General features: G+C 64.4%; 99 protein-coding genes (1 of these 99 running past the window's edge). 51 read left to right on the top strand and 48 right to left on the bottom strand.

Annotated features, from left to right (window positions below):
- Positions 1-42: 42 nt before the first annotated feature.
- Positions 43-639, bottom strand: coding sequence for a glutathione S-transferase family protein (locus AC13HB_RS13590; RefSeq protein WP_482950309.1), 597 nt, complete (start codon positions 637-639; stop codon positions 43-45).
- Between the two features lie 71 nt (positions 640-710).
- On the opposite strand from AC13HB_RS13590, the gene AC13HB_RS13585 reads away from it, so the two are divergent.
- The 3 genes from AC13HB_RS13585 (at position 711) to AC13HB_RS13575 (ending at position 2,232) form a co-directional block, all read left to right on the top strand.
- Positions 711-1,427 (top strand): helix-turn-helix transcriptional regulator, encoded by a 717-nt coding sequence (locus AC13HB_RS13585; protein WP_482950308.1) that lies wholly within the window; start codon positions 711-713, stop codon positions 1,425-1,427.
- A 235-nt stretch (positions 1,428-1,662) separates the two neighbouring features.
- A complete protein-coding gene (locus tag AC13HB_RS13580) occupies positions 1,663-1,872 on the top strand; it encodes a cold-shock protein (RefSeq protein WP_482950307.1) in 210 nt (69 codons plus the stop codon).
- A gap of 129 nt (positions 1,873-2,001) precedes the next feature.
- Complete coding sequence (locus AC13HB_RS13575) at positions 2,002-2,232, top strand: hypothetical protein (RefSeq protein WP_482950306.1); 231 nt, start codon at positions 2,002-2,004, stop codon at positions 2,230-2,232.
- Positions 2,233-2,374: 142 nt separating this feature from the next.
- Here the strand turns inward: AC13HB_RS13575 and AC13HB_RS13570 are convergent, their stop codons facing one another.
- Positions 2,375-2,740 (bottom strand): cupin domain-containing protein, encoded by a 366-nt coding sequence (locus AC13HB_RS13570; RefSeq protein WP_482950305.1) that lies wholly within the window; start codon positions 2,738-2,740, stop codon positions 2,375-2,377.
- 81 nt (positions 2,741-2,821) lie between these two features.
- Positions 2,822-3,736: a LysR family transcriptional regulator gene (locus AC13HB_RS13565; RefSeq protein ID WP_482950304.1), complete on the bottom strand. Its 915-nt coding sequence runs from the start codon at positions 3,734-3,736 to the stop codon at positions 2,822-2,824.
- Between the two features lie 121 nt (positions 3,737-3,857).
- Here AC13HB_RS13565 and AC13HB_RS13560 point away from each other — a divergent pair, with 121 nt between their 5' ends.
- The 4 genes from AC13HB_RS13560 (at position 3,858) to AC13HB_RS13545 (ending at position 5,907) form a co-directional block, all read left to right on the top strand.
- Complete coding sequence (locus tag AC13HB_RS13560; RefSeq protein ID WP_482950303.1) at positions 3,858-4,403, top strand: carboxymuconolactone decarboxylase family protein; 546 nt, start codon at positions 3,858-3,860, stop codon at positions 4,401-4,403.
- Positions 4,404-4,482: 79 nt separating this feature from the next.
- Complete coding sequence (locus AC13HB_RS13555; protein WP_482950302.1) at positions 4,483-5,121, top strand: pyridoxamine 5'-phosphate oxidase family protein; 639 nt, start codon at positions 4,483-4,485, stop codon at positions 5,119-5,121.
- The gene (locus tag AC13HB_RS13550) at positions 5,121-5,594 is read left to right on the top strand and encodes a nuclear transport factor 2 family protein (RefSeq protein ID WP_482950301.1); all 474 of its coding nucleotides are present in this window, start codon (positions 5,121-5,123) and stop codon (positions 5,592-5,594) included. The genes AC13HB_RS13555 and AC13HB_RS13550 overlap by 1 nt, the downstream gene beginning before the upstream one ends.
- A gap of 103 nt (positions 5,595-5,697) precedes the next feature.
- A complete protein-coding gene (locus tag AC13HB_RS13545; RefSeq protein WP_482950300.1) occupies positions 5,698-5,907 on the top strand; it encodes a SlyX family protein in 210 nt (69 codons plus the stop codon).
- Positions 5,908-5,914: 7 nt separating this feature from the next.
- Here AC13HB_RS13545 and AC13HB_RS13540 read toward each other — a convergent pair whose 3' ends face one another.
- Positions 5,915-7,426, bottom strand: coding sequence for a LytTR family DNA-binding domain-containing protein (locus AC13HB_RS13540; RefSeq protein ID WP_482950299.1), 1,512 nt, complete (start codon positions 7,424-7,426; stop codon positions 5,915-5,917).
- A gap of 192 nt (positions 7,427-7,618) precedes the next feature.
- On the opposite strand from AC13HB_RS13540, the gene AC13HB_RS13535 reads away from it, so the two are divergent.
- The 13 genes from AC13HB_RS13535 (at position 7,619) to der (ending at position 17,394) form a co-directional block, all read left to right on the top strand.
- Positions 7,619-9,073, top strand: a complete 1,455-nt coding sequence (locus tag AC13HB_RS13535; protein WP_482950298.1) for an alpha/beta hydrolase — start codon at positions 7,619-7,621, stop codon at positions 9,071-9,073.
- A gap of 86 nt (positions 9,074-9,159) precedes the next feature.
- Complete coding sequence (locus AC13HB_RS13530) at positions 9,160-9,495, top strand: cupin domain-containing protein (RefSeq protein ID WP_482950297.1); 336 nt, start codon at positions 9,160-9,162, stop codon at positions 9,493-9,495.
- A 117-nt stretch (positions 9,496-9,612) separates the two neighbouring features.
- Positions 9,613-10,065 carry a hypothetical protein gene (locus AC13HB_RS13525; protein ID WP_482950296.1) on the top strand — a complete coding sequence of 151 codons (453 nt, stop codon included), beginning with the start codon at positions 9,613-9,615 and terminating at the stop codon, positions 10,063-10,065.
- 4 nt (positions 10,066-10,069) lie between these two features.
- A complete protein-coding gene (locus AC13HB_RS13520; protein WP_482950295.1) occupies positions 10,070-10,603 on the top strand; it encodes an RNA polymerase sigma factor in 534 nt (177 codons plus the stop codon).
- Complete coding sequence (locus AC13HB_RS13515; RefSeq protein WP_482950294.1) at positions 10,596-10,931, top strand: hypothetical protein; 336 nt, start codon at positions 10,596-10,598, stop codon at positions 10,929-10,931. The genes AC13HB_RS13520 and AC13HB_RS13515 overlap by 8 nt, the downstream gene beginning before the upstream one ends.
- Positions 10,932-11,005: 74 nt before the next feature.
- Positions 11,006-11,563, top strand: coding sequence for an NnrU family protein (locus AC13HB_RS13510; RefSeq protein WP_482950293.1), 558 nt, complete (start codon positions 11,006-11,008; stop codon positions 11,561-11,563).
- Between the two features lie 76 nt (positions 11,564-11,639).
- A complete protein-coding gene (locus AC13HB_RS13505) occupies positions 11,640-12,023 on the top strand; it encodes a DUF6249 domain-containing protein (RefSeq protein ID WP_482950292.1) in 384 nt (127 codons plus the stop codon).
- 14 nt (positions 12,024-12,037) lie between these two features.
- Entirely contained in the window at positions 12,038-12,580 is a 543-nt protein-coding gene (locus AC13HB_RS13500) for an RNA polymerase sigma factor (protein WP_482950291.1), read from the top strand.
- Positions 12,577-12,918 (top strand): hypothetical protein, encoded by a 342-nt coding sequence (locus AC13HB_RS13495; protein ID WP_482950290.1) that lies wholly within the window; start codon positions 12,577-12,579, stop codon positions 12,916-12,918. Before AC13HB_RS13500 ends, AC13HB_RS13495 begins: the two co-directional genes overlap by 4 nt.
- A gap of 58 nt (positions 12,919-12,976) precedes the next feature.
- On the top strand, positions 12,977-13,804 hold the full coding sequence (gene panB, locus AC13HB_RS13490) for a 3-methyl-2-oxobutanoate hydroxymethyltransferase (RefSeq protein ID WP_482950289.1): 828 nt from the start codon (positions 12,977-12,979) through the stop codon (positions 13,802-13,804).
- 99 nt (positions 13,805-13,903) lie between these two features.
- A complete protein-coding gene (locus AC13HB_RS13485; protein ID WP_482950288.1) occupies positions 13,904-14,614 on the top strand; it encodes a tetratricopeptide repeat protein in 711 nt (236 codons plus the stop codon).
- Positions 14,607-15,989 carry an outer membrane protein assembly factor BamB family protein gene (locus AC13HB_RS13480; RefSeq protein WP_482950287.1) on the top strand — a complete coding sequence of 461 codons (1,383 nt, stop codon included), beginning with the start codon at positions 14,607-14,609 and terminating at the stop codon, positions 15,987-15,989. Before AC13HB_RS13485 ends, AC13HB_RS13480 begins: the two co-directional genes overlap by 8 nt.
- A gap of 10 nt (positions 15,990-15,999) precedes the next feature.
- Entirely contained in the window at positions 16,000-17,394 is a 1,395-nt protein-coding gene (der, locus tag AC13HB_RS13475; protein ID WP_482950286.1) for a ribosome biogenesis GTPase Der, read from the top strand.
- Positions 17,395-17,412: 18 nt separating this feature from the next.
- On the opposite strand, the gene AC13HB_RS13470 is transcribed toward der, so the two are convergent.
- From AC13HB_RS13470 to rpsF, 10 genes are all read right to left on the bottom strand, one after another.
- The gene (locus AC13HB_RS13470; protein WP_482950285.1) at positions 17,413-17,889 is read right to left on the bottom strand and encodes a GNAT family N-acetyltransferase; all 477 of its coding nucleotides are present in this window, start codon (positions 17,887-17,889) and stop codon (positions 17,413-17,415) included.
- 124 nt (positions 17,890-18,013) lie between these two features.
- Complete coding sequence (locus AC13HB_RS13465) at positions 18,014-18,742, bottom strand: SDR family NAD(P)-dependent oxidoreductase (RefSeq protein WP_482950284.1); 729 nt, start codon at positions 18,740-18,742, stop codon at positions 18,014-18,016.
- On the bottom strand, positions 18,739-20,220 hold the full coding sequence (purF, locus tag AC13HB_RS13460) for an amidophosphoribosyltransferase (RefSeq protein ID WP_482950283.1): 1,482 nt from the start codon (positions 20,218-20,220) through the stop codon (positions 18,739-18,741). The genes AC13HB_RS13465 and purF overlap by 4 nt, the downstream gene beginning before the upstream one ends.
- Positions 20,217-20,861 carry a CvpA family protein gene (locus AC13HB_RS13455; RefSeq protein WP_482950282.1) on the bottom strand — a complete coding sequence of 215 codons (645 nt, stop codon included), beginning with the start codon at positions 20,859-20,861 and terminating at the stop codon, positions 20,217-20,219. Before AC13HB_RS13455 ends, purF begins: the two co-directional genes overlap by 4 nt.
- Positions 20,862-20,873: 12 nt before the next feature.
- The gene (radA, locus tag AC13HB_RS13450; RefSeq protein WP_482950281.1) at positions 20,874-22,250 is read right to left on the bottom strand and encodes a DNA repair protein RadA; all 1,377 of its coding nucleotides are present in this window, start codon (positions 22,248-22,250) and stop codon (positions 20,874-20,876) included.
- Between the two features lie 110 nt (positions 22,251-22,360).
- Positions 22,361-23,491, bottom strand: a complete 1,131-nt coding sequence (alr, locus tag AC13HB_RS13445) for an alanine racemase (RefSeq protein ID WP_482950280.1) — start codon at positions 23,489-23,491, stop codon at positions 22,361-22,363.
- The gene (locus tag AC13HB_RS13440) at positions 23,469-24,959 is read right to left on the bottom strand and encodes a replicative DNA helicase (protein ID WP_482950279.1); all 1,491 of its coding nucleotides are present in this window, start codon (positions 24,957-24,959) and stop codon (positions 23,469-23,471) included. The genes alr and AC13HB_RS13440 overlap by 23 nt, the downstream gene beginning before the upstream one ends.
- Before the next feature lie 297 nt (positions 24,960-25,256).
- Positions 25,257-25,901 (bottom strand): 50S ribosomal protein L9, encoded by a 645-nt coding sequence (rplI, locus tag AC13HB_RS13435; protein ID WP_482950278.1) that lies wholly within the window; start codon positions 25,899-25,901, stop codon positions 25,257-25,259.
- 12 nt (positions 25,902-25,913) lie between these two features.
- The gene (rpsR, locus tag AC13HB_RS13430; protein WP_138510340.1) at positions 25,914-26,168 is read right to left on the bottom strand and encodes a 30S ribosomal protein S18; all 255 of its coding nucleotides are present in this window, start codon (positions 26,166-26,168) and stop codon (positions 25,914-25,916) included.
- A 13-nt stretch (positions 26,169-26,181) separates the two neighbouring features.
- Positions 26,182-26,535 (bottom strand): 30S ribosomal protein S6, encoded by a 354-nt coding sequence (gene rpsF, locus AC13HB_RS13425; protein WP_482950277.1) that lies wholly within the window; start codon positions 26,533-26,535, stop codon positions 26,182-26,184.
- A gap of 240 nt (positions 26,536-26,775) precedes the next feature.
- Here rpsF and fabD point away from each other — a divergent pair, with 240 nt between their 5' ends.
- The 8 genes from fabD to gmk all read left to right on the top strand — a co-directional run bounded on the left by fabD (position 26,776) and on the right by gmk (position 33,049).
- A complete protein-coding gene (gene fabD, locus AC13HB_RS13420; RefSeq protein WP_482950276.1) occupies positions 26,776-27,723 on the top strand; it encodes an ACP S-malonyltransferase in 948 nt (315 codons plus the stop codon).
- A gap of 4 nt (positions 27,724-27,727) precedes the next feature.
- Positions 27,728-28,015 (top strand): hypothetical protein, encoded by a 288-nt coding sequence (locus AC13HB_RS13415; RefSeq protein WP_482950275.1) that lies wholly within the window; start codon positions 27,728-27,730, stop codon positions 28,013-28,015.
- 14 nt (positions 28,016-28,029) lie between these two features.
- Positions 28,030-28,767 carry a 3-oxoacyl-[acyl-carrier-protein] reductase gene (gene fabG, locus AC13HB_RS13410; protein WP_482950274.1) on the top strand — a complete coding sequence of 246 codons (738 nt, stop codon included), beginning with the start codon at positions 28,030-28,032 and terminating at the stop codon, positions 28,765-28,767.
- Positions 28,768-28,926: 159 nt separating this feature from the next.
- Positions 28,927-29,163: an acyl carrier protein gene (locus AC13HB_RS13405; RefSeq protein ID WP_482950273.1), complete on the top strand. Its 237-nt coding sequence runs from the start codon at positions 28,927-28,929 to the stop codon at positions 29,161-29,163.
- A gap of 11 nt (positions 29,164-29,174) precedes the next feature.
- Complete coding sequence (gene fabF / locus AC13HB_RS13400) at positions 29,175-30,458, top strand: beta-ketoacyl-ACP synthase II (protein ID WP_482950272.1); 1,284 nt, start codon at positions 29,175-29,177, stop codon at positions 30,456-30,458.
- Positions 30,459-30,479: 21 nt separating this feature from the next.
- Positions 30,480-31,523: an endolytic transglycosylase MltG gene (gene mltG, locus AC13HB_RS13395; protein WP_482950271.1), complete on the top strand. Its 1,044-nt coding sequence runs from the start codon at positions 30,480-30,482 to the stop codon at positions 31,521-31,523.
- A gap of 1 nt (position 31,524) precedes the next feature.
- On the top strand, positions 31,525-32,406 hold the full coding sequence (locus AC13HB_RS13390; protein ID WP_482950270.1) for a YicC/YloC family endoribonuclease: 882 nt from the start codon (positions 31,525-31,527) through the stop codon (positions 32,404-32,406).
- Entirely contained in the window at positions 32,396-33,049 is a 654-nt protein-coding gene (gene gmk / locus AC13HB_RS13385; protein ID WP_482950269.1) for a guanylate kinase, read from the top strand. The genes AC13HB_RS13390 and gmk overlap by 11 nt, the downstream gene beginning before the upstream one ends.
- A gap of 12 nt (positions 33,050-33,061) precedes the next feature.
- Here gmk and rsmA read toward each other — a convergent pair whose 3' ends face one another.
- The 6 genes from rsmA to AC13HB_RS13355 all read right to left on the bottom strand — a co-directional run bounded on the left by rsmA (position 33,062) and on the right by AC13HB_RS13355 (position 40,794).
- The gene (rsmA, locus tag AC13HB_RS13380; RefSeq protein ID WP_482950268.1) at positions 33,062-33,916 is read right to left on the bottom strand and encodes a 16S rRNA (adenine(1518)-N(6)/adenine(1519)-N(6))-dimethyltransferase RsmA; all 855 of its coding nucleotides are present in this window, start codon (positions 33,914-33,916) and stop codon (positions 33,062-33,064) included.
- The gene (gene pdxA, locus AC13HB_RS13375; protein ID WP_482950267.1) at positions 33,913-34,929 is read right to left on the bottom strand and encodes a 4-hydroxythreonine-4-phosphate dehydrogenase PdxA; all 1,017 of its coding nucleotides are present in this window, start codon (positions 34,927-34,929) and stop codon (positions 33,913-33,915) included. Before pdxA ends, rsmA begins: the two co-directional genes overlap by 4 nt.
- Positions 34,929-36,200, bottom strand: coding sequence for a peptidylprolyl isomerase (locus AC13HB_RS13370; RefSeq protein ID WP_482950266.1), 1,272 nt, complete (start codon positions 36,198-36,200; stop codon positions 34,929-34,931). Before AC13HB_RS13370 ends, pdxA begins: the two co-directional genes overlap by 1 nt.
- Positions 36,201-36,269: 69 nt before the next feature.
- Positions 36,270-38,474 (bottom strand): LPS-assembly protein LptD, encoded by a 2,205-nt coding sequence (locus AC13HB_RS13365; RefSeq protein WP_482950265.1) that lies wholly within the window; start codon positions 38,472-38,474, stop codon positions 36,270-36,272.
- Between the two features lie 83 nt (positions 38,475-38,557).
- On the bottom strand, positions 38,558-39,655 hold the full coding sequence (locus AC13HB_RS13360) for an LptF/LptG family permease (protein WP_482950264.1): 1,098 nt from the start codon (positions 39,653-39,655) through the stop codon (positions 38,558-38,560).
- The gene (locus tag AC13HB_RS13355) at positions 39,652-40,794 is read right to left on the bottom strand and encodes an LptF/LptG family permease (RefSeq protein WP_482950263.1); all 1,143 of its coding nucleotides are present in this window, start codon (positions 40,792-40,794) and stop codon (positions 39,652-39,654) included. The genes AC13HB_RS13360 and AC13HB_RS13355 overlap by 4 nt, the downstream gene beginning before the upstream one ends.
- Before the next feature lie 125 nt (positions 40,795-40,919).
- Between AC13HB_RS13355 and AC13HB_RS13350 the strand changes: the two genes are divergently transcribed.
- The 4 genes from AC13HB_RS13350 to AC13HB_RS13335 all read left to right on the top strand — a co-directional run bounded on the left by AC13HB_RS13350 (position 40,920) and on the right by AC13HB_RS13335 (position 43,643).
- Positions 40,920-42,404: a leucyl aminopeptidase gene (locus tag AC13HB_RS13350; RefSeq protein WP_482950262.1), complete on the top strand. Its 1,485-nt coding sequence runs from the start codon at positions 40,920-40,922 to the stop codon at positions 42,402-42,404.
- Positions 42,405-42,509: 105 nt separating this feature from the next.
- Positions 42,510-42,962, top strand: a complete 453-nt coding sequence (locus AC13HB_RS13345) for a DNA polymerase III subunit chi (protein WP_482950261.1) — start codon at positions 42,510-42,512, stop codon at positions 42,960-42,962.
- Positions 42,959-43,246 carry an I78 family peptidase inhibitor gene (locus AC13HB_RS13340; RefSeq protein ID WP_482950260.1) on the top strand — a complete coding sequence of 96 codons (288 nt, stop codon included), beginning with the start codon at positions 42,959-42,961 and terminating at the stop codon, positions 43,244-43,246. Before AC13HB_RS13345 ends, AC13HB_RS13340 begins: the two co-directional genes overlap by 4 nt.
- A 25-nt stretch (positions 43,247-43,271) precedes the next feature.
- Positions 43,272-43,643: an I78 family peptidase inhibitor gene (locus tag AC13HB_RS13335; protein WP_482950259.1), complete on the top strand. Its 372-nt coding sequence runs from the start codon at positions 43,272-43,274 to the stop codon at positions 43,641-43,643.
- 13 nt (positions 43,644-43,656) lie between these two features.
- Here AC13HB_RS13335 and AC13HB_RS13330 read toward each other — a convergent pair whose 3' ends face one another.
- Positions 43,657-43,953: a hypothetical protein gene (locus tag AC13HB_RS13330; RefSeq protein WP_482950258.1), complete on the bottom strand. Its 297-nt coding sequence runs from the start codon at positions 43,951-43,953 to the stop codon at positions 43,657-43,659.
- Between the two features lie 377 nt (positions 43,954-44,330).
- Here AC13HB_RS13330 and AC13HB_RS13325 point away from each other — a divergent pair, with 377 nt between their 5' ends.
- Entirely contained in the window at positions 44,331-44,933 is a 603-nt protein-coding gene (locus AC13HB_RS13325) for a helix-turn-helix domain-containing protein (protein ID WP_482950257.1), read from the top strand.
- A 6-nt stretch (positions 44,934-44,939) separates the two neighbouring features.
- On the opposite strand, the gene AC13HB_RS13320 is transcribed toward AC13HB_RS13325, so the two are convergent.
- Positions 44,940-46,820: an ABC-F family ATP-binding cassette domain-containing protein gene (locus tag AC13HB_RS13320; protein ID WP_482950256.1), complete on the bottom strand. Its 1,881-nt coding sequence runs from the start codon at positions 46,818-46,820 to the stop codon at positions 44,940-44,942.
- Positions 46,821-46,978: 158 nt separating this feature from the next.
- Here AC13HB_RS13320 and AC13HB_RS13315 point away from each other — a divergent pair, with 158 nt between their 5' ends.
- The gene (locus AC13HB_RS13315; protein WP_482950255.1) at positions 46,979-47,749 is read left to right on the top strand and encodes a DUF2268 domain-containing putative Zn-dependent protease; all 771 of its coding nucleotides are present in this window, start codon (positions 46,979-46,981) and stop codon (positions 47,747-47,749) included.
- A 112-nt stretch (positions 47,750-47,861) separates the two neighbouring features.
- Here the strand turns inward: AC13HB_RS13315 and AC13HB_RS13310 are convergent, their stop codons facing one another.
- Entirely contained in the window at positions 47,862-48,236 is a 375-nt protein-coding gene (locus tag AC13HB_RS13310; RefSeq protein ID WP_482950254.1) for a MerR family transcriptional regulator, read from the bottom strand.
- Positions 48,237-48,310: 74 nt separating this feature from the next.
- Complete coding sequence (locus AC13HB_RS13305; protein WP_482950253.1) at positions 48,311-49,126, bottom strand: SDR family NAD(P)-dependent oxidoreductase; 816 nt, start codon at positions 49,124-49,126, stop codon at positions 48,311-48,313.
- A 182-nt stretch (positions 49,127-49,308) separates the two neighbouring features.
- Between AC13HB_RS13305 and ndk the strand changes: the two genes are divergently transcribed.
- From ndk to AC13HB_RS13290, 3 genes are all read left to right on the top strand, one after another.
- On the top strand, positions 49,309-49,731 hold the full coding sequence (ndk, locus tag AC13HB_RS13300; protein WP_482950252.1) for a nucleoside-diphosphate kinase: 423 nt from the start codon (positions 49,309-49,311) through the stop codon (positions 49,729-49,731).
- 161 nt (positions 49,732-49,892) lie between these two features.
- Entirely contained in the window at positions 49,893-50,519 is a 627-nt protein-coding gene (locus AC13HB_RS13295; RefSeq protein ID WP_482950251.1) for a LysE family translocator, read from the top strand.
- Positions 50,520-50,604: 85 nt separating this feature from the next.
- Positions 50,605-51,618 carry an adenosine deaminase gene (locus AC13HB_RS13290; RefSeq protein WP_482950250.1) on the top strand — a complete coding sequence of 338 codons (1,014 nt, stop codon included), beginning with the start codon at positions 50,605-50,607 and terminating at the stop codon, positions 51,616-51,618.
- 24 nt (positions 51,619-51,642) lie between these two features.
- On the opposite strand, the gene arfB is transcribed toward AC13HB_RS13290, so the two are convergent.
- Both arfB and AC13HB_RS13280 read right to left on the bottom strand, forming a co-directional pair.
- Positions 51,643-52,062: an alternative ribosome rescue aminoacyl-tRNA hydrolase ArfB gene (gene arfB, locus AC13HB_RS13285; RefSeq protein ID WP_482950249.1), complete on the bottom strand. Its 420-nt coding sequence runs from the start codon at positions 52,060-52,062 to the stop codon at positions 51,643-51,645.
- 67 nt (positions 52,063-52,129) lie between these two features.
- Positions 52,130-53,620: a S41 family peptidase gene (locus tag AC13HB_RS13280; RefSeq protein ID WP_482950248.1), complete on the bottom strand. Its 1,491-nt coding sequence runs from the start codon at positions 53,618-53,620 to the stop codon at positions 52,130-52,132.
- A 143-nt stretch (positions 53,621-53,763) separates the two neighbouring features.
- On the opposite strand from AC13HB_RS13280, the gene AC13HB_RS13275 reads away from it, so the two are divergent.
- A complete protein-coding gene (locus AC13HB_RS13275; protein ID WP_482950247.1) occupies positions 53,764-54,996 on the top strand; it encodes a tetratricopeptide repeat protein in 1,233 nt (410 codons plus the stop codon).
- On the opposite strand, the gene purN is transcribed toward AC13HB_RS13275, so the two are convergent.
- Both purN and purM read right to left on the bottom strand, forming a co-directional pair.
- Complete coding sequence (gene purN, locus AC13HB_RS13270) at positions 54,993-55,643, bottom strand: phosphoribosylglycinamide formyltransferase (protein WP_482950246.1); 651 nt, start codon at positions 55,641-55,643, stop codon at positions 54,993-54,995. The two genes, AC13HB_RS13275 and purN, sit on opposite strands and share 4 nt — an antisense overlap.
- 17 nt (positions 55,644-55,660) lie before the next feature.
- Positions 55,661-56,701 (bottom strand): phosphoribosylformylglycinamidine cyclo-ligase, encoded by a 1,041-nt coding sequence (gene purM / locus AC13HB_RS13265; RefSeq protein WP_482950245.1) that lies wholly within the window; start codon positions 56,699-56,701, stop codon positions 55,661-55,663.
- A gap of 129 nt (positions 56,702-56,830) precedes the next feature.
- Between purM and AC13HB_RS13260 the strand changes: the two genes are divergently transcribed.
- The 4 genes from AC13HB_RS13260 to AC13HB_RS13245 are packed head-to-tail and all read left to right on the top strand — an operon-like array spanning position 56,831 to position 62,372.
- Positions 56,831-57,943: a DUF2066 domain-containing protein gene (locus tag AC13HB_RS13260; protein ID WP_482950244.1), complete on the top strand. Its 1,113-nt coding sequence runs from the start codon at positions 56,831-56,833 to the stop codon at positions 57,941-57,943.
- 25 nt (positions 57,944-57,968) lie between these two features.
- Positions 57,969-58,649: a P-loop NTPase family protein gene (locus AC13HB_RS13255; protein WP_482950243.1), complete on the top strand. Its 681-nt coding sequence runs from the start codon at positions 57,969-57,971 to the stop codon at positions 58,647-58,649.
- A complete protein-coding gene (locus tag AC13HB_RS13250) occupies positions 58,646-60,832 on the top strand; it encodes an RNA degradosome polyphosphate kinase (protein WP_482950242.1) in 2,187 nt (728 codons plus the stop codon). The genes AC13HB_RS13255 and AC13HB_RS13250 overlap by 4 nt, the downstream gene beginning before the upstream one ends.
- Positions 60,825-62,372 carry a Ppx/GppA phosphatase family protein gene (locus tag AC13HB_RS13245; RefSeq protein WP_482950241.1) on the top strand — a complete coding sequence of 516 codons (1,548 nt, stop codon included), beginning with the start codon at positions 60,825-60,827 and terminating at the stop codon, positions 62,370-62,372. The genes AC13HB_RS13250 and AC13HB_RS13245 overlap by 8 nt, the downstream gene beginning before the upstream one ends.
- A gap of 3 nt (positions 62,373-62,375) precedes the next feature.
- On the opposite strand, the gene rnd is transcribed toward AC13HB_RS13245, so the two are convergent.
- The 5 genes from rnd to AC13HB_RS13220 are packed head-to-tail and all read right to left on the bottom strand — an operon-like array spanning position 62,376 to position 67,121.
- Positions 62,376-63,536: a ribonuclease D gene (rnd, locus tag AC13HB_RS13240; RefSeq protein WP_482950240.1), complete on the bottom strand. Its 1,161-nt coding sequence runs from the start codon at positions 63,534-63,536 to the stop codon at positions 62,376-62,378.
- Positions 63,537-63,577: 41 nt separating this feature from the next.
- Positions 63,578-64,885 (bottom strand): MFS transporter, encoded by a 1,308-nt coding sequence (locus tag AC13HB_RS13235; protein ID WP_482950239.1) that lies wholly within the window; start codon positions 64,883-64,885, stop codon positions 63,578-63,580.
- Positions 64,882-65,628: a lysophospholipid acyltransferase family protein gene (locus AC13HB_RS13230; RefSeq protein WP_482950238.1), complete on the bottom strand. Its 747-nt coding sequence runs from the start codon at positions 65,626-65,628 to the stop codon at positions 64,882-64,884. Before AC13HB_RS13230 ends, AC13HB_RS13235 begins: the two co-directional genes overlap by 4 nt.
- Positions 65,629-65,670: 42 nt before the next feature.
- Positions 65,671-66,456: a lysophospholipid acyltransferase family protein gene (locus tag AC13HB_RS13225; protein WP_482950237.1), complete on the bottom strand. Its 786-nt coding sequence runs from the start codon at positions 66,454-66,456 to the stop codon at positions 65,671-65,673.
- A 35-nt stretch (positions 66,457-66,491) separates the two neighbouring features.
- A complete protein-coding gene (locus tag AC13HB_RS13220) occupies positions 66,492-67,121 on the bottom strand; it encodes a TetR/AcrR family transcriptional regulator (RefSeq protein WP_482950236.1) in 630 nt (209 codons plus the stop codon).
- A gap of 232 nt (positions 67,122-67,353) precedes the next feature.
- Between AC13HB_RS13220 and AC13HB_RS13215 the strand changes: the two genes are divergently transcribed.
- Together AC13HB_RS13215 and aspS are read left to right on the top strand one after the other, a co-directional pair.
- A complete protein-coding gene (locus tag AC13HB_RS13215) occupies positions 67,354-67,965 on the top strand; it encodes a DUF805 domain-containing protein (protein ID WP_482950235.1) in 612 nt (203 codons plus the stop codon).
- A 475-nt stretch (positions 67,966-68,440) separates the two neighbouring features.
- On the top strand, positions 68,441-70,258 hold the full coding sequence (aspS, locus tag AC13HB_RS13210) for an aspartate--tRNA ligase (RefSeq protein ID WP_482950234.1): 1,818 nt from the start codon (positions 68,441-68,443) through the stop codon (positions 70,256-70,258).
- Between the two features lie 77 nt (positions 70,259-70,335).
- Here aspS and AC13HB_RS13205 read toward each other — a convergent pair whose 3' ends face one another.
- The 3 genes from AC13HB_RS13205 to AC13HB_RS13195 all read right to left on the bottom strand — a co-directional run bounded on the left by AC13HB_RS13205 (position 70,336) and on the right by AC13HB_RS13195 (position 75,300).
- Positions 70,336-71,637 (bottom strand): pentapeptide repeat-containing protein, encoded by a 1,302-nt coding sequence (locus tag AC13HB_RS13205; RefSeq protein ID WP_482950233.1) that lies wholly within the window; start codon positions 71,635-71,637, stop codon positions 70,336-70,338.
- A 158-nt stretch (positions 71,638-71,795) separates the two neighbouring features.
- A complete protein-coding gene (locus AC13HB_RS13200) occupies positions 71,796-72,284 on the bottom strand; it encodes a pentapeptide repeat-containing protein (protein WP_482950232.1) in 489 nt (162 codons plus the stop codon).
- A 58-nt stretch (positions 72,285-72,342) separates the two neighbouring features.
- The gene (locus AC13HB_RS13195; RefSeq protein ID WP_482950231.1) at positions 72,343-75,300 is read right to left on the bottom strand and encodes a TSCPD domain-containing protein; all 2,958 of its coding nucleotides are present in this window, start codon (positions 75,298-75,300) and stop codon (positions 72,343-72,345) included.
- Positions 75,301-75,471: 171 nt separating this feature from the next.
- Between AC13HB_RS13195 and AC13HB_RS13190 the strand changes: the two genes are divergently transcribed.
- Positions 75,472-75,882, top strand: coding sequence for an NADH:ubiquinone oxidoreductase subunit NDUFA12 (locus AC13HB_RS13190; RefSeq protein WP_482950230.1), 411 nt, complete (start codon positions 75,472-75,474; stop codon positions 75,880-75,882).
- 66 nt (positions 75,883-75,948) lie between these two features.
- Entirely contained in the window at positions 75,949-76,431 is a 483-nt protein-coding gene (locus AC13HB_RS13185; RefSeq protein WP_482950229.1) for a DUF2155 domain-containing protein, read from the top strand.
- Here AC13HB_RS13185 and aat read toward each other — a convergent pair.
- From aat to aroQ, 4 genes are read right to left on the bottom strand one after another with little or no spacing between them, the layout of a single operon-like run.
- Entirely contained in the window at positions 76,398-77,060 is a 663-nt protein-coding gene (aat, locus tag AC13HB_RS13180) for a leucyl/phenylalanyl-tRNA--protein transferase (RefSeq protein WP_482950228.1), read from the bottom strand. The genes AC13HB_RS13185 and aat overlap by 34 nt on opposite strands.
- Positions 77,061-77,076: 16 nt before the next feature.
- Complete coding sequence (accC, locus tag AC13HB_RS13175) at positions 77,077-78,423, bottom strand: acetyl-CoA carboxylase biotin carboxylase subunit (RefSeq protein WP_482950227.1); 1,347 nt, start codon at positions 78,421-78,423, stop codon at positions 77,077-77,079.
- Positions 78,424-78,449: 26 nt separating this feature from the next.
- The gene (accB, locus tag AC13HB_RS13170; protein ID WP_482950226.1) at positions 78,450-78,944 is read right to left on the bottom strand and encodes an acetyl-CoA carboxylase biotin carboxyl carrier protein; all 495 of its coding nucleotides are present in this window, start codon (positions 78,942-78,944) and stop codon (positions 78,450-78,452) included.
- A gap of 21 nt (positions 78,945-78,965) precedes the next feature.
- Positions 78,966-79,406, bottom strand: coding sequence for a type II 3-dehydroquinate dehydratase (gene aroQ, locus AC13HB_RS13165; RefSeq protein WP_482950225.1), 441 nt, complete (start codon positions 79,404-79,406; stop codon positions 78,966-78,968).
- A 75-nt stretch (positions 79,407-79,481) separates the two neighbouring features.
- Here aroQ and thiS point away from each other — a divergent pair, with 75 nt between their 5' ends.
- Together thiS and AC13HB_RS13155 are read left to right on the top strand one after the other, a co-directional pair.
- On the top strand, positions 79,482-79,682 hold the full coding sequence (gene thiS, locus AC13HB_RS13160; RefSeq protein ID WP_482950315.1) for a sulfur carrier protein ThiS: 201 nt from the start codon (positions 79,482-79,484) through the stop codon (positions 79,680-79,682).
- A 1-nt stretch (position 79,683) separates the two neighbouring features.
- Positions 79,684-80,487, top strand: coding sequence for a thiazole synthase (locus AC13HB_RS13155; protein WP_482950224.1), 804 nt, complete (start codon positions 79,684-79,686; stop codon positions 80,485-80,487).
- 70 nt (positions 80,488-80,557) lie between these two features.
- Here the strand turns inward: AC13HB_RS13155 and AC13HB_RS13150 are convergent, their stop codons facing one another.
- A complete protein-coding gene (locus AC13HB_RS13150) occupies positions 80,558-81,301 on the bottom strand; it encodes a DsbA family protein (protein WP_482950223.1) in 744 nt (247 codons plus the stop codon).
- Positions 81,302-81,443: 142 nt separating this feature from the next.
- Between AC13HB_RS13150 and AC13HB_RS13145 the strand changes: the two genes are divergently transcribed.
- Positions 81,444-82,013: a manganese efflux pump MntP gene (locus tag AC13HB_RS13145; protein WP_482950222.1), complete on the top strand. Its 570-nt coding sequence runs from the start codon at positions 81,444-81,446 to the stop codon at positions 82,011-82,013.
- 6 nt (positions 82,014-82,019) lie between these two features.
- On the opposite strand, the gene AC13HB_RS13140 is transcribed toward AC13HB_RS13145, so the two are convergent.
- The 3 genes from AC13HB_RS13140 to AC13HB_RS13130 form a co-directional block, all read right to left on the bottom strand.
- Positions 82,020-82,481 carry a RidA family protein gene (locus AC13HB_RS13140; protein ID WP_482950221.1) on the bottom strand — a complete coding sequence of 154 codons (462 nt, stop codon included), beginning with the start codon at positions 82,479-82,481 and terminating at the stop codon, positions 82,020-82,022.
- Positions 82,482-82,556: 75 nt separating this feature from the next.
- The gene (locus AC13HB_RS13135) at positions 82,557-83,852 is read right to left on the bottom strand and encodes a DNA polymerase IV (protein WP_482950220.1); all 1,296 of its coding nucleotides are present in this window, start codon (positions 83,850-83,852) and stop codon (positions 82,557-82,559) included.
- Positions 83,849-84,760: an ROK family protein gene (locus AC13HB_RS13130; protein ID WP_482950219.1), complete on the bottom strand. Its 912-nt coding sequence runs from the start codon at positions 84,758-84,760 to the stop codon at positions 83,849-83,851. Before AC13HB_RS13130 ends, AC13HB_RS13135 begins: the two co-directional genes overlap by 4 nt.
- Positions 84,761-84,951: 191 nt before the next feature.
- Here AC13HB_RS13130 and AC13HB_RS13125 point away from each other — a divergent pair, with 191 nt between their 5' ends.
- Together AC13HB_RS13125 and AC13HB_RS13120 are read left to right on the top strand one after the other, a co-directional pair.
- The gene (locus AC13HB_RS13125; protein ID WP_482950314.1) at positions 84,952-85,317 is read left to right on the top strand and encodes a response regulator; all 366 of its coding nucleotides are present in this window, start codon (positions 84,952-84,954) and stop codon (positions 85,315-85,317) included.
- Between the two features lie 11 nt (positions 85,318-85,328).
- Positions 85,329-86,693, top strand: coding sequence for a PleD family two-component system response regulator (locus AC13HB_RS13120; protein WP_482950218.1), 1,365 nt, complete (start codon positions 85,329-85,331; stop codon positions 86,691-86,693).
- 52 nt (positions 86,694-86,745) lie between these two features.
- Here AC13HB_RS13120 and rpmG read toward each other — a convergent pair whose 3' ends face one another.
- The 4 genes from rpmG to rnr all read right to left on the bottom strand — a co-directional run.
- Positions 86,746-86,913, bottom strand: coding sequence for a 50S ribosomal protein L33 (gene rpmG / locus AC13HB_RS13115; protein ID WP_271188226.1), 168 nt, complete (start codon positions 86,911-86,913; stop codon positions 86,746-86,748).
- A gap of 87 nt (positions 86,914-87,000) precedes the next feature.
- Entirely contained in the window at positions 87,001-88,179 is a 1,179-nt protein-coding gene (locus tag AC13HB_RS13110) for an MFS transporter (protein WP_482950217.1), read from the bottom strand.
- Positions 88,180-88,234: 55 nt separating this feature from the next.
- On the bottom strand, positions 88,235-88,918 hold the full coding sequence (locus AC13HB_RS13105) for an NUDIX hydrolase (RefSeq protein WP_482950216.1): 684 nt from the start codon (positions 88,916-88,918) through the stop codon (positions 88,235-88,237).
- On the bottom strand, positions 88,915-89,409 hold the 3' end of the coding sequence (gene rnr / locus AC13HB_RS13100; protein WP_482950215.1) for a ribonuclease R. Its footprint extends 1,764 nt past the window's final position; the window shows 495 of its 2,259 coding nt (coding positions 1,765-2,259); its start codon lies off the right edge, out of view; the stop codon is at positions 88,915-88,917. The genes AC13HB_RS13105 and rnr overlap by 4 nt, the downstream gene beginning before the upstream one ends.

Below are 89,409 nucleotides of genomic sequence, written 5' to 3'. Positions count from 1 at the left end.
CCCACTTCCCCGCGAGCGGGGAGGAAAGTGGCCGATCTCCCCCTAGGCCTCTGCCATCTCCCGCTCCGCGACGCGCTTGACCGACGGGTGGCCGGCGCAGCGGGCGACCCAGTCCTTGATGACGGCATTGTCCGGCATCAGGGCGGGGGCCCAGACGAAGGGGCTGGCGCAGAGCAGGTCGGCGGCGGTCCAGCCGTCGCCGAGCAGGTAGGGTCGGTCCTCCAGCGCTTCGGCGAGGCGGGCGATCATGGTGTCGTAATCGCGCAGGCTGGCGTCGACGACCGGGTGGGATACCTCGGCCCATTTCAGGATGATCAGCGGTTCCATGATGCCCTGATAATAGAACAGCCAGGACAGGTATTCGCCGCGCCCTGGCGCGCCCTCGATCGGGCCGAGACCGGCCTCGGGAAACTTGTCGGTGAGATAGAGGGTGATGGCGCCGCGCTCGCGGATTTTTTCGTCGCCGTCGACCAGATAGGGCACTTTCTTTTCCGGATGCGGATTGGCCGGGTCGGGACCGCCGGAGCCGTCCTGGCGGGCGAGGGTGACTTTGCGGATCTCCACATCGGCGCCGAGCGCGTCGATCAGCGCGACGATGCCGGAGGAGCGGGAATTGGGGGCGTGATAAAGCATGGCCATGAGGCAGGTCCTTTGTGTTTCGACGCCGGGACCCTAGTCTCGCCCTCCTGACAGAACCCGGCAGGAGCAATATGGCTCGCACAGATCGACTGATGCGCCTGATGGATGTGATGCGGCGGCTGCCGTCGCCGGTCACGGCCGAGCGCCTGGCCGGGGAGACCGATGTCTCCATCCGCCAGCTCTATCGCGATATCGCGACGCTGCGCGCCGGCGGAGCGCTGATCGACGGCGCCGCGGGCGTCGGCTACACGCTGACCGAAGACCCGGCCCTGCCGCCGCAGAGCTTTTCCAGGCTGGAGATCGAGGCGCTTATGCTGGCGGTGAGCGGGCTGGAGCGGATCGGCGACGAGACGCTGACTGCGGCCGGGCGAGACGCACTGGCCCGGATCATCGCGACCTTGCCCGACGCCCAGGCCCGCCATGCCATGCATTCGACGGTGCGCAGCTGGTTCCCCTCCGATGAAAGACCGCCGGTCGGCGTCGATATGGACCTTCTGCGCCGGGCCTGTTGGGAGGAATTCAGCCTGGTCATGACCTATCGCGATCTCAAGGAGCAGCGCACCGAGCGCGAGATATGGCCGCTCGGCCTGTCCTACGGCCAGGGCGTGCTGATGATGCTGGCCCATTGCCGGCTACGCCAGGATTTCCGGGTCTTCCACGTCGCCCGGATCGAGCGTCTTTCGCGCGGTAGCGAGAGCTTCAGGCCGCGCCGCGTCGGTCTCCTGCGCGATTATGCGGTGCTCCGGCGACAGCAATACGAGGCCGCGCGCCCAGCTGCCGACGCCTGACGGGGCGGGGTATTCACCCCTCCGTGCAGCAAATAAAATTCCCAAATATTGTCCGAGCGACTTGTTTTTGACACCGTTCGCCTCTATATGTCCGGCATCGACTTGGTTTGACGAATTTTCTTGGCGCAAAATATTCGCGTCCCTGACTTTTTCCCTTCCAAATTCGACACTCAGGACTCACCGGCACACGGCCGTGCGAGCCTGTCCCCACGTGACTGATTGAAAGGAAATCGTCATGACGACTGGTACCGTTAAATTCTTCAATACCACCAAAGGCTTCGGCTTCATCCAGCCGGAAGATGGCTCGACCGACGTGTTCGTTCACATCTCCGCGCTCGAGCGCTCCGGCATGCGTTCGCTCGATGAAGGCCAGAAGGTCACCTTCGACGTCGTCGAAGACAAGCGTTCGGGCAAGAACGCGGCTGACAACGTTCAGCTGGCCTAGGCTGACAGACCGTTCGGGACGCTGGATGCCAGCCCACCCGATCAATGACCAGAGAGGCCGGGCATCTGCCCGGCCTTTTCTGTTTTCAGGCCTGTTTGTTTTCCCGATCAGCAACGAGGGAGTCTGCCCATGGGCGAGACCCGACATGACGACGTCTTCAAGGTGAAGCCGAAAACACCCCACACCCGTGCCGAGCTGACCGATGCGACGGCGCGCGCGATTCTCAAGGAAGAGGCGGACGAACGGACCGCCCGCACCCGCAAGCTGCGCGAAGCGCGCCTGGCGCGGGAAGCCGAAGCCCCGCCGCCCGCACCGGCCAAGCGCCGCGCCACTCGCAAACCCCGCCCGCGCACCGTCTGATTCCGCCTCCCGACAGCCTGCTGGCTCCGTGTTTCGGGCCGGGCTCGATACGGCCGGCAGCAACAGGGGAGGCCATCATCACCATCCGGACCATGAACCGGCCCGAGGTCGATGAATGCGTGGCCGGGTCCTTCTCGCGCCTTCAGGTGCGCTGTTCGTCCAGACTGCGTGTACGCGGCGTCACGACATCGCCGGTATGAAGCGTCGTCTCCGGCTCGATCAGCATGACCCAGCACTCCTCCTCGGCGACGGGATTATGCCGTACGCCGCGCGGCACCGTGAGCATCTCGCCTTCGCCCAGTTCGGCCGCGCCGTTCTCGAACTCGATCTTCAGCCGGCCGCGCACGACGAGGAATAATTCGTCCGCATCCTCATGCGCATGCCAGGCCAGCTCGCCCTTCAGCTTCGTGACCTTGAGCAGCTGGTCGTTGACCCGGCCGACAATCCTGGGAGACCAGAAATCTGTGAGCTGCCGGAAGGCCTGTTCGAGATTCTGCGTGGCGATCATGAAAGGCGGATCCTGTGAAACTTCAGGCAAGGTAGCGCGCGGAGCGGCGAGGACCAGTGGTACTTCCACTTCAGGGCTGGGTCAGCAGCAGGCTTCGATTTCCTGCAGTCTTTCACGCAGTCGCGCCTTCGCGAAGTCGAGGAAGACACGCATCTTGGTCGGCAACTCGCCCTGACCGGCATGGACGAGATGGACCGGGAGCGGCTCGGTCTCGAATGCCTTCAGAAGGATGCGAAGCGTATGCCTGCGCACGGCCTCGGCGCATTGATAGCTGAGGACGCGCGTCACGCCTACACCCTGTTCCGCGGCCCAGACTGCCGCATCGGCTGCGGAAACGGTCAGACGGGGCATCATGGCGATTTCGGTCGGCTTGCCGTCTTCCGACACGAAAGGCCAGTTCGCCGACCGCGTCAGCACGTCGAAATCCACGCTTGGCAGCATTGCCAGCTCATGCGGCGTCCGGGGCGTGCCGTGTGCGGCCAGCAGATCGGGACTTGCCACTACGACGGTACGGACTTCCCCGACACGTGTGGCGACCAGGCTGCTGTCAGGGAGCGGACCGATCCGCACCGCCATGTCGATCCGCTCGTCGAGCAGGTGAAGATTGCTGTCGGACAGGGTGAGCCGCACATTGATCTCCGGATAGGCCGCCAGGAAGTCCCGGATAAGCGGAAGCGTGTGAAGCCGTCCGAAACAGACCGGAGCCGTCACGATCAGCTCTCCTCTCGGAGTCTGATATTCGCCGGCAGCCTTGCGCTCGGCTTCTTCGATGTCTTCGAGAATTCGCCGCGCCGCGCCGAGATAGGCCACACCGGCATCGGTCAGGGCGAGCTTGCGCGTCGAGCGCGTCAGCAGCCGGGTTCCAAGATGTGCCTCAAGCTCGGTGACCTGACGGCTGACAGTGGCGAGCGGGATGCCGAGACTGCGGCTGGCTGCTGAAAAACTCCCGCTATCGGCAACCCGAAGCAGGATTTTCATGGCTTTGATACGGTCCATCACTGTTCCGGAAAATGGAAGAGATATTCCAGAGAATGCACTATTATCATTCAAAATGGAATGTCTATTTCTCCCTGGCAAGACGCGATCACCCGGATCGCCCCCCGAAAAGGAGAAATCCATGTCCCGACTTCCCATCCCCGAACTCGACAATGCGCCGGATGCGTCCAAGCCGATTCTGAACGCCGTTCATGGCCAGCTCGGCGTGGTGCCGAACATGTTCCGGCTGATCGCCTCCAGCCCGGCGGCTCTGGAAGGCTTCACCGCCAATAACGGTGCCCTGGCGAAGACGCTCGACGTCAAGACGCGCGAGCGGATCGCGCTCGCGGTCGCCCAGGTCAATGGCTGCGACTACTGCCTGTCCGCGCATACCTATCTCGGACTGAACCTGGCCAAACTGAGCCCGGAGGAAGTCGCACTCAATCGCAAGGGCGGGTCCGGTGATGCCAAGGCGGATGTCGCCGTCGGTTTCGCGGCGAAGATCGTCCGTGAGCGCGGTCAAGTCAGCGATGCCGACATCACGGCCCTGCGCGATGCCGGATACAGCAATCGGGAGATCGTCGAGATCGTCGCCGTGGCGGCTGAGAACGTCTTCACGAACCTGATCAACATCGTCGCCGATACCGATATCGACTTCCCGGTCGTCAGCGCCGCCCAGGCGGCCTGATGACGGGGCGGGCGGACCGTCCCTCAGTGTCCGCCCGTTTTTTTACCGGCAGTTCGCCTGTTGGAGAAAGGTCCCTCAGATGGGCTATGGATTCCTGGCTATCGCCATCACGCCAAGCGTTCGTGCCGTGCAGCTGGAAATGGGTAGCGCCCATGTCTGGGAGCGGACGGACATCGAACGCGATTTCGACCGCTTCACCGGGAATGAAGCTGCCTTCATAGCGGCAAGGGACAGTTTCTACATGGCCTCGGTCTCCGAGTCCGGCTGGCCCTATGTGCAGCATCGCGGCGGTCCGCCGGGCTTCCTCAAACTCCTCGACGAGCGGAGGCTGGCTTTTGCCGATTATCGCGGTAATCGCCAATATATCAGCGCTGGAAATCTGCGTGCGAATACGCGTGTGGCGCTGATCCTGATGGATTACGCCAAACGAACGCGCCTGAAGATTTACGCGCGTGCCGAAACATTGCCGGCCGGAAGCGATCCCGAGCTTGAAGCCAGCCTCGCCATGCCGGGCTATCGCGCACGAGCCGAGCGGATATTCGTGCTCACACTCGAAGCCTTCGACTGGAATTGTCCGCAGCACATCACTCTGCGCTTTAGCGAGGCGGAAATCCGCGAGGGTATGCGGGAGGTGCGTGAGCGGATGACAGAACTGGAAACGCAAAACGCCCGGCTCCGCGCCGAGCTGGCGAAGCTGAACCCGAATGGAGTCCGGTAATGCAAACCGAACGACCGCCACTGCCTCCTTATTCAGATGCCGAAGCGGCGGCCCTCAAGGTCCGTCTGGCGGAAGATGCGTGGAACTCCCGCGATCCGGCCCGAGTCTCGCTGGCCTATACGGTCGACAGCCAGTGGCGCAATCGTGCCGAGTTCGTGCAGGGTCGGTCTGCGATCGTGGGCTTCCTGACGCGTAAATGGGAGCGCGAGCTTGACTATCGTCTGATCAAGGAGTTGTGGAGTTTCCATGATAAACGGATCTCCGCACGCTTCGCCTATGAATGGCACGATACGGAGGGCAACTGGTTTCGCTCCTACGGAAACGAGATGTGGGAATTCGACGCGAAGGGCCTCATGCACCGCCGCGCCGCGAGTATCAATGATGTGGCGATCCGCGAGGCCGACCGGAAATACCACTGGCCGCTGGGGCGTCGCCCGGACGATCACCCGTCATTGAGCGATCTCGGCTTCTAGCCGGCGCGACTAAGGCGCCTCAGCTGCACACCGCGGCCGTACCAGGCTTCGCGCCGGAGAAAATCGCGCTAGCCTGCGGACGGACTCACCGGAGCATGGCGCCATGATCGACACTTTGCAGGCCCGTATCGAGACGCTGGAAGAGAACAGCGCCCACCAGGACAAGACGCTCGAAGACCTCAATGAGGTGATTCTCGCCCAGCGTGAGGAGATCGATCGCCTCACGCGGCGCCTGAACAAGCTGCTGCTTCGCGTCGACACGCTGGAAGCCCAGGCGCCAGCGCCCGAAGCGAAGAAGCCGCCGCACTATTGAGCCTCAATCAGCCGGCCTGCGGCCGAGCCGCCAGCGCGCTGCGAACCGATGGCAGGATGCGCCGGCTGACCGGAATTTCGCCGCCATTGGTCAGGGCCAGCACGCCGATGCCGGAGGTGTCGCGGGTGAGTGATTCGACATAGTCCGTATTGACGATATGGGAGCGGTGGACACGCAGGAATGTCGCCGGTAGTTCGGCCTCGAGCCCGTTCAGCGTACCGTTATAAAGCCTCGATCGGCCGTCATCGAAACAGATCTCCACATAGTCCCCGGCGCCCTTCAGATGGACGATCCTGTCGGTGGAGATTCGTTCGAGGCGCCCGGCTTCCGTCAGCGAAAGCTGGGCGGGCTCTGTGCGCTGTCTTGCCTTGTCCAGCGCTGCTTCCAGCTGCCGCGCGCGGACGGTCTCGGCAACGCGGAGCGAGCGTTCGCGGGCGAAGGCCTGGGCCTGAAGACCGACCAGGACAAGCAGCATGCCGCCGGCGAGATAGAAGACATGGCGGTCGAGAAAGGTGCTGCCCTCCAGGAGGAGAAGCAGGACGGAAATGGCCAGAGCTGCAGCCCAAATCCAGCATTCGCGTCGGCCGCGCCAGGCCCGGTAGAGGCAGAGAACGATACCGGCGGCCAGGGCGACGAGCAGGGCGAATCCCGATTTCGCGTCATACCCTCCGGCAAAATAGAGGGTCGCGGCCTCCAGGATTGCAATTCCGGCCAGTACGAGACCCTGGGTACGCGCTGACCAGTCCGAGTAGCGTGCCAGCAGATAGGCGATCAGGATCAGGCCCAGCAGGGCCGAGCAGCCGGCGACTGCCAGCATGCGGAGTTCGTGCACGGGAAAGGGATAGGCGAACAGGCCGCGAGCTATTTCCGCGATCAGCTGCAGGGCAGCGACCAGGGAGAAGGCCGCCAGGAGCAGGGACCGGTTCCGTTCGATGCCCCGCCAGGCTGCGATGGAGAAGAAAATGAAGGCGAGAATGAACGCCCCGAAGGTGATCGCGGTCGGCCAGTAACCGGTCATGATGCGAAGACCGGGATCACCGTATTCGCCGATCGCGATCCAGTGCACAGGATTGATGAAGCGCAGAAACCCGTGATGGGCCGAAGCCAGCAAGATGACTTCGTTCCTCTCCGGGCGGATCAGGTCGCGCGGCAGGTAGAAGACGGCATCCATCGCCCCGGGTATTTCCTCCGTGATCCCGCGTCCGGGGCGGCCGTTCTCGCCGAGCCATTCCCCGTTCACCCAGACACGGCTCGACATCTTTCCCGACACGTAAAGGCCGAGCGGCTGGCCGTTGGCCCCCAGTGTTTCCGGCAGGTCGATATATGCCCTGATCCAGAGGGCTCGCTCCTGCGGGTCCACCTGCCACAGGTCTTGCTGTTCGCAGGCGGCATTGCCGAAGTCCGGCGGGGCCGTCTCGTCGCCGGCGGCGGGGCATACGGTGACGCTCGCAGCCTGTGGCTGAGCGAGTGTCGGAGCGGAAAGGGCGAAGAGAAGAATCGCGAGCAGGAAACGGTGCATGTCCCCAGTCTAACGGGGCGGCGCCGTCCGGTCGCCCTGCAGGCCCCGCCGCTTAAAGAAAGAAACCTGCCGTTCACAGACCGGCAGCATGCCGCCCGGCGTTTTGTCCGCGCCGTTTGCCGAAATCCGGATGCACCTGTGCCGGTCATCGTGAAACCTCGTCGCATCGGATACCGCGAAAGGAGACTGGATATGAGAATTGTCAGGGGTTATCTCGCCGGCGCACTCGCCGCAATCGGCTGGCCGGCTGCCGGACTGGCGCAATTGCCGGGCGAGGAAGCCGTCGTGTTCACCGCACAGAGCGGGGAAACCGCCGACGCCTATCGCGGATTTTTCGAAGTTCCGGAGAACAGGAACGATCCGGCCAGCCGGACGATCGCGCTGGGCTATGTCAGATTTCCCGCGACGACGGACAATCCGGGTTCGCCCATTGTCTATCTCGCCGGCGGGCCGGGCGGGTCCGGTACGGGGGCGGCGGAGGAGCGGCGCTTTCCCCTGTTCATGGCCATGCGCCAGCATGGCGACGTGATCGCCTTCGATCAGCGCGGAACCGGATTGTCCGACGACACGCCCGCCTGCCGCTCCAGCCACGTGGTTCCCGATTTGCAGCCTGTCGGCGATAGCGGCCTGGCGGATATATACCGCGCCGCGATCCGTGAATGCGTGGCCTTCTGGCGCGCCGAAGGGGCCGACCCGGCGGGCTATACGACTGCGGAAAGCGTTCAGGACATCTCCGCCCTCCGCGCCCATCTTGGCGCCGAGCGTGTCGCGCTCTGGGGGATATCCTACGGCAGTCACCTCGCTCTGGCCGCACTCGATGCGATACCCGGCGAGATCGAACGCGCGGTCATTACCGGGGCCGAGGGGCTCGACCAGACGGTAAAGTATCCGGCGCGCACGGATGACTATATCCGCCGTCTGCAGCAGGCGGTGAATACGCAGCGGGAAGCCCGCGCGCTCTACCCCGATATCGAGAGCATGATCCGCCGCGTGCAGGCCCGTCTTGAGGCAGAGCCCCTGCTTGTCACCTACACAAGGCGCGACGGCAGCGAAGCGGAGATCCTGTTCCAGCGCCGTCATGCGCAGGAAGTGGTTTCGCGACTGATATCGGACCCGCAATGGGCGACGCTCATGCTGGCTATCTATCGGGGGCTCGACACCGGAGATCTGAGCCCCTTGCAGGCAGCGCTCCCGTTTTTCCATCGTCCCGGCGAGCCGCTTGGCTTCCGTCTCATGCCCACCGCGATGGACCGGGCTTCGGGGATCAGTGCGGGCCGGCTCGCCGAGGTCCGGCGCCAGATCCCGCACGCCATGGTTGGCGGCTATCTCAATTTTCCGATGCCGCAAGTGATCGATGTGCTCGAGGAGATCGATCTGGGCCCGGCATTCCGGGACGGCCCCCATGGCGATACGCCGGTCCTCTTGCTGAGCGGCACGCTGGACGGGCGGACCTATCCCGACGGTCAGGCGGAAGCCGTCGCGGGCCTGGGAAACGTCACCCGGATCATGGTGCGCAATGCCGGTCACAATCTCTTCATGTCGTCGCCGGAAGTGGGCGAGGTTATCCATCGTTTCATGCGAGACGAACCGCTGGGGACCGGTGAGATCGAGGTCGCACTTCCCGACTTCACGCAATTGCCTTTCTGACGGCGGCACCTGTCTGCCGCAGGCCCGATCGCGTAGGATCGCACCGGGCTTGCGGCCTGTGGGCGGCGTATGCGGGGAGGACAGGCGTGAACGAGGGAATCCATGTGCTGCGGCCGATGGACGGCGGATGGCGGGACAGCCGCCGTCCGGGAATCCGTCAGCAACCCATGCTGTCGCCCGAGAGCGGGGCTGCGCAGAATCTTGTCCTGGTCGAATACGAGGAGGGTGCTGCGGTCGAAATGCACGAGACGCATGTGCCTGAGACGATTTTCGTGATCAGCGGTCAGCTTGTACTCGATCTGCCCGGCGGGCCGGTCGGGCTCGGTCCGCAGGAGGCGGTCTATTTCGAGCCTGGTACGTCGCATGGCATGCATGTCGAGGCGGGCCCGTGCCGTTGCCTGCTGGTTTTTTCGCCGCATTGAATGTCGGCGAGACAAAAAATCGAAACGGCCTGCATCCGGAACGGTAACCGGCGGCAACACAGAGGTAACGGCACGTCCGCGCCAAGGCCGGGCCGTAACCGATGAAAGGACACTGACATGGCAGACCTGTTCGATAGCTACTGGTGGTTATTGTTCCCGCTCTTCTTCTTTGTGGCCGCCGGCTGGAACAGCTTCATGCGCTACAAACGGGCCCAGGCGAAAATCGACCTTTTGAAAACCTATGCGGCTTCGGGCAAGGAGCCGCCGGAAGCGTTGTTGCGAAGTCTCGATCGCGATCGAGACGATGATGGCTGGGACGTGTCGGAAGGCATGAACGATGACGGGCTTGATTCCGGTTCGAGACGTGGTCCGGGGCGCTCCGGCAGAGGTGGCAGCCATGCCTTCCTCGTCATTCTCTTTGCAGGCCTGGCTGCTGTCTTTGCCTATACAGGCTATTCGAGCTGGCTCGGCAATATGGGAGAGGAAGCCTACTTCATTGCGATGATCATGGGCGTGCTGTCGCTTGCCTTCCTGGTCTCCGCAATCTTCAAGGGCGGGCGCCGGGGCTGACACGATGGGGGAAATCCCGACCGACGCGGCTCTGGTCGCAGCGGCCCGGTCGGGCTCTGACGCGGCCTTCGCGCGTATCGTCGACCGGTATCAGCGGCCCGTAAGGCAGTTCCTGCGGCGCATTTGCCGTGCGGAGTCCGATGCGGATGATCTCGCGCAGGAAACCTTTCTGGCGGCCTGGACGCGATTACGCCTTTTGAGAGACCCGGCCCGGCTCAAGTCCTGGCTGTTCGGGATCGCGTGGAACCGGGCGCGCAGCGAGGCTCGGGCCATGGCTCGCACGCGCCGTCGCGACGATGCCTGGCAAGCCGGGCAGCCGGTGAATGAGGTGCCGCAGGTGGATGCTGGCATGGCGCTTCGACAGGCCCTTGCCGCACTTGGCCCGGAACAGCGTGCGGCCGTGGCTTTATGCCTTGGGGCCGGCTTCACCCACGCGGAGGCGTCGGAGGTCTTGGCGATGCCGCTCGGTACGGTAAAATCCCACGTGCTGCGCGGCCGGGCGCGGCTGGTAGAGATACTTGGAGCCGGCGATGAGTAAGCCAGATTCGATAACCCGCCTGTTTGAGGCCGGCGATGCGCCGGGTGGCAGTATTCCGATTGCCGATCCGGTGTTTCGCGCATCGGTGATGCGACGCGTCGCAATGCGACGGCTCCAGTTCGAACTCGTGGCCTGGTTTGCTGCCGGCTTGCTTCTTCTGGCCGGATTGTGGGTGGCGCTGCCGCTTCTGATCCCCGCGATCAGGGAGATCGGTGCCGGACTGGCAAGCGCGTCGCTGGAACTCGGCCTGACCGCCGTGCTGGTCCTGCTCGGCCATCTCTGGCTCAGCGGCCGCCTCAATCTTCCGGACCTGCGGTGGTTCGAATAATTCCGAAATAGCGGTTTTCCCGGACGACTGCGCGATGAATCGCCTATAGTCGGGAAAAAGAGGGGGAGGCCTGCATGCTCATCCTGGTCGTCGGACTGGTTCTGTTTCTGGGTGTCCATTTTCTCCGTGTCATTCCCGGCGCCCGGTCCGGACTGCAGGCGAGGCTTGGCGAGACGCCCTACAAGCTCGTCTATACGGCGGCGTCGCTGATCGGTTTCGGCCTGATCATCTACGGCAAGATCATCGCCCATCCGCCGGTCCAGGTCTGGACACCGCCGGAATGGTCGCGCCATCTCGCCTTCGCGGTCGTACCGCTCGCCATCATCCTGATCGTGTCGGCCTATGCGCCGGGGCATATCCGGCGCTGGGTGCAGCATCCCATGCTCGCCGGCGTGGTGCTCTGGTCGGGCGCGCATCTGCTGGCCAATGGCGAGGCCTCGGCGCTGATCCTGTTCGGCAGTTTCTTCGTCTGGTCGTCGATCACCTTCGTGGCAGCCTGTCTGAGGGAGACGCCGCCACCTGTGGTGAAGGGCTGGGGCGGGGATCTCACAGCCATTGTACTGGGGTTTCTTGCAGCGCTTATCCTTATGAATTTGCACATGTATATGTTCGGGGTGGCAATTATCGGATAGAGCCTGCATCCAATGGGGCGCCTCCGGGTATCTCAGTTACAAAGGCGGCGCGGTGCCGCTTGTTACGGAGGTTGATATGGAAGACATCCTGATTCCCATCTCACTGTTCCTGATGATCGTCGGGATTGTCTGGATTTCGGTGAATGCGTCGTCGCAAAAGCGCAAGGCGACTCTAAAAGTCGTCGAGGAAGCCATTCGCAGTGGTCAGACGCTGACGCCGGACACGGTCAAGGCGCTTGGCATGCCGAAGAATGACGGCAATGGCGATCTGAAAGCCGGTAGCATCCTGGTTGCTGTCGCGCTGGCCTTCATCCTGCTGGGCTTCGCCATTTCCGGTGTCGAAGGCGATCCAGAAGTCATGTACATTATGCCCGCCGTCGCAGCCTTCCCGGGCCTGATCGGTCTGGTGCTGATCGGCTTCGGGTTGATGAGCAAGAAGAACAATAACGCGGCTGACTGACCGGAGGCTGCCCCATGACAGCGTCGGACGCAGATCTCACAGCTCTCGTTATCGCGACCCGGAATCCGGCCGCATTCGGAGAGCTCGTCCGGCGCCATCAGGGCCTGGTGCGGTCCATGCTGCAGCGCATGTGCCGCAACCATGCCCTCGCCGACGATCTCGCCCAGGATGCCTTCATCCGGGCTTATGAGAAGATCGGCAGCTTCAAGGGGACGGGCACATTCAAGTCCTGGCTGTGCTCGATCGCCTACACGGAATTTCTCAAGTCAGCCCGCAAGCGCAAATCGACCGAAAAGGCGATGGAGCGGTTCGGAGCGGGGCTCGAAGAGGCCGAAGCGCCTCGGGACATGGGCAATGTGGTTGATCTCGATCGAGCGCTCGCCACATTGAAGGAAGACGAGCGGGCTGCGGTCGTGCTGTGCTATTCTTGCGGCATGTCGCATTCCGAAGCAGCCGAGGCGACAGGTATGCCGCTGGGGACGGTGAAGTCGCATGTGAACCGGGGGCGGGCCAAATTGCAGGCCTTCTTCCACGAGGCAGAGGTGATGGCGTCATGACGATGGATGATGCATTCGACGAAAGGCTGAAAGCCGCATTCGCCAAGGCCGCGGAACCCCTCGAGCGCGAGGAGGCGTCCGATGCCTTCACGCACGGCGTGATGCAGCGGCTCTCCCACCCCAATCGCAAGCGCGTTCTGCTCCTCGGTGGTGCTGGCTCGACCGGTTCGGCCATCGCGGGCAGCCAGCTGGAAGGCGTGATGGGCAATCTCCAGATGCCAACGGACGGTGCTTGGGCCACGGTCGGACTGCTGATGACCCCCGAAGCGCTCGCAGCGGCCGCCATGGCGGTCACGCTGGGCCTGGTGGCGACGATACTGCCGCGCCGCCTGATCTGAGGCTTTTGCACTGCAACATGCTGGTTTAGGGTCTTCGCGAAAACCGGAGGCCCTTTTCATGTCTGCCCAAACCAAGGCTCGTCGTATCACCGCACCGGATATACGCGCCCGCAAAGGCGGCGAACCGCTCGTTTGCCTCACCGCCTATGACGCGCCCATGGCACGCATCCTCGACCCGCATTGCGACCTTCTCCTCGTCGGCGACAGCGTCGGCATGGTGGTGCACGGGCTCGATTCCACCATCGGCGTGACGCTCGACATGATGATCATGCACGGTCAGGCGGTCATGCGCGGTGCGAAGCACGCCCTGGTCGCGGTCGACATGCCGTTCGGCAGCTACGAGGAATCGCCGGAGCAGGCCTTCGCCAATGCCGCCCGTGTGATGGCGGAGACGGGCTGTCAGGCGATCAAGATCGAGAGCGGCACCTATGCCGCCGAGACGATCAGCTTCATGGCCGAACGCTCCATCCCGGTCATCGGCCATATCGGCCTGCGTCCCCAGGCGGCGCTCGCCGAGGGCGGCTTCAAGGCGAAGGGGCGTACCGAAGCCGAGCGTCAGCGGGTTATCGACGAGGCCGTGGCCACATCCGATGCAGGCGCCTTCGCCATCGTCATCGAAGGTGTGGCCGAGGATCTCGCGCGGGAAATTACACAGGCGGTCGCCGTACCGACCATCGGCATCGGTGCATCGGCGGCCTGCGACGGACAGATCCTCGTCACCCAGGACATGCTGGGCGTGTTCGACTGGACCCCGAAATTCGTCAAGCGTTACGACAACATGGCGGAACGGACCGACGCCGCCGTCGCGCGCTATGCCGAAGAGGTGAAGGCGCGCAGCTTTCCCTCGGCGAGCGAGGTCTACACATTGGGCCGCAAGGACGGTTGAGTCGTGTTGCCGCGGGAGCCCGGCAAGGCTAGGGTCCGGCCAACGCTTTGATCGCGCGCCGGTTGCGCGCGCTGCATGAAATGACGGAGTCGCATCGACGTGGTCGATATTTTTGAAGAAGTCGACGAAGAACTTCGCCGTGACAAATACGACGAACTGACGCGCAAATACCTGCCATGGGCGCTCGGTGCCGCAGGAGCCATTGTGCTGGGCGCGACCGCCTACTGGGCTTGGGAGAGCTGGACGACCAGCCGTGGGGAAGCCTCGTCGGAGACCTATTTCGCGGCCCTCGACCAGTATGAGAGCGGCGAGCTGGCGCTGGCCGATGCCGGTTTCGAGACGCTGTCCGAAACGGGGGCTGGCGGTTATCCGGCGCTTGCGCTCATGAATCGCGGCTCCATCGCCCTGGAGCAGGGTAATCCGGAAGAAGCAGCAGCCCTGTTCGAACAGGCAGCCGCTGCGACCGGGGAAGCCGTCGTGTCCGATCTGGCCGAACTCAAGGCCGCCTGGGCCCGCTGGCCGAATCTGAGCTTCAACGATATCGAGCTGCGCCTGACGCCGCTGACCGATGATACCGATCCCTACCGCTTCCTGGCGCGCGAGGCGATCGCCGCAGCGGCCCTGCGGGACGGAAATATCGAGCGGGCGCGCGACGACTATCAATTCCTCAGCTTCCAGCTGGAGACGCCGGAGGGGGTTCGGCGCCGGTCCCAGGAAGCCCTCGCCATGATCGCCCAGCACGATGCGCTGGCGCCGGCCGAGGCCGGGGATGAGACCACACCTAATGCCGGGGAAGCTGGTGATGATTGATGTAACGCGTTTCCGCGGGCTGCTGGCTGCGGCCCTTATCGTGCCGCTAGCGGCCTGTTCCTCGGTCTCGGTGCCCAACCCGCTGGATGTAATTCCCGGGATTGGCAGCAATGACGACAATGACGAACTCAATGGCGAGGCGCCGACCGATGGCCGCGTCTCCATTCTGAGCTTCGAACAGGGCCTGCAGCGCGACGAGAACGCGGCGCCGGCCGATGTGTCGCTGCCGCCGCCCTATGTGAATGCGGTCTGGCCGCAGCCGGGCGGCTACCCGACCCACGCGCTTCAGCACACCCAGGCGAGCGGCTCGCTCGATGTGGCGTGGCGCGAGAGCTTCGGCGCCGGCTCCGACAATGACCGTCGCCTCAATGCGCGTCCGGTGATCGCGGACGGCAAGGTCTTCGCCATCGATGCACGCGGCGCGGTCTCTGCCATGGATGCCGATACCGGCGAGCGTATCTGGCAGCACAGGATCGAGGCACCGAGCCGCCGCGACCAGATGGCTTTCGGCGGCGGTATAGCCTTCGCCGAAGGGCGCATCTACGCGCATGCCGGATACAATTTCTTCGTCGCGCTGGATGCCGAGAGCGGTAGTGAAGTCTGGCGTACCGAGACGCTGGTGCCTTTCCACGGCGCACCGACCGTCGTCGACGGGCGCGTCTTCGTCTCGTCGGACGATAACGAACTCCTGGCGCTGGACAGCGATAACGGCTCCGTCCTGTGGACCTATCAGGGCATCGTCGAGAGCGCGCGCCTGCTGACAGCACCGAGCCCGGCCGTACTGGGCGATCTCGTGGTCGCGCCCTTTGCATCCGGCGAGCTGATCGCGCTGCGCGTACAGAACGGAAACCCGATCTGGTCGGACAGCCTGACGCGCTCGGGCGGTCTGACGGCACTGTCGGAAATCAACGATGTGGCGGGTAGCCCCATCGTGATCGACAACACCGTCTACGCCATGAGCCATTCCGGCATTCTGGTCGCCATTTCGCTGCGCACGGGCGAGCGCCTGTGGAGCCAGCCGGCCGGCGGATCTCATGCGCCGTGGGTTGCGGGCGATTATCTCTACGTCACCACCAGCGAGGCCGAGATCGTCTGTCTCAACCGGCATGACGGCACGGTACAGTGGATCAGCCAGCTCGACCTGTTCGAAAATCCGCGCAAGCGCAAGAACCGCATCGCCTGGACCGGACCGGTTCTGGCCGGCGGGCGGGTGGTCGTGGTGGCGAGTAATGGCGAGGTTCGCATCCTCAATGCCTATGACGGTGCCGTGATGCGCGAGATGGATCTGAACGACGATGTGTTCGTGGGACCTGTAATCGCGAATGAAACCGTCTATGTGGTCACCGATGAGGCGCGGCTGATCGCGCTGCGATAGGCGCAAACGCATGACTGCAAACCTGCCCCGCATCGCCGTCATCGGACGGCCGAATGTGGGAAAATCGACCCTGTTCAATCGTCTGGCGGGTAAACCGCTGGCTATTGTCGACGACCGGCCGGGTGTCACCCGGGACCGGCGCGAGGCGCGTGGTCGCCTGGGCGATCTGCCCATGCTGCTCATCGACACCGCGGGATATGACGATGGCGAGAAACAGGGCCTGGACGCCGAGATGCGTCTGCAGACGGAAATGGCTATCGGCGACGCCGATATCTGCCTGCTGCTGATCGATGCCCGCGCCGGCGTCACCCCGCTCGACGAGATTTTCGCGGACGTCGTCCGAAAGTCCGGCAAGCCGGTCATCGTCCTTGCCAACAAGTGCGAGGGCAAGGCGGGCGAGGGCGGTCTCATGGATGCCTACGAGCTCGGCATGGGCGAGCCCATCGGCCTGTCCGCGGCGCATGGCGGCGGGATCGGCGATCTTTACGACGCCCTGGTCGAGACGCTGGGCCGCGAGAAGGTCAAGGAGGCGCGCCGCGCCGGACGGGACGAGGGCGAACCGCCGCTGCGTATCGCGGTCATCGGCCGTCCGAATGCAGGCAAGTCGACCCTGATCAACACGCTGATCGGCGAAGAGCGCCTGATCACCGGGCCGGAGGCCGGGATCACACGCGATGCCATCTCCATCGACTGGATGTGGGACGGGCGCCGGGTGCGCCTGCACGATACGGCCGGTCTGAGAAAGCGCGGCAAGGTCGCCGACCGGCTCGAACGCATGAGCGCGGCCGATACGCTGCGCGCCGTGAAGTTCGCCGAAGTCGTGCTGCTTCTGATGGATGCGGAACACCCGCTCGAAAAACAGGACCTGCATCTGGCGGACATGGCCTACAAGGAAGGCCGCGCCGTCGCCATCGCCATATCCAAGATGGACCTTGTGCCCAATCGCGAGGCCTATCTAAAGGAAATTCAGCTCGAGTTCGAACGCCTTCTGCCGCAGATGACCGGCGCTCCGATCCTGCCCATCTCGGCGGTGAAGAAGAAGGGCCTCGACGCCATCATGCCGACCCTGTCGCGCCTGCATACCGACTGGGACGCCAAGGTGAAGACGCGCGACCTCAATGACTGGCTGCATGAGATGACCGAGCGGCACCCGCCGCCCGCCGTCAATGGCCGCCGCATCAAGCCGCGCTACATCACCCAGACCAAGGGCCGTCCGCCGACTTTCGTCATGATGTGTTCGCGTGCCGGCGATCTGCCGGAGAGCTACAAGCGATATCTGGTCAATGGTCTGCGCGAGGCGTTCGACCTGCCGGGCGTGCCGATCCGTCTCATCGTCAAGGCGGGCAAGAACCCCTATGTCGACGGCTCGCGCGGTGGCAGCGGGCCTGGAACGGCCAAGAAATAACCCTTGCGCGCCGCGGTCTCAGACCGTTTCCAGACGGAATTTCCTGAATAACTCGCCGTGATGTTCGATCGTGCCGGTTTCCTGTGCGCCGAGGCGGGCGAGCGCTCCGACATGGCGGCGTGAAGGCGGCAGCAGGAAAGTGATGGCCGGGATGCGCGCGTCCGCGCGTGCGAAGGCCAGCGCCTTCCGGGTGACCGGCGCGCCGAGGCCGAATTGGTCCGTGCGCAGGACGAGGCCGTAATCCCAGTCCTCACCCTCCTTCTGGAAGCCGCCCCAGCCGGCATATTCACTGTCCGCCAGGATGGCCCAGTGTCCCAGCCCGTCGCGCGTCCAGCAGGCCTCCTTGGCCGCGATGAAGGCCTCGCAGCGCGTCTCGTCCCAGATGCCGTCCAGAAGCGGCATGTGCGCCTTCAGGCGCGGATCGGACATGTGTGCAGCGATCGTGACGGGCGAGATTTCCGTCAGACGTGTGAAGATGATGTCGGGTGTGGTCACGGGAAAGATCCGGGCGCGTTGTCTCAGACGCCCACCGCCTATCACCGGGCGCTATGCGAGCCCAGTGCCGGAACGGTCCGTTGACAGGAAGTTGAGGGCGCGTGAGCGGGGCAGGACCCGCGCGTCAGGCGGTCTGCTTCGCCTCGAATTTCACGATTTCGCCGTGACGCGTGCAGTCCGGACCGACGAGCTCGGCGATGGTCGGCCAGAGCGCGGCGGGTTCCGGCAGGCTCATCGGGTCTTCGCCCGGGAAGGCCTTGGCGCGCATCTGGGTGCGCATGGCTCCCGGATAGATCGTATTGATCCGGATTTTCGGATTGTTGACGTGTTCGTTGGCCCAGCTTTCCACGAGAGCGTCCAGCCCGGCCTTGGAGGCCGCATAGGGCCCCCAGAAGGCGCGGCGCGAGGCTGCGGCGCCCGAAGAGATGAAGACCGCGCGACCGGCGTCGGAGGCCAGCAGAGGCGCTTCGAAGGCGCGGATCATGCGGGCCGGAGCCATCAGATTGATGGCGACGACCTCGTTCCAGGTCTTTGCCTTGACCTGTGCGGCCGGCGTCAGAACGCCCAGGGCGCCGGCGGCCGCCAACAGGATGTCGAGCTTGCCCCACCGTTCCGTGATGATCTTGCCGAGCTGCTCGATGCCGTCCTCGGACTTGAGGTCCATCGGCACGAGCGTGGCGCTGCCGCCCGCTGTGCGAATTTCGTCGTCCAGCTCTTCCAGCCCGCCCGTGGTCCGCGCTGTTGCGATGACATGCGCACCGGCTTTCGCCAGTTCGAGCGCCATGGCGTAGCCGATACCGCGAGAGGCCCCGCTCACGAGAGCGAGACGGCCGTTCAGATCGAGAGAGGTCATGCGTCCACCAGAAGGGAGAGCTGGAATTCCTTGGCCGAGAGAGCGCGTTCGTGATCCATCAGCAGGGTCGGGTATTCGCCGGTGAAATAATGATCGGCGAGTTGCGGGGCGTCGTCATTGCGCGGCTCGGCCACCACGGCCTGGTAGAGGCCGTCTACGCTCAGAAAGCCGAGGCTGTCCGCCTCGAGCTTCTTGGACATTTCATCGATCTCCATATTGGCGGAGATGAGTTCTTTACGACCGGCCATGTCGATGCCGTAGAAGTCGGGATATTTGATCGGCGGGCAGGCGGAGCGGAAATGGACTTCCGTTGCACCGGCCTCGCGCATCATGCGCACGATTTTCAGCGAGGTCGTGCCGCGTACGATGGAATCGTCGATCAGCAGAACGCGCTTGCCCTTCACCACGGCCGCATTGGCCGCGTGCTTGCGGCGGACCGAGAGGTCGCGGCGGTCCTGGGTCGGCTGGATAAAGGTGCGGCCGACGAAGTGCGAGCGGATAATGCCGAGCTCGAACGGGATGCCCGAGGCTTCCGAATAGCCGATCGCTGCCGGCACGCCGCTGTCGGGTACCGGAATGACGACATCCACATCGGCCGGGGTCTCGAGCGCCAGCTGGCGGCCCATTTCCTTGCGGGCTTCGTAGACGCTGCGTCCGCCGATGACCGAGTCCGGGCGGGCGAAATAGATATATTCGAAGGCGCAGGCGCGGGCCTTCTGCTCCGGCGCGAAGCGCTCGGAGCGGATACCGTCCTCGTTGACGACCACGGCTTCGCCCGGCTCGACTTCGCGGATGAATTGCGCGCCGACCATGTCGAGGGCGCAGGTTTCCGAGGCGAAGATAATGGCGTCGCCGAGCTGGCCCATGACCAGCGGCCGGATGCCGAACGGGTCGCGCGCAGCGACGAGGCGGTCATTGGCCATGGCCACAAAGGCGAAGGCGCCCTGGACCTGTTTGAGCGCCTGCAGGACACGATTGGTCAGCTTGGTCTTCTTGGACAGGGCGGCAAGGTGGAGCACCACCTCGCTGTCGCTGGTCGACTGGAAGATGGAGCCGCGATTGACCAGCTCTTCGCGCAGGACGCGGGCATTGGTCAGATTGCCGTTATGGGCGAGGGCGATACCGCCGCTGCGCACATCGCTGTAGAGCGGTTGTACATTGCGCAGGACCGAGGCGCCTTGCGTGGAGTATCGGGCATGCCCGATCGCCACCCGGCCGGGCAGGCGGTCGGGCAGGTCGGGCGAGGTGAAGTTCTCGCCGACAAGTCCTAGATAACGCTCGATGTGGAAACGCGACCCGTCATGGGTCGCGATACCGCAGGCCTCCTGTCCGCGATGCTGCAGGGCGTGGAGCCCCAGAGCGGTCAGGATGGCGGCGTCGTCCGCGCCGTACACGGCGAACACGCCGCATTCTTCCTGGGGGCGATCCGCTTCGGGATCGTAAGTCAGTGTGGCGGGAATGGCGTGCTTATCGCTCATCCATCGTCTTCCTGGTCATCCGTGGCCGAACCGATGAGGTCATCTAGTCGGTTTCGATCGCGTCTGCCATAGGACGTGTCATCATTTCTTATTGTTTCTGCAATCGGATCGCTGCTGCTGCGAGGCAGGGGGCGGGTTTCCGCGATATGCGATGTCTCCGGCGCCAGCGTCTGCAGCGCCCGCGCGGTGGCGTTCACGACCGGATAGATCTTGGCCTGGGTGATCCAGCTGGGTGGTCGCCCGTCCTCGCCGAGCGTGGCGGCGAAGAGAATCACGCCGAGGCCGAGCAGGACAAGACCACGGGCCACGCCGAAGGCGAAGCCCAGTGTTCGGTCGACCACATTCACATCCTCGCCCTTGGCCAGGCCCTTGGACAGGGAACTCGTCACGAAGGTCACGGCCAGATAGATGATGATGAAGACGAAGGCGCCGACGGCGAGCGGGGCGACCCAGTCCGGATCGATCATCTCGCGGGCCGGCCCGATAAAGGCGGGCAGGGCCCACAGGGTCGCCAGAGAGGCGGCGACGAAGGCGGTGACGGACAGGGCTTCCCGTACGAAACCGCGAACCAGGGCCAGAAGGCCGGACGCCAGGAGGATGGCAAGGCCGATCCCGTCAAAGGCCGTCAAGCTGCTTTCCATGGACGCGACTCCCTACTCGCCCGCCATCATCTTCAAAGTTTGCACCAATTCGAGCGCCGTGGCCACGCTGCGTACGCGAACGGGCGCGGTTTCCTCATCCGCCGCACGCGGCGCAAGGGCTTCGGTGAAGCCCAGCTTGGCGGCTTCCTTGAGACGGGCATCGGTCCGGCCGACCGGACGGACATCGCCGGACAAGCTGATTTCGCCGAAAACCACGCCCTTGGTCGGCAGCGGCACATCCATCGCCGAGGAGACGATGGCCGCGGCCACGGCGAGGTCGGCAGCCGGTTCGTTGATCTTCAGACCGCCGGCGACATTGAGGAAGATATCGCGGCCCGACAGATCGACGCCGCATCGCGCCTCGAGGACGGCCAGCACCATGGCGAGGCGGCCGCTATCCCAGCCGACCACCGCCCTGCGCGGCGTACCGAAGGCAGCGGGCGCGACCAGGGCCTGGATTTCGCTGAGCACGGGGCGCGTGCCTTCCATGCCGGCGAAGACGGCAGCGCCGGAATTCTCCTCTCCGCGCCCGTCCAGAAAGAGGGAGGAGGGGTTGGCGACTTCGCCTAACCCGCCATCGCCCATTTCGAACACGCCGATCTCGTCAGTCGGACCGAAGCGGTTCTTCACGGCGCGCAGGATGCGGAACTGGTGCGAACGCTCGCCTTCGAAATAGAGCACCGCGTCGACCATGTGCTCGACCACGCGCGGACCGGCGATCTGACCGTCCTTGGTGACATGGCCGACGAGGATGACCGTGCAATTGCGCTTCTTGGCGAAGCGCACCAGTTCCTGGGCGCAGGCGCGGACCTGGGCGACCGTCCCTGGAGCGGCGGCGAGCTGGTCGCTCCACAAGGTCTGGATGGAGTCGATGACGACGACGTCCGGCTTTTCCGCCTTCAGTCCGTCGAGAATATCGTTAAGCGCGGTCTCGGCCGCCAGCGCGACCGGGGCGTCAGCAAGACCGAGGCGCCTGGCGCGGCGGCGCACCTGGTCGATCGCTTCCTCGCCGGAGATATAGATGGCGTGCGTTTCCTGCAGGGCCAGACGGGCCATGAGCTGGAGCAGGAGGGTGGACTTGCCGATCCCGGGATCGCCGCCGACGAGGATTGCCGAACCGGGTACCAGGCCGCCGCCGCAGACCCGATCGAGCTCGACGATGCCCGATTTCAGGCGCGGCGGTTCCGGCGTGTCCGAGCCCAGATCGACGAGTTCCAGGCGTGCGGCACGGCCGCGCCGCTTGGGCGCGCTGGCCTGGGTGCCGAGCGGTGCTGAGGGGGCTTCCTCGACGAGCGAATTCCACGCGCCGCAGGCATCGCACTTGCCGGCCCATTTGGACTGAACGCCGCCGCAGGACTGGCAGACATAGACGGTGTCGGAACGCGCCATCGCGAATCGTCTCCTCTTCTGGAGGCTATTCAAACCGGGCGGGATGACAGAACAAGTCCTGTCGTCGCCCCGCCGCCGCATATCCAGCAGCGGTTTGCCTGGAGGACGACCTATTTTGTGGTGCGGGCCGGTTTGTATATGCGGTGGAAACGAAGGCCGAGACGGACCAGGAATTCGTAGGAGATCGTCGCGGCGCTGTTGGCGATGTCCTCGATATCGCTGCCGAGGAAACGCACATGGTCGCCCGGGCGGACATCCGTGGAGATCGCGCTGATATCCACGCAGATGAGGTCCATCGACACCTTGCCGAGGACCGGGACACGGGTTTCGCCGAAGCGGCCGAAACCGCCATTGCCGAAGGCGCGCAGTAGGCCGTCCGCATACCCAGCCGCGACTGTCGCCACGGTGCGCGGGCTGGGCGCATGATAGCTCGCGCCGTACCCTACCGGGTCGCCGGGTTCGAGATGGCGGATCTGCAGGATGGGCGCATCGATCTCGACGGCGGGAACGAAGGGGCAGTGCTGTCCGGGCGTCGGGACGCCGCCGAACAGGGCCAGGCCCGGTCGCAGCACGTCGTAATGAAAATCGCGCCCCAGCAGCACGCCCGCCGAATTGGCGAAGCTGGCCGGAATGCCGGGCAGGGCGCCGCGCACACGGGCGAAGCGGTCGCGCTGTTGCGCATTTAGCGGATGGTCGGGCATGTCCGCGCAGGCGAGATGGCTCATCACCTGACGGATATCGATGGCATCGAGCCTCGACGGATCTGCGATGAGGGTGTCTGTCTCTTCCGGGCTGAGGCCGAGCCGGTTCATGCCGGTGTCGATATGGATCGCGCAGGGAAGGTCCGGCGCGAGCGTCCGCACCTGTTCCAGCTGGGCCAGCTCGTTGATGACAGGGAACAGACCCGCCTCACGCAGGGCCGGCAGTTCGGACGGCCAGAAACCGTTGAAGACGAAAATGTCCGCCGGCCGACCGGCCAGGGCCTCGCGGGCTTCGCGCCCTTCCGAGGTGTGGGCGACGTAGAATTTTCTGCACCCGGCATCGGCGAGAGCCGGGATGATTTCCATCGCCCCTAGCCCGTAGGCATTCGCCTTCACCACGGCGCCGACCTCGGCGTCTGGAGCCAGCTTTTGCAGGGTCCTGTAATTGTCCTGGATCGCGGCCAGATCGATGATCAGGCGTGGAGCCGGTTCAGCCGTCAGGTCCGGCGAGGCGGGATCAGGACTCGTAATCGTCGTCATACCGGGTCTCGAGATCGGTGAACTTGGTCAGCATGCCGTCGAAGGCGAGCTTGGCCGATCCGATCGGACCGTGACGCTGTTTACCGATAATGACCTCGGCAACCTTCTCGATGCGCCGGAATTCCTCTTCCCAGGCCAGATATTCGGGCGTGTCCTCGCGCGGCTTCTCGCGTTCCTTGTAGTAAGCCTCACGATACACGAAGAGCACCACGTCGGCATCCTGCTCGATCGAGCCCGATTCGCGCAGGTCCGAAAGCTGGGGTTTCTTGTCGTCCCGGTTCTCCACCTGGCGCGAAAGCTGGGAAAGGGCGATCACCGGGACGGAGAGTTCCTTGGCGATGGCCTTGAGGGCCTGAGTGACCTCGGAGACTTCTTCCACGCGGCTGCCGCCGGAGCGGACATTGGAGCTGGTGACGAGCTGGAGATAGTCGACGACGATCAGGTCGAGGCCGTGGGTGCGCTTGAGGCGCCGCGCCCGGGCCGCCAGCTGTGCGATGGGCAGGCCACCGGTGTCGTCGATATAGAGCGGCAGGCCCTGGATCTCGAGCACGCCGTCGCGGATTTCCTCGTACTGGGTCGCGTCGATCGTGCCCTGACGGATCATGTAGCCGGGGATGGAGGTGTGGTCCGCGATCAGGCGTGTGGCGAGCTGTTCGGCCGACATTTCCAGCGAGTAGAAGCCGACCACGCCGCCGCGCACGGTTTTCTTGGTTCCGTCCGGTTGCATCTCGGCCTGGTAGGCCTTGGCGACGTTGAAGGCGATATTGGTCGCCAACGAGGTCTTACCCATGGACGGGCGGCCGGCGAGAATAATGAGGTCCGACGGGTGCAGGCCGCCGAGCTTGCGGTCGAGCTCCTTCAGGCCGGATGAGATACCGGCCAGCCCGCCATCGCGCTCATAGGCGGCCGAAGCCGATTCGACCGACTCGGTGAGGGCTTGCTGGAAACTCACGAAGCCGCGCGAGGCCGAGCCTTCCTCGGCGAGATTGTAGAGCTGCTGCTCGATGGTCTGGATCAGGGACCGGGCAGCGGTCTCCGTGTCGCTCGTTGCGGCGGTGGCGAGATCGCTGCCGATCCGCATGAGTTCGCGGCGCAGGGCCAGCTCATAGATGATCTTGGCGTATTCGACTGCGGCATTGCCGGTCGCGGCACCCTCGATGAGGACGGCGAGATAGGTCGTGCCGCCGATATCCTTGAGGCCGTCATCTTTGTCGAAATGCGTTTTCAGCACCACGGCGTCGGCCAGCGAACCGCGCCCGATCAGATCGATCGCGGTCTCGAAGATGCGGCCGTGCACCGGGTCGTAGAAATGGGCCGGCTTCAGCCAGTCCGCGACGCGGTGATAGACCTCATTATCGTAGAGCAGCGCCCCGAGGAATGCCTGTTCGGCATCCAGGTTGTGCGGCGCGGTGTCGATCTCGGAGACCTGGTTTTCGTCTTCGATGAACGGCTGCAACGCGGTCGACATGATACGGTTCCCCTCCGTTCCGCCGTCATGGCGGAAGACGGTTTTCTAACGGCCGCACCCGCGCAAGGCGAGACGTATAAACGGTCAAAAAACAGCGTGTGGATAGTGTTGATAAGCGGATTTAATGCTTTGAAAGCATGCGCTTGAGGCCCGATAGGCGTTGCTCGGGAGCTGCGTTTTCAAGGCGTTATGTCGCAAATTTTATCCACACGGGATACCGCGGAGCGTTTTGCGGCATAGAAAAAGGGCGGACCGAAAGGCCCGCCCTGATCCGTTTCCGAAGAAAGGCCGGAGCGCTTACTGCTCGGTCTTTTCCGTTTCGGTTTCCGCTTCGGCGTCGCCGGCAGTTTCCGCGTCCGCAGCCTGCTGGGCAGCCAGTTCCTGGCCTTCCTCGCTGGCTTCGAACAGCTCGGCCGCTTGCGCTTCGGCGATGGCGCGATCTTCGTCGGCCTGCGACGCGATCACGTCTTCACCGGCGGCCTGGCGTTCGGCTTCGTCCTCGGAGCGGGCGATATTGATCGTCACCGTGACCGAGACGTCGGCGTGCAGCTTGATGCGGATCTCGTGCAGACCCAGCGTCTTGATCGGCGCGTTCAGGACGACCTGAGAGCGCACGACCTTGGTGCCGGATCCGGACACGATGTCGGCGATGTCGCGCGATGTGACCGAACCGTAGAGCTGACCGCTTTCGCCGGCCTGGCGGATCATGACGAAGCTTTCGCCGTCGATCACTTCACCGGACTTGGCCGCTTCCGCAGCGCGCTCGGCATTCAGCTTCTCGAGCGCTTCACGCTCGGCTTCGAAGCGGGCCATGTTGGCCTCGGTCGCGCGCAGCGCCTTGCCTTGCGGCAGGAGGAAGTTGCGGGCGAAGCCGGGGCGCACGGAGACCACGTCACCCATGGCGCCGAGGTTTTCAACGCGTTCCAGGAGAACAAGTTTCATGACAGGTCCTCCTTAGTCGACCACATAGGGAAGCAGGGCGAGCTGACGGGCGCGCTTGATGGCGCGGGCCAGTTCACGTTGCTTCTTGGCCGACACCGCGGTGATGCGGGACGGCACGATTTTGCCACGCTCGGACATGTAGCGGAGCAGCAGCTTGGGGTCCTTGTAGTCGATCTTCGGCGCGTTTTCGCCGGAGAACGGGCAGACTTTGCGACGGCGCATGAACGGGCGGCGCGCCGGCAGGTTGGAAATGTTTCCAGAAGACATCGTAAGTCCTTTCCTAGTTCCGGTCGCGGCGGCCGCGGCGGTCATCCTTTTTGGTGAGGATGGCGCTCGGCTCTTCGCTGTGCTCGTCGACGCGCACCGTCATGTGACGGATGACGTCTTCGGACAGACGCTGCAGACGGTCCAGCTCGGCGACGACGTCCGCAGGGGCGTCGATGTCGATCAGGCCGTAATGGCCCTTGCGGGACTTGTTGATGCGGTAAGCGAGATTGCGCAGACCCCAGTATTCGGTCTTCGCGATCTTGCCGCCCTTTTCTTCGACAAGGGCTTTGGTCTCTTCGATGAGAGATTCCATCTGCGCCGGGGAGATATCCGGACGCGCGATGAAGATATGCTCGTAAAGTGCCATTTCGGCTCCCTTCATCAGCGGTTGCGGCGCACACCATGCCGAAGGGTCGGGCAGGTCTGCGGCGGCTCCCGTATCCGTGCCGGAACACCATGTTCCGAGGTCCAGGACAGGGACCGCAACCAAGCGAAGCGCGGGCCATAGCGGAAACGGATCGCATGTGCAAGCCGCAAGCGCCCTTGCGCGCTGGCGCTTACACACTGTATCGAGCGGGCACGTCAAATCTTGGGGGAGAGAATTTCAATGAAACTCGCCTTTGTCTTTCCCGGTCAGGGCAGCCAGGCCGTCGGTATGGGCCAGGAACTGGCCGCACAATTTGCGTCGGCCAAAGAAGTGCTCGACGAGGTGGATGCCGCGCTCGGACAGGATCTGTCCGGCCTTATGGCGAACGGTCCCATCGAAGAGCTCACGCTGACTGAGAATGCGCAGCCAGCATTGATGGCCGCCAGCCTCGCCGTCATGGCGGTGCTCGAGAGCGAGTTTGACGTAAACGTCAACGCCGCCAAATTCGTCGCCGGTCATAGTCTTGGCGAATATTCGGCCCTGGCCGCTGCGGGCGCGCTGACCATCAGCGATGCGGCGCGTCTTCTGAAACTGCGCGGTCAGGCCATGCAGAAGGCCGTGCCCGTGGGCGAAGGCACGATGGCCGCGCTCCTGGGGGCTGATGAAGAACTGGCTGCTGCAGCGGTTGCTGCGGGCGCAGAGGCGGGCGTCTGCGCGATCGCCAATGACAATGCGCCGGGCCAGATCGTGATCTCCGGCTCGACGGCCGCGATCGACGCGGCTATCGCCAAGGCGGGTGAACTCGGGCTGAAGAAGGCGATGAAACTGCCGGTTTCCGCGCCCTTCCATTGCCCGATGATGCAGCCGGCTGCCGATGCCATGGCCGAAGCGCTCGCGAGCGCCACGATCAATGCCCCGGCCGTTCCGGTCGTCGCCAATGTCACTGCGCGCCCGACCGATGATGTCGAGACCATCCGCCGCCAGCTCGTCGAGCAGGTTACGGGGCGTGTGCGCTGGCGCGAGAGCGTGATGTGGATGGTCGAGGAGAGCGGTATCGATACGCTCGCCGAGGCCGGTGCGGGCAAGGTGCTGTCCACCATGCTCAAGCGTACGACCAAGGAGGCGAAGGGCGTGCCGCTCAATGCGGCGGCCGATCTGGAAGCGTTTGCAGCGAGCCTGAAGGCGTAGGCCGGTGAACGGCAGCGACGAAGGCAAGGCCTATACGAAGGACGCCGTCCTCGGCCGGCTTCGCGCCGCACGCAAGCAGCGAGAGGGCGAAATTGTCTGGCTCGCCTTTCTGCTCGATGCCGCCGCCCTGATGGTCCTGATCGCGATTGGCTGGACCCTCGTTTCTGTTCTTGTTTTCGTCGCAGCGCGCTTCGCCGCGCGGGTGCCGACGCTGATCGGATGGGGATATCTCGCCGCACTGGCGGCTTTCATCCTGGTCCCGATGCTGTTTCTACTGTTCAACCCGTCCTGACTGGAGGAATTCGGATGTTTGATCTCACGGGCAAGAATGCCCTCGTGACCGGCGCGACCGGCGGTCTGGGCAATGCGATCGCCCGCAAGCTGCACGCGCAGGGCGCGACCGTGGCGCTATCCGGCACACGCGAGAACGTGCTGCAGGAACTGGCCGACGATCTCGGCGAGCGTACGCATGTCCTGCCGTGCAACCTGTCCGATGCCGAGGCCGTCGATGCACTGCCTAAACAGGCCGCCGAGGCCATGGGTTCCATGGACATCCTGGTGGCCAATGCAGGCATCACCAAGGACCAGCTCCTCATGCGCATGAAGGACGAGGACTGGGACACGGTCATGAAGGTCAATCTGGAGAGCTATTTCCGGCTTTCCCGCGCCGCCCTGCGCGGCATGATGAAATCGCGGTGGGGCCGGATCATCGGCATCACTTCGGTGGTCGGCGTCACGGGCAATCCGGGCCAGACCAATTACTGCGCTTCCAAGGCGGGCATGATCGGCTTTTCCAAGTCGCTCGCCCAGGAAGTCGCGGCTCGCGGCGTCACGGTGAACTGTGTCGCTCCGGGCTTTATCGCCTCGCCGATGACCGACGTTCTCAACGACGATCAGCGCGCGGCGATCCTGAACAAGATCCCGGCCGGCGATCTCGGTTCCGGCGATGACATCGCGTCCGCGGTCGTCTATCTCGCCAGCGCCGAGGCCAATTACGTCACCGGCCAGACGCTGCACGTCAATGGCGGCATGGCGATGATCTGAGCCTGAAACCTGAACCTGCGGGGACCGCGCCACAATCTGGTCATGGTTGTAGAACTGTGCTAGGTGCCCGCGCATCTTGGGAAAAGCCTTGTATTTCGGGGCTTCCCGTCTTTACCTGCACCGCTATAGTCCTGCGGTGAATCATTATGAGGGTCTGAAATGTCTGACGTTCTCGAGCGCGTTAAGAAAATTGTTATTGAGCATCTCGATGTCGACGCTGAAAAGGTCGCTGAGAATGCGAGCTTCATCGACGATCTGGGCGCTGACTCCCTGGACAATGTCGAGCTGGTGATGGCGTTCGAAGAAGAATTCGACATCGAAATTCCGGACGATGCCGCCGAGCACATCCAGACGGTCGGTGATGCCGTGAAGTTTATCTCCGAGAAGGTGGGCTAACAGACCCCTTCATGCGTCGCGTCGTCGTCACCGGTATCGGTCTCGTCACGCCGCTGGGCTGCGGACGGGAGGTCGTTTGGGAACGTCTCCTGTCCGGACAGTCCGGGCTGGGACCGATCGAGCATTTCGAGATCGATGATCTGGCTTGTCGGATCGCCGGTCAGGTACCGCGTATCGACGGCCGCGGCGGCGGACGCGAGGGCGATCCGGGCGTTTTCGATCCGGACAGCGTCATGAGCGCCCGCGACCGGCGCCGGGTGGATGACTTCATCCTCTACGGGCTGGCAGCCGCTGACGAGGCGATCGCCGACAGCGGCTGGACGCCCGAGACGGAGGAAGACCGTCACCGGGCCGGCGTCATGATCGGATCGGGGATTGGCGGGTTGGAAACGACCTACCAGGCTTCCGTCGATCTGCACGAGAAGGGGCCGCGGCGCCTCTCTCCCTTCGTCATTCCGGGCATGCTGATCAACCTCGTTTCCGGACAGGTTTCGATCCGTCATGGCCTGAAAGGTCCGAACCATGCGGTGGTGACGGCCTGTTCGACCGGAGCGCATGCCATCGGCGATGCGGCGCGTCTGGTGTCACGCGGCGATGCGGACGTGATGGTGGCTGGTGGTGCCGAAGCCACGGTCTGCCGTCTCGGCATTGCCGGCTTCGTCGCCTGCAAGGCGCTCTCTACCGGTTTCAACGACACGCCGGAAGCCGCCTCGCGCCCCTATGACAAGGATCGCGACGGTTTCGTCATGGGCGAGGGCGCGGGCGTCCTGGTCCTGGAAGAATACGAACACGCCAAGGCGCGTGGGGCGACCATCTATGCCGAGGTGAAGGGCTATGGCTTGTCCGGCGACGCCTATCACATCACGGCGCCGGCCGAAGATGGCGATGGCGGATTCCGTTCCATGTCGGCGGCGCTCAAGGATGCCGGCCTGGAACCGTCCGATATCGATTACGTCAATGCGCACGGGACCTCGACACCGCTGGGCGACGAGATCGAGCTGCGCGCTGTTGAGCGTCTCTTTGGGGATGCGACGGACGGGCTGGTCATGTCCTCGACCAAGTCCGCCATCGGGCACCTTCTCGGTGCGGCCGGGGCGGTCGAATCGATCTTTTCGATTCTCGCCATCCGCGACGGCATCTGCCCGCCGACGCGCAATCTCGACAATCCGTCCGTCGAGACGAAAATCGACCTGGCTCCGCACGAAGCGGTCAAACGGCCCGTGAAGGCCGCATTGTCGAATTCTTTTGGATTCGGTGGCACCAATGCCTCCGTGGTATTCGTCGCGGCAGACTGATCGTATTCGGGGATTTTCCGTATGAGTGAGGCAAGTGCGCCCAAGGCCGGAAGCGGTCTTGTCCGCTTTTTCAGCTGGGTCATCGGTCTTCTGATCGTCCTGGCCATTCTTGGAGCTGCAGCGCTCTATGGCGGCTATCGCTGGCTGCAGGCCGAATTCGCAGAGCCCGGCCCCGCAGTCGAGGAACAGGTCGTCATGCTTCCGCGTGGCGCGGGCCTGATCGCGATCGCCAGTCAGCTGGAGCGCGAAGGCGTCATCTCCGACCGCCGCATTTTCCGCATTGCCGTGACGCTGGACGAAGGCGACCGTGCTCTCCGGGCCGGCGAGTACCGCATCCCGGCCGGTGCATCCATGGCGGAAATCTACGACATGCTGCGTTCCGGCCAGGTCGTGCAGCATCCCGTGACTTTCGCGGAAGGGCTCACCAGCGCGATGATCGTCGCGACCCTGAACGAGGCCGACGTGCTCTCCGGCGAGATCAGCGACATCCCGCCTGAAGGCAGCCTTCTTCCGGAAACCTATCTCGTCGACCGCAACACGCCCCGTCAGGAGCTGATCGACCGCATGGCCGCTGCCCAGGATGCCTTGCTGGATGAGCTCTGGCCGAACCGGGCACCTGACCTGCCCTTCGATACCCGAGAGGAGGCGATCATTCTCGCCTCCGTCGTGGAGAAGGAAACGGCGGTCGCTTCGGAGCGTCCGGAAGTGGCGGCGGTCTTCGTCAACCGCCTGCGCCGCGGCATGCGTCTGGAGAGCGACCCGACCATTATCTACGGGATCAGTCAGGGCGAGCCGCTGGGCCGCGGTCTGCGCCGTTCTGAAATCGACAATCCGGACAATGCCTGGAATACCTACCAAATTCCGGCCTTGCCACCCACGCCGATCGCCAATCCGGGGCGCGAATCTCTCGCTGCCGTGCTGAACCCGGCCGATATCGACGCGCTTTTCTTCGTGGCCGACGGAAGCGGCGGACATGCCTTCGCCAGGACCTATGCCGAGCACCAACGCAATGTTGCGCGCTGGCGCCGGATCGAACGGGAACGCCGCCGCGCGGCGGGGAATTGATATGGCCCAGCTATCCGGAATGACGGGCTTTGCGCGGGCTGAGGGGCAGTCCGGCGAATGGCGCTTCGTCTGGGAATGCCGCAGCGTCAACGGCAAGGGGCTGGAAGCCCGTTTCCGCCTGCCCCACGGCTTCGACCGTCTCGAGCCCAAGGCGCGCGACCTGGCCAAGGCCCGCTTTAATCGCGGCCATATCCAGATATCGCTGAATTTGCGTCGGGATACGGCGGATACCGGCGTCGCTATCGACACAGCGCGGATCGAGGCGCTGCTCAAGGCGGCGCAGCCCTATCTGGAAACGGGCCGTGCCTCGCGCCCGACGTTTGACGGCCTGCTGGCGCTGGGTGGTCTGGCGGAGAATTCCGAACCGCTGGGCGAGGACGACGCCAAGGCGCTGGATGCCGCCTTGCTGGCGAGCCTCGCAGACGCTTTTGACGGGCTGCAGGACGCACGCCGCGAGGAGGGCGCCGCACTTTTCGGCGTTCTTCAGGGACATGTCGCTACGATCGAGCAATTGACCGGTGAAGCAGCGTCCTGTGCAGCCGCCCGGATCGATGCCATTCGCGACCGGATCGCGGCCAAGTTCGAGGATTTGCTGCCGGAAGGTCTGCCCGAGGACCGACTGGCCATGGAAGCGGCTGCGCTGGCGGTGAAGATGGATGTTCGCGAGGAGATCGACCGGCTGCGCGCGCACATCGATTCCGCCCGCGATCTGCTCGCCGGCGGATCGCCGGTCGGCCGGAAGCTCGACTTCCTGTCTCAGGAGTTTAATCGCGAAGCGAACACTCTATGCTCCAAGTCTTCCGATTCTTCACTGACCCAGATCGGCCTTGCGCTGAAGAATGCGGTCGATCAGCTCCGGGAGCAGGTACAGAATGTCGAGTGACGGCATCCCCCCTCTTTTCCGCGGCCGCCGGCGTGGCGTCCTGCTGGCCCTGTCGAGCCCTTCGGGTGCCGGCAAGACGACGCTGTCCAAGCGCCTTCTGAGCCAGAATCCGGACGTTGTCCTGTCGGTCTCGACGACCACACGCAATCCGCGCCCGGGGGAGGTCGACGGCCAGGACTATAATTTCACCACGGTCGAAGACTTCAAAAGCCAGATCGAGGCCGGCGCCTTCTTCGAATGGGCGGAAGTGTTCGGGCGCTATTACGGTACACCGAAAAAGCCGGTCATGGACGCGATCGAAGAGGGCCGCGACGTGGTCTTCGACATCGATTGGCAGGGTGCCCGCGCGATGGCCGAGCAGGCGCCCGAGGACACGGTGCGCATCTTCATCCTGCCGCCCTCGCTGGAGCTCCTGGAAGACCGCCTGCGTAAGCGCGGCCAGGACAGCCCGGAAATCATCAAGGACCGCATGGCGCGCGCCAAGGACGAGATTTCGCACTGGGACGAGTACGACTACGTCATCGTCAATGACGATTTCGCCCGTGCCCTGGAAAAGCTGAACCTGATTCTCCACGCCGAACGCCTCAAGCGCACGCGTCACGCCTGGCTGAACGAGTTCGTCTCCGCGATCATGGATCAGTAGGGAAAAGCGGGTCTAGCGCGCTGCGCGCCAGGCCGTCGCAAGGGCCTGGAAACCTGCAATATCGATCACCTCCGCTCGCGCACCGGCATCGAGCCCGGCTTCGGCGATAAGCTCTTCAGCGCTGGCTCTGGTCTGACCGGCCGCTTGCGCCATGCTGCGGCGAAGCGTCTTGCGGCGCTGGCCGAAGGCGGAGGCGGTCACGATGCCCAGTGCCTCGACATCCTTGAACTGGCGATCCACGGGCAGGGGATCGAGCACCACGACGGCGCTGTCGACCTTGGGCGGCGGCGTGAAGGCGCGCGCCGGGACTTTCAGCGACAAATGGGCATGGCAGCGCGATTGCGAGATCACGGCGAGGCGCCCGTAGGCCTTCGTCCCCGGCCGGGCGACGACGCGGTCAGCGACCTCTCGCTGGAACATCAGCACCGCGCGCGTCCACCACATCGGCTCGGCCTGCAGCCATTTCAGCAGAAGCAGCGTGCCGACATTGTAGGGCAGGTTGGACAGGATCACGCGCGGTGCGTCGTCCGGGAGCAGGCTCGTCTCTTCCGCGTCGACCGCATCGGCCTGTTCGATATGCAGCCGGCCGCCGGAGGCTCCGCCGATTTCCTCGAGCGCACCTAGAAACCGGGAGTCCTTTTCCACCACGGTCAGCGATTTCGCGCCCGCCGAGAGAATGGCACGCGTCAGCCCGCCCGGTCCGGGGCCGATTTCGATAGCATTGGCGGCGGCCAGGTCGCCGGCGAGGCTGGCGATCTTGCCGGTCAGGTTGAGGTCCAGCAGGAAGTGCTGGCCGAAGGCTTTCTTGGCGCCCAGTTCGTGCCGGGCGATCACGTCCCGCAGGGGCGGGAGATCGTCGATGCTCATGCCCGGTGCCTCGCGATCGCCATGGCTTCACGGATGGCGGCAATCATGCTGTCGGGCCGGGCCTCGCCCTTGCCGGCGATGCTGAATGCCGTGCCGTGATCCGGCGACGTGCGCACGATGGGCAGGCCGAGCGTGACATTCACGCCGCCATGAAAATCAAGCGTTTTCACCGGGATCAGGCCCTGGTCGTGATAAAGGCAGATGGCGGCGTCATAGCCGACGCGGGCCTCCTCATGGAACAGGGTGTCCGGCGGGCGGGCGTCTGAGATGTCGATACCCTCCTGGCGCAGGCGGGCGGCTGCCGGGTTCACGATCTCGCGCTCTTCATCACCCAGAGACCCGCCTTCGCCGGCATGCGGGTTCAGACCCGCCAGGGCGAGCCGCGGGTGCGCAATCCCGTAATCCTCGATCAGCGCCTGATGAGCGATACGCGCCGTGCGCATGATGCGGTCCTCGCTGAGCAGGTCGATCGCCCGCTGGAGCGGTTCGTGAATGGTCACGAGGACAGCGCGCAGGCCGCCGCCGGTCAGCATCATCGCCGGACCGCGCGGGCCGTGCATCGGGACGTCCTGGGTCAGCTCTGCAAGGAATTCTGTATGGCCGGGAAAATCGAATCCGGCTTCGTACATGACCGATTTGGCGATCGGTGCCGTGACGAGGGCAGAGGCCTTGCCTGCCCGACAAAGCTGTACGCCGGACTCGATTGCGGCTTTCACGGCCGCCGCATTGCCGGCGGAGGGATTGCCTGGGCGGACCTCGCCGGGCGGAACGATTCCCGTCCCCAGAACGGGCAGGGTTTCCGCGAAATGGTCGGCGGCGAGGCCGGGATGGTCGATCGGGATGGGGCCAGGCAGGCCGAGTGCGTCCGCGGTATCGGAGACAACGTCGAAATCGCCGATGGCCGCGAACACCATTGGGTGATGCCGCAGGCGCTGCCATGCCTTCAGGATGATTTCCGGGCCGATCCCTGCCGGATCACCCATCGAGACGACGATGGGTGTCGAGCCGCTCATCAGTTGCGGATCTCGATTGTGCTGTCGCGGCGGAGATCACGCAGCCAGCGGCGCGAGAGCAGGGAGAGCTGCTGACCGCGGAGCTGGGATTCCAGGTCGTCGCGGGTCGGCACGCCTGGCCCGGCGATATCCCGGTCGCAGACGATCAGGGCCTGCAGGCCCGTAGCCATTTCCAGCACGCCGGTATTTTCGCCCGGACCGAGCGGCTCGAGGGCGTTGCGGATCTGCTCGCGAACGGCGTCGGCACCGATACTGCCCAGCGGCGTGTAGATGGCGCCCGGAATTTCCGAGGCGATAGCTTCCGCCGCTGAACAGCTGGGCTGTTCGGCAAGGAGATCCTCGAAATCGGCGCGGGTACCGTCTTCGATCGCACTGGAGGGGACCGTGATCTGGGTCAGGTCGTATTGCAGCGTCGTCGTGCCGTCTCGAACGCCGACCAGCGCCACGACCATGAAGCCCCCGGGCACCTGGATCGGATTGGACAGGGCGCCGCGTCCCTGGGCTTGCTGATACTGGACCAGCATTTGCGGCATGATCGCCGCGACTTCAGGCTGCAGCTGGGAGGCTGCGATCCAGCCGATATCGCCGCCCGTCGCCGCGGATGGCGCATCTGAGAACTGGCGAGCAAGCTCAGGGAAGGTCGCGCCCTGCTGCAGCTGGTTCATCACGGCGATGACGCGCTGGAAGGTCGCCTGTTCCTGGCCGGGACCCGGGACTTCGAAGAAAATCTCGAAAATCCGGTACTGGGGCTGGGATGCACTGGCAGCAAGGCGTTCCAGTGCCAGTTCGATCTGCTGGTCCGAAATCCGGATGCGCGAGCCGTAGCGGCCGTTGACGATGATCTGCCAGGCCAGCTCCGCTTCCAGCTGGTGGCGCAGGGTGGAGACGTCCACGCCGGAGTTCTGGAGGTCGGACAGGATGACGTCGATCGTGGTGCCGTTACGGGCGGCAAGGTCGAGCAGGGAGCGGTTGATCTCCTCTTCCTCGACCTCGATCTCGTAGTCGGCGGCAGCCTGGAGCTGCAGGTGCTCGTCGATCAGGCCGCGCAGGGCCTGGTCCTGGATGCGGGCGAGCGTCGCCTCGTCGATCTGGGACATACCCGTCGACGCGATGATGAGGCGCATGCGGTTACGCACGTCGACCGTCGTGATGGGCTCGTCATTGACCAGCGCCGCAACACCTTCGGTCGCCTGAGCGTGAGCCGCGGACGGAGCCACGAAAAGCAACGTTGCGGCAAACAACGCGAGAACAAGATTTTTGGCGCAGGTCATCAGCATTCGTTCTGTGGTTCGGCGCGGAACATTACTCAAACTCTCTTGGCACGCAATCATTCGACACCGTTAATTCTCCGGATCGAGACTGCCCAGGGTGAACAGGGTGACACGGAACTGAATCGATTCCGAGGGGCCAAGGCGGGCGATACCCAGATCCTGGCGCTCGTAGACGATTTCGAACTGGGTGCATTCATCGCGATAGAGCAGGCCGGTCTCCTGGCGCCGCGACACGTCAAGATCGAGGTCCCGCGTCACCCGGGTCACGAAATTCCAGCGATCGTTGAGTGCGATCTCGATATCGGCCCGCAGCTCGCGTTGTGCGCCCCGGGTTCCGGCATCGTCGGAAATATCGAGATATCCCAGCTGCACATCCATACGGTCGGAGGTGTAGCGGGTCTCGAATTCCAGCCGGTTGACGTCGGCATCCTCGCTGTCGAGCCGTGTCGTCAGCTCGGCGGAGAAACCGGCAATGTCGATTTCGCCGGCGACGACATAGTCCGAATTTTCCTCGAACAGGCCGCTGGCCGGATTGAAGACCGCGACGCCGTCAAGGCGTTCGCTGCGACCGGCGAAGACGCGGGCCCGACCGCTTTCACCCCAGAATGCGGTGGCGCGCATGCCGTAGCTGACGCGTTGCCCGTCTTCCCAGGTGTCGTAGCCTGGCGCTCGGATCGAGCGGAAGAGCATGCTCTCGTCCAGATCGACAGATAGACTGTCCTCATTGATCAGGCGGTTGCGCTCGGGATCGTCCGTCGCCGCCACGAAGGAGACGAGGGGCTCGACGATCCAGTCCGTGGTTTCGCCACCGCGAAAGAAGGGGTAGCTGAAATCCGTCCCGACCAGCCCGAGGGCGCGGGAGAAACTGTCGTCTTCGGTACCGCCGCCCGTCACGGGGATATCGGTCAGCGAGTAATAGTCTGCGCGGCCTTCCGCGAAGGGCTCGATGACGATCCCGGGGCTCGTGACCCAGCGCGTGCGCCAGTCGAAACCGAGCGTGCCGCGGCTGTAATCATTGCCGCTCTCACGATCGAGATGAACGGCGCTGCCGTTGAGATTGATGCGGCCCCAGCCCTGCGGTGCGTCGAAGACTTGCTGCAGCGTCAGCATGGGCGCGATGAGCGGCTGCGCGTCATCGTCGAAATTCGTTCGCAGGGACTGGTAATCCGCGGCGATGGCCGAGAAGAAGCGGTGCTCGGTGCGATGGTCGAGATAGATCTGGCTGACCAGCTGGCGCGCCTGTGATTCCAGCGGCAGGCCGCGATCCTTGTCTTCTTCCGAGAAATCATAGCGGCGCAGGTGCAGATCGTCCGAAGCCTGCTGGACGCCGAAGCCCCAACGCCAGTCCTCGGTAATGTCGAAGCGGCCGCCGCCGAAGACGTGCCAGCGCCATTTTTCCTCGCCGAATCGTTCGCCGTCGCTGTCGATCTCGAATTCGCGCGTCAGGCTGCCTTCCAGTTCTACCTGACCGGACCAGAAGCGCTTGCGGTACTCGGTGTAGAGCAGCGGGTTCACATTGGTCATCAGGCGCGGCGCGATGGTCACGTCCTGGGAGGGCGAAATGGCCCAGTAATAGGGCTGCTGGTAGGAAAAGCCGAGACGCGAGGAAACCGCCACGGTCGGGAAGAGCAGGCCGGAGCGGCGCTCCGTCGACGGGTCCGCATGGGCGAAGACCGGGGTGTAGAGAACCGGCACGCCCATGACTTCGAACTGGGCGTCCCGATAGTAGATCATCTGGTCTTCGGCATCCTGGTGCACTTCGCGCGCACGCAGGCGCCAGGTCGGCGGGCGATCGCCGCTCTCGCAGAGTTCGCAGGCGGTATAATAGGCGTCTTCCAGCTGCATCGAGCCGTTTTCGCGCCGGATGGCGGCGGCAGCGGCGATGCGGCCGTTATTCTCGAGCATCGAGGCGAAACCGAGCGCCAGGCCGCTGGAGAAGGCGGAGTCGAGCTCGACCTCGTCGGCATATTGCGGAAAATCCGTCTGCCCGATGATGACGACATTGCCGCGGGCGATGATACGATTCTGGTCCGGGCGATATTCCAGCTCGTCGGCGAGGAGGGTGCGGCCCTCCTGACGAACGCGGACATTCCCGACGGCAAGATACCCGCTGCCGTCCGCCGTGTCCTCAAGGTGGTCGGCTTCGAGGAAGACGGCCTGCTCGTTCTCGCCCGGCTGCTGGGCGAATGCCGGACCGGCACCCAGAAGTCCGGCTCCCGCAAGCGCCGTCGAGCTCATCAACGCAGCCGCGAAGCGGCGATACTGCGACGCCATACGCGTCACCCCCTCGTTTCATGCCGGGCCCGCAACCCCAGCCTCCGTCATGGTTAGCGGAAGCTGACGCGCAGGTCCATGTGTCAGCCGTCTTCGGTTGAGGCGATATAGATCAGTGCGATCAGCGCCGTGAGCGCCGGCGCCGACCAGGCCGCCGTCGGCGGCGGCAGAGCGCCCGTCTCCCCGAAGGAGGACAGGACTTCCTGGAAGAAGAACATAACGAAGCCGCCAATGCCGCCGGCGGTGGCGAAGGCCGCGGCGCCCCCCAGACGGTGCAGGCGAAGCGTCGCGGCCGCCGCGATCAGCGTTGCGGCCAGAAGCGTCAGCGGCAAGGCCATCAGCCCGTGCAGGCGCAGCTCGTAGCGCTGGGTGGCCAGTCCGGCCTCGCGCGCCGATGCGATCAGCTGCGGGAGATCCCAGAAGGACACGCCGTCCGGCGAGCGCGAGCGTTCGAACAGGGCCTGGCGGTTGATGGAGGTGGGCATGGTGACCAGGCCGAGTTCGATCGAGGATTCGCCTTGGGCGCGTTCGATCGCCTGTCCGATTTCCCAGAATCCGTCGCGAAGCGTCGCTATCTCGGCATCGATCCGCCGCTCCAGCCGCGGCACGCCGCGGGCGTTCACGCCGAAAATGAAGAAGATCGGATCGCGCAATTCCTGTCGGTCTTCCTGCAGGCCCGACGCGGCGACGACGGTAAAACCGTCGACCGTCGTCTCGCGCAACCAGACAGGCTCCTCCGTACCGGCGACGGGCTGGACATTGACCAGCGCGTCGCGGCGGCGTTCGAAGGCGGCATTGCCCGTGGCGGCGAGCGGATTGAGGGCCATGGCGCCAAGCAGGCCCGCGATGACGGCGAACATCATTGGCGCGGCAAGGATGCGCCAGGCCGACATGCCGGAGGCCCGCATGACGATGAGTTCGCTGCGCCGGTTGAGCCGGAAGAGCGAACTCAGGGTTCCGAACAGGAAGACGAAGGGCAGGGTGGTTTCCAGCAGCGACGGCGTCTTCAGCAGTGTCAGGCCCAGCAGATCGAGCGTGGAGACGTCGGCCCGGGTTCCGATGGCGCGCGACTGCTCGACAAAGTCCACGAGGACGATCACCGCGGCTATGGTCAGCAGGGCCACGCCCAGACCGCTGAGCGTCTGGGTCAGCATGTAGCGATTGAGACGTCCGCCCCTCATGACGCGGCCTCCGGCAGGGCGTCCGCCGCGTCGTCGCCGGGGGCGTGCCGCGGGCGGGAGCGTGCCGGCCAGTAGATCACGGCCAGGGCACCGATAATGCCCGCCAGCGGGACGATGTACTGGCCTGCATTCATGGCGGCATCGTCGGCGCTCGCCGACTGCATGGCGAAGCCGACCAGACGCATGGTCAACCCGATCGCGACGACCGTCACGACCCGGCGGGTATGACCCATTCTGGAATGGTCGCCGGCCAGGAAGGCCGCCGCCGCGAGCAGGGCGAAGGCGAGATTGTAGAGCGGGGCGGACAGCCGGTAATGCGCTTCGGCCCAGGCCCGTTCCGGGCCGCCCGTCCGGGCGATGTCGCCCGCATTCGGCCAGACGAGTTCGTGCAGGAAGCGGTCGCTTTCCTTGAAGAACATGGCATCGATCGGCCCGACGAACTCGCCGAGATCGAACTCGTAGCGCTCGAACGCGCCGTAATTGAGCTCTCCGGCCTCGTCGATCTGCTGGATATTGCCCTCGATCAGCACCATGGCGGAGCGATTGTCCGAGCGGACGACGACGCCTTCGCGGGCTGTATAGGTCGAGGCGCCCAGCTCGCCACGGGAATCGTGGATCAGAATGTCGTGCATTCGGCCGTCGCGCGTGCGCTCGCGGGCATAGATCGTCACACCGGCGCCGAGGCGCGTGAAGGCCCCCGGCGTGACGAGGCTGGCTGCCACATCGGAACGTAGATCGTAGAGCGAGCGCCGCATCTCGCGATAGGCAAGCGGCTGGACGAAGAGATTGATCGCGAGATTCGCGATCATGACGTAGACGCCGAGCCGGATCACGGGGCTGAGCAGACGGAAGCGGCTCATTCCGGCCGCCGAGGCGATGACCAGCTCGCTGTCCGAGGTCAGGCGACTGAGGCCGGACAGGACCGCGACGAAGAGCGCGATCGGAACGAGCAGGGCGGTCAGCTGCGGCAGGGCCAGCAAGGTCACTTTGAGGAAGGTCCAGGCGGTGTCGGAATACCCGGAAATCAGGTCGACATTCGACAGGCTCTGCGTCAGCAGCGCCAGCCCGGCAAAGGCGGCGACCGCCGTGATGAACGGCCAGAGCAACTGATTGAAGAAATACCGTTGAACGAGAATCATGACCGGGTAATCGCTGCGTGTCCCGCCTTCTATCTCACGTCTTGATCGGATACCACTTCCGCGACAGATGTTTTCGGCGCCAACTGCACTTTTGCACCGCCACCAGACGAGAAGGGAAAGTCATCATGAAGATCGAATTTGCTGCCGCCGGGACCGCTCATGGCGCCATCGCCGTTCCGGTCTATGACGACGCGACCCTGTCCGACGCTGCTAAGGCGCTCGAGAAAGCTTCCGACGGTGCTCTGACGCGCGCGATCAAGAGCTCGCGCTTCACCGGCAAGCCCGCCCAGACGCTCGAGATCATCGCCCCGTCCGGGATCGACGCGTCGCGCGTCGTTCTGTTCGGCCTGGGTCACAAGGAAAAGTGCACTGCGAACGTGTTCGAGAAAGCCGGCGCCGCGGTCGTCGGCAAGCTGCTTACCGGCGGCGAGACGGCGCTGACGCTGCGCCTCGAAGGTGAAGCGGACGCGGAGAGTGCGGCTCGCGCCGGCCTCGGTGCACGCCTTGCCTCCTATCGCTACGACCAGTTCCGCACCAAGCTGAAGGACGAGCAGAAGCCCTCTCTGAAAAGCGTCACCATCTCGGTGGACGATATCGACGCGGCGAATGCGGCCTGGGACAGCTGGGGCGCGGTTGCGGACGGTGTCGATCTTGCGCGCGAAGTGACCAATCTTCCGCCGAACGTCCTCAATCCGGAGACCTACGCCAAGAAGATCGAGGGCATGGCCGAGCACGGCCTCGAAATCGAGGTGCTCGACGAGGTCCAGATGACCGAGCTCGGCATGGGTGCGCTGCTGGGTGTCGGCCAGGCTTCGGAGTTCGAGAGCAAGATCGCCATCATGAAATGGAATGGCGGCGCCAAGGACGACAAGCCGCTGCTTTTCGTGGGCAAGGGCCTGACCTTCGACTCTGGCGGTATCTCCCTCAAGCCGGGCGCCGGCATGGACGAGATGCGCGGCGATATGGGCGGTTCCGCTGCCGTCGTTGGCCTGATGCGTGCTCTTGCGGGCCGAAAGGCGAAGGTCAATGCGATCGGCATGGTCGGTCTGGTCGAGAACATGCCCGACGGCAACGCGCAGCGCCCCGGCGATATCGTGACCACGATGTCCGGCCAGACGGTCGAGATCCTCAATACCGACGCCGAGGGGCGTCTCGTGCTGTCCGACGTGCTCTGGTACGGCCAGGACCGCTTCGATCCGGAACTGATCATCGACCTCGCGACGCTGACTGGCGCCATGCTTATCGCGCTCGGCAATACGCGGGCCGGCATCTTCACCAATACCGACAAGATCGCCGAACAGCTCTCCGCCGCAGGCGACGCCTCGGACGAGCCGGTCTGGCGCCTGCCGCTCGGCCCCGACTACGAAAAGCATATCGAGACGAAGAATGCCGATATCAAGAATGTCGGCGAGGGTCGCCTGGCCGGTTCCATCTCCGCGGCCGAATTCCTCAAATGCTTCGTCAACGACAAGCCCTGGTGCCATATCGACGTTGCCGGCACGGCGATGGGCGGTATGAGCCAGAAGGACGATCCGCGCCAGCCGAGCTGGGGCACGGGTTGGGGCGTCCGCATCCTCGACCGCTTCGTGCGGGACAATTACGAGGGCTGAGGTCTTCGATGAACGGGGCGGCCTCAGGGTCGCCCTTTTCGTATGGGCTTCTGATGATCGACGGTTCTGGTAATGATTCCCCGACCCCGTCCGGTGGAGTGAGGCATGAGCAGCGAACTCTGGTTCTATCATCTCGAGCGCTCGGCGCTGGACGAGGTCCTGCCGGAATTGCTGGAGAAGACGCTTTCGCGCGGATGGCGGGCACTTGTGCGCTCGCCCGATGCGCATCGTCTGGAAACGCTGGACAAGCATTTGTGGACCTGGCGCGACGACAGTTTCACGCCGCATGGTCAGGCCGGGGAACCCGATGCCGACCGTCAGCCGATCCTTCTGTCCGAGGATGAGGGCAATGAGAACAAGGCTCAGTGCCTCTTCCTGCTGGACGGGGCCGAACCGGAAAATCCGGATGCGTTCGAGCGTATGATCGTGCTGTTCGACGGTCAGGACGAAATGGCCGTCAACGATGCGCGTACGCTCTGGAAGAAAGCGAGCGGTGAGGGGCGAACAGTGTCCTACTGGCGCCAGTCGCCGGAAGGCCGATGGGAGAAGAAGGCATGATCCGATTTGCTGCGATGGCGAGCGTCCTGGCGCTGGGCGTGAGCGCCTGTTCCACACTGCCTGGGCAGGAGCCCGATGCGGGCACGCCGCCGGAAGCCATGTGCGGCGCGACGCAGATGAACTATCTGATCGGGCAGCAGGTCAGCGAGGTCGATCTCGACACGCTGGCTCGGACCGTGCGCACCATCTATCCCGGCCAGCCGGTCACGCGGGACTACCGTCCCGACCGGCTCAATCTTGACCTCGACGAAGAGGGCGTCATTCTGCGTCCCTGGTGTGGTTAGAGGGCCTGCGGGCCGGGCGGTTCCGATGAAGACGCGTATTTTGCTCCTGTCCCTGCTTCTGGCCGGATGTTCCGTTACGGGCGGTGGGCTTGGCGGACTGGGCGGACGCGGCGAGGCGCCTGCAGCCGGCGGCGATGCCGCGCCGGCGCTGCCGCCTCTCGACATGGCCGAGGACGTCGACCCCGCTCCGGTCCAGCCGCCGATCACTGGATCCTGTGGCATGGAAGAACTTCAGCACTATGTCGGCCAGCCGCGCACATCCGTGCCGCTGAGCGCGATGCCGGAGAACTTCCGCGTGGTCGGTCCGGATACCGTCGTCACGATGGATTACCGGCCCGACCGCCTGACGGTCCGGATCGACGAAAACGACATGGTGATCGGAATGGCGTGCGGCTGAAGCCGTCGCGCCCTCAGGCCGAGAACAGGACCGAGAGCTTGGCCGGACGGGCATTGGAGATCGCCAGCTCCATATGCGCGAGCTGGTGCCCGATATCGCGTGCGGCCTCCAGCGCCTCGCTTCGGCTCAGATCGGGCGCCTCATAGGCCGCCCCGTCCGGATCGCCGTCTTCGATACGTGTGGTGACATCGACTTTCAGGACGCTCGGACCGTGCAGACTCGTGCCGGAGCCAGCCGTTTCGCGGGGGCCGCGCCCGAGCGCGGCATGTCCGTGACGGAAGTGGGTCGGGGATGTCGAGCCGATCTTCATCGCGACCCCATCCCGGCCCGGGACACGGCTGCACCGCCGGCCGAAGCGGCCGGGCGGTCGGAACAGCTAAGGGTGATGCGCATTCTCGCGCCTTCGCATCCCATGGTCCTCTACCTTCTGTAGTGACGCTCATATCTTATGAGCAGAATTGCAAACAGTAGCTTAACGGCACGTGTTGCCAGGCGGCACAGGGCAAAGCGGCCGGTTTGCCGGAGGGCGTCATCCTGACACCTCGTCTGAGGCTGCAACTGCTGCGGGAAGCCGTTTGACCGGCATGTGGAGCCACCTAGCTTCCTCGCCACATTCCGGTCGCGGGGCGTGAAAACGGCCCGAGCCGGCGTGCTGAATTGCCGTTCCGGGCTTTGCTGAGGGGTTTCATGGACTGGTCGGAAATGATCCGCGAACTGCGCTTTCTGGAGCGCTTGAAACAGGAGGCCCTGGCGGCGCAGCTGGGTGTCAGCCAGGCATCGGTCTCACAATGGGAAAGGGGGATGGCAAACCCGCCCGAACATATCCGCGCCCGGCTCGCCGCCCGCCTTGATGCGCTCTCGCGCGGGCGCCTGCTGGAGGCGGTTCGGGCGAGCGTGATCGACAGTCCGAATGTTTGCGGGCTGTTTTCCTTGCGCGATGGCGAGCCGATCTTCGAGGCGCAGAGCGATAGCGGATTCGAGATGTTTCCGGGCCTGACGCGTGACGATATCGGCACGTCCGTGCTCGGCAAGCTGGGACCGGAGGTCGATGCCGTTCATGCAAGACTGCTGGAAGAGGGCGCCTATGAAGGCCGCATTGCCTCGGCAAAAGTGTGCTCGAAAGTAGATACGCCGGACGGTGCCTTCCTGTTCGTCACGACGCATACGCCTTTCGTGGTCGAGGACGGCCGTTGGGTATTGCGGTCCGAAGTCCGCATGCTCGACGGTGATGCCTGGTGCTGTGGCCGGACGGACGAGCCGCGTCCGCATTATTGCTTCAGGCCGCTTTGATCCTGGTCAGACCGACTGAGCCGTCTCCAGTTTTTCCTCGGCTTCCAGCCACTTCGTCTCCGCCGCGTCGAGCAGCTCTACCGCCTTTGCCCGTTTGATCTGCAGCTCGGTCGCAGTCTTCGGGTCCTTTTCGTAGAGGCCCGGCGCAGCCAGACCCTTGTCGATCACCTCCAGCACGCCACGCAGGCGGTCGGCTTCCTTTTCCCAGCGCGCGATCTCGTCGCGCAGCGGTTTGAGCGCCTTGCGCTGTTCGGCGGCCGAACGGCGGGCCACGGACTTCTCGTCGGTCGCCGCAGTCTTCTTTTTCGGGCTGTCCTTGGGACCGCGGCCGAGCAGGGTCTGGCGATAGGCCTCGATATCCTCGTCATAGGCCTTCACCGTACCGTCGGCGACCAGCCAGAGCCGGTCAACGCAGGCCTCGATGAGATAGCGGTCGTGGGAGATCAGGACGACGGCGCCTTCATAGGCATTGATCGCATTGATCAGCTCGGCCCGGCTGTCCATGTCGAGGTGGTTGGTCGGTTCGTCGAGGATGAGCAGGTGCGGCCCCTCGAAGGTGATGAGGTTAAAGAGGAGGCGGGCCTTTTCGCCGCCCGACAGGGATTTCGCAGGCGTCTCCTGGCGGTCGCCGGGCAGGCCGAAGCGCGCCAGGCGGGCGCGGCGCTGCGCCTCGGTCGCGTCCGGCATGAGGTCGATCACATGCTGGTAGGCGGAGACCTCCGGTGAGAGCACGTCGATCTGGTGCTGGGCGAAGAAAGCGATCTGCAGCTTCTTGTGCTTGCGAAGGAAACCGCCCGTCGGTGCCAGTTTGTCGTTAAGCAGTTTGGCCAGGGTCGACTTGCCCGCACCGTTGCGGCCGAGAATGCCGATCCGGTCCTCGGTGTCGATATTGAGGCTGACATCCTTGAGGATGGGTTTGCCCGGCTCATAGCCGACTTCCAGGTCCAGCATGCGAACGATCGGCGGCGGCATGCGGCGCTGTGGGCTCGGAAAGTCGAAGGGCGCGACCGGATCGTCGACGATGGTGGCCACCGGCTTCATCCGTTCGAGCATCTTCACGCGTGACTGGGCCTGCTTGGCTTTCGACGCCTTCGCCTTGAAGCGGTCGACGAAGCTCTGCAAATGGCGCCGCTGGGCGTCCTGCTTTTCCAGCAGCTTCATCTGCAGACGCTGTTTCTCGCGCAGGGCTTTTTCGAAATCGTCATAGCCGCCGTCATAGAGCGACAGCTTGCCGTCCTTGAGATGGGCTATCTTCTGCACGGCGCCGTTCAGCAGATCGCGGTCGTGACTGATGAGGAGCACGGCGCCGGGATAGGATTTGAGATAATTCTCCAGCCACATCACGCCTTCCAGGTCGAGATAGTTGGTCGGCTCGTCGAGCAGGAGAAGATCGGGGCGGGCGAACAGGGTCGCGGCGAGCGCCACGCGCATGCGCCAGCCGCCGGAGAATTCGCGGCAGGGGCGCAATTGCTCGGCACCTGAAAAACCGAGTCCGTGGAGGATCGCGCCTGCGCGGGCCTCGGCGGTGTGGCTCTCGATATCAGCCAGCCGCGTCTGGATTTCCGCGATGCGGTTGGGGTCGCTGGCGGTCTCCGCTTCGGCCAACAGCTCGGCGCGCTCGGTATCCGCAGCCAGCACCACTTCGATCAGGCTGTCATCGCCACCCGGCGCTTCCTGGGCCACCCAGCCCAGCCGTGCCCCGCGCTGCACGCGCAGATCGCCGCTTTCCGGCGAGACCTCGCCGCGGATCAGCCGGAACAGGGTCGACTTGCCCGTGCCGTTTCGCCCGATCAGACCCATCTTGGTCCGGGCCGGAAGAAAGAGCGTCGCCTGGTCGAACAGGGTCCGGCCTTCAATGCGGTAGGTGAGATCGTTTACGTGCAACATGGGAGAGGCGGCGTAGCCTCTCGCGTTCGGGCGTGCAAGTGCGCTTGACCAGCCCGATGCGCGGGTTCGGGGCGCGGTAATGAGGGACGAGCGCCAACAGCGTCCCGGTGTTGCGCGCGCTTCACTGATGGCAAAGAGGGCGCGCGCTTGGGGGTGCCATGAAGAACGGTAACAAGATGAATTCCTCCTTTGCCGGCGCAGCCATGCTCGCCGTCCTTACAGCAACTTCCGCTGCGGCCCAGCCGGCCCCGACCGATCCAGTCACGACCAGCTTTACCGAAAACGAACACCATACCTTCAGCGCCGAGGAACAGGGTTTGATCGACGCGATGCTGGATGGAACGCATGCGGCCGTCGCCGCGCGTTTCCCGTCTCTAGCTGACGATGTGTCCGTCACGGTCGTTCCCGTCCATCGTCCGGCTCTGGACGCACTGGGTGGCGTGACGGGCCGGGCCGACCGGCCGAATGAGCTCCTTGTCGAGATATCCGTGACCTATCCGGGCGGTGTCGCGGCGGCTGTGGCAGACGGGCTGGAAGCGACCTTCCTGCACGAGTTGCATCACACGGTGCGAGGCTGGACGATGCAGGCCAACCATTATGGTCATGGCATCCAGATCGCCACCATCAATGAAGGCTTGGCCACCGTGTTCGCCGAAGAGGTACTCGGCGAGGCCAATCCGGCTGACCTTCCCCCGGCCGAGGTCGAGGACTGGGCGAATGAAATTCTCGCCCTGCCGCGCCGGGCCAATTACGGCGAGTGGATGTTTTCCCATCCCGACGGCCGCCTCGCAGTCGGATACCGTACCGGACGATGGGTCGTCCGCCGCGCCATGGAGCGCTCCGGTCTCGACATCATCGAGCTGACGGACCGCAGCCCGGCCGCCATCTGGGCAATGGCCGGCTTCGAGTGGGACCGGAATATGGAGTAGCGATCCGATCCGTCCGGTGAGCACGACGTGGCGGCTAGACCGTCGGGATGGAATGGTCCGGACGCCTGGCAGGCAAGGTGGTTGACGCCCGACGACCTTGCCTGCTCGAAATTTACGGAGTTATCGCCCGGTCAGGCGTAAGGGCTTCCTGAAATTTGGCGATCTGTCGGAGGACCTCGTTCCGGCGGGCATCCAGTCGGGCGCGCATCCGGTCGATATTCTCCAGCTTTTCCAGCATCAGCGGGATGCCGCCTTCGCACGGTCCTGCGCCTTCATCGGAGAGGCAGTCGGCCATCTTTCTGACTTCCCGCGTGGAAAAGCCCGTCGCTATTAAATCCCGGATTCGTCCGGCGCGGCGCAAATCCGCCTCGTTGAAAATGCGATAGCCCTTTTCTGAGCGACGGATATCCATGAGCCCCGCATGCTCATAGTGGCGCAGCATGCGTTGCGTGATCCCCAGCCTCTCGGCGGCTTCCTTGATTTGCATGATGCGCCCTTCCGCTGTGCCGTTTCACTGACAGGTGAGTGCGGCACAGCGGAATCGCAAGGGATCGCGAAGGATCAGGTTCTCAGGGACCAGCCGCCATCCACGGTGACGGTCTGTCCGGTGACCCATTCGCCATCCGATCCGCCGAGCTTCAATATCCAGGGGATCAGATCATCGGTTACACCGCGCCGGCCGAGCGGGACCTGGGCCGCCTCACTGGCTTCCACCGCCTGAGCCATTTCTGGCGACAGGCCCATCATACCAGTCAGTGCGCCGCTCTTTACCGGTCCGGGCGCGATCGCGTTCACGCGAATTCCGTCGCCGGCCAGCTCGATGGCCCAGGACAGTGTCAAATGTTCCAGCGCGGCTTTGGTCGCGGCATAATGTGCCAGTGTCGGGGCGGCATTGCGCGAGACAGCAGTCCCGATATTGACGACCGTGCCTTTGGTTTCACGCAGTGAAGGCAAAGCCTCCTTGAGCAGGAGGGATGGTGCGACGATGTTGATGGCGCACATATTCAAAAGCGTGTCTGCGTCATAGGCGTCGACCGGCAATATCCCGCCGGCGCCTGCATTATTGAGGATGAAATCCAGCCGGCCCCATTTGGCGAGCGCCGCGCCGACGCCCTTTTGGGCACTGGCAGGATCGGTGCTGTCCGCCACGACAGGCTCGATCGCATCATGCACCTTAGCGACCTCATCAAGCCTGGTCTGGTCCCGGCCGGTGATCACGATATTGGCACCCCGCTCCGCGAGCGCCAGTGCAGTTGCTTTCCCGATGCCGGAACTTCCGCCGGTAATGATGGCGACCTTGCCCTGCCACCCGTTTTTCTGCGTCATGCTTCGCTCAACTTTCCTGTTTGTTGGTTGCGCACTCATGCGTGCGAGCAAGACCTAGCGGCTTGTCACTAGTGGCAGGGTCAAGGGTGGCTGTCGGTATCGAATGCGGGGCGTGACCGGGAACCGAGGCCCCGGCTTCCCTTCCATCCCATCCCCCGCTATAAGCCGCGCGAATCCACAGGCCGGGTTTGTGCCCGGATCATCACACTCGCTCGTTTCAAGGAAGTCCTCCCATGGCGATCCAACGCACCTTCTCCATCATCAAGCCCGACGCCACCGCCCGTAACCTGACCGGCGCCATCAACGCCAAGATCGAGGAAGCCGGCCTCCGCATCATCGCGCAGAAGCGCATCCGCATGTCCAAGGAGCAGGCCGAGGGCTTTTACGCGGTCCACAAGGAGCGTCCCTTCTTCAACGACCTCGTCTCCTTCATGATCTCCGGCCCGGTTGTCGTGCAGGTCCTGGAAGGCGAGAACGCGATCGCCAAATACCGTGAAGTCATGGGCGCCACGAACCCGGAAGACGCGGACGAAGGCACGATCCGCAAAGAGTTCGCCGAGTCGATCGAAGCCAATTCCGTGCACGGTTCCGACGCTCCGGAAACCGCCGCCCAGGAAATCCCGTTCTTCTTCTCCGACGACGAGATCGTCGGCTAGGCGAAACGGTTATCCGCTTGCGAGAGGCCCGGCGGAAACGCCGGGCCTTTTTCATGTCCGGCGTTGCTTCATTTCCGTATGGGAATGCTGCGCAAGAAGCGGATTGCGGACAGAGCGGCGCGCGCCTATCTGGCGATGATTGTTTCTGGAGGATGTCCGGCATGGATATGGCGCTCTATTTCAGCCTGGTCGGTTTCGTTGTCGCCATGTCGATCACGCCGGGTCCGAACAATCTCATGATGATGTCTTCCAGCGCGCTCTTCGGCGTCCGGGCGACCCTGCCGCACTATCTCGGCGTTCAGCTCGGATTCAGCCTGATGGCAATCGCCGCCGTATTCGGTCTTGGCGAGCTCGTGCAGCGCTTACCGCAGGCGCTGATCCTGGTGAAGGCGGGCGGGGCGGTCTGGCTGCTCTGGATGAGCTGGCAATTTGTCCGGGCCGGCCTGGCTCAGTCGGGTGACGTGGCCAGGAAAGACGAGGAGGCCCGGCGCGAGTCCCGGCCCTTTCGTCTCCATGAAGCGGCGCTGTTCCAGTGGATCAACCCCAAGGCCATGCTGATGACGATTTCGGCGTCAGGCGCCTATATCGCACTTGCAGAGTCGCCGGGAGAACGGGCGATCATTCTGGTCGGTACCTTCATCCTATTCGGGGCACCTTGCGGCCTGCTCTGGATATTGGCGGGCGGGGCGATTCATCGCTTCATGAATGATGTCCGCTGGTCGCGCCTGCTCAATTTGGCCATTGCGCTGATGCTGGTGGCGACGATCGCGATAATAGTCGTGGATTAGTCGGAAAACGCGCTTGCCATCCGGTTTCAAGAGGCGGACGATTGTCCATCCCCCATCGCTGACCATTTGAACCCGGGAGCTGCCCATGTCGTCCCTGGCCCGTCTTGTCGAACGTCTGCCGAAGGCCGAGCTTCACCTCCATCTGGAAGGATCGCTCGAGCCGGATCTGATGTTCGAACTGGCCGATCGCAACGGGATCGACATTCCGTACAATTCGGTGGCGGAGATACGCAAGGCGTACAACTTTTCGAATTTGCAGGACTTTCTCGACATCTACTATGTCGGGATGAATGTGCTCCAGACCGAGCAGGATTTCCACGACCTGACTTTCGCCTATCTGGCCCGCGCGCATGCGGACACTGTCCGCCATGTGGAGGTCTTCTTCGACCCCCAGGGCCATACCGGCCGGGGCGTCGCCTTCGCGACGGTGCTGAATGGGATCACCCGCGCGCTCGACAAGGCCGAGCGGCAATGGGGCCTCACTTCGCGCCTCATCATGTGCTTCCTGCGGCACCTCTCCGAGGCGGAGGCCTTCGAGACGCTGGAGCAGGCGCGCGAGCATCTCGATCGGATCGACGGCGTCGGTCTCGACAGTTCCGAGCTCGGCCATCCGCCCTCGAAATTCGCGCGGGTCTTTGCCGCGGCGGGCGAGATGGGGCTGAAACGCGTGGCCCATGCCGGCGAGGAAGGCCCGCCCGACTATATCCGCCAGGCGCTTGACCTGTTGCATGTCGACCGGCTCGACCATGGCAATCGCGCCCTGGAGGATCCGGCGCTGGTCAGCAGACTGGTCGAGGAAGAGATTTGCCTGACGGTCTGTCCGCTTTCAAATTTGCGTCTGAAGGGTATTGAGCGGCTGGAAGATCATCCGCTCAAGCGCATGCTCGCGCTGGGCCTAAGGGTCATGGTCAACTCCGACGACCCCGCCTATTTCGGCGGCTATGTGAACGAGAATTATGTCCGCACCGCCCATGCGGTCGGTCTCAATGAGGACGAGATCATCGAACTGGCCCGCAATTCCTTCCGGGGCAGTTTCTTGCCGCAGGGCGAGATCGCCCGCCATCTCGAGGAGATCGACGCGGTGGTCGAGACCGTCTGAGTAGGGTGCGTTGTAAAGGATGGCTCAGTCGCCTCGCGCCGGTTTGCGGCGCAGGGATTTGACCTCCGAGCGTTTTGCCTTCGCCGCCTTCTGGCGCTTGATCGAAGCCAGGCTTGGCCGGCTTTTCTTGCGCGGCTTGGGCGGGGTGAGGGCCTGTTCCACGAGTTTGCGCAGACGCTCACGGGCGTCCGCGCGATTGCGCTCCTGCGAGCGGTGGGCCTCAGCGCGGATGACCAGGGCACCGTCCTTGGTCATCCGTGCTCCGGCCAACCTTACCAGGCGCTGCTTCACGCCGGCGGGCAGGCTCGTATTGCTTGCCAGGTCGAAGCGTAGCTGGACCGCGCTCTCCGTCTTGTTCACATGCTGCCCACCCGGACCCGAAGCACGGATGAACCGCTCCTCGATCTCGGTCTCGTCAATGTCCAGCGTGTCGGTAATGCGCATGATCTTCCTTGCCTCGTCCCCGTCATCGGGTGTTCGCGCGGAATAGGCAAGTCATGCGCTTGCCCGGCTACCGGTTCAGGCTTTCCGCGATATGGCCGCGAAGCTGCTCCAGGACCACATCTTCCGGGCCGCGCAGAGCCGGGAAGTCGAGGCGCAGGTCCGGCGTAAGCGGGTGAGGGCGGGCATCGCCATTGGGGCGGATGATGTGGGCCTTGGGGTAGCCGACGGTGATACCGGTCGCCGGCAGGGAGAATGTCTCCATGGCGCCGTAGGTCGTGGCCATGTCCGAGGTGGTCTCGCCGGCGACCGTTCCGAAGCCGTAATCCTGAAGGATGGCCCCGACGCTGACCGCGTTGGAATAGGAGTAGCGGTTAACGAGGAGATAGACGGGCCGGTTGAATTGCGCCCCATCGCGGGGCTGGGCGACGGGAAGGTCGAAGGAGACGATCTCCCCGTTCTCGGCCGTGGCGAAGAGACCCGCATATTGTGCGTCCACGCCGCCTTCGCCCTCCGGCATGCTCGCCAGCCGGGCAGCACTGGACGCGGTCGTCTCCTCGCTGATCCGGATGCGGAAATCCGATGCGAAGGTCCAGGGGCGATCGGCGAACCAGGCGATGATCGGGTCGGAGAAGCTGTTGCTGCCGCCCGGATTGTCCCGGACATCGATGATCAGCGCCTGCGCATCCGCCTCGATCATGGTCTGGAAGGCCGTGTCGATACGCGCGACATAGCTCGCCGGGTCCCAGGGATTGCCGCCTGGTTCGGTGTTGTAGAACGGGCCGGGGCGCAGATAGCCGATACCGCCGTCGAGCATGCGCGCATCGAACTCCGGAAGGTTGAAGGCGGGGCTGTTCGAGGCCGGGACGTTCTCCATGTCCGCACGCGAAAGCAAGGGCAGCTGCAAATGCTCGACCGACCCGTCGGTATGGCGAACGGTGAGCGACGCGTTTTGCGCGGCCGGATATTCCAGCCAGAAAACCAGCGGCAGATAGCTCTCCAGCAGGGCGTAGGCCATCGTCGGCGTCTCGGCGGACAGGTGGCGGGTGAAGCGGTTGAGCCAGATCGCATTCGGCTCGCCGTTCAGGGCGAGAATTTCGTCGCCGCGCCGGAGGGCCGGGTGTCCGGTCTGGTGATTTTCGACCCAGCCTCGCCCGTCGCGGATGCGGATATCCACCAGTAGGCCGCCGCCGCCGGATTCGCGCCATTCGCTCCACAGCTCGAACGGAAAGTCGATCCGGGCATGGGCGTGCCGGGCCTCGGCCAGGAAGGTCTGGAAATAGACGGCAGCTTCCTCGCGGCGCATCGGCCGGTCGAGCTCGCGCATCATTTCGGCATGGCGCTGATCCATTACGGATCGCGGGGTGGCGGCGAAGAGGTCGTAATGCGCGGACTGCATGGTCTCGTAGAGCGCATCGAAGTCGCTGCGCAGCTGGGCGGGCGAATAGACGGGCGCGTCCTCGCTCCAGGCGGACGCGGTTATCGCCGCGGCCAGGGCGGCCGGGGCGAGGGCGGCCAGGGCGGCCGGGGCGAGGAGGGTGCGGACAAGATCAAACGGCATGAAAACTCCTGGGTGCCGGATTGAAAGACTGACCGCCGGACCGTGTCTCAGGCTTCAAATACCGGCCATGACCGGGCTATCCTCTTGTCCTGACTTTTTTCTGACCCTGTTTTCCGACCCTGCGTCGGCCTGGAGTTGAATTCGTGGACCTGGCGTCTGGTTTCCGCATCGGCGCGATCGAAGTCGAGCCGCGCAATGGCCGATTGCTGCGCGACGGCGAGACGGTCGAACTCGAGCCGAAAGTCATGGATCTGCTCTGCCTGCTGGCGCGGGCGGAGGGCGATGCCGTGTCGCGGGACACGATCGCGTCCGAATTGTGGGCGGGGCGGATCGTGAACGACGACGCCCTGGCGCGAACTGTCTGGAAGCTGCGCCAGGCGCTGGCGGACGATGCGCGCCAGCCGCGCCTAATCGCGACCGTGCCCAAGCGCGGCTACCGGCTGCTGGTCACGCCCGAGCCGCTGCTCGCGACCGGTTATGCAGACGAGCCGAGCATCACGCGGCGCGCACCGGTCATCGGTGTCATCGCAGCCGGCGTGGCGATCGTGCTGGCAGGCGCGGTCTGGATGTCGATGCGTTTGACACCCGACACGTCCGGCGAGGTGCTGACCCTGATCGAGCGGGGCGATGATTTCTACGCCCAGATGACGCAGGCGGAGAACGAGTCGGCGATGCGCCTCTATGAGCGCGCGCTTGAAGCGGACCCGGATGCCGCTCCGGCGCATGCCGGTCTCGCCAATGCGCTGACCCAGTCAGTGATCCGCTGGTCGCCGGGCGAGTGGCCGGAGATCGGCGAGACTTCGCGGGTGCAGACGGCGCTGGCCAATGGTCGGACGCAAACCGAGACCGCCCGGCGGCAGCTGGAGCGGGCGCTCCGACATGCCCGGCGGGCGCTGGAGATCGATCCCGGCTATGCGCTGGGCTATCGCGCGCTCGGGCTGGCCCTGTCGGCCAGTGGCGAGATCGAGGAAGCGATCGAGGCCTATAACCGGGCTGTGACGATCGAGCCTGATTCCTGGGAAGCCCTGATCAACCTGTCCGATATGCACGAATACCGCGGCGAGGACGAACTCTCGCTGCGCTATCTCGAACAGGCCTTCGATGCGATGAGCCGCGTCTATGACGAGCAGGCCGTCCGTATCCGGCCCTGGTATTCCCTCACCGGGATATCGATCGCGCAGGATCATCTCGAAGCGGGGCGCCCGGATGAGGCTGAGCGCTGGTACAGGCGGGTGCTGCACTGGGACCCGTTCAACCCGCAGGCCGTGACCGGTCTTGCCGGGCTTCTGCTGGCGCGGGGCGACCGGATCGGTGCCCGCGAGGCTTGTGCGGTTCTGCCGGACGAGCAGGACGAGGAGGCCTGTCTGAACCCCTAGTCGTGCGGGTTCATCAGGATGTCGGCACCGAATTCGCGGGCCTGCAGCCTGACCCGTTCGCCGGCGACGCGGGCCTTGCCCTGGCAGGCGAGGGCGACGCATTGCGGGTAGAGCTTGTGCTCGGCATCGAGAACGCGTTGCGCCAGGGTTTCCGGCGTATCGCCCGGCAGGACCGGCACGGCGGCCTGACCGATGATCGGTCCGTCGTCCATCTCCGGCCGGACGTAATGAACGGTGCAGCCATGGATGCGCACGCCGGCTTCCAGGGCCCGCTCATGCGTGTGGAGTCCCTTGAAGGCCGGCAGGAGCGAGGGGTGGATATTGATCAGCAGGTCGCGCCAGCGCTCGGTGAACCATGGCGTGAGAATGCGCATGAAACCGGCAAGGCACACGACGCGTGCATCGAAGACCTTGAGCGTCTTGTCGAGCGCCTCCTCGAACTCCTCGCGTGTCTCGTATTCGCGATGGTCGACCACGTCCGTGTCGATCCCGGCCGCTTCGGCTACGGCGAGCCCGGCCGCATCGCGATTATTGGACAGGACGAGGACGATCTCCGCCGGAAAGGCCGGATCCTTCGCGGCCTCGATCAGGGCCTGCATGTTCGAACCGCGCCCGGAGATGAGCACGGCGATCTTGGTCTTCGCCATTCGGTCTTGTCCCTCGATCAGGCCGATTTGAGTTCGCCGACGATCATGGCGGTCTCGCCGCTCAGCGCAAGCGCATCGATTGTCGCATCGACCTTGTCGCGCGAAACCGCGAGCAGCATGCCGATGCCGCAATTGAAGGTGCGGTGCATTTCGTGCGCATCGATCCCGCCCGTCTCGGCCAGCCACTGGAAGACCGGCGGCAGGGTGAAGGCGCCGTAATCGATGTGCGGGACCAGATGGTCAGGCGTCATGCGCGGCGGATTCTCGACCAGGCCCCCGCCGGTGATGTGAGCAAGCCCCGTCACGAGGTCGGACTTGATCAGCGGCAGGCAGGATTTCACGTAGAGCCGCGTCGGCTCGAGGAAAGCTTCGCCCAGCGTCTTGCCCGGTTCGAAGGGGCAGTCGTCGGCCCAGTCGAGCCCCGCGACCTCGACGACTTTGCGTACGAGCGAGAAACCGTTGGAGTGCACGCCGGAGGAGGCGAGGCCGATGAGCACGTCGCCGGCGGCCATGGTCTCATGGTCCGGCAGGAGCGCGCCGCGTTCGGCCGCGCCGACCACGAAGCCGGCGAGATCGAAGTCCTCGCCCTCGTACATGCCCGGCATTTCCGCCGTCTCGCCGCCGATCAGGGCGCAGCCGGACTGGCGGCAGCCTTCGGCGATGCCGGCGACGATGGCTTCGCCGCGCGCCGGTTCGAGCCTGGACGTGGCCAGATAGTCGAGGAAGAAGAGCGGTTCGGCGCCCTGGGCCAGCACGTCGTTCACGCACATGGCAACGAGGTCGATGCCGACCGTATCCACCTTGCCGGTGGCGATGGCCAGTTTCAGCTTGGTGCCGACGCCGTCCGTACCGGAAATCAGGATCGGGTCCTTGTAGCCGGCCGCTTTCAGATCGAATGCACCGCCGAACCCGCCCAGGGCCGCAGCCGCACCGGCGCGGCGGGTGGAAGCCGCCAGCGGTTTGATGCGGTCGACGAGCGCGTCGCCGGCATCGATGTCGACGCCGCTGTCCGCATAGGTGAGCCCGTTCTTGGGTTCGTTTTCTCCGGTTCCGGCCATGCCGATTCCCCAGCCTGTGACAAGAAGCGGAGGAGTACAGTCGAAACGGTACCGGAAGCAAGCCACGGGCTTCACGCGGGACTGCGTCCGGTTATAGTGGCCCCAACACGACCCACAGGAGTTGCAGCCGTGCGTTTTCTTTTCGCCGCGTTTTCCCTCGCCGCGTCTTCCTTCGCCCTGGTGCCCGCGGGCACGGCGCAGGCCGACGATCCCTATACCGTAACCGGCGTGCCGATCGATGCGACTGCCAGCAACGCGCTGGAGGCCCAGACTGTGGCCATGCGTGAAGGGCAGGTCGATGCGGCGCGCCTGTTGATCGAGCGTCTGACCCTGGCCGAAGACCGCATGGGTACGGATTTCGAGCTCGAGCCGCATATGACCGAGGAAGGCGAGATGGTCGAGGGTTTCGCGCTCGACCGGGCCATCATCTCCGAGCTGATCTCCGGCCTGGAAATTCGCGACGAACAGCGCAGTGCGACGCGCTACCTCGCCGATATCGATGTCAGCTTCGACCGCCGCAGCGTGGCCCGTGTGCTGACCGCCTATGGCGTGCCCTTCGTGGAAAGCCAGTCGCGCCGCACGCTGGTCCTGCCGGTGCTGGGCACCGGCAACGGTTTCCTCCTGTGGGAGGAGAACCCCTGGGGTAATGCCTGGCGCGAACAGAATTTCCGCAATTCGCTGACGCCGATGTTCGTGCCGGAGGACGCGGAGGCACGGGCGATCGTCTCGGCCCGCAGCGCGCTGGGCCTGGACGAGGAGAGCCTGCGGCAGCTTGCGGTCATGTACGACGTCAACCGCATCGCCATCCTGCGCGCCCAGGAGCGTGACGGTATCCGGCGCTTCGGCGGCTATCTCGTCTCTATCGAGGCGACGGGCGAATTCGTGGTCGAGACCTGGGGACCGGCAACAGTCTATGGCGGCTGGCGCGATGCAGCTGCGGATTTCGTGGCCGACCGCGAGACGGCCTGGAAACAGCAATCCGTCGTTCGCGATTTCGAGACGACCGAGATGCGCGTCACCGTGCTCTATTCCGGTCTGCCTGAATGGCGCAGCCTGCAGGCCGCGCTGACCCGGGCATCGCTGGTCGACAGTGCGCAGCTCGATGCGCTGTCGCGTGACGGCGCGCGCATGACGGTGAATTATCGCGGTGCGCTGGAACAGCTGGTTTCAGAGCTTGCCGAGCGCGGCGCGACGCTGGAAGAACATCCCGGACTGGGCTGGGTGGTGCTCTCTGCCCGGTAAGCGCAACAGGACCGGCGGAGACGCGATGACACCGCAATTGGCGCTCGACCTGCCAGCGAGCGAGGATTTCAGTGCAGAAAGCCTGATCGAAGGCCCCTCCAATGCCGAGGCCATGGCCGCGCTTGCGCGCTGGCGCGACTGGCCGCGCCATGTTCTGGCGCTGACCGGGCCGGCCGGTTCGGGCAAGTCGCATATCGGTACGGTCTGGGCGGACCAGGCCGGTGCGCGCACCATTGCGGCCTGCGATCTTGCGGGCCTGCTGGCGGAATTGCCGCCTGGCGAGGCCCTGCTTGTCGAGGATGTCGACCGTGGCGTCGACGATGATGCGCTCTTCCACACGCTCAATCGCGCCGCGGAGGGGGATATCCCGGCGCTCCTGCTGACTGCCCGGACGCCGCCCGTGCTCTGGAAGGCCGGTCTGCCGGATCTCGTTTCCCGCCTGCGGGCGCTGCCCCGGGCCGAACTGCACGAGGCCGACGACGATCTGCTCACGCGGCTGATCGAGAAGCAGTTGCAGGATCGCCGCGCGCCGATGAAGCCGGGCGTGATAGACTATATCCTGCCTCGCATGGAGCGTTCCGTCGCTGCGGTTCGCGATCTGGTCGAGCGCATGGACAAACTGGCCCTCGTCAAGCGTACGCCGATCACCCGATCGGTGGCGCGCGAAGTGCTGGACAGCTGGTATCAGGGTGGAGACGCGGAATGAATGCGCCAGTGACGGACCCGGGACGCGATGCGATCGACGTGGAGGCGCTCATGGAGTCGCCCAAGCGCTTCCTGAACCGGGAGCTTTCCTGGGTACAGTTCAATCTGCGCGTTCTGGAGGAGGCGGAAAATCCGAACCATCCGGTCTTTGAGCGCCTGCGCTTCCTGTCGATTTCCGCCAGCAATCTCGACGAATTCTACATGGTGCGCGTCGCCGGTCTTCGCGCCCAACTCCATTCCGGCGTGACCTCGCCGAGCATAGACGGTCTCACCCCGTCTCAGCAGCTGGAGGAGATCCACCAGCTGGCCGGCGAGCTGATGGTCAAGCAGCAGGTGCTCTGGCGCAAGCTCAAGGGCGACATCGCCGAAGCGGGCGTGCGCCTGCTGGAAGCCGACGAAGTATCCAAGACGGACGAGGCTTGGCTGCGCGGCGATTTCCTCAAACACACCCTGCCGGTAATCACGCCCCTGGCGATCGATCCGGCGCACCCGTTCCCCTTCATCCCCAATCTTGGTTTCGCGCTCGCCCTCCGCCTGCGCCGCCAGGATACGGGCAAGCTCATGAATGCGCTCATCCCATTGCCGAGCGGTGTGAAGCGCTTCATCGAACTGCCGGGGCGGCCGCGCCGCAACCAGGAGCGGGTAGAGCGGCGCTTCATGGCTCTGGAGACGGTGCTGGCCATGTTCGTCGATACGCTCTTCCCGGGCCATGAGGTGGAAGGCAAGGGCATATTCCGGGTCATCCGGGACAGCGATATCGAGGTCGAGGAAGAGTCCGAAGACCTGATGCTGGAATTCGAGAACCTGCTCAAGCAGAGGCGGCGCGGCGCCGTGGTGTGCCTGACCATGGATGCGGACATCCCGCCCGTGCTGCGCGACCTGATCGTCCAGCACCTGCATGCCGAACCGCAGGACATCGTGCCGGTGGACGGCATTCTCGGTCTCGCCCAGGTCAACCAGCTCATTCCGGACGACCGGCCCGAGCACAGCTTCGTCCCCTATGAGCCGCGCTATCCGGAACGGATTCGCGATCATGGCGGGGATTGCTTCGCGGCGATCCGTGAAAAGGACATCATCGTCCACCATCCCTATGAGAGTTTCGATGTGGTGGCCGGCTTTCTGCGCCAGGCGGCGGCCGATCCGGATGTCATCGCCATCAAGCAGACGCTCTACCGGACATCCAAGGACTCGCCGATTGTCGCGGCTCTGATCGAGGCGGCAGAGAGCGGCAAGAACGTCACCGCCCTGGTTGAGCTGAAGGCGCGCTTCGACGAGGAGGCGAACCTCAAATGGGCCCGTGATCTGGAGCGGGCCGGCGTACAGGTCGTCTACGGCTTCATCGAGTATAAGACGCACGCGAAAATCTCGCTCGTCGTGCGGCGCGAGGGATCCGAGCTGCGCACCTATGCCCACTTCGGGACGGGCAATTACCACCCGATCACGGCGCGTATCTATACCGACCTCTCGCTCTTCACCGCAGACCCGGCCTTCGGGCGCGATGCGGGGCGTGTGTTCAACTATGTCACCGGTTATGCGCGCCCGGAAAATCTCGAGCGCCTGTCGGTCTCGCCGATCGGCATGAAAGAATTCATCCTCGAGCATATCGAGACCGAGATCGCCAATGCCCGTGAAGGCAAGCCGGCCGCTGTCTGGGCCAAGCTGAATTCGCTGGTGCATCCGGAAATCATCGACGGGCTCTACCGGGCCAGCCAGGCCGGCGTACGCGTGGAACTCGTCGTGCGGGGGATTTGCTGCCTGCGTCCGGGCATTCCGGGCCTGTCGGACAATATCCGCGTCAAGAGCATCGTCGGGCGTTTCCTCGAGCACTCGCGCATCGTCTGCTTCGCCAACGGCAAGACCATGCCGTCGCCGGCGGCCAAGATCTACATCTCCTCGGCCGACTGGATGCCGCGCAATCTCGACCGGCGCGTCGAGCATCTCTGTCCGATCCAGAACCCGACCGTGCACCGCCAGGTGCTCGACCAGATCATGGTCGCCAATCTCAATGATACCGAGCAGAGCTGGTATATGGACAGTGAGGGCGATTATCGGCGCGTCGACCGGGCGAATGTCGACAACCCCTTCAGTGCGCATGCCTATTTCATGACCAATCCGAGCCTGTCCGGCCGCGGTCATGCGCTCAAGGACGACCAGCCGCCGGTTCTGACGGGGCATGATGGCTGATCCGGTCCGGGCAGACGCGTCGGTCGTCCCGATGGTCTCCGAGACCGCGATCAACCGCGATATCGGGGTCATCGATATCGGCTCGAACTCGGTCCGCCTTGTGCACTTCCGGGTCGAGGGGCGGTCGCTTTGGCCGATCTTCAACGAGAAAGTCATGGCCGGGCTCGGCAAGGGCGTGCGCGAGAGCGGCCGGCTGAACCCGTCCGGGCGCGAGGTGGCGCTGCGGGCGCTCAAACGATTCCAGCGCCTGCTCGACGCCAAGGGCGTGCGCGACCGGCATGTCATTGCGACGGCCGCCGTCCGCAATGCCCAGGATGGCCCGGATTTCGTCGAGGCGGTGGCGGATCTGACCGGTATGGAAGTCCGCATCCTCTCGGGCGAGGACGAGGCCGCGCTTTCGGCTCTGGGCGTGGTCACCGGCATTCCCGATGCTCACGGCATGATGGGCGATCTCGGCGGATCGAGCCTCGAGCTGACGCCTATTGCGCACGGCCAGCCCGGACCGGGCGTCACCCTGCCGCTGGGGCCGCAGGAAGTGCTGCGCGACAGCGACTGGGACAAGCGCAATGCCAAGCAGGTCGTCGAGGCGGCCCTTGACGCGTGCGCGCTCGATCTGGAAACCGGCGGCAGTTTCTACGCGGTCGGCGGGGCCTGGCGGGCGCTGGCGCAACTGGCCTTCGCCCGCTTCGGATCGCCCCTGCATGTCGTGCACCAGTTCAGCCTGGGCCGGACCCAGGTGATGGAGCTGACCAAGCTTGCCACCCGGCTCAGCGCGGCATCGCTGACGGGCACGCCAGGGCTCTCTTCGCGCCGCGTGGCGACCCTGCCTTATGCGGCGCTGTTACTACGCCGCGTGATGAAGCGGGGCGGGTTCTCGCGCCTCGTTTTCTCCGCCTATGGCGTGCGGGAGGGCGTGCTGGCGTCCGGCTTGCCCGAGGCGCTTCTGTCTACCGATCCGCTGATTGCGGGGGCCGAGGCCATGGCCCTGCCGGCCGCGCCGACGCCGGGATTCGGGCGCGCGCTTGCGGCCTGGATTGCGCCGGCCATGTCCGAGGTCGAACCGGCCTTCGATCCGACACGCGATTGCGTCATGCAGGAAACGGCGGCGCGGCTGGTGGATATCGGCGCGCGCCTCCATCCGGATCATCGTGCAGACCTGGCGCGTGACAGCGTGCTCTATGCGCCCTTCGCCGGGATCACCCATGCCGAGCGGGTCTTCCTGGCGGCCGTGATCCACTACCGTTACGGCGGCAAACCGGGAGCGCTGGAGGGGCTGGAGGAGTTTACTCTGCTCAGCGACCAGCAGCACGATGTCGCGCGCATGCTGGGTGGAACGCTGCGGCTTGGCGCCAAGCTCTCCGGCCGTTCGCCACGCCTGCTCGACAGGTTCACGCTGCGGGTGACTGAAGACGCGGTAGAGCTCGACGTCGACGAGAGCGTGCACGATCTCTATGTCGAGCGCTCGGTCTCGCTGCTCGATGCGCTGGCAGGCGCGATCGGGCGCACCGGTGCAGTCAACTACATATCCGGGACGGAATAGGGCTCAGCCCTGGACGGGCTTGATCACGACCTTGCCGTCCTCCAGCGCCAGCGCCATCTCGCCGCGCTTGAGCTTCATGGCAGGTTCGCCGAAGACTTCCCGGCGCCAGCCCTTCATGGCGGCGACGTCTGCATCGTCTTCCGCGGCGATCTTTTCGAGATCAGGCACGGTGGCGATCAGGCGCGAGGCGACATGGGCATCCTCGGCGACGAGTTTGAGCAGAACTTTGAGCAGCTCGACAGTCGGCCCGATGCCTTGCGGCGTCGGCGCCGGCTTGTCCGCTTTCGGCGCGTAATTGTCGGCGTCGGCAAGCGCTTCGCGCATCTTCTCGAAGAGGCGCTTGGCCGGGCTGGAGCGCTCGAATCCCTTGGGCACGGCGCGCAGGCCGGTGAGCTGGTCCGGCTGGGTCGGGGCGACATTGGCGATCTCGTAGATGCCGTCATCCTTCATCACGCGCTGGCGCGGCATGTCGCGCGTCTGCGCCTCGGTCTCGCGCCAGGCGGCCGCGGCGCGCAGGGCGGCGAGCCATTTCGTGCTCGTCTTGCGCAACTTCATCCGGCGCCAGCTCTCCTCCGGGTCGAGCCGGTAGGTGGACGGGCTGGTTAGGACCTTCATCTCCTCGGCGAGCCATTCGTCGCGGCCCTTCTTGTGGAGACGTTCCGTCATGATCGGATAGAGATCGCGCAAATGGGTGACGTCGGCGATGGCGTAATCCATCTGCGCCTGACTCAGCGGGCGGCGCGACCAGTCGGTGAAGCGCGGTCCCTTGTCGATCGGACGCTTGAGCAGGGCCTTGACCAGGGCGTCATAGGCGATCGAGTCGCCCAGTCCGAGCGCCATGGCCGCGACCTGGCTGTCGAACATCGGGTGCGGGATGAGATCGTCGCCGCCCTGATGGTAGAAGATTTCCAGGTCCTGGCGGGCCGCGTGGAAGACTTTCAGGATCCGGTCGTCGGCCATCAGCTCCCAGAAGGGCTCCAGATGAATGCCGTCGGCCAGCGGATCGATGATGACTTCGGTGTCCCCGGCGGCCGCCTGGATCAGGCAGAGCTTCGGCCAGTAGACCGTTTCGCGCATGAATTCTGTGTCGACCGCGACATACTCGTGCTGAAGGAGGTCGTCGCAGGCGCGGGCGAGGGCGTCAGTCGTCGTAATCATGTCCATGGAGCGGCCCTTTAGCGCGGACCGCTCCGTTTGGCTATCCGTTAGGGCTGTCCGGCCGTCGCGCTGCGGCTCTGCTGCATCAGTCGGCGCAGGATGATTGCCGCTACGACGGCGCTGCCCGTACCGACCAGTGCAAAGACGAGCGCAGGCGATCCGCCCGCCCAGGCATTGAGCATGAGCAGGAGTTGTGCGCCGGTCGCTGCGGCGGCGTTGAGCAGATTGCCGCCGGCCAGAAGCCGGGCCCGGATGTCTTCCGGGGCGCGGCGCTGGGCGAGGGCCTGTTGAGGGACGACATAGAGACCGGCGAACATCGCAGCGAGGAAGAAATCGACCAGGATGCGCCAGTGGGCCGGATCCTGCACGAAGGCGGCGACACCGACCGCGGGACCCGTCTGCCAGTGCAGCAATTGCCAGGCGAGATCGCCGGCGAAGACCACTACGCCGATGGCGCCGGCGACGGAAAACGCGCTGGCATCCTCGCCGCGGGCGAACAGTCCGCAGCTGATGGAGCCGACTGCTGCTCCGACAGTGAAGAGGACCTGCATGGCTGCCGTGAGCATCTGGTCCTGGCCGAGCACGTCCTGCACGACTGTGTGGAGCAGGGTGACCACGGCGGCGGCGATGGCCCAGAACCAGGCGGCTGCGAGCAGCGGGCGTGCCATGCCTGGCGTCTTCAGGACCAGTGCGATCATGCGCCAGGTCTCGGTCACGAAATTCCAGTTGACCGGCTTGGGATTCTTCGCCGAGGGCGAGGGCGGCGTGGCCAGGATGACGAGCCAGCCGAGAATGGCACCGCCGACGAGAACGCCGCCAATGATGAATCGGCCGTTGCCGGTCGGGATGAGCAGCGTGCCCAGCGCACCGCCGACGAGGATCGCCATGAAGAGGGAACCTCCGATCAGAGCATTGCCCGGCACGAGTTCCTTCGCGCCGAGATAATGCGGTAGTGAGGCGACGCGGGCGGGGCTGTAGAAGGCCGACTGAACGCCCATCAGGAAGAGGGTCGCCAGCAGGACGAGGCTGTTCATGGTGTAAAAGCCGAACGCTGCCAGCGTCATCAGACCGATCTCGGCCAGCTTGGTCTTCTTCAGGATCTCCGCCCGGTCGTAGCGGTCGGCGACCTGGCCGGCGACGGCAGAGAAGAGGAAGATGGCCGCCGTGAAGGCGTTCGCGGCCATCGGGGCGAGGGCACCGGCGGGCATGTCGCCGAAGGTCAGCAGCCCGGCCGAGGCTCCCACGACGAGCGCCATCTTGAACATGTTGTCGTTGAAGGCACCGAGTGTGGTCGCGCCAAGAAGCGGGACGAAACGGCGTTGTCCCAGAAGGGATACGGCAATCCTGGCACTCATGACTTGATCTCCTTGCCCGCACCAACCGGGCAGGTCCGGCCCTCGGCTTCAAGAGCCCGGGTCCGTGTTTCGATGGCGATCTGCAGGCGGCTCATCAGCTCGGGGCGAGTGAGACCTGTTTCGATCGGTTCGAGGAATTCGATGACGGCAGTTCCCGGCGATTTGTGCCAGTCCTCCTGCTGCCAGCGCAGGCCCATATTGGTCGCGACCGGCACGACCGCGCGCCCGGTATGGGCGTAGAACATGGCGACACCCTTGCGGTAGCGGCGCGTTTGGCCGACGGCGGCGAGGCCGCCTTCGGGATAGATCAGAACCGGCCGGTGGTCGTCGAATGAGCGCGCTATGGCGGCGTCGAGCGCACCCATCGCGCTTTCCTTCGCATTTCCCTGGGCATTGACCATGGTGGCACCTGCCTGTCTCACGATGCGGTTGATCAGCGGGAATTTCTCGATCCCGTTGCCGATCACGAAATTGAGGTCGCCGAGCAGGGCCATCATCAGCGGGCCGTCGGCATAGGATTGGTGCTTGGCGGCGACGATGACACGCTGTCCGGCCGGCGGCGTCCCGCGCACTTCGATCCGGATCCCGGCCACAGCGCGCAGAAGCCAGCGAACCGTCCGGCAATAGCCGATCATCGTGGCGACCAGCGGGCCCCTTGCCGGCAGGAAGGACAGCGCATAGCACGTCAGGGCGAACACGGCGGACACGCTCCAGAACAGCGCGTTGAAGATCGCTGAGCGCATGAGGCTCCTCCCTGCAGCGGTCATCCGGACCGGCACTGCATCTTATGCGCAGCTGCCGGCAACACGGTCGGTTTCCGGATCGAAGCGCGATTCTGCCTGGCCCGGTGCTTCCAATCGAGGTGCGAACTCGGCCTCGAGGATACGCGAGCGCATCTCTACGCGGGCTTCCAGCTCGGCCAGGACGGCGTCTCGGTCCTTGCTCGGGGCGATCGGGTCGAGAAACTCGATCACGGCCGTACCCTTGAACTTGGTCCATTTCTGCTGCGGCCAGCACTGGCCCAGATTGGTCGCGACCGGAACGATCGGGCGGTCCAGCTCCTGCGAGAGACGCCACACGCCCGAGCGATAGCGCATGCCTTCGCCGACCGGGGTGAGGTGGCCTTCCGGATAGATCAGGACCGGGCGCGGGCGGCCTTCGCCCTGCGAGCGGGCGACGCCGTCCATCAGGTGTTTGTGGGCTTCCGCACCGCCCTGGTTCGACAGCACGATTGCGCCGCAACGCTTCAGCACCCATCCGATCAGCGGGAATTTCAGCATGTGGTCGCCGCAGACGAAGTTCACGTCGCCGCACTTGGCCATCATGACGATGCCGTCGCCCCAGGACTGGTGCTTGGCGCCGATCACGACCGGCTGGTCCTTCGGCGGCGTGCCGCGGACCTCGACCTTGATGCCGCAGATCCAGCGCATCAGGTGCACGGTCAGGCGCGAATAGGAGCGCAGTCCGTGCATGAGGGCCCAGCGGCCCGGAATGAGCGCCAGCACGGCGCAGATGACGGCGTAGACGCCGGAGATGAACCAGTAGGTGATGTTGAAGATGAAGGACCGCATGATGGCCTCCCTGTGGTGATCTGTGTGGGTCCGGATCAGGCCGTGCGCAGCACGGCCATGATCGCCCGGACGAAATTCTCGATATGTTCTGACAGCGGCTTCTCGATACGTCCGTAGAGGCTGTATTCGGCCGCCTGCATGACCACGCCCAGCGCCATCGCCGACTTCAGCTCGGCATCGCCCGTGGGTATCTCTCCGCGCGCCATGGCGTCCTCGACGCAAGCCGTCATCAGATTGGACGGATTGGCCCCGCCATCGCCGGTCGAGGCGATAAAGGCGTTGCGGTGGGCGAGGTGATAGGTGAATTGCGCCGGGTCCTGGTCGGCCAGATTGCAATAGGCCGTGACCAGGGCGCGGGCGGTGTCCTCCAGCGACGCATCCGGATCGAGATGGCCGGCCACCATTTCCATCAGCTTGCGATGAATGGCCTGAAACATGATCCGCGCCAGCGTCTCCTTGGAGGCGAAATGGCGGTACATGGCGCCGTCGGAAATGGCGCAGGCCCGGGCGATCTGCTTGATCGAGACTCCGTCCAGTCCGTGCTGGGCGAAGAGCTGAAGCGCTGCCCGCTCGATCCGTGCCTTGGTCGAGCCCGGCTTGCCGGTCACGCCCACATTGGGGTCCATGCCCTCGAAAATATCGTCTCGCAGCAATCCCGCCGTCATCGGTCCCGTCCTTTATGCAAACGTCGTGTGAACGACCATTCACAGTTTAAATAGAACGGCGTTCGTTTAAGTGCAAGCTTATTTTGTAACGACGTTCGTAAAAATGTTTCACGAGTCGGCTCCCGGATTGGATAGGCCTCCGCTCAATATTGATTTCGGTTTGAATCCCGTGACTTGATCGCCGAACATGGCTAGGGGGAAACAGGAAGGAATTGCTTTTCAGGGGGATCGCATGGTGCTGCTTGATGCGCTCAGGAATAATCTGGCCAAGCTGACGGACTTCAGCGGCAGGGAGGCGCGTGGCTCTTTCCTGATCTATGCGGGCTTCGTTGTCCCGATCCTGTTTGCGGGGATATTTCTGGCGATGGTACCGGAAATGTTCACGGCGATGGAGCGCATGCAGACCTTCGCGGCGGAGAATCCCGAGCTTGCGACAGTGACGCAGAACGGGAGCAGTTATTCGATCCGCATCGAAGGGCATCATCCCGAATTGATGCCGGATTTCGGGGCAATGTTCGCCGGAATGAGCGTAATCGCCGGACTGGCTGTCCTTCTGCTCGGAGCATCCGTATCGCGCCGCCTTCATGACACCGGGAAGACCGGATTTCTCGGACTTCTGCCGCTGCCCTTTCTGGCCTTCGCTTTCATTCTGATGCCCAGACTGTTCGCCGCATTCACGGCGGAGCCCGGTTCGGACTTGCCGTTCGATCCCGTGATATTCGCCGCACTCTTCCTCAACAATATGGTCTATCTCGCTACGCTCGCTCTATTGATCTACCTGCTCACGAGGGACAGCACGCCAGGGGAAAACAAGTACGGCCCGGCGCTCGAAAAGGGCGATTGATTCAACGCGCAGCCGGACCTCTGAAGCCGACTTATCCTCACCCCCAGAACCTCGTGCATACTTCTTCATGGTTTTCGGGACGGGAGGCGCGAGCTCAGTCACTTGTGCCCGGTTACGAGCGGAGCCTGTCCGGGCGAGCGGTGTGACGGCCGTGAGCGCTGGCAGGGCGGTGCGACGGGTCTGACGGCACTAACCGACCGACCTGAATACCCGCGCACTTGGACACGGGGGCGAGAGCGTCCGGGAAAACTCCGCGTGCGGGAGACCTGTCCGGTCACTCACACTTCAAACGCCATTCGACCTGTCAGGTCTCCTGCACGCCTCCCATATCTCCAGCGGTTCGCCGTGTGGGGCTTCTAGGCGTGGGATAGCCGGTCTCCAACTGCGCCCCAGACCCCGTTCAGCTTGACATTCCGCCCCGCAAAACGGCACATCGCGGCAACTTGTATAACCCCGATCACCGGACGCTTTACTCATGCACGCATACCGCACCCATACCTGCGCCCAGCTGCGCAAGGATCATGTCGGCCAGACGGCCCGGATTTCCGGCTGGATCCACCGCAAGCGCGATCATGGCGGTCTGCTCTTCGTCGATCTGCGTGACCATTACGGCATCACCCAGATCGTGCTGGAGCCGGAGAGCGAGCATTTCGCAACGTTGGAGCGTCTGCGCGTCGAGAGCGTCGTGACCATCACGGGCGAGGTCGTGGCCCGTTCCGACGAGACGGTGAACGCCAACCTGCCGACAGGTGAGATCGAGGTCCGCGTGCACGACATGGCGATCCAGTCGGAAGCCGAAGAGCTGCCGCTGCCGGTCTTCGGCGAGCCGGACTGGTCGGAAGAAGTGCGCCTCAAGCACCGCTATATCGATCTGCGCCGCGAGAGCCTGCACAAGCGCATCGTGCTGCGTTCCAAGATCATCGACTCGATCCGCCGCCGCATGGTCGATGAGGGCTTCACCGAATACCAGACGCCGATCCTGACGGCCTCCTCGCCGGAAGGCGCGCGCGACTTCCTGGTGCCGGCCCGCCTGCACCCGGGCAAGTTCTACGCGCTGCCGCAGGCGCCGCAGCAGTTCAAGCAGCTGATCATGGTCTCCGGCTTCGACCGCTATTTCCAGATCGCGCCCTGCTTCCGCGACGAGGACGCCCGCGCCGACCGCGCGCCGGGCGAGTTCTACCAGCTCGACATGGAAATGAGCTTCGCTACCCAGGAAGACGTGTTCAACGTCATCGAGCCGGTGATGAAGGGGCTGTTCCAGGAATTTGCCGATGGCCGGGACGTGCCGGACGAGGCCTTCCCGCACATCGCCTACAAGGATGCGATCCAGTGGTACGGCTCGGACAAGCCGGACCTGCGCAACCCGATCAAGATGTCGGACGTATCCGATACCTTCCGCGGTTCGGGCTTCAAGGTCTTCGCCGGCATGCTGGAGAAGAACCCGAAGGTCCAGGTCTGGGCCATTCCGGCGCCGACCGGCGGCAGCCGTGCCTTCTGCGACCGGATGAATTCCTGGGCCCAGAAGGAAGGCCAGCCGGGCATGGGCTATATCTTCTGGCGCGAGACCGAAAACGGTATCGAGGCCGCCGGCCCGATCGCCAAGAATATCGGCGAGGAGCGCACCAATCATCTGCGCGCCCAGCTGGGGCTCAAGGCAGGCGATGCCGTGTTCTTCGCTGCGGGCGACCCGTCCGATTTCGCCGGCTTTGCCGGACGCGCCCGCGATGTCGTCGGCACCGAGCTGGATCTGTGCGAGAAGAACAGCTTCCGCTTCTGCTGGATCGTCGATTTCCCGATGTATGAGTGGGACGAGGAGAACAAGAAGATCGAGTTCTCGCACAACCCGTTCTCCATGCCTCAGATCGATCCGGACGCCTTCATGCAGCTGGACGACGATACCGATGCGGAAACCCTGCTCGGTCTCAAGGCCTGGCAGTACGACATCGTCTGCAACGGCGTCGAACTGTCCTCCGGTGCGGTGCGGAACCACCGTCCCGACGTCATGCTCAAGGCCTTCGCCTTCGCTGGCTATGATGCCGAGACGGTCGAGGAAGAGTTCGGCGGCATGCTGAACGCCTTCCGCTATGGCGCGCCGCCGCACGCCGGCGTGGCCCCGGGCGTCGACCGCATCGTCATGCTGCTCGCCGACCAGGAAAACCTGCGCGAAGTCGTGATGTTCCCGAAAGACCAGCAGGCCCGAGATCTGATGATGAACGCGCCGGCCGAGGTCGAGATGAAGCAGCTTCGCGAACTGCACCTGCGCGCGGTCGTCCCGGATCCGAAGAAGGACTGACGGGGCGCAGCCACGGGTTGAAACAAAAGCGCCGGAGCAGGGCTCCGGCGCTTTTTTGTGTCCGATGATTGCCGCCGCTATTGCGGTTCGGGCGGCGGCGGCGGGACCGGCATGCGGCGGACCTCGAAATTGTAGACGTTGCCGTCGGACATGTGGATCAAGTATTCACGTTCGAGATCGCGTTCGATGTCGCGAGCCTCGCGTTCCATCTCGCGTCGCACTTCGCGCGCTTCACGTTCCGCCTCTCGCTCGATTTCGCGCATTTCCCGCTCGATTTCACGCTGCGTTTCCATGTCGTCGCGACGAGCGGCGGCCTCCGCTTCGGACTGGAGTTCCATGAGCCGCCGGGCTTCGTGTCGCGCCTCGATGAGCGCATCCTGCTCGCGCCGGTGGCGGCGCAGCTCGCGTTCGGCGCTGGACAGGGCCCGCATGGCTTCATTCGTCGCCTCGCGGATCGCGTCCTGATCAAGCTCGCCGGCATGGACTTCCAGTGCCACGCCGATCTCGGACAGGATTTCCGCACGGATGGCCTCGACGGCATGAAGATGTTCGAGCACGTCCGCATCTTCGTCGCCCTCGATACGGATGCGGTAACCGGCGAGGGCGGCGGTGTGTGCATTGTCGTCGGGCAGGCTGTCGCATTCGGGCAGACGGATGTTGTCGGACAGGCGCGTCGTGTCATCGCCGCAGGCGCCGGAGAGACTGTTCTTGGACAACCCGCTCACATCGTCGAAAACGGCACCGGAAAAATTGACGCCTTCGAGAATGGTACCGGAGAAGTTCACATCGCCGAGACGGGCGCCTTCAAAACTGGCGCCGGTCAGGTCCGCATCGCTGAAATTGACGTCGTCGCCTGTCACTTGCGCGAAATTGGCACGACGCACTTCGGCATTACGGAAGACGGTGTCGTCGAGCTGGGCCCGCAGAAAATTCGCCTGCCGCAGCCGGGCCTGTGCGAACAGCGTGTCACTCAGATCCGAGCCGATGAAGGTCACGAAGACCATCTCGGTGTGACTGAAATCCGCACTGGTCAGGTCGGCATTCGAGAAATTGACGCGCTCAATCCGCGATCCCGACAATTCGGCGTCCCGCATATTGGCCCGGGAGAAGGTCACGCCGGTCATATTGGCGTTCGTCATCCGTGCGTCTTCGAAACTGGCTTCGTTGAAGCGGCTTTCGATCAGGGTGACGCCGGGCAGTTCGGAGCCTTCGAACGTCGTGCCTTCGAAATTGGCGCCGATGAAGACGGCACGCGCCATGTTCTTGTCGGAAAAGTCGCAATCCTCGCACTCGCCACCGATCGCGAGTCCACGGCGCGGATGGCCGTCACCGCCTGCGAGGGCGGGCGAGGTGGTCAGGACGAAGCACGAGGCCGTCAATATGGTTCCAAATTGCGCTAGACGCATGACCCCACGGATACGCCAGGGACCGTCCGAATACGACTTAAATCCCAGTAACCCAGATGCATATCCTATGAAGTTCGACCATCCTTGGCCAGCATGGCGGCATGCCGTGCGCACGCTTGCACGACGCTGCCTCAACGGCAGCGCGGAACCGTCAGCCCGGACGGCAGACGGGTGCTCGGATCGCCGCAGGCCGTGTCGAGCTGGGCCTGGGTCAGGCCGCGCGCCGTCACGAGCTCGGCGCCGGACAGGGTCGCACCAGTGAGGTCCGCACCGGTCAGGTCGGTCCCGCCGAAATAGGCGCCGACAAGATTGGCGCGGCTGAGATCGGCCCGGCGGAAGCTGGCGCCGGTGAAACGGGCGCCGAAGAGATTGGCCACGGACAGATTGGCATTGTCGAACCGGCTCCGGTTCATCGTGGACAGGGAGAGGTCCGCCTGGCGCAGGCGCGAGCCGGAGACGTCGATATCGGGCAGGTCCCGATAGGCGAGGTCGGCCTGGAAGAGATTACACCCGGTGCAGGACAGGCCCGACTGGACCCGCGCGATCTGCGACGCATCCTGGGCCTGAACGGCGCCGAGGCCTGTCAGCGACAGTATGAGGGCGATGAAAAGCCGTGCCATTGTGGTGCACTCCCAGCCGGTTCTGATCTCCGGCATGCAAGCGGCGCACCGGTTACAGCTAGTCGTTCCAGCCGCAGGCATCGCACTTTCGCGCCTGATCGCTCTCGCCGTCGACGACGGTGAAGTGACCGCATTCCGGGCAGGGGTCGCCGGAATAGACCGAGATGTCGCGCGCCGGACGGGCCGGGCCATGATCCTCGATCTCGTAATGACCGGCATGATTTTCGTCGCCGTCATTTCCCGCCACGGCCTTCTTCTGCGGATTGGCGAACATCAGGATATTGTCCGGTACCTGGCCGCGGCTGAACCCGCGAGAAATGAATTTCGCGGCCGCTTCCTGGGCCAGTTTTTCCTGCTCGACGCCCTTGCCGAGACCGCCCGGATCGGCGCGATCCGGCGGGACTTCTGCGAGGTCCTCGCGTCCCAGATAGGACACGCCAAGTTCGCGGAAGAGATAGTCCAGGATCGAGGTCGCGTGCTGGATCGAGTCATTGCCCTCGACCGGGCCGGCCGGTTCGAAACGGGTGTAAACGAAGGCGTCGACATATTCCTCGAGCGGAACGCCGTACTGCAGTCCGATGGAAATCGCGATGGCGAAATTATTCATCAGCGAGCGGAAGGCGGCGCCTTCCTTGTGCATGTCGATGAAGATTTCGCCCAGCTCGCCATCGTCGAACTCGCCGGTGTGGAGATAGACCTTGTGTCCGCCCACGGTCGCCTTCTGGATATAGCCTTTGCGGCGGTCCGGAAGCTTGCGGCGCGCGGCCGGTTTCTCGATCACGCGCTCGACCTCGACCGTCCGCTCGATGATGCGCTCGGCGGTCGGTTCGGCGGCATAATCGCCCTTGTCGAAATCGATGGCGGGCAGAAGGTCGAACAGGCCCGACGCGGTACGGCGGATTTCGAGCCGGCGCAGTCCCAGCTCGGCGCCCAGATCGATCAGCGCCGAGACGTCGTCTATGGTCGCGTCGCCGTCCAGCTCCAGCGGCGTGACGCAGGCGCCTTCCATCTGGGCCTCCAGCGCGGCGGCCATCAGCATCCGGGCTTTCTCGCCGGGTCTTTCGAAGACGGCACGGACATCCGCCGCCAGGGCCGGCGCGGTGTCCAGCGTCCCGGTGCCGTGCGCGTAGAGATCCGCTGCACGGATATCCGCCTCGGTATAGCCGATCGCTTTGCAGAGGGACTGGCCCTCGGCCTCGATCACGTCGCTGGACAGACCCAGCGCGTCGCGGCAGACGCGATCGCCGAGCGTCCAGCGGTTCAGCGCATGGCGTACCGAGGCGCCTTCGCCGATCGAATCCTCGAGCCGCTCGAGTGTGTCCTCCGGCACGCCGCGCTCCAGCAGGTCTTCATAGGCGATGCCTGGCGCACCGCGCAGAGTGCCCTGACCGGCAGCGTGGTCTTCGGCCAGCTCGATCTGCGTAGCGGAAATCCCGAGTGCCTCCAGGCCCGACCGTACGCAATCGCGCAGGCGCTGCCCCCCCATAGGACCACCATCCGACGTGATGGCACCGTTGACTGCGTTGGCGGCGAGACTGTCCGCGTCGAAGAGACCGGCAATGGCCGGGGCGACACGAAGACAGGCGATGGTCAGGCCGGGGCGAGCCAGTGCCGCTTTCGCGAGGAAAGGGCCTTCGGCGCTACGCAGATGGGCGACCACGCCGGAGAAGGCGTCCGGCAGGCCGTCCAGCTCCAGTTCGGGGCCGAGGCCCGGCGCGCGGGCACCGGTTTCGGAGGCTACATCGCGCAGTGCCGTCGTCGCGAGACGAACGAGTGCGGCGGCTGCTGTGCGGCCCATATCGCTGTCATGAGCCAGGCCGGCCGTCATCAGAGCGCTTCCCACGCCGCTGATGGACAGCGTGCCTGCGCTGTTCGCACCCTTCGGCGCGCTCAGGATCAGGGCAATCGACCAGTAGCGGACTGCGTCCAGCAGGAGGCCGGCCCTGAACTGGCCGTCAGGGCCGAAAAAGGCCGGCAGATTGATGTATAGCACCGGCCCCGTCGCCGGTGGCGCCGTGTGGAAGGACAGGGCGGGCGTGCCGAAGCTCCAGACGGTCCGGGCAATCCCGGTTCGGAAATCGCGGGCCCGGAGAGATCCGCCATCCTGCTCGAAACTCCAGGCTTCGTCGCTGTCGATCGCCGATTTGAGAGCCGGCGGAATATTGATCACGGCCGGGCGGGCCGGCTTGCTGTCCGGAACAAGGGAGCCCAGCGCGTCGTCACCCGTGCCCTGGCGTGCCAGGGAGAGTGCGCGCTCGACCGCCTCTTCCGGAACGCCGTCCTTGAGCGCTCGGCGCATGGCGCGGGCGAGGGCGGCATTGCGGCGGGGATCGAAACAGTCTTCCGGCTCGCCGGAACAGCGCTCGCAGGCTTCCCCGATGGCTTCGAGGCGTTCGCGGGTCACGCGGGCGCCCACTTCGAGAACGGAAGCGCGCAGTGAAGCTTCGGCGACGCGGCGCAACTGGGCCGGTGCGTGGCCGGTTTCGGCACGAATTGTGAGTTCGGGTTCGGCGTCGGCGGCCTTGGTGGTCGCGGGGGCCGGAGCGTCGCCATAGGCCCAGTCCGCTCCGCCATCGCGCAGCAGGGTGGCGTCGGGAAGCACATAGCGTCCGGTCAATGTCGCGGCGAGCTCGTCTGCGAACACCGTGGCGTCGTCCGGCGTGTCGAAGGCGCCCTGGCGGGCCGCTGACCAGGCGAGCGAACCGGACAGGCGCGCAGCAAGGACCGAAAGACCGCTCTCGACCTCTTTCTCATCGCCATCGGCGACCTGCGGCGCGAGGCGTCCGAAGCTTTTCTGGCTGGGGCGCGGTTTCGTTCTGGCGGGCCGGGGTGTGTCGAGCAGATCGGCGAGCGTCTGCGCAGCTGCCATGCTCCAGTCGGCAGGAACCATGATGGTCCGGGTGTCGCCGCCGAGCTCGGCTTCGCCTGCCCCGGGAGCGGCGACGCTTCGTGCTTCTTCGGTCAGCGCGCCGGCGGCTTCCGCCACACTGCGAGCAAAACGATTATCGACCTTCATGATCCCACCCTCGATTGTCCCGAATCGCCCGGGAGTTGAATGAGTCTACTCCTCGTACGTCCGTGCCAGAACCCCGCCGCTTTCAGTCGGTGCCGCGTTCGGCACTGGACCGGCAGCACAAGCGGGGGCATATAGGCCCGGCATGCCTCGACCGACTCGGAGCCGCTTACAATGTTCGGACTGATCTCGAAGATTTTCGTCTGGTGGAAAGACGCCACGCCCGGCACCTTCCTGACCCTCGCCATGCGGGGCGCCAAGAAGGTCGGTGAGGACGAGTATGGCAATCGCTATTTCGAGGAATCGGGCGTGACCGGTCCGGACGGCCAGAAGCGCCGCTGGGTCGTTTACAAGGGCTATGCCGACGCCTCGCGTGTCCCGTCCGACTGGCATGGCTGGCTGCATCACACCTTCGATACGCCGCCGAGCGAAACCCCGCTGCCGCGCCAGACCTGGGAGAAGGATCATCATCCGAACCTGACCGGCACGGTCTACGCCTATCGGCCGTCGGGCAGCCTGGTGAGCCCGGCCAAGCGCCAGGCGTCCTCGGCGGACTATGAAGCCTGGTCTCCGGACGAAGCCTAGGCGCTCGCCTAGCGTACCAGGCGAACCGCCTCGACACCGTCATAATTTCGCGACAGGGTGAGTTGCATGAAAGTCTTGTTTGCCGCCCCGCTCGTCGCCGCCATCGCGGCTTTTTCCGCATTCGCACAGGACAGCGATCCCGCCCGGGAAACTGCAACTGCGCAGGAAAGCGCAGCGGACCTGCTGCGTCAGGACGATCCGGATGCCCGCGAGAACCGCGAGCCGCTTTCCAGCGAACCGGGCAGCGTTGTCGTGCTGCGCGGGCTGGACAAGGTGACGGCGCGCACCCGCGATTTCGAGATCAATATCGGCGAGACGGCCGATTTCGGCGCTCTGAGCATCACCCCCCAATACTGCCGCAAGCGGCCGCCGGAAGAGACACCGGAAACCTATGCCTTCCTGCAGATCATGGACCGGCGTACGGACGGATTCGGCGTCGATACCGAGGGCGAGCAGATTTTCTCGGGATGGATGTTCGCGTCGCGTCCGGCGCAGAATCCGCTCGAACACCCGGTCTATGACGTCTGGGTGCTGGACTGCCGCGACTGAGCGAGAGCTTCCGTTCCGCTGACCTCGGCCGGCAAACTCATGAAATCCGCCTGAATCTCGAGCGCTGCCGCCAGTTTCTGCCGGTAGACGTCGCGTCCGATGGTGATGGCGCCGAAACTCTCCAGGTGCGAGGTCGTGAACTGCGTGTCGAGCAGGGTGAAACCGCCTGCCTGTAACCGGGCGATGAGGTGGACGAGTGCGACCTTGCTGGCGTCGCGGCGGCGCGAGAACATGCTCTCGCCGAAGAAGGCGCCGCCGAGGCAGACGCCATAGAGACCGCCGACAAGGTCGGCGCCGATCCAGCACTCCACGCTGTGGGCGTAGCCGGACTCGTGCAGCTCGGAATAGAGACTGCGGATACCGTCATTGATCCAGGTTTCCTCGCGCCCCGGCGCTGACTCCGCGCACCCCTCGACAACCTTGCCGAAGGCGATGTCCGTGGAGACCTGGAAAATGTCCTGGCGAACGGTCTTCTTGAGGCTGCGGGCTATGTGGAAATCGTCGAGCGGGATGATGCCGCGTTCGTCGGGGTCGAGAAGATAGATGCGCGGATCGTCACGGCCCTCCGCCATCGGGAACACGCCCCGGGCGTAGCAGTCCAACAATTCTGCGGAACCGAAACCGCGCATCCTGTCTCCGTGACGGCTAGCCTTCCCGTTTGGCCAGCCACTCTTCGAGCCAGCGGATGTGATAGTCCCCACTGACGAAGTCCGGCTCTTCCAGAAGGTCGAGGAATATCGGGATCGTCGTTTCCACACCGCCGACGACCATCTCTTCCAGCGAGCGGCGCAGACGCAGCAGGGTCTCTTCCCGGGTGCGGCCGTGCACGATCAGCTTTCCGATCAGGCTGTCGTAATAAGGTGGGATTTTATAGCCCGCATAAAGGGCGGAATCGAGGCGGACGCCGAGGCCGCCCGGTGCGTGGAAATCCGTAACCGTGCCCGGCGAGGGCGCGAAGGTCTTCGGGTTTTCCGCATTGATGCGGCACTCGATGGCCCAGCCCTCGAAGGTGATGTCGTCCTGCGTGATGCCGAGTTCGGCACCGTCGGCGACGCGAATCTGCTCGCGGACCAGATCGAGGCCGGTGATCATTTCGGTCACGGGGTGTTCCACCTGCAGGCGGGTATTCATCTCGATGAAGTAGAACTCGCCGTTCTCCCAGAGAAACTCGATCGTGCCGACGCCGCGATAGCCGATCGCCTCGATGGCCTTGCGGACGACTTCGCCGATCTTCTTGCGGTCTTCGTCGTTGAGGGCGGGTGAGGGCGCTTCTTCGAGGATCTTCTGGTGACGGCGCTGCAGCGAACAGTCGCGCTCGCCAAGATGGACGACATTGCCGTGAGTGTCGGCGAGGATCTGTATCTCGATATGGCGCGGGCGACCGAGATATTTCTCGATATAGACCGTGCCGTCGCCGAAGGCGGCCAGGGCTTCGGCGGCTGCGGTCTCCATCGCCTCTTTCAACTTGTCGGCGGTCTCCGCGACTTTCATGCCGCGGCCGCCGCCGCCGGAGGCAGCCTTGATCAGGACCGGATAGCCGATCTTCTCGGCGATGGGCTTGGCCTCTTCATAGGTCGCCACGCCGCCGTCCGAGCCCGGGACGACCGGAATGCCGGCATCCATCACGGCCTGTTTGGCGGTAATCTTGTCGCCCATCATGCGGATGTGCTCGGCCGTGGGGCCGATGAAAGCGAGGCCGTGCGCCTCGACGATCTCGGCGAAGCGCGCATTCTCCGACAGGAAGCCATAGCCCGGGTGGATGGCCTGGGCGCCTGTGACTTCCGCTGCCGTGATGATGGCGGGCACGTTGAGATAGCTCTTGCCGGCCGGCGGCGGGCCGATGCACACGCTCTCGTCCGCGAGGCGGACGTGCATGGCGTTCGCGTCGGCTTCCGAGTGCACGGCCACAGTGCGAATACCCATCTCGCGGCAGGCGCGATGGACGCGAAGGGCAATTTCGCCGCGATTGGCGATCAGGATCTTGTCGAACATGTTCGGCGCTCGCGTCGGTTTGGAGCTTAGACGAGGACGAAGAGCGGCTCGCCGTATTCGACCGGCTGACCATCCTCGACGAGGATTTCCGTGATCTTGCCGGATTTTTCGGCCGTGATCGGGTTGAAGGTCTTCATGGCTTCGACCAGCAGGATGGTGTCGCCCTGCTTCACCGTGTCGCCGACCTTCACGAAATTGTCCGCATCCGGGTTCGGCTTGAGATAGGCGGTGCCGACCATCGGCGATTTTACGGCGTCCGCATTGACGACGGCCGCTTCGGCCGGAGCTGCTGCAGCTGCGGCGGGCGCCGCGGCCGGTACCGGCGCTGCCGCAGCGGGTGCGGGAGCCGGTGCAGCCACATGCTGCACGACCGGCGCGCTCTGCAACTGGCGCGCGATCTTCAGGCGCAGATCTCCGCGCTCCACTTCGATCTCGGACAGGTCCGTCTCGCGAAGGATTTCTGCCAGCTCGCGAACGAGCTTGGAGCTGATCGGGGCGCGGGGTCGGGAATCAGAACTCATGATCTTTCGCCTTTAATTCCGTCAGTTGTCGAGGCATCGGGCCGCAGCATCCAGTCCCAGAAGGTAGCTGTTCAGGCCCAATCCCGTGATCGAGCCACGCGCAGCGGATGCAATGAAGGAGTGATGTCGGAAGTCTTCGCGTGCCGCCGTCTGACTCAGATGAACTTCGATGACCGGAGGTTCTATAGCGCGAACGGCGTCATGCAAAGCGACCGATGTATGCGTAAATGCACCTGGGTTGAAAACAACCGCACTTGCGTTGACGTTTGCGTCATGCAGCCAGTCGATCAGAAAGCCTTCATGATTGGACTGGCGAAACTCCAACGCAAACCCCAAATCACGGGCATGTTCAGCGCAGGCCTTTTCGATGTCGGCCAGACTGAGCGAGCCGTAGATCTCCGGCTCGCGGGAGCCGAGGAGATTGAGATTCGGGCCGTTGAGGATGTGAATGGGCTTTGCCATGGCCTTGCTTTGCAGCCTCTATGGGATTTACGACGTGTCCTCATTAGGACTCAAGCGAGGTAGAGCCAAGCCGTGCTGCAGCTCACAGTCAATGGAGAAAGCCGGTCGGTTGCGTCCGGTGCCACCGTACACGACCTGGTAGGCGAACTCGGCCTGGACGGCCGCAAGATCGCCGTGGAGCGCAATCTGGAGATCGTGCCCCGTTCGATTTACGCCGAAACGGCGCTGGAAAATGACGATCGCATCGAGATCGTCGCCTTTGTTGGAGGTGGTTAGAATGGACGACGCGCAAGCCGTCACCGGAACAGACATTGATGCCCCGCTTGTCGTGGCGGGGCGCACATTCGCCTCCCGTCTGATCATCGGCACCGGCAAATACGAGACCTATGCCCAGAATGCCGAGGCGCTGCGGGCGTCGGGGGCGGAGATGATTACCGTCGCCGTTCGCCGGGTGAACCTCTCCAATCCGGACGAACCGCGCCTGGTCGATTTCATCTCGCCGGAGGACTACACCTTCCTGCCGAACACGGCGGGCTGCTTCACCGGTGAGGATGCGGTGCGCACGCTTCGGCTGGCGCGTGAGGCGGGCGGCTGGAACCTCGTGAAGCTGGAAGTCCTGTCCGACCCCAAACACCTCTATCCGGACATGGCCGAGACGCTGCGGGCGGCCGAGCTGCTGATCAAGGACGGGTTCGACGTCATGGTCTATTGCTCGGATGATCCGGTCTACGCGAAGAAGCTGGAAGAGATCGGCTGCTGCGCGATCATGCCGCTGGGTGCGCCGATCGGTTCGGGGCTGGGCATCCAGAATCCGGTCAATATCCGCCTCATCATCGAGCAGACGAAAGTCCCGGTGATCGTCGATGCCGGCGTCGGTACGGCCTCCGATGCGGCCGTCGCGATGGAGCTGGGCTGCGACGGCGTCCTCATGAACACGGCGATTGCCGAAGCCAAGGATCCGATCCTCATGGCCAGCGCGATGAAACACGCCGTCATCGCGGGCCGCGAGGCCTACCTCGCCGGCCGCATGCCCAAGAAGCGCTATGCCGATCCGTCCAGTCCGTTGAGCGGTCTGATTTAGGCAATCGTCTTTGAAACAAAAAAGCCCCGCCGGACCGGCGGGGCTTTTCTTTTGCTTGGCGCTGGGCGGATCAGCCGCGCAGCGCGTCCTGCAGGGCCTGCTGCAGCGCCATCTCGTTCGCGCCCGGCACGACCGTGCCGTTGACGATGAAGAAGGGCGTGCCGCTGACGCCGAGCGCCTGGCCGAGCGAGCGGACCTGGAGCACGTGCTGCATGATGCCTTCGTCCTCCATGTCGGCGCGCATTTGCGCGACATCAACGCCGGCGACGGTCGCGAGCTGGTCGATGCGTTCGGACGGCAGCGGACCGGAGGAATTGATCATTGCTCGGTGGAAGGCGGCATAGATTTCCTCGCCCTGGTTAAGCGCAGCCAGGGCCGCGCGGGCCGCTTCCGTGGAATCCGGGCCGAGGATCGGATATTCCTTGAAGATGAACTGGACGCGGTCGCCGTATTCTTCCCGCGTGCGCTCGACCCAGCCATTGGCGACCCGGCAGTAGGAGCACTTGTAGTCCATGAATTCGACGATCACGATCTCCGCATCGTCGGGACCGAGGCGCGGGTCGCGCGGATCGTTGAATATGGCGTCGGAATTGGCGGCGACCGCATCATAGGTCGCCTGCATTTCGCGCGCCTGGGCGCGGCGCTGAAGTTCGATCAGTGCGTCTTCGATGATTTCCGGATTTTCCAGGATGTATTCGCGGACGAGTTCGCGCACTTCCTCGCGCTCCGGATCGGAGAGCTGGGCGTCGGCCGCGGGCTGTTGGCAGCCGAGCAGGAGGGCGGCGGCAGCGATTACACAGAAAACTCGTGTCATGATGAGGTCGTCCTTTCCAGTTGACCGACATTTAGCCGAGCCGGGGCCGGTCGGCGAGGGGCAGAATGTAAAATCGTCGTGTTCGGGACGGTTTGCTGCCGGTGCTTGCCAGCCCGTACGAGGCTGGATACGAGCACGCACCATGTTGTCTCCGCTCGCGCTCATCCTGACCAGTCTGTCCTTGTCCACCGACGCATTCGCCGCAGCACTGGCGCGCGGCAGCGCTGCGCCGCAGAGCCGTTTGCCGACGGCGCTAAAGGTCGGTGCCGTATTCGGAAGCACGGAGGGGCTCCTGTGCCTGGCCGGCTGGTTGCTGGCGCATTCCATGGCCGGACTGATTACGGCGGTCGATCACTGGGTCGCACTGTTCCTTTTGAGCGTAATCGGCGGGCGAATGGTCTGGAACGGCTGGCGCGGGGAAGACGATGACGAAGACGAGGCGCAACCGCGCAGCCAGACGCGGATCGGAACGGTCGTGACCGCGATCGGTACGAGCATCGATTCGGCGGCGGTCGGTGTCGCTCTGGCGTTCGCCCTGGCCCCGTTCTGGATTGCCGGCGTGATCGGGCTGACATCCTTCGCACTCTCGACGCTGGGATATCTGATCGGCCCGCGCGTCGGCGAACGGCTCGGGGGGTATGCCGAGATCGCCGGCGGACTGGTTCTGATCGGATTGGGCATCTCGATCTTCACCAGCCATATGACGGCCTGAGCCGGCTCAGCCGATCTCGAAAATCCCGTCGACCTCAACGGCCGCGCCCAGCGGCAGGGCGGGACAGGACACGGCCGACCGGGCATGCCGGCCGGCATCGCCGAACACTTCGACCATGAGGTCGGAACAGCCATTGATGACCTGCGGAATTTCTGTGAAGCCCGGCTGAGCGGCGACGAAACCACCCAGTTTCACGACGCGCTTGATACGCGTCAGGTCGCCGTCGCACGCGGCCTTGAGCTGGGCGATGAGATTGATGCCGCACAGACGGGCAGCGGCCTGACCGGCGGCGACGTCCATGTCCTTGCCGAGCGTGCCGGTGACAAGGCCGTCCGGTCCGATCGAGACCTGGCCGGAAATGAAAACCTGGTTCCCGGTGCGCACGAAGGGCACGTAATTGGCGACCGGGGCGACCGGTTCGGGAAGCGTGATACCGAGTTCGGAAAGGCGGTGTTCGGGCGAGCTCATGACGGTCTCCTGCGGTCTGTGTCGGAAAACGGGATAGGGAGGTTTCGCGCGATAGGCAATCGGCAGCGCCGGGTTCTAGTCGCGCGGTTTTCGCCGCGAGCCCAGGGCGCGGCCCTTGACCACCGCATCGCCCCCGAACTTCTGCCGGGCCTTGTCCATGGCCCGTTCGGCCGTTGCGCGGCGGATGGCCTGCGGGTCCAGCAGGTCGCCCGCATCGCCGAGCGCCTCTGTCAGGCCGGAAAAGCCGATCCCGATAAGCCGGAAGCGCGTCCCGGTAGCTTCTCGAGCCAGCAACTCGCGACCCACCCGGAAGAGTGTATCCGCCAACTGGCTGGGCTCGGACAGGGTCCGGCGGCGTGTGCGGCTTTTGAAATCGGATGTCTTCAGTTTCAGCGTCACGACCGAGCCGGATATGCCCTTGGCCTTCATCTGATCGGCGACCTTCACGCAAAGACGCCAGAGATGTTTTTCCAGCGTCGCCAGATCGTCGTGATCGGCGTTGAAAGTGGTTTCCGAAGACACGCTCTTGCGCTCGCGTTCGGGCTTTACCTTCCGCGTGTCTTCGCCACGGGCCAAACGGGCGAGGTGATAGCCCATTTCCCCGTAGCGGTCGGCCATCTGCTTGTCGGAACGGCGCCGGATATCGGCCAGCGTGCGCAAGCCGTCCCGTTCGAGTTTCGCGGCGAAGGCCGGGCCCACGCCGTAAATGGAGCGAACGGGACGGGGGGCGAGAAAGTCCAGTGCTTCGGCCTTTCCGATCACGGCGAAGCCGTTCGGCTTGTCCAGATCGGACGCGGTCTTGGCGAGAAATTTGTTGAAGGAAAGGCCAACCGAGACGGTGATGCCGACCGTCTCGAAAATGCGCCTTTGCAGCTTCAGCAAGGTGAACGCCGGCGAGCCGCCATGCAGGCGGGCCGTGCCGGTGAGGTCGAGAAAGGCCTCGTCGATGGAGAGCGGTTCCACCAGCGGTGTGATGTCCCGCATCATCTCGCGAATGCGATGACCTTCCCGGGTATATTTCGCGTGATCCGGCTTCACCACGACGGCATCAGGACAGGCCTTGAGCGCCTGGAACATCGGCATGGCCGAATGGATGCCGTAGAGCCGCGCGATATAGCAGCATGTCGAGACGACACCACGTGTCTGCCCCCCTACGATGACGGGAAGTTCCTCGAGCTCGGGATTGTCGCGCTTCTCGATCGCCGCGAAGAAGGCATCGCAATCGATATGGGCGATGGAGAGCGTGTCTATCTCAGGGTGACGAAGCAGGCGGTGCGAGTCGCAGGCCGGACAGCTGTCCCCGGTATCTCCCAGCGGACCCAGACAGGCGCGACAATAGCCGGGCGCGGTATCGGGAAAGGGGCCGCTCATTCATCCGGCCCCCAGAGCCAGGCGGCTCCGCGCACGCCGGAACCGTCGCCATGGGCATGCCGGACGATACGGGTCTTCACGACGTCGGAGAAGATATAGCGCCCGATCCCGGCTACGACGCGTTCCGGCAGGCCGTCGATATTGGACAGCCCGCCGCCGAGCACGACACAATCGGCGTCGATCAGATTGAGCACGCTCGCCAGTCCGCGCGAAAGACGGTCGGTATAGCGATCAAGGCTTGCCATGGCCGCCCCGTCACCCTTCAGGGCCTGTGCAGCGATCTCGCGGGCGTCTGCGTTTCCGCCGGCCGCCATGCCGTGATCGCGCGCGAAGCCGGGACCGGAGAGCCAAGTCTCCATGCATCCGGACTGACCGCACCAGCAGTTCGGACCCGGGCATTCGTCCGGTTGCGGCCAGGGAAGGGGGTTATGGCCCCACTCGCCGGCGATACGCTGTGCGCCGGACAGGAGCTGCTTCTCGATACTGATCCCGCCGCCGACGCCGGTGCCGATGATGACGCCGAACACGACCCGGCTGTCTAGGCCGGCTCCGTCGGTGGCTTCGGACAGGGTGAAGCAATCGGCATCATTGGCCATGCGCACCGGCCGTTCGAGGCGGGCTTCCAGATCCGACTGGAGTGGTTGACCGTTCAGCCAGGTCGAGTTCGCATTGCGCATGTGGCCGGTGACCGGGCTGAGTGAACCGGGATGTCCGATTCCGATCCGGCCCGGCCGGGAAGCCGCATCCAGATCAGCTTCCAGACGTGCTACCAGCCCGGCAATGGCATCAAGCGTCGCGGCATAGTTTCGGGGTGTCTTGATGCGCTCCCGCGCCAGTTCGGCACCGTCCGGACCGAGCGCAATCGCCTCGATCTTTGTGCCTCCCAAGTCGATTCCGATCCGAATCATCGCTTTGCCACCATGGTTTAGCGCGGTACTTTTCTTGCGCGATTTTGTTCTTATCTTGTTCCTGTAGGGCCGGAAAGTGCCCTGTGACTCATGGTTGGTTAAGGAAGATCAGGTTTAGTGCAGGCGGGGTTCAACAAGCACGATAAATCCGTGCATCAATCGGGAAGCGCGTCGCCGACATGCTGCAGGTCATGCCCAAAAAGGTCCTGATCGTCGAAGACAACGAGCTGAACATGAAATTGTTCAACGATCTGCTCGAGGCTCATGGCTATGAGACTCTGCAGACGAAGGACGGTTTCAAGGCGCTCGAACTGGCGCGCGAACACACGCCCGATCTCATTCTCATGGATATCCAGCTGCCGGAAGTGTCCGGTCTGGAAGTCACCAAATGGCTCAAGGATGACGAGACCCTGTCGGAAATTCCGGTCGTGGCCGTCACCGCATTCGCCATGAAGGGTGACGAGGAACGGATCCGTGAGGGGGGATGTGAGGCGTATCTGTCCAAGCCGATCACCGTAACGACCTTCATCGAGACCGTTCGCCAGTTCCTCGATTAGGTGTGCCCGGTATGAGTGCGCGTATCCTCGTAGTTGATGACCAGCCGGCCAATGTGCGCCTGCTCGAGGCGCGACTGCAGGCCGAGTACTTCGATGTATGCACCGCCGCTGACGGGTTCGAGGCCATCGAAGTGGCGCGGCGCGAACAGCCGGACCTCATCCTGCTCGATGTGATGATGCCGGAAATGGACGGCTACGATACCTGCGCCCGTCTCAAGGACGATCCGCGCACGCGGCATATTCCCGTCATCATGGTCACGGCGCTGGACCAGCGCGAGGATCGCATTCGCGGCCTGGAATCCGGGGCCGACGACTTCCTTACCAAGCCGGTTGATGATGTCACCATGTTTGCCCGGGTGCGTAGTCTGCTGCGTCTCAAATCCGTGCTCGACGAATTGCGCTATCGCGAATCGAACATGGCGCTCTCTGCAGCGGCCGGTGATCTCGAGGACGAGGATGAGGGCGAGGCCAGTGTCATCGTCGTCAGCGCCGATCCCCGCGCTGCGGCCCGCTATGCGGCGGCGCTGCCGTCGAACACCGTATCGCGTCACGAAAGCGAGCCTGCAGCCGCGATCGAGGCCGCACGCACCAATGCCGATCTCCTGATTATCGATCTGACTTCGCCGGACTATGACGGCCTGCGCCTGTGCGCCCGTATCCGCTCCGACGCAGCGACGCGGCAGATGCCCATCCTGGCTGTCGTCAATCCGGACGATGTGGCCAATGCCGTCCGGGCGCTTGATCTCGGCGTGAACGACATCATCCACCGGCCGGTCGATGCGGGCGAGATGAATGCACGCGTGCGGACCCAGCTTCGCCGCAAGCGCTATGCCGACCGTCTGCGCCAGTCGCTCGATACCAATCTCGAACTGGCGGTCACTGATCCCCTCACGGGGCTGCACAATCGCCGCTATATCGCCTCGCGACTGCGTCAGGCGATCGAGGGGGCGAATAATGGCGGTGCGCCGGTCTCGCTCCTCATTGCGGATATCGATCATTTCAAGCGCATCAACGACACCTATGGCCACGAAGCCGGGGATACGGTTCTTCGGGCCTTCGCGAGTCGTATCGTGGCCAGCATGCGCGCCATCGACCTGGCGGCGCGTTATGGTGGCGAGGAATTCGTGATTGCGATGCCGGGAGCTGGTCTCGCCGAGGCACGGATCGCGGCCGAGCGTCTGCGTGCGGCGATCGACGAGGCGCCCTTCCGTCTCGAGGACGGCACGAATGTGGATGTCACGGTGAGTGCGGGTGTGGCCCAGGCCAGTCCGGGCGAGAGCGTCGAAGAGCTGATCCGCCGGGCGGACATGGCGCTCTACGAGGCGAAAGACGCAGGCCGGAATCGCATTCAGGCCGCGGACTCAGCCGCGGCCTGACAGAAACTCCGGCGCTCAAGATGCGTTCGGGCAGGCGTCGTTGACGCCCGGCTTACTTGATCTTGGCTTCCTTGAATTCGACGTGCTTGCGTGCGACCGGGTCGTACTTCTTGAGCACGAGTTTTTCGGTCATCGTGCGCGCATTCTTCTTGGTCACGTAGAAGTAACCGGTACCAGCCGTGGAGTTCAGGCGGATTTTGATGGTTGTCGGCTTCGCCATGGCTCTAAATGTCCTGGTGCATGTGTGCGCGCAGTCGGCCCCATGCCGACGCGAGAGCGCGCGAACATACGCACAGATGCGCGGGTGTCAACTCTCGCCCGCTGTTTGTGACGCACGCCGCCAGACCAGCGCTGCATAAAGTCCGGCGATCCCCGACATCACGATCATCAATCCGTACGGACCCAGCCCGTCCATGGCCACTCCGGAAACCGGTGGCCCGAAGAGGGAGCCCGTCCCGTAGGCGAAGATGAAGGCGGCATTCGCGGCGGCGATGGCACCGCCCGTGAACCGCTCACCCACGAGGGCGAGGCCCACCGTGTAGAGCCCGCTCGCGACGCCGGCCTGGATGAAGAAGAGCGCCATCATGCCGGGCAAATAGCTGCCCACAGCCCAGATGGCGAGCGGCGTGAGTGTGGCGATGGTGGCGATCCATTTCAGGGTCTCGCGCCGGTCCGTCTTGTCCGCGATCCATCCGAGCGGGATCTGGAAGACGAGCGCACCGACTGCGGCAGCCATGGCGATCAGTGCAATACCGTGATCGTCCAGTGCGAGACGGTCGCCATAGACCGGGGCGAGGGAAAAGAGCACCGTCTCCAGGGCGCCGAAGGCGAGGCCGGCCCCGATCGCTGCAGGTGCGAGCCGGGCCGCACTCATGATCGCGCCGGAGGAGGCTTCGTCCTTGCCGGGCGCCATCGCCGGCGGTCCCTGCAGCAGAACCACGGGGACAAGACCGGCCAGGAATATAAGGGCGCCGACATAGAAGCCGCTATCGCCGCTCGTGCCGACCTGTCCGAAGAGAAACGCACCGACACCGAATCCCCCGGCGAGGACGGTGCCGTATATGCCGAGGATCGTGGCCCGGCGCAGCGGTGTCGCGATCTGGTTGATCCAGGTCTCCGAGACCACGAAGGTCACGGTCATGAAACACCCCATGGTGAAGCGCAGCACGAACCATGCAGGGACGTTCTCGAAAATCGGGAAGAGGGCATGCATAAGCCCTGCGAGCGCCAGGCTTATGGCGATGAGTACGCGACCCGGCATGTAGGAGAGAAGGCGTGGCACGATCGGCGCCATGACCAGGGTGGAGAGTGCGGCTGCCGCCCCGTTCAGGCCCACGATCAGCCCCGAACTCGTCATCGCCTCGAGCCGTAGCGAGACCAAAGGCATGGACAGGCCGAACGCCGTTCCGCACACTGCCGCACAGCAAATGGCGGCGATCAGCGAGCGATTATTCGCCAGGCGCGGGTCGGTCAGCGGATTGATCATGCCGCAGCTATAGCGCCGGTCGGCGGCGGCGTCTCCCTCATCGGGCAGGGCCCGGCTAGAGGGCCTCGACGATCATCTTGCCGCGTACGGCCTTCATGCAGCGCGGAAGCTCGGGAGCTGGCGGCAGGACGCGTTTGAGCTCGTCGAGCACAAAGTGGGTGACGATGGGCAGATCGAGTTCACGCGCCTCGGCAAGCGGCACCCACTGCACGTCCTCCAGTTCAGAGCTCGGCGTTGGCGGACGCTCGTCGTACAGGGCGGAGGCGTCGGTGGTGAAAAACCAGGTATCGAAGCGGCGCGAGCGGCCCGGGGGCGTGATGGCTCGCGTGATCAGTTTCAGCGGGGCCAGATCGGGCGCTACGCCGTGCCGACGGAAGGGCGACCAGTTGGCATGCCGCGACCGGATCTCGGCGTCGCGGGCGATCAGCAGCCCAGTCTCCTCGGCTGTTTCCCGTATAGCCGCAGCTGCCGCCGCGCGAGCGCGGCTGGCTGGCAGATTGCGTGTCATGAGAGACATGACGCGCGTATCCAGATCCCGAGCGATCGGGGCGGAACTGTCTGCCCGGTCCACACGTCCGCCCGGGAAGACGTATTTATTCGGCATGAAGACGTGCCTTGCCGAGCGTCGGCCCATCAGGACATCGACGCCGCGACCGGTCTCGCGCGTCAGGATGAGGGAAGCTGCGAGGCGGGGCCGGATATAGGGAAGGTTGCGGTGATGACTTTCATCGCGACTCATCTGCGGCGCACCTTCTTCTTGAAGCCCTTACCTCCACGTCCGCGCGGCGGCCCCCCATGGCGGCGTCTTCCCTTCGGCTTGGGTCCCTTGATCGCGGGCGTCAGGATGTCGAGCAGCAGTCCGCCCGTAATCGGCTGGGCTTCCTCGATGCGCACTTTCACCGGCATTCCGAGCTTGAAACGCCCACCGGTTTCCAGACCGACCAGGGCATGCTCGCTTTCGTCATGCTCGAAGCGTTCCGCGCCGAGGGTCGAGATCGGGACCAGCCCGTCCGCGCCAATCTCGTTGAGGCGCACGAAGGCGCCGAAGCGGGTGACGCCGGTGATACGGCCCTCGAACGTGCTGCCCACCTTGTCAGCCAGGTAGAGCGCAATGAAGCGATCGACCGCGTCGCGCTCGGCGGCCATCGCACGGCGCTCGGCATGGGTGATCTCTTCGGCGATTGCATCGAGCCGGCTGCGCTCCTCGTCGGTCTGGCCGTCCTGGCCCAG

This window comes from Maricaulis sp. B-26 (assembly GCF_056857855.1).
Note: the sequence above shows the minus strand (reverse complement) of the source record. Positions and strands in the feature narration are given on the sequence as shown.

Coding starts and splice junctions, on each gene's coding strand:
- AC13HB_RS13465 (WP_482950284.1), bottom strand. CDS start 18,742: ATGACCTCTCTCGATCTGAACGGCCGTCTCGCTCTCGTGAGCGGGGCC.
- AC13HB_RS13510 (WP_482950293.1), top strand. CDS start 11,006: ATGCTCATCCTGGTCGTCGGACTGGTTCTGTTTCTGGGTGTCCATTTT.
- AC13HB_RS13340 (WP_482950260.1), top strand. CDS start 42,959: ATGATCCGATTTGCTGCGATGGCGAGCGTCCTGGCGCTGGGCGTGAGC.
- AC13HB_RS13440 (WP_482950279.1), bottom strand. CDS start 24,959: ATGTCGACCGCGTTGCAGCCGTTCATCGAAGACGAAAACCAGGTCTCC.
- gmk (WP_482950269.1), top strand. CDS start 32,396: ATGTCGAGTGACGGCATCCCCCCTCTTTTCCGCGGCCGCCGGCGTGGC.
- arfB (WP_482950249.1), bottom strand. CDS start 52,062: ATGCGCATTACCGACACGCTGGACATTGACGAGACCGAGATCGAGGAG.
- AC13HB_RS13215 (WP_482950235.1), top strand. CDS start 67,354: ATGGTGCTGCTTGATGCGCTCAGGAATAATCTGGCCAAGCTGACGGAC.
- AC13HB_RS13535 (WP_482950298.1), top strand. CDS start 7,619: ATGAGAATTGTCAGGGGTTATCTCGCCGGCGCACTCGCCGCAATCGGC.
- mltG (WP_482950271.1), top strand. CDS start 30,480: ATGAGTGAGGCAAGTGCGCCCAAGGCCGGAAGCGGTCTTGTCCGCTTT.
- AC13HB_RS13545 (WP_482950300.1), top strand. CDS start 5,698: ATGATCGACACTTTGCAGGCCCGTATCGAGACGCTGGAAGAGAACAGC.
- ndk (WP_482950252.1), top strand. CDS start 49,309: ATGGCGATCCAACGCACCTTCTCCATCATCAAGCCCGACGCCACCGCC.
- AC13HB_RS13230 (WP_482950238.1), bottom strand. CDS start 65,628: ATGCGCTCAGCGATCTTCAACGCGCTGTTCTGGAGCGTGTCCGCCGTG.
- AC13HB_RS13365 (WP_482950265.1), bottom strand. CDS start 38,474: ATGGCGTCGCAGTATCGCCGCTTCGCGGCTGCGTTGATGAGCTCGACG.
- AC13HB_RS13345 (WP_482950261.1), top strand. CDS start 42,510: ATGAGCAGCGAACTCTGGTTCTATCATCTCGAGCGCTCGGCGCTGGAC.
- purF (WP_482950283.1), bottom strand. CDS start 20,220: ATGAGCGATAAGCACGCCATTCCCGCCACACTGACTTACGATCCCGAA.
- fabF (WP_482950272.1), top strand. CDS start 29,175: ATGCGTCGCGTCGTCGTCACCGGTATCGGTCTCGTCACGCCGCTGGGC.
- AC13HB_RS13515 (WP_482950294.1), top strand. CDS start 10,596: ATGAGTAAGCCAGATTCGATAACCCGCCTGTTTGAGGCCGGCGATGCG.
- AC13HB_RS13350 (WP_482950262.1), top strand. CDS start 40,920: ATGAAGATCGAATTTGCTGCCGCCGGGACCGCTCATGGCGCCATCGCC.
- alr (WP_482950280.1), bottom strand. CDS start 23,491: ATGACGACGATTACGAGTCCTGATCCCGCCTCGCCGGACCTGACGGCT.
- AC13HB_RS13125 (WP_482950314.1), top strand. CDS start 84,952: ATGCCCAAAAAGGTCCTGATCGTCGAAGACAACGAGCTGAACATGAAA.
- AC13HB_RS13335 (WP_482950259.1), top strand. CDS start 43,272: ATGAAGACGCGTATTTTGCTCCTGTCCCTGCTTCTGGCCGGATGTTCC.
- der (WP_482950286.1), top strand. CDS start 16,000: ATGACTGCAAACCTGCCCCGCATCGCCGTCATCGGACGGCCGAATGTG.
- AC13HB_RS13255 (WP_482950243.1), top strand. CDS start 57,969: ATGACACCGCAATTGGCGCTCGACCTGCCAGCGAGCGAGGATTTCAGT.
- AC13HB_RS13325 (WP_482950257.1), top strand. CDS start 44,331: ATGGACTGGTCGGAAATGATCCGCGAACTGCGCTTTCTGGAGCGCTTG.
- AC13HB_RS13495 (WP_482950290.1), top strand. CDS start 12,577: ATGACGATGGATGATGCATTCGACGAAAGGCTGAAAGCCGCATTCGCC.
- AC13HB_RS13360 (WP_482950264.1), bottom strand. CDS start 39,655: ATGAGGGGCGGACGTCTCAATCGCTACATGCTGACCCAGACGCTCAGC.
- rpsF (WP_482950277.1), bottom strand. CDS start 26,535: ATGGCACTTTACGAGCATATCTTCATCGCGCGTCCGGATATCTCCCCG.
- AC13HB_RS13555 (WP_482950302.1), top strand. CDS start 4,483: ATGGGCTATGGATTCCTGGCTATCGCCATCACGCCAAGCGTTCGTGCC.
- AC13HB_RS13225 (WP_482950237.1), bottom strand. CDS start 66,456: ATGCGGTCCTTCATCTTCAACATCACCTACTGGTTCATCTCCGGCGTC.
- AC13HB_RS13505 (WP_482950292.1), top strand. CDS start 11,640: ATGGAAGACATCCTGATTCCCATCTCACTGTTCCTGATGATCGTCGGG.
- rnd (WP_482950240.1), bottom strand. CDS start 63,536: ATGGACATGATTACGACGACTGACGCCCTCGCCCGCGCCTGCGACGAC.
- AC13HB_RS13455 (WP_482950282.1), bottom strand. CDS start 20,861: ATGGAAAGCAGCTTGACGGCCTTTGACGGGATCGGCCTTGCCATCCTC.
- AC13HB_RS13570 (WP_482950305.1), bottom strand. CDS start 2,740: ATGATCGCCACGCAGAATCTCGAACAGGCCTTCCGGCAGCTCACAGAT.
- AC13HB_RS13310 (WP_482950254.1), bottom strand. CDS start 48,236: ATGCAAATCAAGGAAGCCGCCGAGAGGCTGGGGATCACGCAACGCATG.
- accB (WP_482950226.1), bottom strand. CDS start 78,944: ATGAGTTCTGATTCCCGACCCCGCGCCCCGATCAGCTCCAAGCTCGTT.
- AC13HB_RS13245 (WP_482950241.1), top strand. CDS start 60,825: ATGGCTGATCCGGTCCGGGCAGACGCGTCGGTCGTCCCGATGGTCTCC.
- AC13HB_RS13155 (WP_482950224.1), top strand. CDS start 79,684: ATGGACGACGCGCAAGCCGTCACCGGAACAGACATTGATGCCCCGCTT.
- AC13HB_RS13315 (WP_482950255.1), top strand. CDS start 46,979: ATGAAGAACGGTAACAAGATGAATTCCTCCTTTGCCGGCGCAGCCATG.
- AC13HB_RS13135 (WP_482950220.1), bottom strand. CDS start 83,852: ATGAGCGGCCCCTTTCCCGATACCGCGCCCGGCTATTGTCGCGCCTGT.
- AC13HB_RS13525 (WP_482950296.1), top strand. CDS start 9,613: ATGGCAGACCTGTTCGATAGCTACTGGTGGTTATTGTTCCCGCTCTTC.
- AC13HB_RS13405 (WP_482950273.1), top strand. CDS start 28,927: ATGTCTGACGTTCTCGAGCGCGTTAAGAAAATTGTTATTGAGCATCTC.
- aspS (WP_482950234.1), top strand. CDS start 68,441: ATGCACGCATACCGCACCCATACCTGCGCCCAGCTGCGCAAGGATCAT.
- AC13HB_RS13390 (WP_482950270.1), top strand. CDS start 31,525: ATGGCCCAGCTATCCGGAATGACGGGCTTTGCGCGGGCTGAGGGGCAG.
- AC13HB_RS13235 (WP_482950239.1), bottom strand. CDS start 64,885: ATGAGTGCCAGGATTGCCGTATCCCTTCTGGGACAACGCCGTTTCGTC.
- AC13HB_RS13585 (WP_482950308.1), top strand. CDS start 711: ATGGCTCGCACAGATCGACTGATGCGCCTGATGGATGTGATGCGGCGG.
- panB (WP_482950289.1), top strand. CDS start 12,977: ATGTCTGCCCAAACCAAGGCTCGTCGTATCACCGCACCGGATATACGC.
- AC13HB_RS13145 (WP_482950222.1), top strand. CDS start 81,444: ATGTTGTCTCCGCTCGCGCTCATCCTGACCAGTCTGTCCTTGTCCACC.
- AC13HB_RS13195 (WP_482950231.1), bottom strand. CDS start 75,300: ATGAAGGTCGATAATCGTTTTGCTCGCAGTGTGGCGGAAGCCGCCGGC.
- rpmG (WP_271188226.1), bottom strand. CDS start 86,913: ATGGCGAAGCCGACAACCATCAAAATCCGCCTGAACTCCACGGCTGGT.
- AC13HB_RS13560 (WP_482950303.1), top strand. CDS start 3,858: ATGTCCCGACTTCCCATCCCCGAACTCGACAATGCGCCGGATGCGTCC.
- AC13HB_RS13355 (WP_482950263.1), bottom strand. CDS start 40,794: ATGATTCTCGTTCAACGGTATTTCTTCAATCAGTTGCTCTGGCCGTTC.
- radA (WP_482950281.1), bottom strand. CDS start 22,250: ATGGCGCGTTCCGACACCGTCTATGTCTGCCAGTCCTGCGGCGGCGTT.
- AC13HB_RS13295 (WP_482950251.1), top strand. CDS start 49,893: ATGGATATGGCGCTCTATTTCAGCCTGGTCGGTTTCGTTGTCGCCATG.
- pdxA (WP_482950267.1), bottom strand. CDS start 34,929: ATGAGCGGCTCGACACCCATCGTCGTCTCGATGGGTGATCCGGCAGGG.
- AC13HB_RS13105 (WP_482950216.1), bottom strand. CDS start 88,918: ATGAGTCGCGATGAAAGTCATCACCGCAACCTTCCCTATATCCGGCCC.
- AC13HB_RS13320 (WP_482950256.1), bottom strand. CDS start 46,820: ATGTTGCACGTAAACGATCTCACCTACCGCATTGAAGGCCGGACCCTG.
- AC13HB_RS13200 (WP_482950232.1), bottom strand. CDS start 72,284: ATGGCACGGCTTTTCATCGCCCTCATACTGTCGCTGACAGGCCTCGGC.
- rsmA (WP_482950268.1), bottom strand. CDS start 33,916: ATGAGCATCGACGATCTCCCGCCCCTGCGGGACGTGATCGCCCGGCAC.
- AC13HB_RS13185 (WP_482950229.1), top strand. CDS start 75,949: ATGAAAGTCTTGTTTGCCGCCCCGCTCGTCGCCGCCATCGCGGCTTTT.
- AC13HB_RS13540 (WP_482950299.1), bottom strand. CDS start 7,426: ATGCACCGTTTCCTGCTCGCGATTCTTCTCTTCGCCCTTTCCGCTCCG.
- purN (WP_482950246.1), bottom strand. CDS start 55,643: ATGGCGAAGACCAAGATCGCCGTGCTCATCTCCGGGCGCGGTTCGAAC.
- AC13HB_RS13520 (WP_482950295.1), top strand. CDS start 10,070: ATGGGGGAAATCCCGACCGACGCGGCTCTGGTCGCAGCGGCCCGGTCG.
- AC13HB_RS13330 (WP_482950258.1), bottom strand. CDS start 43,953: ATGAAGATCGGCTCGACATCCCCGACCCACTTCCGTCACGGACATGCC.
- aroQ (WP_482950225.1), bottom strand. CDS start 79,406: ATGGCAAAGCCCATTCACATCCTCAACGGCCCGAATCTCAATCTCCTC.
- rpsR (WP_138510340.1), bottom strand. CDS start 26,168: ATGTCTTCTGGAAACATTTCCAACCTGCCGGCGCGCCGCCCGTTCATG.
- AC13HB_RS13590 (WP_482950309.1), bottom strand. CDS start 639: ATGGCCATGCTTTATCACGCCCCCAATTCCCGCTCCTCCGGCATCGTC.
- AC13HB_RS13280 (WP_482950248.1), bottom strand. CDS start 53,620: ATGCCGTTTGATCTTGTCCGCACCCTCCTCGCCCCGGCCGCCCTGGCC.
- AC13HB_RS13150 (WP_482950223.1), bottom strand. CDS start 81,301: ATGACACGAGTTTTCTGTGTAATCGCTGCCGCCGCCCTCCTGCTCGGC.
- AC13HB_RS13220 (WP_482950236.1), bottom strand. CDS start 67,121: ATGACGGCGGGATTGCTGCGAGACGATATTTTCGAGGGCATGGACCCC.
- AC13HB_RS13370 (WP_482950266.1), bottom strand. CDS start 36,200: ATGACCTGCGCCAAAAATCTTGTTCTCGCGTTGTTTGCCGCAACGTTG.
- rplI (WP_482950278.1), bottom strand. CDS start 25,901: ATGAAACTTGTTCTCCTGGAACGCGTTGAAAACCTCGGCGCCATGGGT.
- AC13HB_RS13130 (WP_482950219.1), bottom strand. CDS start 84,760: ATGATTCGGATCGGAATCGACTTGGGAGGCACAAAGATCGAGGCGATT.
- AC13HB_RS13550 (WP_482950301.1), top strand. CDS start 5,121: ATGCAAACCGAACGACCGCCACTGCCTCCTTATTCAGATGCCGAAGCG.
- AC13HB_RS13565 (WP_482950304.1), bottom strand. CDS start 3,736: ATGGACCGTATCAAAGCCATGAAAATCCTGCTTCGGGTTGCCGATAGC.
- AC13HB_RS13290 (WP_482950250.1), top strand. CDS start 50,605: ATGTCGTCCCTGGCCCGTCTTGTCGAACGTCTGCCGAAGGCCGAGCTT.
- AC13HB_RS13575 (WP_482950306.1), top strand. CDS start 2,002: ATGGGCGAGACCCGACATGACGACGTCTTCAAGGTGAAGCCGAAAACA.
- fabD (WP_482950276.1), top strand. CDS start 26,776: ATGAAACTCGCCTTTGTCTTTCCCGGTCAGGGCAGCCAGGCCGTCGGT.
- AC13HB_RS13250 (WP_482950242.1), top strand. CDS start 58,646: ATGAATGCGCCAGTGACGGACCCGGGACGCGATGCGATCGACGTGGAG.
- AC13HB_RS13480 (WP_482950287.1), top strand. CDS start 14,607: ATGATTGATGTAACGCGTTTCCGCGGGCTGCTGGCTGCGGCCCTTATC.
- AC13HB_RS13120 (WP_482950218.1), top strand. CDS start 85,329: ATGAGTGCGCGTATCCTCGTAGTTGATGACCAGCCGGCCAATGTGCGC.
- AC13HB_RS13500 (WP_482950291.1), top strand. CDS start 12,038: ATGACAGCGTCGGACGCAGATCTCACAGCTCTCGTTATCGCGACCCGG.
- aat (WP_482950228.1), bottom strand. CDS start 77,060: ATGCGCGGTTTCGGTTCCGCAGAATTGTTGGACTGCTACGCCCGGGGC.
- AC13HB_RS13190 (WP_482950230.1), top strand. CDS start 75,472: ATGTTCGGACTGATCTCGAAGATTTTCGTCTGGTGGAAAGACGCCACG.
- AC13HB_RS13580 (WP_482950307.1), top strand. CDS start 1,663: ATGACGACTGGTACCGTTAAATTCTTCAATACCACCAAAGGCTTCGGC.
- AC13HB_RS13110 (WP_482950217.1), bottom strand. CDS start 88,179: ATGATCAATCCGCTGACCGACCCGCGCCTGGCGAATAATCGCTCGCTG.
- AC13HB_RS13140 (WP_482950221.1), bottom strand. CDS start 82,481: ATGAGCTCGCCCGAACACCGCCTTTCCGAACTCGGTATCACGCTTCCC.
- purM (WP_482950245.1), bottom strand. CDS start 56,701: ATGGCCGGAACCGGAGAAAACGAACCCAAGAACGGGCTCACCTATGCG.
- fabG (WP_482950274.1), top strand. CDS start 28,030: ATGTTTGATCTCACGGGCAAGAATGCCCTCGTGACCGGCGCGACCGGC.
- accC (WP_482950227.1), bottom strand. CDS start 78,423: ATGTTCGACAAGATCCTGATCGCCAATCGCGGCGAAATTGCCCTTCGC.